Below are 115,343 nucleotides of genomic sequence, written 5' to 3' on the forward strand. Positions count from 1 at the left end.
TGCCCCGGCCGCGGCGGGCCCGCGAAAACGCGCGCCCTCGCCTGCTTCGGTTACGCGGCCAGCAGGTCCGCGAGCGTCGTCCGCGCTCGTGCCACGCGTGAGCGGACCGTGCCGACCGGGCAGCCCAGGTGGGCGGCGACCTCGGCGTACGGGACGCCCGCGAGCTGCGTGAGGACGAAGACCTCGCGGCGATCGGTCGGGATCTGGTCGAGCAGTTCGGCCAGCGCGATTCCGTCGTCGAAGCCCGGCAGGTCGCGTGGCTGCGACTGCTCCGCGGCGAGCAGCCAGTCGCGGTCGGCGAGCCGGGGCCGGGAGGCCCGGCGGCGGAGCTCGTCGACGACCGTACGCCGGGCGATCGACAGCAGCCAGGTGCGTGCCGACGACCGCCCCTCGAAGCGGTGCAGGCTGGTCAGCGCGCGCAGGAACGTCTCCTGCGCGAGGTCCTCGGCCGCGGCCGGGTCGGCGGACAGGTGCGCGACGTACCGGCGTACGTCGCGCTGGAGAGCCCGGACGAAATCGTCGAGGGCGTAGCGGTCACCGTCGCGCGCGGCGACGGCGAGATGGGTGCAGTGGTCGTCGGGTGGTTCGAACAGGGCGGACGTCATGGTGTCCTTCGAGTCCAAGCCCGGCCTGGCGTACGCCGGGCGCGCGGAAGCGAGCCGGCCGGATGGCACAGCTCTGACCCGAGCGGTCAGGCCCGGGTGATGCGTGCTGTCAGGCGACAGCGGTTCCGCGCGGTGGTCCTCGGGAGACGATCGCATGCACGAGCAGCAGCTGCCGGACCGGCAGCTGGAAGGTGGTCGGGCGTGGCCGCGGTCCGTGGACGACGACCTGTACGGGCAGGAGCAGCCGGAGGACGAGTCGCTCAGTGACCGCACGCAGTACAGCGAAAACGGCACGCTCGCCGTAGGCGAGCCAGAGGCCGCACAAGAGCGCGGCGAGAAGGTGAGCGGCGAGCATCCCGGCGGACCCGTGGCCGCCGAGCATCCCCGGCATCTCGTGGGCGCCGACCAGTCTCGCTGACCCACCGTGCATCTCGTGCCCGTGGTGCATCGTTGTGTGGCTCGGAGCAACCATCGTCTGCGCGAGCGTGAACACCGTGTGCAGCTCGGCCTGCGCGACCACCGTGCCCACGACGACGAACCCGACACTTCGTTCGCGATCGGCCACGATCCACGCCGCCGTCGCGATCGACACCGTCCCCGGCACGAGCGCCCACCAGGGGATCCCGGCCCCGGACATCACCACGTGCCCCAGCGCCGCGAGCAGCACACAGACGGCCGCGAACATCACGGCCCGGGCGGCTCGGAACTCCCAGCGTCGCTGCATGGCGGCTCCATGGTCGCATCCGCGCCGCCGCCGACCCAGAGCCCGTCGTACCGGAACCAGCGCTGTGGCCCAGACCACAGAAACCCGCGGGAACTGATCGGCCACCCGATCCGACTCCTGTTCCGACCGTGTGCAGAAGGAGTGGAACGTGAGCGGAGTACAGGGCCCCGACGGTACGACGGCAGTCGCGCCGCGGGCCGAGCCGGCGGAGACCGCGCAGCGCGGCCGGGGCGCGGGCCTGTTCCGCGCGTTCTGGCGCTGGCACTTCTACGCGAGCTTCCTGGTCATCCCGGTGCTGCTGATCCTCGCGACGACCGGCCTGATCTACCTGTTCCGCTTCCAGATCGAACCCGCGCTGCACTCGGACCTGATGAAGGTCGACCAGCCGGCGGGCATCGTCGCGCAGCCGTACTCGTCGCAGCTCGACGAAGTCCGGCTCGCCTACCCCGGCAGCACCGTCGTCTCGATGACCGAGCCGTCGGCCCCGAACCGCTCGACGGTCTTCTCGGTCGACACCGCGGCCGGTCCGCGGGACGTGTTCGTCGACCCGTACGAGGGCAAGGTGCTCGGCGCGCTCAACCCCGACACCACGTTGTCGGGCGGCGCGATCCTGTTGCACGGCGAGCTGATGGCCGGCCGCTGGGGCGACTACGTGATCGAGATCGGCGCCTGCTGGGCGATCGTGATGGCGCTGACCGGTTACTACCTGTTCTTCCGCGGCCGGGTCGCGCGGGCGCGGCGGCGCGCGGCCGGTGCGGCAGGCGCCGTACTGCGGTCGCGGCACGGATGGACGGGCGCGGTCCTCGGTGTCGGGCTGCTGTTCCTGATCGTGTCCGGGCTGCCGTGGACCGGGGTGTGGGGCGCGAAGACGCAGGAGTTCGCGACCAGTCACGGGACGTCGTTCTGGGGTGCCGATCCGGGCGCGCTGTCGAAGCCGACGTCGACGCTCGACGAGTCGCTGCCGCACAGCCACACCGTGCCCTGGGGGCTCGGCAAGACCGAGGTGCCGCGCTCGGACCCGTCCGAGGCGCGCCGTTCGGTCGCGACCATCGACACCGCGATCGAGGTCGGCCGCCGCAACGGACTGCAGCGCCCGATGACGATCGCGCTGCCCGGTGACAGCGAGGGCGTGTACTCCGCGATCGGCTACGCCTTCAACGACCCGGGCCAGGAGCGCACGCTGCACGTCGACCAGTACGGCGGCCGCGTGGTGTCGACGTACGGGTACGCCGACTACCCGGCGCTGGCGAAGGTCGTCTCGCAGGGCATCGCGCTGCACGAAGGCCGCCGGCTGGGCACGCTGAACCTGTGGCTGACCGCGACCTTCTGCCTCGGCGTCATGTTCATGTGCGTCACCGGCCCGCTGATGTGGTGGCGCCGCCGCCCGAAGACGAAGGCGCTCGGCGCGCCGCGGGGCCGTCTCCCGCTGCGCGCGACACCGGCGCTGGCCGTGCTCGTCGTCGCCCTCGCCTTGTTCCTCCCACTCTTCGGCATCACGCTGGCCGCCGTGCTGCTGCTCGACCAGCTCGTCCTCCGTCGCGTCGCGGGTCTGCGAGCGTGGTTCAACGTCGCCCGTTAGGGCTCGAGTTTTCGCAGCGCGGTGCCGGGGATCCAGGTGATGTGGCCGTCGGGGGCCCGGACCCGGCCGAGCCACTCGCCGGCGTCCAGCACCCAGGCGTCGAGCTCGCCGGGGCGCCAGTCTGCGGCGTACTGGACGGGGGTCGCGGGGTTCACCACGCGGACCTCCGTCGCCGGTCGCGGGCCGTGCGCGTTGAACTGCAGGTCCAGATCCGCCTTCATCCTCTCTGCTTCCAGGTCGCTGGCCAGGCCGCTCGCGCGCCAGCCGTTGACCGCGCCGTCCCATACTCCGTAGGTGCCGTCCCCGTCGTTCGACGGTCGCACCGTGAACCGTCCAAGCATGTGCACAACCGTAACCCATCTTCGAACACATGTTCTACTCTTGGTGGTGTCGAGAAGGAGGACACGATGGGCTACAACAACCCGCCGGTGAAGTGGTCGGAGCTGGAGCGCCGGCTGTCGAACCGGTCGCGCCCGGGCAGCGACGGTGGCCGCCCCGCGGCGGGTGACGGCGGCGACAGCCCTGCGTGGTCGCAGCACCGCGGTCCGTACATCCCGGCCGAGGACGGCGAGCCTGCCGAGCAGCGGGCGGCCCGGCTGCGCGCGGAGGCAGTTCCGTACGCCGAGCTGCACGCGCACTCGACGTTCTCCTTCCTGGACGGCGCTTCGCAGGCGGAGACGCTGGTGGAGGCGGCGGCCGCGCTCGGGCTGCACGGGTTGGCGCTGACCGATCACGACGGCTTCTACGGCGCGGCCCGGTTCGCGGAGGCCGCCTCGGCGTACGGCGTACCGACGGTGTTCGGGGCGGAGCTGTCGCTCGACCTGACCGGCCCGCAGAACGGGGCCGCCGATCCCGAGGGATCGCACCTGCTGGTCCTTGCGGAGGGGACCAACGGGTACCACCGGTTGTCGGGGGCAATCACCCGGGGACAGCTCGCGGGTGGCGAGAAGGGCCGCCCGGTCTACGCGCTGGAGGAGCTGGCGGCGCAGGCGGCCGGGAGCTGGGTGGTGCTGACGGGCTGCCGCAAGGGGCTGGTGCGGCAGGCGCTCGAGCGCGGCGGGGCGGCGTACGGGCCGGATGCGGCCGACCGGGAGCTGGAGAGGCTGGTCGCGCTGTTCGGTGCCGACCGGGTGGTGGTGGAGCTGACCGACCATCAGCTGCCGACGGATTCCATGCGCAACAGGATCCTGGCTGACCTGGCGGCCGCGCGCGGGCTGCCGGTGGTCGCGACCAACAACGTGCACTACGCGCAGCCCCGGGACCACCGGCTCGCCTCGGCGCTGGCCGCCGTACGGGCCCGGCGGGATCTGGACGCGATGGACGGCTGGCTACCACCAGCGGGTACGGCGTTTCTCCGGTCGGGGGAGGAGATGCAGCGGATGTTCCACCGCTTCCCCGGCGCGGTGGAGCGGTCGGTGCAGCTGGCCGGGCAGCTCGGGTTCGACCTGCGGCGGGCGAAGCCGAAGCTGCCGCTGCGCGACGTCCCCGAGGGGCACACGCCGATGAGCTGGCTGAAGCACCTGACGCTGAAGGGCGCCGCGGTCCGGTACGGTCCGCGCGCCCAGCGGCCGGACGCCTACGAGCGGATCGAGCGCGAGCTCGGCGTGATCGGGACGCTCGGCTTCCCGGGGTACTTCCTGATCGTCTACGACATCTGCCGGTTCGCGCTGTCGAAGGGGATCCTCTACCAGGGCCGGGGATCGGCGGCGAACTCCGCGGTCTGCTACGCGCTCGGCATCACCGCGGTCGACAGCATCCTCTACAACCTGCCGTTCGAGCGGTTCCTGGCCTCGACCCGCGAGGAGGAGCCGGACATCGACGTCGACTTCGACTCCGACCGGCGCGAGGAGGTGATCCAGCACGTCTACCGCAAGTACGGCCGGGAGAACGCGGCCCAGGTGGCGAACGTGATCTCGTACCGGCCGAAGTCCGCGGTCCGCGACGCCGCGAAGGCCTTCGGGTACTCGGTCGGCCAGCAGGACGCGTGGTCCAAGCAGGTCGACGGCTGGTCGTCGGAGATCGAGCAGGGCGAGATCCCGGAGCGGGTGGTGACGCTGGCCTCGGAGCTGCTCAAGTTTCCGCGGCACCTGGGGATCCACTCGGGCGGCATGGTGCTGACCGAGCAGCCGGTCGGCCAGGTGGTGCCGATCGAGCACGCCCGCAAGGAGAACCGGACGGTCCTGCAGTGGGACAAGGACGACTGCGCCTGGATGGGGCTGGTGAAGTTCGACCTGCTCGGGCTCGGGATGCTGGCCGCCCTGCAGTACTGCATGGACCTGGTCCGTGAGCACACCGGCGAGGACTGGTCGCTGCACACGATCCCGAAGGAGGAAGCCGGCGTCTACGACCAGTTGTGCCGGGCGGACTCGGTCGGGGTGTTCCAGGTCGAGTCGCGGGCGCAGATGGCGACGCTGCCGCGGCTGCTGCCGCGCCGGTTCTACGACCTGGTCTGCGAGATCGCGCTGATCCGGCCCGGCCCGATCCAGGGCGGCGCGGTGCACCCGTACATCCGGCGCCGGACCGGCGAGGAGGAGATCAGCTACCTGCACCCCAAGCTGCGGCCGGTGCTGGAGCGCACGCTCGGGGTGCCGCTGTTCCAGGAGCAGCTGATGCAGATGGCGATGGCGGTCGGCGAGATCGACGGCGACGAGGCCGACCTGTTGCGGAGGGCAATGGGTTCCAAACGCGGCATCGAGAAGATCAGCTCGCTGAAGTCGAAGCTGTACGACGGGATGGCGTCGAACGGGATCACCGGTGACCTGGCCGACGAGATCTACGACAAGATCGAGGCGTTCGCGAACTTCGGGTTCGCCGAGTCGCACTCGATCAGTTTCGGGCTGCTCGTCTACACCTCGACCTGGTTCCGGCTGCACTACCCGGCGGCGTTCCTGGCCGCGCTGCTGCGCGCGCAGCCGATGGGGTTCTACTCGCCGCAGTCACTGGTCGCCGACGCGCGCCGGCACGGGGTCGAGGTGCGCCGGCCGGACCTGCACCGCTCCGGGGTCGACGCCGGGCTGGAGTGGCTGGTCGACGGGCAGGAGATCACCGGGCCGACCGGAGATCCCGCCTGCCTGGTCGACCCGCAGCCGGTGGTCGGGCCGTTCGACCCGCACGCCTCGGCCGACACGACCGCGCACCGGCGCGACGGTGCGTACGCCGTACGGCTCGGGCTGGCGGAGGTGCGGCACGTCGGTGCGACGGATGCCGAGCGGATCGTCGCCGAGCGGGAGTCGGGCGGGCCGTTCGTGTCGATGGCCGACCTCGTCCGGCGTACCGGGATCACAGCCAAACAGGTCGACGCGCTGGCGACGGCCGGCACCTTCGACTGCTTCGGCCTCGACCGCCGCCAGGCGATCTGGCAGGCCGGCGCCGCCGCCGAGGAACGCGCCGACCGCCTCCCCGGTGTGACCCTCTCCGGCCCCCCACCGATGCTGCCCGGCATGTCCGAGGTCGAGACCGACATGGCCGACCTGTGGTCGACGAGCATCACCCCCACCGGCCACCCCGTCCAACGCGCCCGCGACGACCTCCGCGCCGCCGGCATCCTGTCCGCCGCCGAGCTCCGCCAGGCCACCGACGGCTCCCAGGTCCGCGTCGCCGGCGTCATCACCCACCGCCAACGCCCCGCCACCGCCTCCGGCGTCACCTTCATGAACCTCGAGGACGAAACCGGCATGTCCAACATCGTCATCTCCGTCCAGGTCTGGAACGCCAACGCCACCGTCGCCCGCACCGCCGCCGCCGTCATCGTCCAAGGCCGAGTCCAACGCACCGGCCAGGTGGTCAACCTCAACGCCAACCACCTCGAACAACTCCCACTGGCCGCCAAGATGAAGTCCCGAGACTTCCGCTGACCAGCTCCACCGTTCCTCTCCTCTTCCACCCAACCGTTGTCGGTGGTGGCTGGTAGGTGTGGGGATCCGGCGAGTGGAGGAGTGGGTTGATGGTGGAGCGGCCTCGGGTTGTGGTGGGGGTGGGGGCGAGTGTCGACGGGAAGGTGGCGCTGGTTCGGGATGCGTTGCTGATGCGGGAGCCGAGTACGGGGATCTGGGCGGGGATGACTGTTCAGGTGGAGGACTCGGTGGGGACCGATGTGCTGCAGGTGGTCCGGGAGAAGTACGGATGCGACGCGATTCTCGAGGGGAGTGGGAGTCTCGTGGCGGAGGGGGAGACTCCGGAGGAGTTGCCGGCGTACGACGGGGAGGTGGGGGTGCTGTACGAGCACTTCTTGCCGCGGGAGGTGGTGGAGCGGGGGTTGCCGTCGCGGATGTGGTTCACCGTGGTGGACGGGCGGGGGCGGGTGCGGTGGACGGAGAAGCACGAGGGATGGGACGCGCTGGTGCTGGTGTCGCGGGCGACGCCGGTGGAGTACTTGGCGTACCTGCGGCGGGAAGGGATTTGTTACCTGGTTGCCGGGGACGAGCGAGTTGATCTCGCGCAGGCGATCGCTGCGATGGGGGCGGAGCTGGGGGTCGAGTGTTTGTTGTCGACTGCGGGTGGTGGGTTGAACGGCGCGCTGTTGCGGGCCGACCTGATCGACGGGTTGTACCTGACGATCGCGCCGGCGTTGATCGGTGGGCTGGGCACGCCGTCGGTGATGGACGGGGTGCCGCTGGCGCTGGGGGAGGCGCCCACACGGTTGCGGTTGTTGTCTGTGCAGCACGACAGCGGAGGAACCGTGCGGCTGCACTACGACGTCGACCGCGGCTGAGTACGCCGCCTCCCCGGGCGCGCTACTCGGCTTCCAGGACGAAGAACAGGAAGCAGACGAAGGCCTTCTCGTCCGTCAGGCCCGGCGGCAGGAGGTCGCGGGGAGTGTCGGGGGAGTACGGCGGCTCGCTGAGCACGCTCAGCCGGAAGCCGGCCTTCGTGAACGCGTCGGTCATCGCGTGCAGCGGGCGGTGCCAGTACGTCAGCTCGGCGCGCCGACCGTTGAACAGGTAGTCCTCGGTGAACTCCTTCGGCGCGAAGTAGTCCGCCTCGGGGTTGAACGCCTGGTAGACGATCGGGTGGTTCACCGAGAGGATCAGGCGCCCGCCCTTCTTCACCACCCGCCGCAGCTCCGCGAGCGGACCGGTCCAGTCGCGGAAGTAGTGCAGCACCAGCGACACCACCACGTCGTCGAACTCGCCATCGGCGTACGGCAGCCGCTGCGTCAGATCCGCCACCTGTACGTCGACGCCCGCGCCGAGACGCTCCCGCGCCAACTCCGCCATCGCCGGGCTGCCGTCGAACGCACTCACCACCGCACCCCGCGCCCGCAGCTCCGCCGCCAACGGCCCCGACCCGCACCCGGCGTCGAGCACCCGGCGGCCCTTCACCTCTCCGGCAAGCGAGAGCACCGCGGGCCGCTCGTAGTAGGCGTTGGCCAGGCTCTTCTCGTTCTCGGCGGAGTAGTCAGCGGCGAAGCTGTCGTAGTGGTCAGGCTGCTGCAAGGGCTCGTCCTTCCGTAGTCCGCCGACCGACGCCGGCATCAGCAGACCGGCAACCGCACGGCCCGCCCTGGTGGACGCCAACATCACCCCGAAGGTTCGGCCCTCGCCGGACCATGCTTCCAACCGGCGGACGCGCACGAGGCGCCCACCTCCGTGCGATGCTCCTGCCGCCGCCGCCGCCGCCGCCGCCGCCGCCGCCGCCGCCGCCTCGCCGACCCGGGAAAGCGATGGACCGGGTGTTGGGGTGGCTTGTACGTTGCCGGGGCTATGGACTTTGACGTGGTTGTTGTCGGGTGTGGGCCGGCCGGGGCGATGTTGGCTGCTGAGCTTGGGCTGCATGGTGTGCGGGTTCTGGTGGTGGACAAGGAGGTTGAGCCGGCGTCGATCGTGCGGGTGGTCGGGCTGCATGTGCGGAGCCTCGAGGTGATGGCGATGCGTGGGGTGCTCGATCGGCTGCTGGAGCATGGGCGGAAGCGGCCGGCGGGTGGGTTCTTCGCGGCGATCGACAAGCCGGCGCCGGTGCTTGATTCGGCGTACGGGTATTTGTTGGGGATTCCGCAGCCGGTGGTGGTGCGGTTGTTGGAGGAGTGGGCGGTTGAGGTGGGGGCGACCGTACGGCGTGGGGTTGAGGTTGTTGGGTTCGGGGAGGACGACGGCGGGGTGACGGTTGAGATCGCGGGTGGCGAGCGGGTGCGGGCTCGGTATCTCGTGGGGTGTGACGGGGCTCGGAGTGTGGTGCGGAAGCGGCTCGGGGTGGCGTTCGAGGGGGAGGCGGCGCGGACGGCTACGTTGATGGGGGAGATGGAAGTGGGGGCGCCGGCTGAGGAAGTCAGCCAGGCGGTGCGGGAGGTCGGGAGGACCGACAAGAGCTTTAGCTTGCGGCCGTTTGGTGGTGGGGTTTATCAGGTGGTGGTGCCGGGGGCGGAGGTCGGTGCCGGGGTGCCTACGCTTGATGAGTTCAAGCTTCGGTTGCGGGATGTGGCTGGGACGGACTTCGGGGTGCATTCGCCGCGGTGGTTGTCGCGGTTCGGGGATGCGACGTTGCTGGCGGAGCGGTACCGGGTGGGGCGGGTGCTGCTGGCTGGGGATGCGGCGCACATTCATCCGCCGATCGGCGGGCAGGGGCTGAACCTCGGGGTGCAGGATGCGGTCAACCTGGGGTGGAAGTTGGCGGGCGAGGTGCGCGGGTGGGCGCCGGAGTCGTTGCTGGACACGTATGAGGCTGAGCGGCGTCCCGTCGCGGCGGATGTGCTGGACAACACGCGGGCTCAGCGGGAGCTGCTGTCGAGCGAGCCTGGGGCTCAGGCCGTACGCCGGTTGCTGGCGGAGCTGATGGACATCGACGAGGTGAATCGCCGGCTGATCGAGAAGATCGTGGCGCTCGACATCCGGTACGACTTCGGCGACGGGTCTGAGCTGGTGGGGCGGCGGATGCCTGACGTGGAAGTTGCTCAGGGCAACTTGTATGACGGGATGCGCCGGGGGCGTGGGGTGTTGCTCGATCGCACCGGGCGCCTGGACGTAGGAGGGTGGGCCGACCGGGTCGACCTGGTTGCAGACACAACAACCAGCGCGCCCGAGCGTGCCGGGCACCGATCAGCTGGAGCCAGCGCGCCCGATCGCGTCGATCTCCGGCCAGCTGGATCCAGTGCCGCCGGATCGGCTGTCTTGGTTCGGCCCGACGGGTACGTCGCGTGGATCGGTGACGACCAGAAGGAGCTCGAGGTCCACCTCGCCCGGTGGTTCGGGGACTACTTGTCTCGCTCGGCCTCCGCGCGGGCCTCGGCGCCGGTTTCGCCGGCGTAGCCCTCGTCGGTGCCGGCGGCTCGGCCGACGAAGGTTTCGTTGACGCCGGTTCCGGTGGTCGAGTGGGCGTCGCCGGACTGCCGGTTCGGGTCGCCGCCGGTGTCTCGGCGTTGCGGGTCCGTGGTGTCGGCGGGGGCGTCGCCTTCCTGCACCTGGTGGGCGTACCACCAGTTCTTCAGGCGGTCGGTGACAGACATCCGGGGGTCCTCTCGCTGACGATGAACCGCTCCGGTGCCCGGAATCCGCCGCAGTACGCACCCGCGCGGCATCGGGAGGCGAGCGGGAGGAACGGGCAAGCCGTTGGAGGAGTTGCCGGCAGAGGTTGGGCTGTTTGGGCCCGGGCACAGGAACTGTCGGGAGGCGTGATGGATCACCGGGTGCGGGTGATGACGTGGAACGTCTGGTGGCGGTTCGGGCCGGAGTGGCGGGAGCGGCAGGCGGGGATCCTGGCGACGATCGAGAGGTTCGCGCCGGATGTGGTGGGGTTGCAGGAGGTGTGGGCGTCCGGCGGCAGGTCGCAGGCTGATGAGTTCGCGGCGGCGCTGGGGTTTCAGGCGGGGTTCGCTGGGCCGTCGTACCCGGCGGCGCCTGAGGGGGAGCTCGGGGTCGGGCTGTTGAGCCGGTGGCCGATCGTGCGGTACGACGCGGTGGTGATGCCGGCGAGGCACCGGGCGTGGGATCCGGTGATTCTCAGCGCGGAGATCGCGCATCCTGCGGGGGTGTTGCCGGTGCAGGTGGCTTGTCTGGAGCATGCGGTGACCTACAGCGATGATCGGCAGGCGCAGGCTGCGTTGCTGGCGGAGTTGGCTACGCATCCGCGGACCGATGGGCCGTGTCCGTCGCTGGCGATCGGTGATCTGAACGCGGCGGCGGAGAGCGCCGTACTGCGGCCGCTGCGCGATCTGCTCACCGATGCGTGGACGGCGGGTGGGGGTGCCGGCGACGCGATCACGTTGCCGAGTACGCATCCTCAGGCGCCGCTGGAGGCGGGGCCGGAGTTGGTGAATCAGCGGATCGACCACGTCTTCTTCCGGCCTGGGCACGAGGACCAGGTCGTCGAGGTCGAGGCGGTGGCGATCCCGGACGAGGCGGTCGACGGGGTCTTCCCGTCCGATCATCGGCCGGTGATCTGCGACCTGCGGTGGCACGACCGCTGAACGACTGAACGGGCCGGCGATCCGAGGATCAACCGGCCCGATCAGAAGCTCGCCCGAGGCGCCGCCTCAGAAGCTCGCCGCGTCAGGAGATCGTGCCGAGGTACAGCCACTGGTTGCCGACGGTCGGGAGCTTCGAGTAGTTCGCGACCCGGACCGAGTAGCCCTTGAGGCCCGCGGTCGGGATGCTGGTCGCGAAGTTCCCCGCAGTGTTGGTGGTCGCGGTGGCCTTGGTGACGTAGTCGTTGGCACCCTTGCGGACCTGTACGACGACCTGCTGCTTCTGCACGTTCACCTGGCGACCCGAGTAGTGCCACGACTTCAGGTTCCCCTGGACGGCGAGCCGGCCGCTCTTCGGGACGAGCTTGCCGCGCGGGTTCGCGGTGATCGTCGAGGCGAAGCGCAGCCGCAGGACGCGCGGGGTGGTGTCCTGGGTGAAGGTCTTGACGGCGAGCTTGCCGCTGCGGTCCTTGACCGCGATCTGCCGGATCATCCAGTCGCCGTAGTCGTCGGTGCCGAACTTGAAGGTGCTGGAGTAGTGGTCGATCCGGCGCGGGTCGACGATCCGGCGGGTGTTCTGGTTGCGGAAGTCGTGGGTGTTGGTGCGGCTGATCCCGAGCGAGACCGAGACGCCCGCGCAGGTCGACGCCTTGCTCGGCCAGCCGGTGTAGAAGGTCAGCGAGCCCTTGGTCGTCATCGTCTCGTCCTGCCCCCAGCGCTGCGGCTCGGTCAGCACCTTCAGACAGTCCGATGCCGTCGCGGCGTCGGCCGGGGCGGCGACCAGAACGGTGCCGGTGATGGCGGCCGCGGCCGTGACGAGGCCGACCGCGGCGCGGGCGAGAAGGTTGGAACGCATGGTGAATCCCCCTGGTGTTGTCTGCGTGATTGCCTTGGTAGACGGGGATTCCAGCGTTTTGGTTGGATGACGAAGTGGTAACGCTCAGCCGAGTCGCGGCGGTCCCTGCTCGATCCGGCGCAGGACCGGCTCCAGCCGGTAGAAGTCGGTGCCGGTGATCAGCTGCCGCTCGTCCCACCAGGTCGCGCCCACCTCGGCGAGCGGTTCGACGAGTGCGCGCGCCCCCGCGGCGTCGCCAGGACTGATGCCTCCGACAACAACGTCGTACGGCGAACCGTCGCGCTCCGCGTCGAGGAAGGCGACCAGGTCCCGCAGCTCCTCGACCGCCGGTGCGACGCCGTGGTTGGCGTTCTGGAACAGCGGTACGGCGCCGTCCCAGCGGGCCGCGCGCCGCATCGGTGCCTTGCGCGGCCAGTACCCGGCGATCCACACCGGCGGCCGCGGCCGCGAAACGGTTGCCGGGAGCAACGTCACGTCGCGCACGCGATAGTGCTCGCCCTCATGGTTGACCGGCGAGCCCGACCAGTACTCCGCGAGCAGCTGCAGCCCTTCGTCGAGCCGGGCGGCGAGCACCTTCGGGTCGGTCTCGTCGCCGAAGCTCCCGAACTCGTCGTCGATCGGGCCGCCGAGCCCGGCGCCGAAGACGACCCGGCCGCCGCTCATCGCGTCGAGCGTCGCGACCTGCCGGGCGAGCTGCTCGGGCCGCCGCCGCGCGACCGGCGTCACCAGCGGACCGAGCGTGATCCGCGAGGTGGCCAGCGCGGCGGCGGTCATCAGCATCCACGGGTCCCCGAACGGCTGCCCGACCCGCTTGGCCTTGGTGTGCACGACGTGGTCCCAGAGGAACAGCCCGTCCCACCCGGCCTGCTCGGCCGCGACCGCCACCCGCGCGACGGTGTGGGCGTCGGCGAAGTCCCCGAAGTTCGGAATGTTGATCGAGAAGCGCATGCTCCCATCTAAACCCACTCCCGGCGGCGGTCAGCCGGAGGGGACCAGGCGGTCAGCGCAGGAACCTCGAGCGCGCGATCACCGCAGCGCCCGGAACGCCGCCCGGACCTCCGCGGCGAACAGCGCCGGCTCCTCCCACGCCGCGAAGTGCCCGCCCCGCGCCACCACGTTGAAGTACGCCAGCCCCGGGTACACCGTCTCGGCCCAGCTCCGCGGTGACGCCCAGATCTCGCCCGGGAACGTCGAGAACCCGACCGGCACCTGCACCGGTGGCGGAGTGTGCCCGGCGGCAGCGGCGAGGAACTGCCCGAACTCCCAGTACCACCGCGCCGCCGATGTACCGGTCCCCGTCAGCCAGTACAGCGTGATGTTGTCGAGGATGCTGTCCCGCGTCAGCCCGCCGGAAGGATCCCCGTCGAGGAACGCCCGCGAGATCTTCAGGTAGCTGTCGGTGTCGTGGTCGAGCATCCAGGCGGCCAGCCCGATCGGTGAGTCGAGCAACGAGTACCCGATCGTCTGCGGCCGCGTCGACTGCTCGAGGAAGTAGCCGAACCCCTCGGTGGTGAACACCTTCAACGCGGCGTGCGCCGACCGCTCCTCGTCAGTGGAGGACGGCAGTAGATCGACCACCCCGAGCGCCGTCGCCAGCAGGTTCACGTGAATACCGACCAGCCCGGCAGTCCCGTGCCGCCCCATCGCATCCGTCACCGCAGCACCCACGTCGCCGCCCTGCGCGACGTACCGGCTGTACCCGAGCCGACCCATCAGCTCGCCCCAAGCATGCGCGATCCGCCCGTTCTCCCACCCCAGCTCACCGGGCTCCCCGGAGAACCCGTACCCCGGCAACGACGGCAGCACCAGGTGGAACGCGTCCTCCGCCCGACCGCCGTACGCCGTCGGATCGGTCAGCGGACCCACCGTGTCGAGCAGCTCGACAACCGACCCCGGCCACCCGTGCGTCATGATCAGCGGCAGCGCGTTCTCGTGCGGCGACCGCACGTGGACGAAGTGGATCGAGACGCCGTCGATCTCGGTGGTGAACTGCGGCAGCGCGTTCAGCCGCGTCTCGCACCGGCGCCAGTCGTACTCGCTCGTCCAGTACCGCGCGAGCTCCTGCAGCGTCGCCAGCTGGACCCCTTGGGAGCGATCGCTGACGAGCTCCTGGCTGGGCCAGCGCGCCGACGCGATCCGCCGGCGCAGGTCGTCCAGCTGTTCCTGCGGGACCTGGACGTGGAACGACCTGATGTCGGTACTGGTGTCGATGGTGGTACTCATGACGCCTCCTCGGCCTGCGAACGATGACGCCCTCAGCCTCACGCCGTACGCCGGGACGTCGCGCCCGTCGCGGGCCCTGGTGGGGACCCGGGCCACCTCACCGCGGGAAGCGCGGGTGGTAGTCCTGGGTCACCTCGCGCAGCTTGCGGTAGACGACGAAGGCCAGCAGCAAAGCGGTCACCACAGCAGCGAAACCACCGATCAGCGTCCGCAGCAGCACCCCCGCGTCAGCCGCCTCAGCGATCAGCGCGGCCAGTACCCCGACGACGACCGCGTCGATGATCCCGACCACCACCGGCGACCCCGACAGCCAGTGCGTCAGCCCGACCCGGCTCCGGAAGCTGTACGTCGTGAGGATGCCCGGCGGGTCGTCGTGGTGACTCGCGACGAAGTACGGCTCCAGCTCGGGCGCGAGCTCGAGGTAGGCGTGCCGCAGCCGGTTCATCCCGATCACCAGCCAGGCGTCCTCGACGTCGGCCTCGATCAGCCGGAAGAAGGTGCCGATCCCGATCAGCAGCACGACCGGGATCACCAGCAGCGCGAAGGTCAGGAAGTCGCGGCCGAAGCCGCTCGCGTTGGCGACCAGCGAGAGCGCGATCACGGTCGCGGACAGCACGGTCAGGTAGGTGTTGGTCCGGCTGAAGATCTCGGTCCAGGTCATCGACCGGGTGGCGAGCAGGCTCCAGTGCTCGGTGGCCAGGAACTGCGCGGCCGGGCCGGAGAAGCCGGACTCCCCGTCCAGTGACGGCGGCCGGCGCAGCGGCGGGTGATGGCTCATCGGTACCCCCTCGGATCAGCCAGGGACGAAGCCCGGCAGCGACTGGCGGACCTGCCGCCGGGTGGAGACGCCGAGCTTCGCGAACACCTTGCGCAGGTGCCACTCGACCGTGCGCCGGCTGATGAACAGCAGCGCACCGATCTCGGGGTTGGTCAGCCCGTCCGCGACCAGCCGCGCGATGTGCGCCTCCTGGCTGGTCAGGTTCTCCGGCGTCCGGTCGGTGCGCGTGATCGATTCGCCGAGCGCGCTCAGCTCCTTGCGGGCGCGTTCCGCGAAGCCGTCAAGGCCGAGCCCGTCCAGCTCCTCGTACGCCGTCCGCAGCATCGGGCGGGCATCGCTGCGCCGGTCCGAACGCCGCAGGAACTCGCCGTACCGCAGCCGGGCGCGCGCCAGCTCCACCCGCAGCGTGGTGCGTTCGAGCCGCTCGATCTCCTCGCGGTGGCAGTCCTCGACGCCGGTCACCAACGCGGTCCGCCCGGCCAGCACCCCGAGCGCCGCCTCGGTACCACTGGCCCGCGCGTACGACGCCAACTGCTCGAGTACGCCCGCCGCCTCCTTGCGGTTGCCGCTGCCGACACAGGCCTCGACCAACTCGGCCAGCGCCCACTTCGGCGGCCCGAGTTCGAGCGGCGCCGTCGCGGCCATCCGCGCGGCGACGATGGCTTCGTCGTACCGGCCGAGGCTGTTGAACATGATCGCCTGAAACCAGCCGATCATGTTCAGCCCGACGCCCTCGCCGCGGGCACCGACGTCGGCGAGCAGCTGCTGGTACCGGCCTTCCGCGTACGCCGCGTCGCCGCGGACCGCGTGCAGGCTGACGTCGCCGTACGGGATCATCGTGTTCTGCCCGCCGGTGACGTCGGCGACCCACTCCGCCTCGGCGACCAGCGCCTTCGCCTCGGCCAGGTCGCCGCTGTAGAGGTCGTAGATGATGCGGCTGTTCAGCGCGACCGGGAGCACGCTCAGCGCGCCGATCGACCGGATCGCGTCGAGATGCCGCCGGGTCAGCGTGTCCCAGTTGGCGTCGTCCCACAGGTCGGTGGCCGCGCAGGCCGCCAGCCAAGCGAAGCGGACCGCCTCGTCCATCGTCAGCTCGTCGCGCCCGAACGCCTGCACGGTGTCGAGCAGCCGCGGCGCGGCCGCGGCGTACCCGTCGGTGTAGAGCACCGCGATGTCCTGCAGCAGTTGGTCGGGTTTGCTCGGCGTACTGGGGAGCTGGACCTTCCGCATCGCCTCGGCGACCTGCCGCATGCCGTCGCCCTGTCCCTCGGCGAGCCGGCCCGCGAACATCGCGGCGGCCAACGCGTCGAGATAGGTCTCGCGGGCGAGCTTCGGGTCGGTCGGCTCCAGCCGGCGGGCGGCGGCGAGCAGCAGCGGCAGCGCCTTGTTGCCGTGCTGGGAGTAGTGCGCGATCTGTGCCTGCTGCAGCTGGAGCCGCGCGCTCTCGGCCTCGCCGAGCGGCCCGGCCTGGGCGGTCGCGAGCAGGGCCTGGGCGTCGTCGAAGGCACCGGCGGTCGCTTTCGCCTGGGCGGCGACCAGGGATCGCTCGGCCTTGCGGGTCGGGTCGGGCGTGAGGGTCGCGGCCGCCTCCAGGAACGCGGCGGCCGCCGCGAGTCCGCCGCGGCCCTGCGCGCGGTCGGCGGACTGTTCGAGCTCGGCGGCGATCTGCTCGTCGGGCTCGGCCGTCGCGCGGGCCCGGTGCCAGGCGCGGCGGTCGGGATCGGTCTCGGGGTCGGTGACCGCGGCGAGCGTTTCGTGCGCCGTACGGCGTTCCGCCGGTGTCGCCGCGCGGTAGGCCACCGACCGGATCAGCGGGTGCCGGAACTCGACCCGGTGCCGCAGATCGAGCAGGTCGCCCAGATCGACCTGGTACGAGATCCCAGCCCGTACGGCGGCCCGCCGGAGCAGATCGAGATCGCCGACCGGGTCGGCGGCCGCCAGCAGGACCAGCTGCCGGGCCGCGTCCGGCAGACCGTTGAGCTGCCGCAGAAACCCTTCCTGTACGCGGCTGACAGGATCAACCGAGTCGCCGGCCGACCCGAACGCCAGCTCAGCCGACGACAGCTGCCGCGGCAGTTCGAGCAGCGCGAGCGGATTGCCACGAGCCTCGGCCAGCACCCGGTCGCGGACCCGCTGGTCGAGCCGGCTGCCCAGCGCCGACTCGAGCAGCTCCGCCGCGTCGCGGCTCGCGAGACCGGTCAGGGAAAGCTGCGGCAGGTTGGTCAGCGTCGGCGGCGTCTCCGGCGTACGGACGGCGAAGACCATCGCGAGCCGCTCGGCGCCGAGGCGGCGCGCGACGAACTCCAGCGTCTGCGCCGAGGCCTGGTCGAGCCACTGCGCGTCGTCGACGACGCAGATCAGCGGCCGCTCCTCGGCGGCGTCGCAGAGCAGCGTCAGCACGGCCAGCCCGACCACGAAGCGGTCCGGTGGGCTGCCCGGCCGCAGACCGAAAGTCGTCGCGAGCGCCTCCCGTTGCGGCTCGGGCAGGTCCGGCAGCCGGTCGAGGAACGGGCCGCACAGCTGGTGCAGGCTCGCGAACGGCAGCTCCATCTCCGACTCGACCCCGGCGGCCCGCCGTACCCGGCAGTCGGTGGCGAGCCCGAGCAGGTACTCCAGCAGCGCCGACTTGCCGATCCCGGCCTCGCCGCGCAGCACCAGCACCTGACTCCGGCCGGCGACAGTGGTCCGCACCAGTTCGGTCAACGTCTCGCACTCGCTGCTCCGCCCGCGCAGCCCCGGCCAGTCCTCCATGCCACACCGCCCAGCACCCTGACGGCCCGTCGTGGGTCGCCGGGCCGATCTGCTCACCTTGGCACCGGGCTCTGGCATCAGCAATGGGCCGTACACGGCCACCACCTACGCGGTGAGGAAGCGGCGGACGGCCTGGATCATCACCGCGGGCGCCTGCTCGGCGAGCCAGTGACCGGCGTTCGGGACCACCAGTCCCTGGACGTTCGTCGCCGCCGGCCTGATCCCGTCGGCCGCGGCCGGTCCCCAGCTGTTCGCGCCGCCGATCCCGAGCACCGAGATCGTCAGCTTGTCGGCCTGCCGCTGCACGTTCTGCGCCAGGATCGCGTCCCACGCCCGGTAGAGCCCGAAGCTCGCCCGCAGCGTCGCGCGGTCGCGGGTGTAGAGCGTGACGTAGTACTTGATCGCGGACTCCGGCAGCAGCGGCGGGCCGCCGCCCTGGATCGTGTACTCGTAGCGGTAGTACGCGTCGGCGTTGCTGCGGACCATGTCGACGATCAGCTCGTCGTTCACCCCGTTGAAGGGGATGTGCCAGAGCTTGTCGTTGAGGAACGCGGGGACGAACAACGGCGGGGGAGCGTGGTCGGGGTCGACCAGTCCGGGCGGGCCGGGGATCTCGGCGACCACCAATCGGTCGACGCGGTCACGATGGTCGGCGGCGAGGGCGTACCCGATGATGTAGCCGGTGTCGTGGCCGACCACCGAGAACCGCTGGTGGCCGAGCGCGGTCATCAGCGCGGCGAGGTCGTCGGCGAGCGTCGCCGTGTCGTACCCGTCGCGGGCCTTGTCGGTCAGGCCGATCCCGCGCTGGTCGACGGCGATCACGGTGAAGTCCTTGGCCAGGGCGGGCATCAGGAAGCGCCAGGCGTACCAGTTCTCCGGCCAGCCGTGGATCAGCAGCAGCGGCGGGCCGTCGCCACCGACGACGACGTGCTGGCGGATGCCGTTGGCGTGCACGAAGCGGCTCTTGAACGTCCGGCCGAAACCGGACGGGAGATTCGGCGACGTGGAGACCGCGCCGAAGCCTTCCGGCGTACCGGCGGACGCCGGAACGGCCCAGGCGCCGGCCAGCGAGACCCCGGTGACGGCCGCGGCGGTGCCGACGAAACCGCGGCGGGACAGGCGTTGCGGGGTGTCGCCCTCCTCGGTGCTGTTCATGGGTGAACTCCCTTCAGGGGAACAGATCTGGGTTGTCACCCCGAGCTTCGGTCTGCTCACCGACCGGTCGCGCCCGTGCCGTTGCCTGGTCCCCTCCCTGGCTGGAGTGGTTGCGGTCCCGGCCAGGTCTTTGGGACTGTGAGAAACGAGTTGCAGGAGGGGCCGTGCCAGAACCGAACAGCGCGTGGCCGGGCCTGTACGGACGGCACCACGAGTGCGAGACGCTGGACGGTCTGGTGCGCACCGCACGGTCCGGCCGCAGCGCCGCGCTCGTCGTGCACGGCGAGCCGGGGATCGGGAAGACCGCGCTGCTCGAGCACCTGGCCGAGACCGCGGCCGGCAGCCGGATCCTGCGGGTCTCCGGTGTCGAGTCCGAGATGGAGCTGGCGTTCGCGAGCCTGCACCAGCTGTGCGAGCCGTTGCTCGACGACGTGCGGCGGCTGCCGTCGCCGCAGGCCGATGCCCTCGGCACGGCGTTCGGGCTGCGGACTGGGCCGTCGGACCGGTTCCTGGTCGGGCTGGCGACGCTGAGCCTGCTGTCCGAAGGCGCGCGGACGCAGCCGCTGGTGTACCTGATCGACGACGCGCAGTGGCTCGACCACGCGTCGGTGCAGACGCTGGTATTCGTGGCGCGGCGGCTGGCGGTCGAGTCCGTCGTACTGGTCTTCGCCACGCGGCCCGGCAAGCACGACCGGCTGTGGACCGGACTGCCGGAGCTGACGGTTCGCGGCCTGGCCGACGACGCGGCGGAGGCGTTGCTGGAGTCGGCGCTGACGGGTCCGCTGGACGATCGGGTACGACGCCGCATCCTCGCCGAGGCGCACGGGAATCCGCTGGCGCTGCTTCAACTGCCGCACTGGCTGACGGCGACCGAGCTGACCTTCGGGCCGCACCCGGCCGGGCCGTTGGTGAGCCGGATGGAAAAAGGGTTCCGGCACCAGCTCGAACCGCTGCCTGAGGACTCGCGGCGGTCGCTGCTCACCGCTGCGGCCGAGCCGTTGGGTGATGTGGCCTTGCTGTGGCGGGCGGCGGCGTTGGTCGGAGCTGGTCCGGAGGCTGCTGGGCCGGCTGAGCGGGCCGGTCTGATCGAGCTGCGGGACACGGTCCGGTTCCGGCATCCGTTGGTGCGGTCGGTGGTGTACCGGTTCGCGTCGGCGGCTGAACGGCGGGCGGTGCACCGGGCGCTGGCTTCGGTGACGGATGCCGAGGTCGACCCGGATCGACGAGCCTGGCACATGGCGCATGCCGCGACCGGTCCGGACGAGACGATCGCGGCCGAGCTGGAGGATCGGGCCGACCGGGCGCTCGAGCACGGCGGGCTGGCTGCGGCGGCCGCCTTTCTGGAGTACGCCGCGATGCTGACGCCGGGGGCCGAGGATCGGGCGCGGCGCCAGTTGGCCGCCGTACAGGCGATGTTGCGGGCGGGGAGTCTGGAGGCTGCGCTCAGCCTGCTGGCGGTGGCCGAGCACGGGCCGCTCGATGATCTGCAGCGGGTGCACGTGGACGTGCTGCGGGCGCAGATCGGGTTCGCGGCGAACCGGGCGAACGAGGCGCTGCCGATGCTCGTGAAGGCGGCGCGGCAGCTGGAGCCGCTGGATGCCCGGCAGGCGCTCGACTGTTACGTGGATGCGCTGACCGCTGCACTCTTCGCCGGGCGATTGGTTTCCGGCTCGGGGCCCTCGGAGGTCGCGGAGTCGGCGCGGCGGGCGGCGTCCTCGATCACCGAGGTGAGCCGGGGCGACCTGCTGCTGCGCGGCGTCGCCGTCCTGTACGCCGACGGGTACGCGGCGGGTGCGCCGCTGCTCCGGTTCGCGACTCGTGCGTTCGACAGCGACGACCTGTCGCTGGAGGAGGGCATGCGGTTCATGTGGCTGGCGGCGGTGACCGCGTCGGACCTGTGGGACGAGCAGACCTGGCGGCGGCTGACCGACCGGCACCTGAGGATCGTGCGCGAGGCGGGTGCTCTGAGTGCGCTGCCGCTCGCGCTGACGACGCGGGTGTTCGTCGAGCTGTTCGCGGGGGACCTGGCCACCGCGGCGCGGATGGTAGACGAGATCGACGTGGTCGCCGGCGCCGCCGAGAGCCGGTTGTCGCCGTACGCCGCGATCGGGCTGGCGGCGTTCCGCGGGCACGAGGACGTCGCGCTCCCGCTGATCGCGGCGGCGCTGCCCGAGGTCAGCGCGCGCGGTGAGGGGATCGGGATCTCGCTGACGAACTGGGCGCGGGCAATCCTGTTCAACGGCCTCGGCCGGTACGGCGACGCGCTGGTCGCCGCGCGCGAGGCCGCGGCGTACCCGACCGAGATCGGGGTGTCGAACTGGGGACTGGTCGAGCTGGTCGAGGCGGCGGTGCGTGCTGGTGAGCGGAACACGGCGGTGGCGGCGTACGAGAAGCTGGCTGAGCTGACGCAGGCCAGCGGGACGGCGTGGGCGCTGGGGGTGTCGGCGCGGTCGGAGGCGCAGCTGCGGGAGGGCGGCGCTGCTGAGGAGCTGTACCGGGAGGCGATCGAGCAGTTGCAGCAGACCGCCGTACGGACTGAGCTGACGCGCGCGAAGCTCCTGTACGGCGAGTGGCTACGCCGCGAGGGCCGCCGCGTCGAGGCCCGCGACCAGCTCCGCGCCGCCCACGACGCCGCCAACGCGATGGGCCTCGACGCCTTCGCCGAACGCGCCCGCCGCGAACTCGCGTCAACCGGCGAGACCGCCCGCAAACGCACCGTCGACGCGACCCAGGGCCTCACCGCCCAGGAGCTCCACATCGCCCGCCTCGCCACCGACGGCCTCACCAACCCGGAGATCGGCGCCGAGCTGTTCATCAGCCCCCGCACCGTCGAGTGGCACATGCGCAAGGTCTTCGCCAAACTCGGCGTCACCCAGCGCCGCCACCTCCGCGAGGCACTGCGCTCGACGCAGGTCCTCTGACCATCACTTGTGCGCCGGTACGGCGACCTCGGTGCTCTCGGTCGGCTCCGAGCCCTCGGTGAGCTCCCGGCGGCGGAGCTCGGTGACCGGGCGGTGCAGTTCGACGTAGCCGCCGTCGGCCTGGCGGATGATCTGGCCGGTCTCGATGCCGTGGGCGGCGACGTCGAGGTCGTGGTCCTGCAGGCCGGTGCAGATGTGGCGGGTGACGAGGAAGGCGATCGGCGGGCCGATGAACAGCAGCACCTGGAAGGCGTGGAGGAGGGTGTTGACGGACAGGTGGAAGAGGATCGCCATCGTGTCGGCGCTCGCGGCGGCCCAGAGGACGCCGTAGAAGGTCATTCCGGCGACACCGATGCCGGTCCGGGTCGGGTTGAAGCGGGGGCGGTCGAGGATGTTGTGGTCGGCGTGGTCACCGGTGAGCCACTCCTCGATGAACGGGTACGCCGCGACCAGCCCGAGGAACAGCGTGCAGAGCGCGACCGGGACCAGGATCGCCAGCGTGAACGTCTTGCCCCACAGCACGAACTCCCAGCCGGGCGGCGCCAGCCGCAGCGAGCCGTCGAGGAACGCCAGGTACCAGGCCGGTCCGACGCCGGCCGAGGCGTTCGCGGGGTCGGCGGGGCCGTACAGCCAGACCGGGTTGATGGTTGCCGTCGACCCCATCAGAAACGTGACGGCGGTGACGAAGCAGAACAGCCCGAAGCTCTTCACCGCGGAGATCTTGAACGAGGGCCCGACCACGTTGTCCTCGGTGTGCCCGGGACCGGCGTACTGGGCGGGTCCGTGCTTGAGGGCGAGCAGCGCGAGCACCACGAACAGGCCGAGGATCGCGACCGGCAGCACAATCACGTGCAGCGGGTAGAAGGTGGCGATCACGTTGCCGGGGAACTCGCCGCCGAACACCAGCGACGAGATCCAGGTGCCGACGAACGGTGTCGCCTGCAGGACGCCGTCGGTGACGGCGAGGCTCATCCCGGACGCCATGTCGTCGGGCAGCCCGGTCCCGGTCAGCGCCGCGCCGAGCATCGCCAGAAGCAGGCCGAAGGCAACCAACCAGCTGAGCCGCCGCGGCCGGCGGAACCCGCCGGTGAAGAACAGCCGCAGCAGGTGCAGCATCATCGCCGCGACCATCAGCAGCGTGGCCCAGTGGTGCATCTGGCGGACCAGCAGCCCGCCGCGGACCTCGAAGCTGATCTTCAGCGTCGACTCGAGCGCGCCCGACATCGGTACGCCGCGCAACGGGATGTACGGCCCGTTGTAGACCACGGTCTCGATCGACGGTTCGTAGAAGATGCTCAGCACCACGCCGGTGAGCACGATCACCACGAAGCTGTAGAACGCGATCTGGCCGAACAGCAGCGACCAGTGGTCGGGAAACACCCGCGTGCGCAGGTTGTTCCAGGGACGTTGCATGACTCGGCCCTCCTGTGGATCGTTCACGCCGTCACAGATACGACCCCGCAGCCCCCGCGCATGTGACACGTCGTGGCGCGAATCACGCCCCCGGGCGTGGCATCGTGGGGGCATGGTGATCGAGATCCGGCCGGCGGTCGTGTTCGGGGACGTACGCGCGGTGATCGGCCCGAAGTCGCCGACGGCGAACGTCTGCTGGTGCCTGAGCTACCGGATCCCGTCCAAGCTCAACAACGAGCTCCAGGGCACCGCCCGCGGCGAGTACGTCGAGAAGCTGTGCGAGGCGAAGCCGGCGCCCGGCGTACTGGCGTACGACGGGGAGACGCCGGTCGGCTGGGCCGCGATCGCTCCGCGCGCGGACACGTCCTTCGCCCGCAACCGCAAGATCCCGCAGCTCGACGACCTGCCGGTCTGGTCGCTGTGGTGTGTCCGCGTCCGTCCCGGTCACCGCAAGCAGGGGATCTCGCACGCGCTGATCACCGGCGCGACGGAGTTCGCGCGCGAGCAGGGCGCACCGATGGTCGAGGCCTACCCACTCGACAACAAGGGCGCCAAGGTCGATCTCACGATGGCGTACGCCGGACTGCGGAAGAACTTCGAGCGCGCCGGGTACACCAAGGCCGCCGACACCACGTCGGTGCTCGCCCGGCACCCGCGCGTGCTGATGCGCCTCGACCTGCGGACCTGAGCACCTCAGGGGCAAGTCAGGGTAGGCCAGGGACGGAACCCGGTCGAGCCTCGATGTCCGTGCCCCGTGGACCTGGTTGAGTTACTGGTGCGGCCGCGGATGCGGCCCGGACCTTGTGGAGGACTCAGCATGATCGGATTCATCGTCGCCGGCCTGATCATCGGCGCGTTGGCTCGCCTGTTCACCCCGGGCAAGCAGAAGCTCGGGCTGCTCTGGACCCTGCTGCTCGGCCTGGCCGGTTCGGTGATCGGTGGCGTGATCGCCAACATCCTGGGCACCGGCGGCATCTTCGAGCTGAACGTGCTCGGCTTCGTCGTCGCGGTGATCGCGTCGGTGATGCTCGTCGGCACCGCCGAGGGACTCGCCGCCCGCAGCAAGCGCTAGTACGCCGTACTGCGAAGAACAGCCCCGGCCGATCCGGCCGGGGCTGTTCTCCTTGTTCAGTGACCGCAGCTGCAGCCGCAGGAGTGCTGGCAGGGCTGGTGGCAGGCGCCGCAGATCTGGTGCGGCTGGAGAACCGGGCCGATGCCGGGGGCGGCCTGCGAGCGGGCGAAGCGGAGGACCGCTTCGGTCGCCTGCGGAGCGTTCTCGCCGGTGCCGGACATCCGGGCGGCGATCATGCCGGCGACCAGCGGAGTGGAGAACGAGGTGCCGCTCCAGTTGGCCAGGCCGGCGAACGTGCGTTCCTCGTACGGCGACTCCTCGCACTTGTACTTGCCGGTGCCGAAGGCGTTCACCAGGTCCTCGCCGGGCGCGTACACGTCGACCCAGTGGCCGTAGTTGGAGAAGTGGGCGCGGCTGTTGCCGTCCGCGGTCAGGGCGCCGACGCCGACCGTCCAGGTGTACGCCGCCGGGAACGTCGGGAGGTGGGTCTCGTCGTTGCCCGCCGGGGCCAGGACGGTGACGTTGAGGTGGCGCAGCCGGTTGCGGTAGAAGGCGTCGAAGGTGTGCAGCGGCAGGTGGTGCCGGGTGGCGCCGTCGAACTCGCAGACGATGATGTCCGCGCCGAGGTCGAGCAGGTCGCTCATCCGCTGGACGATCTCGTACTCGTAGGCCATCCCGCCGTACAGCCGCCAGTCGATCTCCTTGGCCCGCTTGACGCAGACCTCCGCCTGCGGCGCCGTCGTACGGACGCAGCCGGCCACGAAGGTGCCGTGGCAGGAGTAGGCGCCGATCGGGTGGCCGGGCAGCGCGGCCGGGTCCGGGTCGCCGTACACGCCCTCCATCCACGGCCACTGGTGCGTCGTCGCCTCGACCAGGCCGCCGTCGACGACGCCGACCAGCACGCCGCGACCGTCCCACCCGTGCTTCCCGCAACAGATCCCGCTGCTGATCGGCGGTATCGGCGTCACCGAGCTCGACGGCACCTCGGCCGGCTCCGACGCCGGACAGGGATGGCCGTTGCCGTTCAGCGGCAGCGCGGCGCACGGCCTGGCGACGCCCTCGCCGATCGAGCGGTCCAGCCGGTCCAGCACGACGGGCGTCGACAGCGGGTCGCTGTCGTCGTACCGGCCGTTCGGCTCGCCGGGGAACTCGCGGCCGCCGAACACGCCGGGCCGGCCGGCCTCGACCGAGCGCGGGTTGCGGCCGTACCGCCAGACCAGGCCGGTGACCCCCTCGACGACCGGCAGCCGGTCGATCGCGACCTCCTCGGGGATGATCGGTCCCTCGGGGTCCTCCTTGCCGCGTCCCAGCGGCTCCTCGCGCAGCGCGCCGAGCACCAGCTCGACGTCCTCGGTCCGGACCAGCATGGTGTCGCGGCGGTAGAAGTACTCGGCGTACCCGAGCTCCTCCCAGTTGTACGGGTGCACGGCCGTGGTGCCGAACCAGCGCTCGTTGCCCGGCCCGGGATCCTTGCCGTCCCGGTCCTCGATGATCAGGCGCAGGGCGTCCTTGAGCCGTTGGTCAGCCGACATGGTGGTTCCTCTCGACGGTGAAGCTGCAGGGGTGGGTCGTACTACGATCTGAGGACGTCCGGTGAGGGGAGGGCGGCCGGTGGCCGTGGACATCGACGACTTGCAGGCGCTCGCGCTGTCGCGGCCCACCGAGGCGCTGCGGATCGCGCGCGAGGTGCTGGCGAACTCCCCGTCCGATGCCGAGGCGGCCGTGGCCCACCAGGCGATCGGCGTCGTGCATCGCGACTTCGGCGACATCCAGGAGGCGGTGACCGAGCTCCGGTCGGCGTACCGCTTCGCTCGCCGGGCCGCCGACCCGGACCGCGAGGCCGACGTCCAGGCCAGTCTCGGGGTCGCGCTGGTGATGGCCGGCCAGACCGACCGCGGCGTCGCGATGCTGGACGCGATCGTCCCCGGCCGGACCGGCGTGCACGCCGGCCGCATCCTGATCCGCCGGGCCTGGGTGCGGGGCGCCCTGCTCGGCCGGTACGACGAAGCGCTCGCCGACGCCGAGCAGGCGGTCGCGCTGCTCAGCGACGCGGGCGACCTGGTCTGGGAGGCCCGCGCGCTGACCCACCGGGCGATGGTCCTGCTCGCGATGGGCGCCATCGACCGCGCCGACCAGGACTACGCCCGCAGTGAGGAGCTGTTCTCCGACCGCGGCCAGATCGCCGAGTACGCCGACACCCGCCAGGCCCGCGGCGCTGCCGCCTTCGCGCGCGGCGACCTGCCGGCCGCTCTGCGGTACCTCGACGACGCCCAGCGCGTGGTCGAGGAGGAGCTCGGCATCCTGGAGCCGGACCTGTACGCCAACAAGTGCCTGGTGCAGCTCGCGGCCGGCCTGACGCGCGACGCGCTCACCGAGATCGACAGCGCGCTGGGCCGGATCGAGCAGCAGCGTGGTTCGGACGCCCGCCGCGCGGAGCTCCTGTACTGCGCCGCTCTCGCGGCCAACGCCAGCGGCGCGCGAGAGGTCGCCGAGAGCCGCGGCCGAGCCGCGCTGAAGCTGTTCCGTCGCCAGCAGCGTCCCTGGTGGGCGGCTCGGGCGGAGCTGGCGCTGCTGCAGTCCCGGTACGACGGAGGCGATCGCACCGTCCGGCTCCTGCGCGCGGTCCAGCGGGTGAGCGCCGAGCTCGACCAACTCGACCCCGACCTCGCGACCGAGGCGCACCTGCTGACCGGCCGGCTCGCGTTCGCCCGCACGGATCCGGCCACGGCCGGCGAGCACCTGTCGATCGCGGCCGCCGCCCGCCACCGCGGGCTGCGGACGCGTGGTGCCGGCTGGCTCGCCCAGGCCACGCTCCGCCAGGGGGAAGGCCGGTCGCGCGCGATGCTGGCCGCCTGCCGGCAGGGTCTGAGCCTGATCGAGGTCTACCTGCGCACGCTCGGCGCGACCGAGCTGCGCGTGCTGGCGACCGCGCAGGGCTCCGAGCTCGCTGCGATCGCGCTGCGGTACGCCGTACGGCGGCACAACGCCCGGCAGGTCCTCGAGTGGAGCGAACGCTGGCGAGCCACCGTGCTGGCGATCCCACCGGTCCGGCCGCAAGAGGACGACGAGCTGGTCGCCGATCTGGCCGCGCTGCGCGGCCTGACGCACCGGTTGGAGGCCAACTACGACCACGGCCCGGCCGCCGGCCCGCTGCAGCGCGAACGCCGTCGGCTCGAAGCGTCGGTGCGCCGGCGGGCGCTGCTTGCGCCGGGGACGGTCGAGGCTGGGCCCGAGGGCGAGCGGTCCGGCGGCGCCCGATCCGAGGGGGAGCTGTCCAGCGACGCCGGGCCCGGCGGTGCCGGGTCCGGGGGCGAGCGGTCCGAGGGCGAGCGGTCCAGCGACGGCCGGGCCGGCGGCGACGCTGCACGGACTGTTCGCCCGTTCCGGACCGCTGACCTGCTCGACCAGCTCGGCGGGCGCAGCCTGATCGAGCTCACCGAGGTCGACGACCAGCTGTACGCCCTCGTGGTCGCGCGCGGCCGCGTGCACCTCGACCTGGTCGGCCCGGTCGCGCCCGCCACTCATCGCCTCTCCCACGCGTTGTTCGCACTCCGCCGCGAGGCGTCCGGTCGCGGCACGAACCAGCTCGACCTCGAAGCGATCGGCGCGCGGCTCGAAACGCTGCTGCTCGGATCGTCGGTCCGGCATCTCGACGACGGCCCGGTGGTCGTCGTACCGACTGGTCGGCTGCACGCGGTCCCGTGGAGTCTGCTGCCGTCGCTGCGCGACCGGCCGACCTCGGTGGCGCCGTCCGCGGCGGCCTGGCTGCGGGCCCGCAAAGCAGTGCCCCCGGCGACCGACCGGGTCGTGCTGATCGGCGGCCCGAAGCTCTCGACCGGACACGAAGAAGTCCGACGACTAGCGCAGCTGTACCCGGACGCCGTCGTACTCACTGACGGCGCCGCAACGGCCGAGGCCGTGCTGAAGGCGATCGACGGCGCGGCCCTCGTCCACGTCGCGGCGCACGGGACGTTCCGCGCGGACAGCCCGTTGTTCTCGGCGCTCCAGCTGGATGACGGCCCGCTCACCGTGTACGACCTCGAACGGCTGCAGCGGGCTCCGCACCGGGTGGTGCTGTCGAGCTGCAGCTCGGCGGTCGGCAGCCCGAGCGGCGCCGACGAGCTGCTCGGGCTGGTCAGCGCGCTGGCCGCCCTCGGCTCGGCCGGGGTGGTCGCGAGCGTCGTACCGGTGAACGATCCGGGGACCGTCCCGCTGATGCTCGATCTGCACGTGCGGCTGCGGTCCGGGGACGGGCTCGCCGAGGCGCTCGCCCTCAGCCGTGCGGCGGCCGGCACGAGCCGGTTCGCGCGGACGGCCGCGCAGTCGTTCATCGCGCTGGGAGCCTGATCGCCGGTCACTGTCAGGGCGACACCAGACCGGTGGTGATCGTCGTCCCGGAGTCGGTCCGGCAGGTGAGCCGGAACGGGCGGTCCGGTACCGGACGGACGACGAAGAACCCGAACTCGTCGACCGTCGCCGTTCCGAGCTCCTCCGAGCCGGCCGCGAGACTGACCGTCCCGCCCTGCGGGGGACTGAGCTGCCCGAGCAGCTCGTCCGGGGTCAGCTCCAGCTCGATGCTCACCTGGTCCGACGCGAACGTGAGCCGCCGCAGCGCAGCGCTCTCGGTGGTCCGGGTGACGTCGACGGCTTCGCGTTCCCACGCGGAGTCGTAGGTCAGGGCGGCGAGCTCCGCATCGATCGTGCGCCACGCGTACACGGCCTTGCCGGCCGCGACGAGACTCGGCGGCACGTCGCGCGCGCTCACCAACGCGTCCTGCAGAACTTCGAGCAGCTGGTCGTCGTCGGTCCACCACTGGTCATCCATGCTGCTCACCTCCGTCCTCGATGGGGCCGATCAGTGCGGCCAGCGCCGGGGTCTGGCGCAACCGGTCCAGGCAGCGGGCCCGGTTCGGGCCGATGCTGCCGATCGGCATGTGCAACTTGTCGCTGATCTCGCAGTACGCCGGCGGCGGGTCCTGCACGAGCATCGACAGCAGCAGCCGGCATCGCTGCGACAGCTGCCCGAACGCGGTCCGGACGGTGGTACGGCGTTCGTGCAGCAGCAGTTCCTCGTCGAGCGGGACTTCGTCGTACGGTGCGGCCGCGAGCAGCTCGACCGGGTCGGCCGGTTCGGTCCGGTGACCGGCGCGAACCATCCGCAGGCACTCGTGCCGCGTCGTGGTCGCGATCCACCCGGGCAGCGCCGCCGGTTCCCGCAGGCCGGGCAGGTGCTCGACCAGCAGCAGCCACACGCTCTGACCGACGTCGTCGACGTCCGCGGCCGACAGGCCGAAGCGCCGGCAGATCGTCCAGACCAGCGGTGCGTACCGCTCCACCAGGTCGTCCCAGGCACCGCGGTCCCCGTCACGGGCCCCGATCACCATGCGGATGACGGCCGGGTCGTCGCGCATCGCCGTCCTCCTCGCTCGTCGTCATCGGACAGTACCGCCGCCGCGGCGCGAAGTCCCTCCCTCCCACGGACTTCCCGCCGCGCCGGCGCCCCGGACCCTCCCCCCGAACGGGTCCCTCGCAGACTCGGAGTCCGCGGCGGGGGTCCTGATACATCGAACGGCCGACGTATTTTCGCCGGACCCCGCGCGCTCCGTGCAGATGGACGGCAGTTCTGAACGGAGGCGTCCGATGACCAGAGCACTGAAACCCACCGCGCCGCGGCACCTCCGCGGTCCGGCGCCGAAGGGGGCGGCCTGGTGGCAGGTCGTGGCGGTGAACATCGCCGAAGCCGTCGCGGCGCTGCTCGCGCTGATCACGGCGTACGGTCTGGCCGAACGACTGGTGGCCGACCAGGAAGCGGCGGGACCGCACACGGTGGCCAGCCGGACGTTCGACTGGTGGATCGTCGACGTCCCGGTCACCTTGAACATGAGCCTGCTCGTCGTCGGGGCCGCCGCGGGCGCGGTCGGCAGCGTCATCCGGCAGAGCATGACCCTGACCCGGCGGACCAGGAGCGCCGCGGGCCGGTCGATCTGGTGGTACGTCCTGCGCCCGCTGTGGTCGGCGCTGCTGGGTTCGGTCTCCGTGATCGCCGTCAACACCGGGCTGATCAGCATCGGCGACGAGACCACGTCGAGCGCGGGCATCGCCGTACTGGTGCTGACCGGTTGTCTGGCCGGCCTGTTCACCGACCAGGTCCTGCGCCGCCTGCGGAACATGGTCGACCGCTCCCGGACCAGCGTGCGCCGGTCATGATGGCTGGATGAACCCAGAGGACATCGCTCGCCGCATCGTCGCCGCGAACAACTACCTGACGCTGGCCACGGCCGACGCCGACGGCCGGCCGTGGGCGTCGCCGGTCTGCTACACGCCGTCGGGCACCGACTTCTACTGGGTGTCGCGACCGGACAGCCGGCACTCGCAGAACCTCGCCGTCCGGCCGGAGGCGGGGATCGTCATCTTCGACTCGCAGGTCGCGCTGTTCCGCGCCGAGGCCGTGTACCTGAACGTGCGGGCCGCGGAGGTCTCCTTGGACGAGCTCGAGAGCTGCGCCGCGATCTACAGCGCGCGGTTCCCGGAGATTGACGAGTTCGGTCCCGATCGGCTGCAGGAGCCGGCTCCGCTACGGCTGTACCGGGCGAGCGTGGTCGAGGCGTCGGTCCTGCTCGACGACGACGGCCCCGACTTCCGCGTCCCGGTCACGCTGTGAGCGGCGCGGATCGCGACCCGCTCGTCAGCGGCGGCCCGCTCGGCGGCGGCCCGCTGGTCAGCGGCGGCCTGCTCACCGGTCGGGTCGCGCTCGGGGTGGCCGGACTCTCCTTCGACCCGCGGGACCGGGCGGCCGATGTGGCGACGCTTCGGACCGGAATCGCTGCTGGTGCGGCGATTCTCGACACCGCGCGGGCTTACACCCGGGCGGACGAGCCGTCGTACGGCGAGGAGCTGGCGGCCGAGGCTGCGCGGGATGCCGACGTGCTGGTCGGTACCAAGGGTGGGCACTCGCGCACGAGCGTCGACACCTGGGACGCCGACATCAGCGCGGCGCGGATCCGCGCCGACGTGGAGGCGAGCCTGCGGGTGTTCGGGCGGCTCGACCTGTTCTACCTGCACCGGGTCGATCTCGCCGAGCAGCCCGTGGAGGAAGGGGTGGGTGCGCTCGCGGCGTTGCGGGACGCGGGGAAGGTCGCGCGGATCGGGCTGTCGAACGTCAGCGTGGTCGAGCTGGAGCGGGCGGCGACGGTGACGCGGATCGACGCGGTGCAGAACCGGCACAGCGCGATGGGACGCGAGTCCGCGGACGTGCTGGCGTGGTGTGAGGCGAACGACATGGCGTTCTTCGCCTACTCGCCGTTGCGCGGATCAACCCCGCCGTCGCGGGGTTCGGCCTGGCCTCGGCTCAAGGTAGCGGCGGCTGAGCGCGGAGTCTCGGTGCAGCGGTTGCAGTTGCGGGCGCTGCTCGCGTCGTCGCCGGTGTTGTCGGTCGTGTCGGGCGCGACGCGGCCGGAGACCGTGCTCGATTCGCTCGCCGCCGAGAGCGAGCCGTGGGACGACGCCCTGGCGGCGGCGTACGAGGCTGATCTGAACGGCTAGAAGTCGCGGTCGTTCGTGCGGTGGGCGACCAGCTGCTCGGCGTCGACGGTGTCGCCGGTGTCGGTGACGAAGGCCAGGCGGACCGGCGTACCGGTGTCGCCGACGGCGTAGCTCGGTGAGGTGCCGTCGGGGCGTGGGCGGCGGGTGCGGCCCCAGTCGCTGAGGGCGGCGATCACCAGGTTGAGGGTGCGACCGGTCTCGGTCAGCACGTACTCGTCACGCGCCCGCGTGCCCTCCTCCTGGTACGTGCGGCGCGTCATCAGGCCCTCGTCGATCAGGAACGCCAGCCGCTGGGTCAGCAGGTTCGGGGCGACGCCGAGCGCCTCGCGGAACTCCTGGAACCGTGTCGACCCCTCGATCAGCGCCTCGCGCAGGATCAGCAGCGTCCAGCGGTCGCCGAGCACCTCCAGGCTGCGCGCGATCGAGCAGGTCGAGTCCTTGCCGAGCGATTTGGGCATCCGTCCGTCCTCCGAGCTGAGTTATGAAAGTATACCCAGGGGGTGCTAGCTTCAAAAAGTAAACCCAGATACTTCATGGAGGACCTCTTGCGATCGCTCAGTGAGCGCGCCAGTTTCTGGACCGCCGGCGCGGTGGTCGCGCTGGCGCTGTGGACCAGTGCGTGCCCGACGATGATCTACCCGCTCTACCAGGCCGACTGGGGTGTCACCTCGACGACGGTCGCCTGGATCTTCGCCGCGTACCCGATTGCGCTGATCCCGGTGCTGGTGATCTTCGGCGACCTGTCCGACCACATCGGCCGGCGGGCGACGATCCTGCTCGGCCTGGCCGCCGAGCTGATCGGCGTGCTGCTGTTCGTGCTCGCCCGCGACGTCACCTGGCTGCTGATCGGCCGCGCCTTCATGGGTCTCGGCGTCGGCCTGTCGCTGAGTCCGGCGAGCGTGGCGATGGTCGAGTTCAGTACGGCGGGCGCCGAGAAGCGCGCCGGAGCGATCGGTACGGCGGTGTCGGCGTTCGGGATCGCGCTCGCGATGCTGGTCGGCGGCGGCCTGTCGGAGTACGCCGCCTACCCGCTGCGGCTGACCTTCGTCGTCCTGGCGGTGGTGATCGTGGTCGTCGCCGCCTTCGCGTTCGGCCTGCCGCGGCACACGCCGAACGAGGACAGTTCGCGCTGGCGGGTCCGCGCGATCGTCATCCCGCGGGGCAACCGCGGCGTCTTCGCGGCCGGTTCGATCGCGTTCGCGTCGTCGTTCGTGCTCGGCTCGCTGGTGCTCCCGCTCGGCGCGAAGATCGCGCACCAGCTCGCCGGCTCCGACAACGCGCTGGTGACCGGCGCACTGCTGTCGGTCTTCGCGCTGTCGATCGCCGTCACGGCCCTGCTGGCCAAGCGCCTGGACATCTGGACCACCGTGATCCTCGGCGCGGTCTTCTCGGCCGGCGCGGTCTGGCTGTTCGTCGTCACCGGCACGGCGCACTCGGTCGTGGTGTTCTTCCTCGCCTCGGCCTGCGCCGGGATCGGCTACGCCTTCGACTTCGCCGGCGGGCTGACCATCCTGAACCGGTACGCCGCCCCGCACCACCGGGCGAGCATGGTCTCCGGCGGCTACCTGGTCGGCTACCTGTCCCAGGGCATCGGCGCGCCGGCCCTCGGCGCGATCGTCACCGCCAATGGCCTGATGACCGGCCTGCGTGCCGGGGCGATCGCGTTCAGCGTCGTGTTCGCGGTGTCGCTGGTCGGGGCAGTGCTGGTGAGCCGCGCGCTGCGTTTCCGAGATATTGCCTATAGCAACTGAATCGGTCGGCTAACCCCGGCGTGGAGCACTCGTCAGCGGCCGGACCGACGTACGGATGACGATGTGAGTGCCCAGTAGCTGGCGTTCGCGCCCGGACCCGGGCTCCGGGCGCTCCACAGCCAGGCGGACCGCCGCCTTGCCCAGCTCCTCGTGCGGCATGTAGACCGTCGTGAGCGGCGGTGACAGCTCCTGCGCGACCGGGATGTTGTCGTACCCGACCAGCGAGATGTCGTCCGGCACGCTCAGCCCGTGCTCCTTCAGCGCCGCCAGCGCCCCGGACGCCATCACGTCGTTGTGCGCGAAGATCGCGGTGAACTTCAGACCGTCGGCGAGCGCTCGCTGGCAACTCTGGTACGCCCCGCTGCGGTCGGCCGAGCTGGCGAGGACCAGCGCGGGATCGACCTTTACGCCGAAGTCGGCGAGCGCCTGCTGGTACCCGTCGACGCGGCCCAGCGTCGTGGTCGACCGCTCCGGCCCGGTCAGCGTGAGGATCTGCCGGTGGCCCATCGACAACAGGTGGCTCGTCGCCGCATAAGCCCCGCCGCGGTTGTCGTACTCCACCACCAACGCAGGCACCCCGGCAGGCAGCGGCGGCCGACCGCAGAGCACCAGCTGCGATCCCTTCGCGTGCAAGGCCCGCGCGTGCGCCGCCATCCGCTGCTCGTACTCGTCGGTGACCTCGACTCCACCGACGACGATCACCGCCTCGACGTCGTCCTGCTCCTCCAGCCGCGCGAACACCTCGTCCTCGCGCCGCGTGTCGCGACCGGTGATGTAGACCGAGCTGAGTCGCCCGTAGTCCGCGGCGGCCTCGGCCACCCCGGTCGCGACCAGGCTGCGCAGCGGCGACACCACGTCCGAGACCACCATCGCGATCAGCGACCCGGCCGGGCTCCGCTTCGCGGCCCGGGTCGTGACGACGTAGTTCAGCTCCTCGACCGCCTGCAGCACCTTCGCCCGCGTCAGCTCGGCGACCGGGTAGTCGCTGGTCAGCGCCCGCGACGCGGTCGCGACCGACACCTGTGCACGTCGGGCCACGTCCCGCAGCGTCGGTCCGTTCCGCCGCGCCCCCTCGATCTCACCCATCCGTACTTCTTACCTGATCCCGGCGAAAATATCGTCCAGGTCGAAGGCCTGTTCCCGATCGGGCCAGCGAACCGTGACCACGCCACCGTCCACCGAGGCCGCCACCTCCTCGGACACCGGCACCCCGCTCAGCGATGCCGCTGCGACGTACACAGTGTTCTCGGCAGAGGTCGTCCCGAGCAGCTCGGGCACAACAGCCCACTCCCCGTACGCCGTCCCGTACGGCGCCGGCTGCGTCCCGGCCGACTCCCACCCGTGCAGCCCGGTCACCAGCGACCGCAGCCCGTCCGCCTCGACGGCAACCGTCGTACCGGAAGCAGCAACGGAGAACGAGTGCGGATGCGCACCAGCCACCGCCCACCCGCCGAGCCGAAGCGGCAACGACGGCGGCACCCAGACCAGCCGATGGATGCGCACCTCGAGCGCACCCCGCACCGCGGTCACGCTCTCGATCCGCGCTGACGGCAGCACCGGACCGCCGTCCGCGGTGTCGCTGCCCTCCCACGGCCCGTACTGCGGGAAGCGCGGCGCGTGCCACGACGCCGCCCAGTTCTCGCCGGTCGCGACCCGGTGGATCCGTCGCCGCGCACTCCACACCCGCCGGATCCGTACCTGCAGATCGTTGTCGGCGGGATCGTGCAGTGAGGTCGGCCCGGTCCGCGTCGAGTAGCCGAACCGCGCGTACAGCGGATCCGGTGCGCCCGCGTCGGCCGCGTCCAGCTTGAGGTGGTCGTTGCCGTGGTTGTGCACGCGCACCAGACCGTCAGCAGCCGTCGTCTGGATCAGCAGCCCGACACCGAGTGACCGGACGTGGTCGTCGGAGTCGGCAGGCAGCGCCTCCTCGGTCGCCGTCCAGACCGGGTGGTCGGCCGGCAGCATCAGCGCGAGGAACCCCTTCGAAGCCCAGTACGGCGAACCCGGCCCGGAGTACCGCTGGATGCTCGGCAGGTGCTCGCCGTGCCAACCGAGCGACAGTACGCCGTGCTCGGTGATCGAGCCGCGCTCGACGAAGTACCGCAGCCCGGCCGAGAGGATCCGGCGCGACTGCCCGGGCGTCAGCGGGGTCCGGCCCACGGCTTCGCCGAGCGCCACTGCCGCGAGCGTCGCGGTCCGGTAGGTCATGCTGCGGCCGTAGTACAGGGGAGAGCCGTCGCGGTCGAACGTCCGGCTGAAGCTGCCCAGGAACTCGTCGAGCCGCGGGCCGAGCTTGTCGGCGAGCGCAGTCAGGCCGCGCAGGTGCGCGTGCAGCACCGGGTACAGATGCATCGCCCAGCCGACGTAGTGGTCGTACGCCTCACCGGCGCCGTCGGAGTACCAGCCCTCGCCGCGGTACCAGACCTCGATCAGCCCGAGCGCCCGATCGAGCACGTACTGCGTCTGCTCGTCGCCGCGGCCGACGCCTTCGAGGAAGCTCGCGATCGTCGCGGGGAACAGGTACCAGTTGTTCGGCGACGGCTCCTTCTCGATGGTCGCCCGGAACCAGGCCGCCAGCCGGTCCTGCTCGTCCGGCTTCAGCCGCCCCCAGCTGTCCTCCTTGGTGAGGTGCAGGCTGAGCGCGATCCCGGCGGCCTCGACGTGCGGCTGCCCGGTCCGGCCGACGTGCCCGACCTCCGGCCAGGACTCGTTGTCGTCGGCACCGACCGTACGGGTGCCGGCGACCAGGCCGTCGACGTACGCCTGGAGGTGGTTGTTGCGGTCGGCACCGCCGGCGTGCAGGAAGGCGGCCAGCAGGAACGTCCGGGCGAAGCCCTCCAGCCCGTCGGTCGCCGGGCCCTGCTGGGACGGGCGTCCGGGGAAGTTGATCCGGGCGCGCTGCGGCGACCGGTACGCCGCGGCCGCGGTGAGCAGGTGGTCGGCGACCGCGATCCAGTGCTCGCGGGTGAGGCCGGTGTACGGGCTGAGCGTCCGGTCCTCCGGTGGAAGCAGCGCGGCCAGCGGTCCGGTCACGTCCAGCGGAGCGAGTTCGGGCTTCATCGAGTGCCTCTCTGTCATCCCTTGATCCCTGACGTGGCCATACCGGCGATGAAGTAGCGCTGGCCGAAGACGAACAGCAGGATCATCGGCAGCGTAGCGAGCGCGGACATCGCCATCAGGAACGGCCACTGCACGCTGCCCTGGCCCTGCGCGAAGGTGGCCAGCCCGAACTGCAGCGGCCGCAGGCTCTCCGAGCTGGTCGCGACCAGCGGCCAGATGAACCCGTTCCAGGCCGACTCCACGTTGAACAGCGCGATCGTGACGAACGCCGGTGCGGCCAGCGGTGCCATGATCCGGAAGAAGATGCCGAGCTCGGAGACGCCGTCGACCCGGGCCGCGTCGGCCAGCTCGGCCGGCAGCGAGACGAAGAACTGCCGGGCCAGGAAGGTGAACAGCGGCGCCGACACGAACGGGACGATCAGCGCCGCCCAGGTGTTCAGCCAGCCGGTGCCGCCGTGGCCGAGAATGTCGTTGCCTCCGGCAAACGGAATCCGCCGGACGACCAGGAACAGCGGCACGATCAGGACCTGGAACGGCACGATCAGCAGCAGGATGAAGTAGTTCAGGATCCCCTTCCGGCCGCGGATCGGCAGCTGCGCGAGGGCGTAGCCGGCCGCCGTACAGAACAGCAGGACCGGGATGGTCTGGCCGACCACGACGATCAGGCTGTTGCGGAAGTACGTCGCGAAAGGCGCTGCCTTGAGTGCGTTGACGTAGTTCATCCACTCGACGTGGTCGGGGAGCCAGGCGAAGCCGTTCACCTCGTTGAGGGTCTTGAACGAGGTGAGGATCATCCAGAGGAACGGCACGACCATCAGGAAGCCGCCGACCGCGAGCACGACCATGAGGACGGTCTTGCCGGCGGTCAGCCGGTCCGCGCGGTCACGGCGTACGGCCGGCCGGGTGACGGTGGCGGTGCTCACAGGTCCTCCCGGTTGCTGCGCAGGCTGAGGCGCCCGAGGCTGATCAGGATGCCGACGAAGACCAGCATCACCACGGTCTCCGCCGAGGCGTAGCCGATGTGCAGCCGCTCGAAGGCGTTGCTGAAGATGTCGAAGGTGAGCACGTTGGTGGCGTTGGCCGGGCCGCCGCCGGTGGTCACGTAGATCAGGTCGAAGACCTGGAACGAGCTCGCGATCGACGTGACCAGGACGAAGAAGTGCACCGGTGCGAGCCCGGGCCAGGTGACGTTCCAGAACGTCTGCCACTTCGAGGCGCCGTCCAGCTTGGCGGCCTCCAGCAGGTCGGGGGAGATGCTCTGCAGGGCGGCCAGGTAGATGATCATCTTCGCGCCGAGACCCTGCCAGATCCCGACCAGCATCAGCGCCGGGAGCGCGACGTCCGGGTCGGTCAGCCACCCGGAGCGGGCGACGCCGAAGAACGCGAGCACCTGGTTGCCCAGGCCGGCGGCCGGGTTGTAGATCCACAGCCAGACCGCCGCGACCGCGACGGTCGAGGTGACGACCGGGATGTAGAACAGCGTCCGGAACAAGGCCCGGCCGGGGATCTTCTGGTTCAGCCCGATCGCGACCGCGAGCGAGACCGCCATCGCGACCGGAACCACGGCGACCGTGTAGAGCAGCGTGTTCTTCAGCGCCCGCAGGAAATCCGCGTCACCGAACAGGTCGAGGTAGTTCTGGACGCCGATCCACTTGCCCTGCCCGGCGACCCGCGCGTTGGTGAAGCTGAGGTACACCGCCATCACGCCCGGGATCGCGATGAAGATCACCGAGTGCACCAGCGACGGCGCGAGCAGCATCCACCCGGCCCGCGCCTTCGCGCGCTCGACCCCGTTGCGGCGGCGCCGCTCCGGCCGCGGCTGAGCCGCCGCGACCGGGCGAGCGATGGTCTGGGTGCTCATTTGCGGGCCACACCGTCCAGCTCCTTCAGCACGTCCTGCGGCGACTTGCGGCCGAGGATGACCTCGTCCAGCGACGGGCCGAACTTGGAGCGGAAGTCGAGGAACGTCGCGCCGCCGTACTCGAAGACGGCCTTGTCCAGGTTCTTCCAGGCGAACGACCCGGCCGGGTTGGCCTTCACGAACGCGCTGTCCCCGGCGGTGCTGCTGATCGGGACACCGACGTCGAGCTTGGAGATCGCCTCCTGCGACTTCTGGTCCTGCATCGCCTTCACGAACGCCAGCGCGGCCTGCGGGTACTTGGTGCCCTCGCCGACGGCGGCGACGCGGCCACCGACGTACATGACCTCCTTGCTGTCCTTCAGGTTGAAGTAGGCGAGGTCCTTGCACTTGTCGCCGATGCCCTCGCCGCCCTTGCCGCAGTCGACGTACGGGCTGGCGAAGCCCATCGCGGCCTCGCCGGTGGTGACCAGCGCGGTCTTGGCGCTGTTCTGGTACCCGTACGTCGAGGTCTTGTCGACGCTGACCATGTCGTGCACGAGCTGCAGCGCCTCGGTGCCGGCCGGGCTGTCGAACGTCGGCTGCCCGTCCGCGTCGAACATCTGGCCGCCCTTGGCGCCCATGAACGCGACGAACTGCTGGCGGTAGTTGCTGGCCGGGGCCCAGAAGTCGAAGCCGGTCCGGGTGATCTGGCCCTTGGCGTCGCGCTTGGTCAGCTTCTTGGCGTCCTCCCGCAGCTCGGCCAGCGACTGCGGCGGCTTGGCGGGGTCGAGGCCGGCCTCGGTGAAGGCGCTCTTGCTGTACGCCAGCAGCCGCGGGTTCGCGACCACCGGTACGGCGTACAGGTCGTTGTCGAACTTCATCGGCGGGACGAAGGCCGGGTAGACGGCCTTCTCCAGCTCGTCGGTGCTGACGCCGAGCTTGGTCAGCGACTGGATCGCGCCCAGGTCGGCGAGCGGCTGGACCCAGCCGATGCCCGCGCTGACCACGTCGTAGTTGCTGCCGGCCGAGAGCGCGGTGGAGATCTTCTGGTTCAGGTTGTCGTACGGGACGAAGTCGGGCTCGACCTTCATCTGCGGGTAGGTCCGGTGGAAGATGTCGACGATCCCCTGGAAGACCGCCTGGCCCTCGTTGTCGGCGGAGAAGTTCGGCACCACCACGCGCAGGGTGCCGGTCGCGGTCGCCGGGTCCTGGCCCTCTTGGCCGCCGTCCTCACCGGAGGAGCAACCGGCCAGCACTGTCGTCAGCGCGACGGCCAGCGCGGCCGCGGCCTTGAGTCCTCGCTGCATGTCCTTCACCACTTCCTGTCGGCGGCCGCGTCGATCGGGCCGGTAAACGCTTCCCGACACAGTGGGCATTTCTAGTATCGTTTCGCAATACTCTCTGAAACTTCGGTGCTCAAGCCATCAAGTCGTAGGTGTCCGCGCGGACCTCGTGGCGCAGCTCGAGCCCGGCCAGGTAGCGGCGGATCTCGTCGACGACGATCGCGCCCTGGGTCCGGCGCGAGTGCCAGGTCTGGGCGCCGAGGTGCGGCGTGAGCAGCACGTTGGGCAGCCGCCACCACTCGGAGTCGGCCGGCAGCGGCTCATTGTCGAACACGTCGAGCGCCGCACTGATCCGCCCGCTGCGCAGTTCGTTCAGGAGTGCCTCGGTGTCGACCAGCGCTGACCGGGCGGTGTTGATCAGGACACCGCGGTCGGGGATCAGGCTGAGTCGCTTCGCGTCCAGCATGTGCCGGGTCTCCGCGGTCACGGGGGCGTGCAGCGCGACGACGGCCGACGAGGTGAGCAGCAGCTCGAGCGGGACGAGCCGGGCGCCGAGCTCCTTCGCCTCGCGCTCGTCGAGGTACGGGTCGTAGAGCAGCGCCTGCGCGCCGGAAGCGACCACCAGCTTGAGATATGCGCGCCCGACGCGGCTTGCGCCGATGACGCCGACGGTCGTCCCGGCCAGGGTCCGGCCGAGTCCGAAGTCGGCGTTGTGCCAGGCGTGGTCGCGCAGGTTCGTGGTCATCACGCGGTCGACCTGGTCGAGGTCGCGCAGCCGCGAGATCGTCATGAACAGCGCCAGTTCGGCCACCGACTGCGCCATGCCGGCCGATGCCTGACTGACCCTCAGTCCGCTCGAGAGGTGGGCCGGCGTGACGAGATGCCGGATCGTGCCCGCACTGTGCACGAGCAGCTTCAGCCGCGACCCCGGATCAGCCGGCAGCGGTGCCGACCCCCATCCGGTGACGAGGATGTCGGCCGCCAGTCGGTCCCGGGCCCGGCTCACGCGACCGAAGCTCTCCAGCCGTGCCGTCTCGTCCGGCCCGAACAGTTCCCCTTCCAGCTCGGACGGCAGATCGACGTACAAGGCGACCATGGAACGGCCTTTCGCTGGGCAGTAACAGCTAGATTGTTTCTAGATGTGTTACTGCCCAGAGTAAGCAGAGGGTTGCGCCCGCTGCAAACGCTTACCAGCTACTTCTCGGTCGGCGGTGCCTGGGTGTGCAGGACATCGCGGACCTGTTCGGCGGCGCGGAAGATGGTTTCGCTGATGAAGTCGCTGAACCGGGCGATGTTCTCCAGGCGGGTGCCGGCCAGGGTGCCGTGGCCGAGGATCGGGACGCCCTGGCGGGCGGTCTCGGCGAGGCGGCCGATGCCCTGGGCGCTGGCGATCGTCGACTGGTACCAGACGTCGTTGTCGGCGAAGTAGCGCTCGCGGCGGCGCTCGTCGCGTTCGCGGCGGATCAGCCCCTGCTCCTCGAGGAACGCGATCGCCTTCGAGACCGACGCGGGGCTCACCTGCAGGTGCTGGACGAGTTCGGCCGCGGTCAGGCTGCCGGCTTCGGCGATCAACAGGCAGGTCAGCACGCGGGAGGCCATCTTCGGCAGGCCCTGCGCGGTGAGGAGGGTAGTGAAGAGCTCCTCGTACGCACGAACGGCCTCGGCGTCGCGGCCGTTGCCGGCCAGCAGTGGCTTGCCCTGGGTGCGGCGAGTGGTCTGCTTCGGGCGATGCGCGCGGCGCTCGGTCGCGCGGTGCGCAGCGTCGGCCTGGTAGCCGGTCGGGCCGCCGTTGCGCATCACCTCGCGGGTGACCGTCGAGGTCGGCCGATCGAGGCGGCGCGCGATCTCGGCGTACGGGAGGTCGTCGGCCAGTCCGAGCGCGATCTGCTGGCGTTCCTTCTGACTGAGCCTGCCACCGGACACCGGGGGTTCCTCTCGTTGGTCTGGTCAGTGCAACGGTTTGTTGCGTTAGTTCTTGTTCTGATGTAGTGAAAACATGTGCTCCTGCTTATAGATGCTTGAGTGTGAGGCTTGTCTGAGGTTATCAGACCTATGAACGCAACGTAGCGTTTCCGATATCAGAAACAACCGCCGGTGCCAGGTGATCGCCGACCTCCGCGGCGACCTGCGGCACATCGCTGCGCGGTGCGGCGGCGGGGTTGTTAGAGAGCTGTGAGGACGCGGGGGATCGGCGGTTGTGGTGGATAGGGTTCCCGGATGCTCATCGGGAACCTCATCTGGGGTGTCGGTCTGGTCGCGGTCCTGCTGGGCCTGGTCGCGACCATGCGCTACCGGGTGCTGGTCGGCGCATTGCTGATCGTGGCCGGGCTCGCTGTCGGCGTCGCCGGGTCAGAGGTCGTTGCCGGGTAGGTGGATCTCGGTCCCGCCCGGGTCGCCGGGATGGCGGACCCAGAGGACTCCGGTCTCGGAGTCGTAGCGGTGGCCCTCGACCGGCTTCGAGGTGCGGAGAGCAGTGAGGACCTCGACTCCTCGTGGGGCCTCGCAGGTGAAGCGGATACCGGTGGCGTCCCGGTGCCAGTCGGTGATGCGGCCGGCGGAAGCGATCACCGGTGAGTCGTCGTAGGTGAGGTCGCGCAGCCAGGTCACGGCGCCGGGTTCGAGTTCGCGGCCGGTGACGATGCCGAGCTGCGGGTCGAGCAGGTCGACGTACGAGCCCTCGATGGTGTGGGTGCCGTGCAGTACGGCGCCGATCAGGTACGGGCCGCGTTGGACGGCGAGCCAGTTCGTGGGAGTCCAGCGCCGGCCGGCGTCCTTGGTGAGGGCTTCGAGGGCGGCGACGAGGGCAGCGGGTTGTTCGGTGAAGTCGGCGGGCCGGGCGTTGAGGAACTGGACGCGGCCCTTGCCGACGGGCTGGATTGTCGGGTTGCTGCGATCAGCGCCGAGCGCCTCGGCCAGGTGGTCGGCGCAGGTCGGGTAGCGGCCGGTCCACCAAGAACGCATTGCGTGGTATGGGTCGGCGTCGTTGCCGACGTACAGGAGACTGCCGCCGCGGTTCACCCAGCCGGCCAGCGCGTAGTGGATGCCGGGCGCGAGCGGCTTCTGGAACTCGTAGCTGAGCACGAGCAGGTCGACGTCGTCGAGCGCGTCAGGAGTGTCGATCACGTTCTCGAGCTGGACCGGGCAGACCTGCTGGCCGTCGTACAGGGGAGGTAGGGCGAGGCCGTAGAAGTCGGAGAAGTGCAGCTGCTCGCGGCCTTCGAGGGCGAGCGCGTCCTGCAGGCCGTCGTAGTGGCCGCTCTCGCCGCCGGGGGACCAGCGCTGGAACATCGCGGTGTCGGACAGCGCGACGCCGATCCGCGGGCCGTCGCCGTGACGGCGTACGTCGGGCTGGTCGAGGTCGCGGAGGCTGTTCATCGCGACCAGGTAGCTGGTGGCGGTCTCCGGTGGGATCGGCTCGCGCTCGGTGGAGCCTTGGCGTGGGTAGGAACGGTTGAAGATGCGGTTCGGCCAGGGCGCGACCTCGTAGCGCGAGACGCCCGGATGCAGCAGCGACGCGACGAGGGTGCGCTGGTAGTTGGCGAGGTAGTCCTCCCAGGTGCGGTCCGGGTGGTCCTCGATCGGGTCGTGCAGGAACCACATCCGGCGGTCGGTGCCGCGGGTCAGGTCCTGCGCGATGCCGTACTCCAGGTACGCCGTCGCGAAGGTGCGCTCGGCGACCTGGCCGTCGTACACGTTGGGGGTGCGCGCCGTCCCGGTCCAGACCTGCGCGATCGCGCCGTCGACCGCGGGCAGCGTGCGCAGCTTGGACTCGGGACTGACGATCTGCCACTGGGTGTAGTTGAGCAGGCTGTGCGTCGGGACGTAGAACCGGACCTCGCGACCCTGCTTGATTGCTTCGTCACGCAGTACGGACGTCACGCGATCAAGGCTCCGCGTGAGCAGATGCTGCTTGAGCTGCCCGGACCGGAAGTGCGCCTCGGCGGTGCTGTGCGGCGGCTGCCACGGCTCACCGAAGAAGGCCAGCCACTCCCGCTTGAACGACGCCGAGTACCCGGCACGGGCCCAGAACTCCGGCTCCTCCAGGTGAATCCCTTCCACCCCGAGCGCGAGCACCGGCCGCAGCTTCTCGATCAGGTACTCGGTGAACGCGAACGTCGGCACCATGTACGGGATGTCCACGCTCTTCCCGTGCAGGATCGGCGACCCGTCCCCGGCGGTCTGCGCGTCGTCCCAGTGGTCGTCCCCGTCCCACCGCCCGTCGAGGTAGTCCTGGTAGTTCCCCCAGGAGATCCCGGTCATCAGATGCACCCGGTACCCGGCCTCCCGCCACCGCGCGATCCGCTCCGCGGTGCTGTCGTTCAACCCGTAGACCATCACGAAGTCGGTCCGCAGATCGATCGTCGCGTCGTACGCCGCCTGCTCCTGGAACCCGGTCGCCTCACGGTCCTTGCGGTCGTTCATCCGCTGCTCCGTTCCCTCGACTTCCTTCCACCCTTCCCGGTCAACCGGCAAGCCGCCACCGCACGTCCGGAATCGGACACTCTGGGTCAGGTAGTTTTCGGGCATGACTGATCTCGCCGCGAAGGCCTCTGAGTTGTTGAAGCTGCATCACACCGGGACGACCTTGGTGCTGCCGACGGTGTGGGACGCGTGGTCGGCGCGGGCTGTGGCCGGGGCCGGGTTCGCGGCGTTGAGTGTCGGGAGTCATCCGTTGTCGGAGGCTCGGGGGCAGGGTGACAACGAGGCGATGTCGCTGGACGACGCGCTGGACGGGATCCGGCGGATCACCGGGGCGGTCGACGTACCGGTGACGGCTGATGTGGAGTCGGGGTACGACACGCCTGCCGCGGAGCTGGTCGAGCGGGTGCTGGAGGCCGGGGCGGTGGGGATCAACATCGAGGACACCGTGCACAGCGAGGGGCGGCTGCGGTCGGTCGAGGAGCACGCCGACTACATCGGGGCGATCCGGGCGGCGGCTGACGCGGCCGGGGTCGAGCTGGTGATCAACGCGCGGACCGACGCCTACATCGGGAAGTACGAGAAGTTCGACGACCCGCTCGCCGAGGCGATCCGGCGGTCGCAGGCCTGTGAGGCCGCGGGGGCTCGGTGCGTCTACCCGGTGCTGGTGCCGGACGCCGCGTCGTTGCGGACGTTGATGGGGGAGTTGTCGGGGCCGGTGAACGTGACCGCGCATCCGGTCAAGGGCGCGGCCTCGGGCTCGTACGACGAACTGAAGGCGGCCGGCGTGCAGCGGATCACCTTCGGGCCGTTGCTGCAGCTGGCGCTGGCCGATCCGCTGGCCGAGCTGGTCGCGCGCTGGCGCTGAGGCGGCGGTCCGGGCCAGATGGACAGCAGATGAACAAATCTGGCCCGCGTTGTGTCGCCCGGTGGGCTGCGCGATGGTTGAAACATGGACAGGTCAGAAGAGCACCGGGCCATCGACGAGATCGTCGACCGGCTGGCGAAGCAGTTCCCTGGCGTCCCGAGCGAGAGCGTCGCGGAGGTCGTCCACCAGGTCCAGCCGGAGTTCGACCAGGCGCCGATCCGCGACTTCGTCCCGCTCTTCGTGGAGCGGGACGCGAAGCAGCGGCTGCGCCAAACCTCCAGCTAGTCGTCCGACCCCTCCCTGCAGCTGGACGGCGACCCCGCGAGCGGCGGCGCGCTGTCCAACTGGAGGAGCGGCCGGCTAGGCGGTGATCCCCGCGGCGAACAGCTGCGGCCAGATCTCGGACTGATCGGCGACCTGGACACCGAGCTTCTCAGCCTTGGTGAGCTTCGACGCGCCGACGTCCGCGCCGGTGATCAGCAGGTCGGTGGTCGCCGAGACCGACGACGCGATCGTCGCGCCCGCGGTCTCGCACAGGCGCTGGAACGCGGGCCGCGGCACCTTCTCACCTGAGCGTGGGTCGCTGATCGACCCGGTCACGACCACCGTCTTGCCCGCCAGCGGCGCGCCCGCGGCGATCACCGGCGGCAGGTCCTCCTCCAGTACGTCGAGCGAGACGCCCGCCGCGCGCAGCCGCTCCAGCTCCGGCCGGAGCCGCGTCAGGTGCTCGATCAGCGATGCCGCGACCTTCGGGCCGATGTCGTCGACCGCGACCAGCCCTTCCTCGCCGGCGTCGAGCACGTCCTCCAGCGACCCGAAGCCCGCGCGGCACAGCCGCGCCGCCGTCCCCTCCGAGGCCATCGGGATCGCCAGCCCGATCAACGCCCGGCGCAGCCCGACCTGCCGACTGGTGTCGATCGACTCGATCATCCGGGTCGCCGAGACCTCGCCGACCCGGTCGAACTCGAGCAGCCCTTCCTTGGTCAGCTGGTAGAAGTCCGACGGGTTCTCCAGGATCCCGGCCTCGGCGAGCCGCTCGATCCAGACCCCGCCGATCGCGTCGATGTCGGCCGCGGCCCGCGACGCCCAGTGGATCAGGCGGCGTACGGTCTGGGCCGGGCAGGACACGTTCGTGCAGAACAGCTCACGGCTGTTGCCCTGCTCGGTCAGCGGCTGCGCGCACGAGGGACAGACGGTCGGCGGCACGATGTCCTGCTCGGCGCCGGTCCGCTTCGACGCGTCCAGTACGCCGGCCACGAACGGGATCACGTCACCCGCACGCCGGACCAGCACCGTGTCACCGATCTTGATGCCACGAGCCCGGATCACCTCCTGGTTGGCCAGCGTCGCGCGGGTCACCGTCGTCCCGCCGACGAAGACCGGCTCCAGCCAGGCGACCGGGGCGATCTTGCCGGTCTTGCCGACGTCCCAGCGCACGTCGGCCAGTACGGTCGTCTTCTCCTCGGCCGCGAACTTGTACGCCAGCGCGCCGCGCGGTGAGCTCGACCTCGTCCCGGCCGCGGCGAACGCGTCCCGGTCGGCCAGCCGGAGCACGGCACCGTCGAGGTCGTAGTCGAGGTCGTTGCGCTGCTCCTCGATCGTGCTGATCACCGCCTGCGCCGCGGCCGCGTCGTCGCAGTGCCGCATCTCGGCGGCGGTGAACCCGAGCGTGCGCAACGCGCGGTCGAGGTCGGAGTCGGTGCTGTCGGCATCGGTCAGCAGGTCGAAGGCGAGGAACTGCAGCCGGCGCTCGGCGACCGTGGCCGGATCCTTCGCGCGCAACGTCCCGGCGGCCGCGTTGCGCGGGTTGATCAGCGGCTTGTCGGCGTGATTCTTGTTGTACGCCGCGAAAGTGGAGCGCAGCATCACCGCCTCGCCCCGGACCTCGACGCGGCCTTCCGCCGCGACCGAAGCCGGTACGCCGTCCGCCAGCGCGCGGACGAGCGGCGTCACGTCGTCACCGGTCGTGCCGTCGCCGCGGGTGATCGCGCGGGCGAGCTTGCCGTCCTCGTAGACCAGCGCGAGCGACAGCCCGTCGAGCTTCGGCATCACCACCACCGACCGGCCGGGGAAGCGGTTGAAGAACGCCTCGACCTGCTCGGGCTTGGTTGCCTTCTCCAACGACAGCATCGGCCGCGAGTGCCGCACCGGGGCGTGCAGCACCGCCGGCGCGCCGACCTGCTCCAGCGGATTCGGGTCCGGCGCCAGCGCCGGGTTGTCCGTGACCAACTGCCGCAGCTCGTCCTCGATCGCGTCGTACTCGGCGTCCGCCACCGAGGGCGATCCCCGGTAGTAGGCGTCGCGCAGCTCGACGATCTGGTCGGCCAGCTCCTGAATCCGTTTCCCAACGTCCACAGGAGGACGCTACCCAAGCCCACGGACAATTTCCGGCTGTTGCGGCTGGGCGGAAGGGCGAGTTCGTCAGCGGTCCGTGCGTTCCGGGGTCAGCCGGCGCCGGAGCGTCGTTGCCTCGGCGGCCAGGAGGGTGAAGCCGCAGGCTTCGGCGATCGCTTCGGCGTGGATCGCATGGGCCAGAGCGGCGGGGGCGTCCTGGTGTGCCGCGGCGAGGACGATCAGTGCTTCTGCTTCGACGTACGGGTAGGAATCCCGGGCGATCGCGAGGCAGTCCTCAGCGGAGCTGATCGCGGCGGCGAGGTCGCCGAGGGCGAGGTGGGCCTGAGCGACGGTGGCCATGGTCTGGGCCTGCGCCTTGCGGTCGCGGCCGGTGACGGCGAGGTCGCGGGCTCGGAGCGCGAGGTCCAGGGCAGCGGCGGAGTCGCGCTGGAGGTGCAGCCGCGCGAGCTCGTCCAGCGTCGACAGCTCTCCGCGCGGATAGGACTGCTGCCGGTACGCATCCAGTACGTCGTTCAGCAGGTCAGCTGCCGAGTCGACGTCGCCGAGCTGGCGGAGGGCGCTCGCCAGGTTGCCCTTGATGATCAGGTCGGACGCCGGGCGGCTACCGGCGTTCAACCGCAGCGCCTCGGCGAACAGGTCGGCGGCCTCGCGCAGCTCGCCCTGGTACAGGCGGACCATCCCGAGCCCGTTGACGGCGATCGCCGCGACGTGACCGGGCGGCTCGGTCTGGGTGCAGCTGAGGGAGCGGGTCATCCAGTGGGCGGCTTCGTGCAGGGTGCCGCGTTCCAGGTGATGCCAGCCGACCTGGTGAGCGCTGTACGCGGCTGCGGTGGTCCAGCCGGTGGCTACAGCCAGAACGTGTGCGGCCAGACAGTCTGCGAGCGAGTCGTCGTCGCGACCTGCTGCAGCCAGAGCCTGGCCGCGGTTGATCAGCATGGCTACGAGGGCTCTGTTGTTGCCGGAGGCTCTGGCGGCCGTCGTACCGGCTTGGGCTACCTGCAGCCAGCCGTCTGCCTCGCGGCACATGAGGTAGTAGCCGCGGAGTTGGTCGGTGAGGTGCCAGGCGAGCTGCGGGTCGGTGGTGGTGGTCACCAGGGCGACCAGCGAGCGGAGCTCGTCCGCCAGCCAGGTCAGGGTGGCGTTGGAGGAGGAGGTGCTCGGCTCGCCGGTGCTGAGGCGGAGGAGCTGGGGATAGGTGCGGTCGATGGTGGCGGTGACGGTGTCGGCGTACCAGGTGTGGAGTCTTGTCCGGGCAGCGTCGGACTCGGGATCGTCGGTGACGAGGCGGGCGGCGTACAGGCCGAGGAGGTCGTGGAAGCGGTAGCGGTTGCTGGTGTGCTGCAGGAGCATGTTGGCTTCGAGCAGGTCGTCCAGGATGCGTTCGGCGTCAGGGGTGGGCAGGCCGAGCAGGACGCCGGTGCTGTCGGCGCTGAAGTCGTCGCCGGGGTGGAGACTGCAGAGGCGGAAGGCGCGCTGGGCGGTGGGGCTCAGGTCGGCGTAGCTGAGCTGGAAGCTGGTGAGGACGCTGGACTCGCCGAGGGTCAGCTCGGACAGGCGGCGGTTGCTGTCGTCGAGGCGGCGAGCCAGGTCGGCGACCGTCCACTCGCGGCGGGTCGCCAGGCGGGCGCCGGCGATGCGGAGGGCCAGGGGGAGGCGGCCGCAGGCTTCGGCGAGGGCTGCCACGTCTTCGGCGCGGGCGTCGAGGGTTCTGGCGGTGGAGGCGATCAGGCGGGCGGCGTCGTCGGTGGGGAGTGGCTCGAGGTCGATGACCTCGGTGGCGATCAGGTCGGGGAGGCGGCGACGGCTGGTGATGATCACATCGCTGCGGCCGGCGCCCGGGAGGAGGGGGCGGACCTGTGCCGCGTCCTGGGCGTTGTCGAGTACGACGAGGAGACGTCGGTCGGCCAGCTCGCTGCGGAAGAGCGCGGCAGCCTCCGCCTCCTCGGTACCGATCCTTCTGCTGGGCACGCCGAGCGCTCGCAGGAACCGGCCGAGCACCTGCAAGGGCTGTGGAGCAACGGTGTCGGCGCCGCGCAGGTCGGCGTACAGCTGGCCGTCGGGGTACTCGGCTCGGAGGTGGTGGGCGGCGGTGAGGGCCAGGGCGGTCTTGCCGACGCCGGCGATGCCGTTGACCAGAACGGCGCGGGAGGAGACGGCGGCTGGTTCCCGGAGTGCTGTGCAGATCGCAGCCAGTTCCCCGTCGCGGCCGACGAAGTCAGGTGGGGCTGACGGCGCTTGCTGCTGCTTTCTTCTGGGTTCGCGCAGGACTGCCAGGTGTGCCTCGCGGAGGCGTTCGCCGGGGTCGATCCCGAGCTGGTCGGCGAGCGCGGCACGGATGCGCTCGTACGCCGAGAGCGCTTCGGCCTGTCGGCCGGCTGCGGCGAGGGTCTGGATGAGCTCGGCGTGCAGTGGCTCGTCGAGCTCGTGGTGCGCGGTCAGGTCGCGGAGGGACTGCAGCGCGCGCTCTGGTACGCCGGCCTCGCGGGTCCGTGCGGCGAAGGTGTGGACGGCCTCGGCGTACTCGTTGGTGAGCGCCAGGTAGAGCGGGTGGGACGCGTCGCTGTCCGGCTCCCCGCGCCAGAGCGCGAGGGCGCTGGTGAGGTCCTCCAGCGCGGCCTTCGGCGTTTCGGTGGCCTGCGCGACCAGCTCGCGGAAGGCGAGGAGGTCGAGGGTCTCGGCGGTCGCGTCCAGCCGGTAGCCGGTGCGGTCTCCGGTGATGACCGGACTCCCGGGCTCCAGCAGGAGAGCTGACGGGCCACCTGGCTCCAGCAGCCGGCGCAATCTCGCGATGCGGGTCTGGAGCAGGCTTGCGGCGTTCGCCGGTGTTCGGCGGGGCCACAGCAGCTCGACGAGTTCGTCGTGGCCGACCGTCGTACCGGGTGAGAGGGCCAGGCGGGCCAGCAGGGTGCGCTGGGCGGCGGAGTTCACCGGGACGGGAGCGTCGCCGGAGCGCAGGTCGAGCGGGCCGAGGATGTTGATTCGTACTGTGCCCGCGGCGGGGCGGCTGGTCCGCGGGGGCTTGGCAGCGGCGTGCAGGACGCCGGTGTCGTGCGAGCTGAGGGCGAGGACGGCGGCCAGCGCGTCGACCGAGTCCGGCTTCGGGCTTCTGGTCCGGCCCTGTTCCAGGTCGCGGACGGCCGCGGTGCTCAGGCCGGCCTGGTCGGCCAGTGCTTGCTGCGTCAGGTCGGACCGGCGGCGGAACGAGCGCAGCAGCTCGCCGAAGCGGCCGGGTGGCGGTCCGTGGGCAGGGGATTCACCCGCGAGGTCATCCAGCGGCCGTCGGGACACGATGGTCATCCTACTGACGCCCCCAGGTCACCGAACGGCCAGATGCTTGCGCTCGGCAACGGGCTCGGCGGGGAGGGTAGCGAGGCTCGATGTCGGGGCGCTGCCCGTACTGCGCCCGTAGTTCCGGGCGGTCTCCGACGCGCTAGCGTCTCGCGGCATGAGCAGATATCTGGACCCGGCCGAGGTCCTCGGGCCCGACGTTGCCCAGCGGGTCGAGCCGCTGGGCAACGGGCGACGGTACGTCCGGGCGACGCAGTGGGCGCTGTTCTTCTCCTGGCTGGTGGACTTCGGCGTGTTCGTGATCGGGCTGTTCGTCGGCGCGATGGTGCTGGCGTCGGTGCCGTCGCTGGACAACGTGGCGGTCGGCACCGGCGTACTCGTGCTGGTGCCTGCAGTGCCCTTGCTGTACGGCGTGCTCTACGGCAACGGGCGATCGCTCGGCGCGGTGCTGACCGGCACCCGGCTGGTGCAGCTGAAGGACGGCGGCCGCCTCGGCGCTCGCGGTCCGTGGGCGATGCTGGTGCGACTCCTGCTGCTACCGCTGCTGATGGTGTTCGTGCTGATCGGCGCGTTCGCCGGTGGTACGGGCTCGCCACCGGGCTCACTGCGCCGAGGCAGCATCGACGTCGAGGCCAGCAACCGGCTGTGGGCCGCCGAGGCAGCCAACTAGGCGCCGGCACCACCGTCGGCCGGGATGATCGCGCCGGTGACGATCGACGCCCGGTCGCTGAGCAGCCACGCGGCCAGCTCGGCGATCTCGCGCGGCTCGGCCATCCGGCGGAGCGGGCTGGACGACGTGATCATGTCGACGACCCCCGGCGTCGCCGCTTCCCAGGTGTCGATCATCTCGGTCGCGGTCCCGCCGGGGGTGATGCCGTTGACGCGGATGCGGTCGGCGGCCCAGGTGACGGCCGCGGTCTCCGTCAGGCTGTTCAGCGCGCGCTTCATCGCGCCGTACGCCGGAAGCGCGGGATTCGCGCGCCGGCTGCCGATGCTGGAGGTGTTCACGATCGCGCCGCCGGTGCCCCGGCGCATCAGCGCGGCCTCAGCGTTCATCGCGGTCCAGTGGGCGCGGAAGTTGACCGCGAACTGTTCCTCGATGTCCGCGTCGCTGGTCGTGTCGAGCGGGCCGGGACGGCTCTGGATCGCGGCTGCGTTGTTGAAGGCACCGTCGAGGCGGCCGTGCAGCTCGTGCGCGCGGTCGACCGCCGTACGGACGCTCGCACTGTCGGCGAGATCGAGCTGTACGGCGTCCGCGACGCCGCCGTCGGCGCGGATCTCCGCGACGATCTTCTCGAGCGCCTCGATACCGCGGGCGGCCAGGACGACCGCCGCGCCCTCGGCGGCGAACAAGTGCGCGGCCGCGGCGCCGATGCCGCGGCTGGCGCCGGTGATGAAGATGACCTTGTCGGTCAGGAGTCCAGTTGTCATGCCGACAACTGTTGTGCGGCACGAGGAGCCCAGACAGGCACAGGCTGTACCAGGCTGCGGCGCGAGGCGGCGGGCAGACTGGGGGTATGGACAAGCAGGAGCTCGGGGCGTTTCTCCGGAGCCGGCGGGAGCGGCTCCGGCCGGAGGACGTCGGGCTGCCGTCGGGCGCTCGGCGGCGGACGCCAGGGCTGCGGCGCGAGGAGGTGGCGGTGCTGGCGCACATCTCCACGGAGTACTACGTGCGGCTGGAGCAGGGTCGGGCGCCGCGACCGTCTGGTGAGGTGCTGGCGGGGATCGCGCGGGCGTTGCTGCTGACGGATGCCGAGTCGGATCACCTGCACGTGCTGGCCGGTACGGCGCCCAGCCGGAGCGGCCTGCACCGCCGGGACGTGCGGCCGAGCATCCTCGCGCTGATCGAGCGGCTGCCGCAGACGGCGGCGTTCGTGACGTCCGCGGCGTTCGAGGTGCTGGCCTGGAACGAGCTGGCGGCGGCGCTGATGGAGGACTTCGGGGCCCTGAAGCCGGAGGACCGCAACCTTGCCCGCCGGGCGTTCCTGGGATCAGGGACGCTGTACGGCGTCTCGGACGCGACCGAGTTCCGGCACCACGTGGTGATGCACCTGCGCTCGACCGTGGCCCGCTACCCGCAGGACCCGGTGGTGACCGGGCTGATCCAGGAGCTCCGGGAAGGCAGCACCGAGTTCGCCAGGCTGTGGGAGCGTCACGACGTACAGGCTGCTCAGATGCTCACCAAGACGTTCCAGCACCCGGCGGTCGGCGAGATCACCGTGGACTGCGACGCGATGGCGCTGACCGACCGCGACCAGAACCTCGTCCTCTACAGCGCGCCGGCGGGTTCCCGGGACGCCGAGGCACTCGCGCTTCTGAACGTCTGGGGAGTGGAAGGCCAGCTCCTGACATAGGGTTCTGGCATGGGGAGCAGCGTGTACGTCGCATCCGTCGAGGGGTCCACCGGGAAGTCGACGGTCGCCCTCGGGGTGTTGCAGCAACTGTCGCGCCGGGTCGGGCGGGTGGCCGTGTTCCGGCCGATCGTGCGACCCGACACCGACCGGCACGGCGGGCGCGACTACGTGCTCGACCTGCTGATCTCGCACGACGCGGTCGACCTCGCCTACGAGGACTGCGTCGGCGTCACCTACGACGAGGTGCACGACGACCCGGACGCCGCGCTGGACGTGATCGTGCGCCGGTACCACGCGGTCGCCGAGCAGGCCGACGCCGTGCTGGTGGTCGGCAGCGACTACACCGACGTCGGGACGCCGACCGAGTTCTCCTACAACGCGAAGATCGCCGCCAACCTCGGTACGCCGGTGCTGCTGGTGCTGAACGGGTTCGACCGGACCCTCGACGACCTGCAGGCGATCAGGGACCTGTCCGTCGCCGAGCTGACCGCCAACCACGGTGCGCTCGCAGCGGTCGTCGTGAACCGCGCCGACCCGCAGGACCTCGACCGGTTCGCGACGGCGCTCGGCGCGGACGGCGTACCGGCGTACGCGCTGCCGGAGGAGCCGGTGCTCAGCCAGCCGACCCCGGCGGACCTGCTGGCGCCGATCGACGGACGGATGGTCAGCGGCGATCCCGAGCTGCTGACGCGGGAGGTCAGCGGGCTGCTGGTCGCCGGGATGACGATGCCGAACGTGCTCGACCGGCTGTTCGACGGCGCCGCGGTGATCACGGCGGCCGACCGGCCGGAGGTCGTGCTCGGCGTTCTGATGGCGCACGCGTCGCGGACCTTCCCGCAGATCTCGGCGATCGTGCTGAACGGCGGCTTCACGCTGCCGCCGCAGGTGCAGCAGCTGATCGAGAGCCTCGGCGTGACGCTGCCGATCCTGGAGACCGATCTCGACACCCAGGCGGCGTCGGCGGCGCTGACCGCCGTCCGCGGTCGCCTGACCAAGGACTCGCCGCGCAAGATCGACCTCGCGCTGGCGCTGTTCGAGCAGCACGTCGACAGCCAGGCGCTGCTCGACCAGCTCGCGGTCGCCCGCAGCAACGCGGTCACGCCGCTGATGTTCGAGCACCGGCTGATCGACGCGGCCGTTGCCGACCGCAAGCACATCGTGCTGCCCGAGGGCGAGGAGGAGCGGATCCTGCGGGCCGCCGACGTGCTGCTCCGGCGGGGCGTGGCCGAGCTGACGCTGCTCGGTGATCCGGTCGCGATCAGCGCGAAGACGGCCGGCCTCGGTCTCGACCTGTCGGCGGCGCACTTCGTCGACCCCGAGCACGACCCGCTCGCCGAGCAGTTCGCGGCCGAGCTGCACCGGCTCCGGCAGCACCGCGGCGTCGATCTCGACCGGGCCCGCGAGCTGGTCAAGGACGTCTCGTACTTCGGCACGATGATGGTCCAGCTCGGTCTCGCCGACGGCATGGTGTCGGGCTCGATCCACACCACCGCGCACACGATCCGCCCGGCGCTGGAGATCGTGAAGACCGAGCCCGGCGTCTCGGTGGTGTCGTCGGTGTTCTTCATGTGCCTGCAGCACCAGGTCCTCGTGTACGGCGACTGCGCGGTCAACCCGGACCCGACCGCCGAGCAGCTGGCCGACATCGCGATCTCGTCGGCCTCGACGGCGGTCGCGTTCGGCGTCGACCCACGGATCGCGATGCTGTCGTACTCGACCGGCTCGTCCGGCACCGGCACCGACGTCGAGAAGGTGTCGAAGGCAACGACCATCGTCCGCGAGCGGGCGCCGGAGCTGCTCGTCGAGGGGCCGATCCAGTACGACGCGGCGATCGACGCCGCCGTCGCCCGGACCAAACTGCCGGACTCGCCGGTGGCCGGCCGCGCGACGGTGTTCGTCTTCCCCGACCTGAACACCGGCAACAACACGTACAAGGCGGTCCAGCGCTCGGCGAACGCGGTCGCGGTCGGTCCGGTGCTGCAGGGCCTGCGCAAACCGGTGAACGACCTGTCCCGAGGAGCCACGGTGCGAGACATCATCAACACGGTCGCGATCACCGCGCTGCAGGCGCAGCAGGGTGGCGACCGATGAGCGACTACGTACTGGTGATCAACGCGGGGTCCTCGTCGCTCAAGTACAGCCTCGTCGACGCGGGCTCGGGGGAAGCGCTCGCCGAGGGCCTGATCGAACGCATCGGCGAGTCCGAGGGCCACCAGCAGCACCGCGGCCCGGACGGCGAGACCGAGAGCTCGGACGCGCTGGCCACCCACGAGGACGCCCTCCGCGCCGCCCTCGACGCGTTCGCGAAGCACGGCCCGTCGCTCGACGACCTGGAGCTCGCGGCTGTCGGCCACCGGGTCGTCCACGGCGGCGCGAAGTTCGCCGTACCGAGTCTGATCGACGACGCCCTCGTGGCCGAGGTCACCGACCTGGTCCCGCTCGCGCCGCTGCACAACCCGGCCAACCTGGAAGGCATCGAGGTCGCGCGCAGGCTGTTCCCCGACCTCCCGCAGGTCGCCGTCTTCGACACCGCCTTCCACCAGACGCTCCCACCGCACGCCTACACGTACGCCGTACCGTCGGAATGGCTCGACGACCACGGCATCCGCCGCTACGGATTCCACGGGACGTCGCACTCGTTCGTCTCCGAGCAGGCCGCGCACCGGCTCGGCCGCGACCTGGCCGACCTGAACCTGATCGTCCTGCACCTCGGCAACGGCTGCTCCGCGGCCGCGGTCCAGGGCGGCGAGTCGGTCGAGACCTCGATGGGCATGACCCCGCTCGAAGGTCTCGTGATGGGCACCCGCTCCGGCGACCTCGACCCCGCGGTGCACGGCCACCTGGTCCGCGAGGCCGGCTGGTCGGTCGACGAGATCGACAACGCGCTGAACAAGAAGTCCGGCCTGAAGGGCCTGGCCGGCGAGAACGACTTCCGCGCGCTGGCCAAGCTGCGCGCGGCCGGTGACCCGAAGGCCGAGCTGGCCTTCGACGTGTACTGCCACCGGATCAAGAAGTACGTCGGCGCGTACTACGCCGTGCTCGGCACGGTCGACGCGATCGTGTTCACCGCCGGGGTCGGCCAGCACTCGGCCGACGTCCGGGCCGCCGTCCTGCACGGGCTGGAGCGGCTCGGTATCCGGCTCGACCCGGTCCGCAACGCCGACCCGGCCGAGGACGGCCTGGTCAGCACCGACGACAGCGAGGTCGCCGTCCTGGTGATCCCGACCAACGAGGAGTGGCAGATCGCGCGCCAGGCGCTCGAGCTGGTCACCAAGGAGGAAACCGCATCGTGAACATCACCGCCGCCGAGGTGATCGTGACGAGCCCTGACCGCAACTTCGTCACCCTGAAGCTGACCACCGACGACGGGCTGGTCGGCTGGGGTGACGGCACCCTGAACGGCCGCGAGCTGTCGGTCGCGTCGTACCTGACCGACCACGTCGTCCCGCTGCTGCTCGGCCGCGACGCGCACCGGATCGAGGACACCTGGCAGTTCCTGTACCGGTCGGCGTACTGGCGGCGTGGTCCGGTGACGATGGCGGCGATCGCCGCGGTCGACGTCGCGTTGTGGGACCTCAAGGCCAAAGCCGCCGGGATGCCGCTCTACCAGCTGCTCGGCGGCGCCTCCCGCAACGGCCTGATGGCGTACGGGCACGCCTCCGGCCGCGACGAGGCCGAGCTGTTCGACTCGATCCGTCGGCACCTCGACCAGGGCTTCCGCTCGATCCGCGTGCAGACCTCGGTCCCCGGGATCGACGCCGTGTACGGCGTCCGCGCGCCTGCGGGTGAAGAGCCCGAGCACCACTACGAGCCAGCCCTGCGCGCCGCGCAGCCGATGGAGGAGGACTGGGACACCCGCGCGTACCTGCGGCACATCCCGAGGGTCTTCGAGGCGGTCCGGTCGGAGTTCGGCCCGGAGCTGCCGCTGCTGCACGACGTGCACCACCGGCTGACCCCGATCCAGGCCGCGCGGCTGGGCAAGGATCTGGAGCCGTACGACCTGTTCTGGATGGAGGACTGCACGCCGGCCGAGAACCAGGACGCGCTCCGGCTGGTCCGTCAGCACACGACGACACCGCTGGCCATCGGCGAGGTCTTCAACACCGTCTGGGACTACCAGACGCTGATCAAGGACCAGCTGATCGACTACGTCCGGTCCGCGGTCACCCACACCGGCGGCATCACCGCGATGCGCAAGCTGCTCGACTACGCCGCGCAGTACCAGATCAAGTCCGGGATCCACGGCCCGACCGACATCTCGCCGGTCGGGATGGCGGCCGCGCTGCACCTCGACCTGGCCATCCACAACTTCGGGATCCAGGAGTACATGCAGCACGGCGACGCCACCAACGAGGTGTTCCGGCAGACCTTCAGCTTCGAGAACGGGTACCTGCACCCGGGCCACCAGCCCGGTCTCGGGGTCGAGCTGGACGAGGACGCGGCGGCCAAGTTCCCGTACCGGCCGGCTTACCTGCCGTACAACCGGCTCAAGGACGGAACGGTCCACGACTGGTAGTCCACACCCTGCCGAAAACCGTCGGCCGAGCGTGGCATCCTTTCCCCGGTGACCTTGTACCTGCACCGCGCCGAGCGGACGGACGTGCTCGCCGACGGGCTCGGCGAGCTGCTCGCCGTACCGCTCGGTGATCCGTTCGCCGAGGAGCTCGTGGTCGTTCCGGCCAAGGGCGTCGAGCGCTGGCTGTCGCAGCGGCTGTCGCACCGGTTGGGTGCGGGGCCGGCAGGCCGCGACGGGGTCTGCGCGGGTGTGCGGTTCACGTCGCCGCGGTCGCTGGTGTCGACCGTGCTGGGGATCAACGACGACGACCCGTGGGCCGCGGACGCGCTGGCGTGGCCGCTGCTCGCGGTGCTCGACGACTCGCTCGACCAGCCGTGGTGCGAGCCGGTCGCGCGGCACCTCGGGCACTTCGACACCGGTGCCGAGGGCGAGCTGCGGCGCGGCCGCCGGTACGCCGTGGCCGCGCGGCTCGCGCGCTTGTTCGCGGCGTACGGCGTGCAGCGGCCGGCGCTGCTCGCTGACTGGAGTGAAGGGCGGGACACCGACGGCCTCGGTACGGCGATAGACCGCGACCTGTCCTGGCAGCCCGAGCTGTGGCGCCGCCTGGTCGCGCGGATCGGCGAGCCGACGCCGGCTGAACGGCACGCACGGACGATCGCGCAGCTGCGTGAGGAGCCGTCGGCGTTCGAGCTGCCGACTCGGCTCTCGCTGTTCGGGCACACGCGGCTGCCGTCGACCGAGATCGAGCTGATCTCGGCGCTGGCCGAGCAGCGCGACGTGCACCTGTGGCTGCCCAACCCGAGCGGTTCGCTGTGGGAGCGGCTGCAGGGGGCTAGCGCGGGCATCCGCGCGGAGGACACCAGCCACCAGCGCGCTGAGCATCCGCTGCTGGCGACGCTCGGCCGGGACAGCCGCGAGCTGGAGCTGGCGATCGCTGCTGTACCGACCGTCGACAACCACCTCTCGTCGCTGCCGACGCCTGACTCTCTGCTCGGCTGGCTGCAGCAGGACCTGCGCGACAACACAGTGAACCCCGAAGGCCGTCGGCTCGCGCCGACCGATCGGAGCGTGCAGGTGCACGCCTGTCACGGCACCGCCCGGCAGGTCGACGTACTGCGTGAGGTGCTGCTCGGCATGCTGCAGGACGACCCGACGCTGGAGCCGCGGGACATCCTCGTGATGTGCCCGGACATCGAGACCTACGCGCCGCTGATCAGCGCCCGCTTCGGCCTGGCCGACCTCGACCGAAACGGGCACCCGGCGCACAAGCTGCGCGTGCAGCTGGCCGACCGGTCGCTGACCCAGACGAACCCGCTGCTCTCGGTCGCCGCGCAGCTGCTCGACCTCGCGGGCAGCCGGGCGACCGCGAGCCAGGTCCTCGATCTCGCCCAGGCCGAGCCGGTACGGCGGCGCTTCCGCTTCACCGACGACGACCTCGACACGGTGACCGCCTGGGTGCGCGAGTCCGGCGTCCGCTGGGCGTTCGGCCGCGACGACCGGGACCGGTTCGGGCTGGCCGACTTCCCGCAGAACACCTGGCAGTTCGGTCTCGACCGGGTGCTCGCCGGGGTGACGATGTCGGCCGACGCGCACGCCTGGATCGGGACGACGCTGCCGCTCGACGACGTCGGCAGCACCCGGATCGAGCTGGCCGGCCGGTTCGCGGAGTACGTCGATCGGTTGCGCGCGGCAACTGATCTGCTGGACGGGACGCACTCGCTGGCGGCCTGGCTGGAAGCGTTGCGCGGCGGGATCGACCGGCTGACCTCGGTGAGCCGCGACGACGGCTGGCAGCTCGGCCAGGTGCAGCGCGAGTTCGCGCAGGTCGCGGCCGGGGCGGGGGAGCTGTCCGGGACGGAGCTGCGGCTGGCCGACGTACGGTCGTTGCTGTCGGCGCACCTGGCCGGGCGGCCGACGCGCGCGAACTTCCGGAGCGGGACGCTGACCGTGTGCACGATGGTGCCGATGCGGTCGGTGCCGCACCGGGTGATCTGCCTGCTCGGGCTCGACGACGGGATCTTCCCGCGGATCGGCCTGGCCGACGGGGACGACGTACTGGCCCGGCAGCCGGTGACGGGTGAGCGGGATGTGCGCAGCGAGGACCGGCAGCTGATGCTGGACGCGATCATGGCCGCGACCGAGTCGCTGGTGATCACCTACACCGGCGCCAACGAGTACTCGGGGCAGCCGCGGCCGCCCGCCGTACCGCTCGGCGAGCTGGTCGACGCCCTCGACCGGACGACGGAGTCGCCGGTCCGCGAGACCGTCGTCGTGAAGCACCCGCTGCAGCCTTTCGACCGCAAGAACCTTGAGGCCGGGCGGCTCGGGACGCCCGGGCCGTTCACGTTCGACCCGACCGCGCTGGTCGCGGCCCGCGTCGACAACAAGCCGCGCGAGCCGCGCCCGGAGTTCGTCGGGGCACCGCTGCTCCTGGCGAGCGGCGAGGACGTCGGGCTGGCCGAGCTGATCCAGTTCTTCAAGGATCCCGTGAAGGGCTTCTTCCGTTCGCTCGACGTGACGCTGCCCTGGGAGGTCGACGGGGTGTCGGACGCGATGCCGGTCGAGATCGACAACCTGGAGAAGTGGTCGGTGGGCGACCGGATGCTGCAGGACATGCTCGCCGGCATCCACCCGGACCAGGCGCTGCAGGCCGAGTGGCGGCGCGGGACGCTGCCGCCGGGACGGCTCGGCTGGCGGACCGCGACCGACATCCGCGACATCGCGCGCGGCCTGGCGGTCGCGGCGTACCCGCACCGGCAGGGCGAGGCGAAGGCGTTCGACGTGGACATCGACCTCGGCGGTGGCCGGCGGCTGACCGGGACGGTGCCGGGCGTGTACGGGTACCGCCTGGTTTCGGTGAGCTACTCGCGGCTCGACGCGAAACAGTTGCTGACGGCATGGATCCAGCTGCTGGCGCTGTCGGCCAACGACGAGGACCACAACTGGACGACCCAGGCGATCGGCCGCGGCCGCAGCAATCCGGCGAGCCGGCTGTTCGGCCCGGTCGACGGGCAGGCGCAGACCTTCCTCTCCGACCTGGTCGCCGTGTACGACGCCGGCCGGCAGGCGCCGCTGCCGTTGCCGCTGAAGACGTCGTTCGCCTGGTGCCAGGCGACGCGGACCGACGACGACCCGAGGGTCGCGGCCGGGCGCCGCTGGCGGCCGACGAACTACGACGGAGAGAACGCCGACCCGGCGCACGTGCGCGTCTGGGGTGCGAACAAGCCGCTCGACGTACTGCTCGAACCGCCGCGGCCCGGCGAGGAGATGCCGGGCGAGTCGACGCGGCTCGGTGCGTACGCCGCGCGCGTCTGGGAGCCGATGCTGCGCTTCGAGCAGGGAGCCCGCTGATGGAGCCCTTCGACCTGCTCGGCCCGCTGCCGACCGGAACCACCGTGCTCGAGGCGAGCGCCGGTACCGGCAAGACCTACGCCCTGGCCGGTCTCGTCACTCGGTACGTCGCCGAAGGCGCGGCCCGGCTCGACGAGATGCTGCTGATCACCTTCGGCCGCGCGGCCAGCCAGGAGCTGCGCGAACGCGTCCGCTCCCAGATCTCGGATGCCGAGCAGGCGCTCGCCGACCCGAAGGAGTGGCACGACGACCCCGGGCTGCTCGGGCATCTCGCGCGCGGCAGCGAGGCCGAGGTCGCGCTGCGGCACACCCGGCTGCGCGACGCGCTGGCGAACTTCGACGCGGCGACGATCGCGACGACGCACCAGTTCTGCCAGCTCGTGCTGCGCTCGCTCGGCGTCGCCGGTGACACCGACGCCGGGGTGACACTGGTCGAGGACCTGACCGATCTGGTCACCGAGGTCGTCGACGACCTGTACCTCGCGCGCTTCGCGCGGTCCGCCGCCCAGCCGCCGATCACCCGCGCGGTCGCGCTGGAGCTCGCGATCAAGGTCATCGACAATCCACACACCCGGCTGGTCCCCGAGCAGTACGACGCGGCGACGCCGGAGGGCGTCCGGGTCGCGTTCGCGCACGAGGTCCTGGCCGAGGTCGAACGGCGCAAGCGCCGGCTCGGCATCCTCGGGTACGACGACCTGCTGACCCGGCTCGCGACCGCGCTGGAGCAGCCGGACGCCCCGGCCCGGCAGCGGATGCAGCGGCGCTGGTCGGTGGTGATGGTCGACGAGTTCCAGGACACCGACCCGGTGCAGTGGAAGGTGATCGACCGGGCTTTCAACGGCACGAGCACGCTGGTGCTGATCGGCGACCCGAAGCAGGCGATCTACGCGTTCCGCGGCGGTGACATCGCGACGTACCTGACCGCGGCGGCGACTGCCGGGCAGCGCCGGACCTTGGGGACGAACTGGCGCAGCGACCAGCCGCTGGTCGACTGCCTGCAGGTCGTGCTCGGTGGCGCCCGGCTCGGGCACGAGGACATCGTGGTGCACCCCGTCGAGGCGCATCACCAGGGGACGCGGCTGGCCGGTGCGCCGTGCGACTCGCCGTTCCGGCTGCGCGCCGTACAGCGGGAGTGGTTCGGGTCGCCGCGGCGCAAGAGCGTGCCGATGGACGACCTGCGCGACCACATCACCGATGACCTTGCGGCCGACATCGGTCAGCTGCTCGCCTCCGGTGCGACCTACGACGGCCGGCCGCTGCGCGCGGGCGACCTCGCGGTGATCGTCGAGGCGCACAAGGACGCGCGGGCCTGCCGCGAGGCGCTGGCCGCGGCCGGGATTCCCGCGGTCTACTCGGGCGATCTCGACATCTTCTCCTCGCAGGCGGCGAAGGACTGGCTGAGCCTGCTGGAGGCGTTCGACCAGCCGCACCGCTCGGGGCTGGTCCGGGCCGCCGCGACCACGATGTTCTTCGGGCACACCGCCGCCACCCTGTACGCCGGAGGCGACGACCTGACCGACCGGATCGGGCAGACGCTGCGCGCCTGGGCCGACCTGCTGCGGACCAGGGGAGTCGCCGCGGTCTTCGAGGCCGCGCAGTTGCGGGGGATGGCCGATCGTGTGCTCGGCTGGCGCGGTGGCGAGCGGGACATGACCGACCTCGCGCACCTCGCCGAGCTGCTGCACGACACTGCGCACCGGGAGCGCTTCGGCCTGCCCGCGCTGCTCGACTGGCTGCGGCAGGAGTGCACCGGCAAGGGCCGGACGGCCGAGCGCACGCGCCGGCTCGACAGCGACGCGGCCGCCGTCCAGATCATGACGGTGTGGGTGAGCAAGGGCCTGCAGTACCCGATCGTCTACCTGCCGTTCGGCTTCAACCGGCACATCTTCGACGAGGAGGAGCTGCTGCTCTTCCACGAGGACGGCGTGCGCAGCCTCGACATCGGTGGGCGCAACCGCAAGGGCTACGCGGCGAACGAGAAGCGCTGGCGGGCCGAGGTCGCGGGTGACGACATCCGGCTCACGTACGTCGCGCTGACGCGGGCGCAGTCGCAGGTGGTGGCGTGGTGGGCGCCGTCGTGGGACGAGATCAACGGTGGGGTGTCGCGACTGCTGCGTGGGCGCAAGCAGGGCGAGCCGGTCGTTCCGGACCAGCTCGACCGGGCGTCGTCCGACGACGAGGTGCTGGTCTGGTTGCGGCGCTGGCAGCAGGCGGGCGGTCCGGTCGTGGAGGACTCGGTGATCGCCGAGCAGGTCGAGCCGGTGAGCGAGCGGATGTCGGGGCGGCTCGGGATCGCGACGTTCTCGCGCGAGGTCGATCTGGCCTGGCGGCGGACGTCGTACTCGGGGTTGATCCGGGCGGCCGATCAGCAGCCCGGTGGGGTGACGAGCGAGCCCGAGGACGGGCAGCTCGAGGACGAGTCCGTGGACGCGGTGCCGACGGTGGTCGCGTCGGTGGATGCGGTGCCGTCGCCGATGGACGGGTTGCCGGTGGGCGCGGAGTTCGGGTCGCTGGTGCACGGGGTGCTGGAGGAGGCCGATCCGAAGGCGGTTGATCTGCAGGCCGAGTTGGCGTTGCGGATTCGCGAGCAGCTGCCGTTGTGGCGGGTGGACGTGACGCCGGACGTGCTGGCGGAGGCGATGCTGCCGATGCACGCGACGCCGCTCGGTCCGCTGGTGCCGGGGCTGACGCTGCGGGACCTCGGGCGCGAGGACCGGTTGCGGGAGCTGGACTTCGAGATCCCGCTGGCCGGTGGGGACGACGCGGGCGTCGACGTACGGTTGGAGGAGCTGGCGCCGCTGCTGCGTGCTCATCTGCCGGTCGGCGATCCGCTGCTCGCGTACGCCGAGCGGCTGGAGCAGCCGTTGCTCGGTGGGCAGAGCCTGCGTGGGTATCTGACCGGCTCGATCGACGTCGTACTGCGGGTGCCGGGCGATCGGTTCGTGGTCGTCGACTACAAGACGAACCGGCTCGGGGATCCGGAGCAGCCGTCGACCTCGGCGGAGTACACGCAGGATCAGCTCGGTGCGGCGATGCTGCACTCGGACTATCCGCTGCAGGCGCTGCTGTACTCGGTGGTGCTGCATCGGTATCTGCGGTGGCGGCTTGCGGGGTACGACCCCGCCAAGCATCTTGGCGGGGTTGTGTACTTGTACCTGCGCGGGATGTGTGGGGCCGAGACGCCTGTGGTGGATGGGCATCCGACCGGCGTGTTCAGCTGGTCGTTGCCTTCGGCACTGGTCGTCGCGCTGTCGGAGCTGCTGGACGGGAGGGCCTGATGAGCACGGCTGTGGACGAGTTCGACTCGACGCTGGCGCTGGCTGCGACGGGGCTCCTGCGGGAATTCAACGCCGCCGGGGTGATCTTGGCCGCTGACGTGCATGTCGCGCTGCGGCTGACGGCGATGCTGGAGGAGACCGACGAGTCGGTCGCGCTGGCGTGTGCGCTGGTGGCGCGCGCCGTACGGGCCGGGTCGACGTGCCTGGATCTGGCGCTGGTCCGCGACGAGGTGGGGGAGGAGGGCGCCGAGCTGGAGTGGCCTTCGCTGGAGGCGTGGCAGAGTGCGCTGCGCGCGAGTCCGTTGCTGGGGGCACCTTTTCCGCTGCGGCTGGACGAGACGCGGCTGTACTTCGACCGGTACTGGCGCGAGGAGGAGCAGGTCGAGCAGGACCTGCGCCGGCAGACGACGCGACTGGCGCCGGTGATCGCCAACGAGGCCGCGCTGACCGCCGGGCTCGACCGGCTGTTCCCCGGCGACTCGTACGTCGAGCAGCGGGCTGCGGCGGAGACGGCTGCGCGGCAGTGGACGACGGTGCTGACCGGCGGTCCGGGGACCGGAAAGACGACGACCGTCGCGGGGCTGCTCGCCGTACTGGCTGAGCAGGCGGAGCTTGCGGGGGAGCGGCGGCCGTGGATCGCGCTGACCGCGCCGACCGGTAAGGCGGCGGCGCGGCTGGAGGAGGCGGTCCGGCGGGAGATGTCCGACCGGTTGTCGCCGGAGGACACCGCGCGGCTCGGCGACTTCCACGCGCGGACGCTGCACATGCTGCTCGGCCGGCGGCCGGACTCGTCGAGCCGGTTCCGGCACGACCGGACCAACCGGCTGCCGCACGACATCATCGTGGTGGACGAGACGTCGATGGTCTCGCTGACGATGATGGCCCGGCTCCTGGAGGCGGTCCGGCCGGGGGCGCGGCTCGTGCTGGTCGGCGATCCCGATCAGTTGGCGTCGATCGAGGCGGGTGCGGTGCTCGCGGACCTGGTCGACGGATTGGTTGCCGGGGGCCACATCGAGGCCGCGGAGCTGCGGACGTCGCACCGGTTCGGGAGTGAGATCGGGGAGCTGGCGCTGGCCGTGCGGGAGGACCGGGCGGACGACGTACTGACTGTGCTGCGGGGCGGGGACGAGCGGGTGGTGTTCGTCGAGGACGAGGACCCGCGGGAGCGGTTGCGGGAGGCGATGCTGCCCGACGTACTGGCGATCCGGAGGGCTGCCGAGGCGGGTGATGCCGATGCCGCGCTGGCGGCGGTCGACCGGCATCGGTTGCTGTGTGCGCACCGGGAAGGTCCGTGGGGTGTGCAGCAGTGGAACCGGACCGTTGAGCGCTGGATCACCGAGGAGACCGAGGACCCGCTCTGGGACACCTGGTACGTCGGCCGCCCGGTGCTGGTGACGGCGAACGACTACGCGCTCGGGATCTACAACGGTGATGTCGGCGTGACGATCCGGCGGCCGGACGGGTCGCTGCGGGTTTGTATTGCGGGCGCGCGGGGGCGGCGGGACTTCGCGCCGAGCCGGTTGGGCAACATCGAGACGCTGCACGCGATGACGATCCACAAGTCGCAGGGGAGTCAGGCCGCCGAGGTCACGGTGCTGCTGCCGAACGAGGAGTCGCGGCTGCTGACGCGGGAGCTGTTCTACACGGCGATCACGCGTGCGGTCGATCGCGTGCGAGTGGTCGGTGCCGAGGAGTCGGTGCGGCTGGCGCTGACCCGCCGGGCGTTGCGCGCGACGGGTCTGCGGCAGCGGCTCGTCAGCCCGTGACCTTGATGATGGTTCGGCCGCGGGCGGGCTGGAAGGCGCTCACGGCGTCGTCGAGCGGAAGCACTGTCGTGACCAGCGGCTTGAGGCGGCCGTCGTGCAGACGGGTGGCCAGGTGGGTGAGCTGCTCGCGGTTGGGCTCGACGACGAAGAAGACCGCGCGGGCGTTCGGCGGCTGCTGGGTCGGTGGGTCGGCGATCGTGACCAGGGTGCCGCCGGGACGCAGCAGCAGGCCGGAGCGGTAGCGGATCTCGCCGCCGATCACGTCGAGCACGACGTCGACCTGACCGGCCTTCTCCAGGTCGTCGCCGGCCAGGTCGACGAAATCGTGCGCGCCCAGCTCGGCGGCTCTGGTCGCGTCCGCCGTCCGGCCGGTGCCGATGACGTGGGCGCCGATCTCCTGGGCGAGCTGGGCGGCGACCGAGCCGACCGCGCCGGCGATGCCGTGGATCATCACGGTCTGCCCGCGCTGCAGGTTCGCGTGGTCGAACAGGTCCTGCCAGGCGGTCAGGCCGGAGATCGGGACCGCGGCCGCGGTGACGTGGGCGACGCTCGCGGGCAGCGCCGCGAGGTTGCGGGCCTCGACGGCGACGTACTCGGCGAGAGTGCCGTCGCGCAGCCAGTCGGTCAGGCCGAAGACGCGCTGGCCGACGGTGAAGCCGGTGGTCCCGTAGCCGAGATCGGCGACCACGCCGGACACCTCGTGGCCGGGGACGCTCGGGCTGCGGTCGCGGCCGGCCCGGTCGGTCCAGGTGCCGGGCCAGGTCAGCTCGCCGCGGGTGAAGCCGGCCGCGTGCACCCGGACGACGACGTCGTTCTCGGCGGCGTGCGGGTACGGCAGCTCGGCGAGGGAGAGTCCGTCGATACCGGACTCGCGGTCCCGGACGGTGATGGCACGCATGTCGCTGGTCCTTGCTTCGGGTGGTGGACGCTTTTCTTCGAGAGTAGGGAATCCGCGGTCGGTGTCGAGGGGCCACTTGCCGGTGAGGTTGCTGGGCCGGTGTTGATTGGCCCACCGGAACCCGCGCAGAATGGACCAGTGCCGCGGGCCTGCGGCACCGTACCGTGAAAGTATGATCATTTTCAACGACCTACTGATCCCGGCGACGACCGCGTCGACGGCGGCCCTCGAGGTGGCCACCGCCTACCAGACGCCGGCCCTGCTCAGCCACTCCCGCCGCGTCTACATCTGGGCGGCCGCGCTCGCCGAGCAGGAGAGCATCAGCTACGACGACGAGCTGCTGTTCGTGGCCTCGATGTTCCACGACCTCGGGCTGTCGCCGGAGTTCGACAGCCACACCGTGTCGTTCGAGGTCGCGGCCGGGCACGTGGCCCGGGTCTTCGCGGCCGGCGCCGGGTGGTCACCGGAACGGCAGGACCGGGTGGCCGAGGTGATCGTGCGGCACATGGTGTTCGACACCGATGTGAACGACGACCCGGAAGGGCACCTGATCGCGCGGGCGGCGTCGCTCGACATCGTCGGGCTGGACGCCGATCGGCTGACGGCCGAGTTCCGTGCGGAGGTCCTTGCGCAGCACCCGCGGCTGGGGCTGAAGGAGGAGTTCCTCGCGTGCTTCGAGGAGCAGGCGGCGCGGAAGACCGCGAGCACGGCGGCGCGTGCGGTGAACTCCGGGCTGGCCGGGCGGATGAGCGGGAACCCACTCGACGGTGAACTCCGGTAGAACGCCTCGTCAGCCCTTGTCTGCTTCAGCTTGACGGCAATAGCATCCGGCGTCGCTACTGCTGAAGGGACGAAACCGTGTGGGGTAAGAAGAGTGCACCGCAGGATCCGGCGCAGGGTGGTTGGCAGTCCGGACGGAAGGCGCGCAAGGCGCCCGGCTCGGGTGGTGGGATCAAGGGGGACAAGGTGGTCGACCCCCGGGGCCGCGTGATCAAGGACCTCGCCGGACGCAAACTCCGCGAGGGCAACGAGCACGGCGTCTAGAGCTCACGCTCGCCGAGGTCGCTTTGGTCGAGGACCGGTACGCCGGCGGTCGCTCTGTGCAGGGTGATCACGTCGGGGTGCAGGTGAGGTCGCGCCAGGGCCGTGACGGTCCTGGCGCCCTCGACGGTCGCTTGGCGGACCCAAGGGATGGGAGCGGAGAGGCCGCGACGCTCGAAGGCATCGACCGCGGCGAGGAAGCGCCGGGACTCGGGGATCGTCCACGGACGGGTGCGCTCGGCGGTGATCGCTTCGGCGGTGAGCGGGTCGTGAGGGTCGGTCCGGCGGGTGCCGCGGAGGAGTTCGCCGGTGGGGCGGAGGACGGCGATGAGGTCGGCGTAGTCGTCCGAATCGATGGAGTCTGCCGCGCGGAGGGCGCCCTCGTATGCCGTGTCGTGGAGGGCGGGGTCGGCCAGGCGGCCGGAGCCGTAGGCCTCCAGGGCGCGGAGGTGGCGGTCGAGGGTGCCGAAGTGGGTGAGGGCTTCGGGGGCTGCGACGATGGCGACTTCCACCTGGTAGCCGGCCTGTTTGAACGACTGGGCTGGTTGCTCGAAGTCGGCGGGGTCGAGGAGCAGGGTTTCGACGATCACGTCGTACCGGTGGGTGCGGGCGTGGTCGATCGCGTTGGTGGTCCAGCGGCGGCCGACCAGGCTGGAGTACGGGCCGGGGGCCTCGGTGATCGGGCGGTAGAAGTCGGGGTGGTGCGGCTCGTAGCGGTCCTGGGCGATCACCACCGGGTCGCCGCGATGCCGCAGGAGATCGCGGACAAGGGCGGTGACGGTCGCCTTGCCGTCGCCGGGCTGGCCGGCGACGAAGACGACGATCGGGTTGTCCTGCGGGGTGCCGGTGAGCTCGTCGGGGAGGATGCGCTCGCGGAAGACGCGGCGGTTCTCGGACGACGTGGAAGCGTGTTCGGGCAGAGGATCGGCGAGCAGATCCTCCGCCTCGGTGTGGATCGCGGCGGTCTCACGGACCGACGACGGCGTCAGGTTGCGCCGGCGTACGGACCACTCGTGCTGGCGGTGGCGCCAGGTGAGGTCGCCGCCGCGGGCGAGCTGGGCGGCGCAGTAGCCGATCACCTGGCCGGCGCCTTCGAGGGCGGTCTCGTACTGGAGGACTTCCTCGGATGACCAGTTCGCCGGCCGCAGCTCGGGAAGCACGCTCGCCACGGTCGGGAACCTTAGCGAGCAGGCGCGACGGGCGCCAGAGTCAGTTCATCCGGAAGCGCTGTTCCACGGTGTCGAGCAGCGACTCGACCTGTCGATAGGTCTCCGAGCTGTAGGCCCCGATGCCGCGTTCGGCCCCCAGCGCTTCGCGCATCGCGTCCAGGTAGCGCCGCTGCACGATCATCATCTGCTCGTGCGCATCCGCTCGCGTCTCGCGGAGATCCCGCGTCCCCGCGACCAGCCGCGGCACGATCCGCTCCTTCATCGTGCTGACCAGCTCCGGATCCAGGGGCTCCCCGTCGACCGTCTGCTCCTCCAGCGGGCCGAGCGTGTCGATCGCCGACTCGCCGACCCGGCGCAGCAGCGCCTGCACCGAGTCGCGCTTGTCCTCGGCGCTCTCCGGCCGGAAGTTCATCCGCGCGATCACCGTCGGCAGCGTCAGCCCGAACAGCACCAGCGTGATCAGCGCGACCAGGAACGCGGCCAGGACGACGGTGTCGACGTGCCGGGTCTCGCCCGGGATCGTCTGCACGGCCGCGACCGTCACGACGCCGCGCATCCCGGCCCACCCGAGTACGGCGTACCCGCGTCCGGTGATCGGCTCGCGCTCCTCGAACTCGACGTCCGCCTTTCCCCGCGCGAGTCGGCGCCGGGCCCAGGCGATCCGGTTCTCCTCCCGCTGGTCGGCAGGCGTCATCGCATCGAGATGCTCCTCGAACTGCCCGAGCTTCGCCCGCGTCTGCTCGTTGCGACCCGGACGGCCGAAGCGTTCCCTGATCGCCGGTCCGACGAGCCCGAGGAAGCGCAGCGCGACCAGCAGCCCGACGACGAGCAGCACCAGGCCGGTGATCTCACCGGTGGTGGTCTCGGTCCGCGCCGCGTCGACCAGCTCGGGCAATTGGTAGCCCATGGCAAGGAAAACGGCGCTCTCGAGCAGGAAGCTGATCGTCGTCCAGGTGGTCGCCTGGGTCTGCCGGTCGCGGGCGCTGAACCGTTTGCTGCCGAGCGCGCCGGTCAGCAGGCCCGCGACGACCACGGCCAGTACGCCGGACGCGTACGCCTCCTCGGTCGGGAAGTAGGCGAGGAAGGGGACGGCGAAGGAGATCGTCGTGTTCAGCACCGGGTCGTCGAGGCGCTGCCGCAGCAGCGCGGTCAACCAGCCGACGGCGCCGCCGATCAGTACCGCGCCGAGCACCGCCCAGCCGAAGTCGAGCGCGGTGTCAGTGAGGTCGAACGCGCTGCCCGACACGGTCGCGATCGCGGCGACGGCTGTTCGGAGTACGACGAGCGCGGAGGCGTCGTTGACCAGGCTTTCGCCTTCCAGCACGGTCATCAGCCGCGGCGGAAGGCCGACGCGGTGCCCGATCGCCGTCGCGGCGACGGCGTCCGTCGGGCTGACGACGGCACCGAGCGCGACCGCGAGCGGGAAGGAGATGCTCGGGAAGATCGCGTGCACGACAGCGCCGATCGCGAGGGCGGAGACGATCACCATGACGACGGACTGCCAGGCGATGAGCGCGAAGTTGCGGCGTACGTCGAGAACCGGGAGCTGGACGGCCGATGCGTAGAGCAACGGAGGCAGGACGCCGGCCAGGATGAGTTCGGGCTCGACGTGGATGGTCGGGGTGCTCGGGAGATAGCTCGCACCGATCCCGAGCCCGACCAGCAGGAGCGGCGCCGCAACGCCCGTCCGCCGCGCGAACACGGACGCCGCGATCATGATCGCCAACCCGGCACCGGCGACAAGCAGGAACTGATGGTCCACGCGACGGCAGTCTAGGTCTGCAGGACTGACTTGTTAGTACATCTGGAGATCGTGGTGTGGCGGTTAGCTGGGCCAGCTGAACTCCGGATCACGCTGGTAGTCGTCGCGACGCCACTCCAATGCGGCCTTCACCATCTCGTGGGCTCCGGTGCCGACGATCTTGCGCAGCGGTGGTTCCGGGTCGTCGAGCAGGTCGAGCAGTGCTTGTGCGGCGATGGCCGGGGAGTCTTCCGTCGACGGCTCGGCCTCGCTGAGCATCTCGGCCGTCGGGTAGCCGGGCATGCCGAGGATCCCCTCGCGCGTGCCGTCGTACGCCGGGTCGGCGGTCGCGAAGCGCATGCTCGAGCCGAACCAGTCCGTGGCGAAGCCGCCCAGTTGCAGCACGTGGACCCCGATGCCGAACGGCGCGACCTCCGCGGCGAGCGCGGAGCTGAGGCCTTCGAGGGCCCACTTCGACGCGTTGTAGGCGCCGAACAGCGGCAGATGACCCACCGCGCCAACGGTCGAGACCTGCACGATCCGGCCGGAGTCGCGCGCCCGCAGGTGCGGCAGGACCGCCTGTGTCACCCAGACCGCGCCGTACAGGTTCACGTCGAACTGCGCGCGCAGTTCGTCCTCGGTCAGCTCCTCGACAGCGCCGACCATGCCGAAGCCGGCGTTGTTGACCACGACGTCCGGCGTACCGACGGTCTCGACGACCTCCGCGATCACCTGCTCGACCTGATCGCGTGAGGCGACGTCGAGCTGCCGGGGGACCAGGCGGTCGCCGTACTGCTTGAGCAGGTCGTCGAGCACGCCGTCCTGGCGGATCGTCGCGACGACCCGGTCGCCGCGCTCGAGCGCGGCCTCGGTGAAGGCGCGACCTAGGCCGCGGCCGGCTCCGGTGATCATCCATAGCCTCATCGGCGGTTCCTCTCGCTTGAATTCCAACGAGACGGACCGTATCGTCTCGTTCATGAGAAGTCCAGATGCGAGCCGCCGCAGCGACCGGGCCCGGACCGCGATCCTCACCGCGGCTGCGGAAGCTGTGGCCGAGCTCGGGTACGCGAAGACCTCGATCGAGGGGATCGCCGGGCGGGCCGGGGTGGGGAAGCAGACGATCTACCGCTGGTGGCCGTCGAAGGGTGCGGTGGTGCTCGACGCACTGGTGGCCGAGCAGGTCGACCTGGAGTGGCCGGACAGTGGGGACCTGGAGGCGGATCTTCGGTTGGTGCTTCGGGCGACGGTCGCCGAGTTCGCGGACGAGTCACAGTCGGCGACGCTGCGGGCGCTGATGCTCGACATGCAGAACGACGCGGCCCTGAGCGAGCAGGTGCACACGCGGATGCTCGGCCCGCAGCTGGCGGCGACGAAGCGCCGGCTGGAGTCGGCCCAGCGCACCGGACAAGTTGCCGAGGGCATCGACCTCGACGTGGCGGTGGAGGTGGTCTTCGGGCCGATCTACCACCGGTGGATCCTGCGCACGCACCCGTTCGACGAGGCGTACGCCGACGCGCTGACGGCGCTCGCTGTGCGGGCGCTGCGGTGAGGTTTGGGCCGATCCCTGTCGGCTCTTGCCCCCATGCTGTTGGTGGGTGAGCGGGTCTGGCCCACCCGCCCCCTCTGAGTCGGGGTGTGTGGTTGTGGGTGGCGCCTGTCGGGAGTCGCTCGCATGCTGTTGGTGGGTGGAGGTGGGCGAGCCCGCCCGCCCCTTCCGCGTCGCGTTGCGCGATGAGCGGGGACCCGGGAGCTCTCGCCCACGTTGTCGATGAGTGAGCGCGTTGCTCACCCGTCTGCCTCGGGGGTGTGTGGTTGTGGGTGCTCCCCGTCGGATGTTGCCCGCCTGGGGTTGGTGGATGGAAGCGAGCGCGTCCGCAGCCCACGTTGCGCGATGAGTGGGGTTCCCGGCGGCTCGCCGTTTGGTTCGACGTGGGGTTGGGATCGTACGGTCGGTGCACTGGCCAGCGGTACTGGCGCTCTGGGATGGGGAAGCGAGTGGGCCGGCTGGTTGTGCCGACGCTCTGGCGTGGCGGGGTGCGGGTGGGCGCGCGGTGGTGTTGGGGTTTCGGCATGGCGAGTGTGAGTGGGTGACCAGCGCGGTGCCGGCGTTCGCGGTCCGGGTGCTCTGGTGAGGGCCGGGTGACCGACGCCCACCACTGATCAACCTCGTTTTCGCCGGGCTGATCGGTGTCCTTCAGGCGGGGCGGGCCGTGCGGGCCGGCGCTTGGACAGTGGTGGGTGTCGGTCTCCGGCGTTGCGGAGTAGGTTGGCGGGCTGGGTGGTGCCGCTCCCGAGCGAGGGCGGCCGGGGTGGGGCGGTCCGTTGAGGGGGTGGTTGTGCGCGCCTAGGGTGTGGGGATGGGGGTGGTGGGCAGCAAGGGGCGGTTGCCGTTGCCGCGGCGGCGGTTGGTTCGGCGTGCTCGGTTGGTGGACCGGCTCGGGGGTGAGGGGGCGCCGCGGCTGGTGCTGGTGGCTGCGCCGGCGGGGTTCGGGAAGACGACGTTGGTGGTGCAGTGGCTGGCTGAGGTCGATGCCCGGGTGGTGTGGCTGGCGTTGGATGCCGGGCATGGGGAGTTGCGGCGGTTTCTGGGGGATTTGATCGGGGCTGTGCAGGTGGTGGAGCCTGCGGTGGGGGTGGCGGCGCGGCAGTTGCTGGATGCTGCGCCGATGAGAGTGGTCGCACCGGATGCTGGACCGGGAGGGGTGGCGAGTCGGCCGGACGGGGCGCCAGCCGAGGACGTGCCGGCCGAGGAGGTGTTGGCCAGTCTGCTCGGCGAGCTGGCGCGCTTGGACGGCTCGACCGTGCTGGCGTTCGACGACTATCACCTGATCGCCGGGACTGCGGTGCACGAGGCCGTGGGGTACTTGGTGGAGAACCTGCCGCCGCAGGTGACCGTCGCGATGACGACGCGGGCGGATCCACCGCTGCCGTTGGCGCGGTGGCGGGCGCGGGGCGAGCTGGTGGAGGTGCGCGCGGCGGACCTTCGGTTCACGGGGGACGAGGCCGAGGTGTTCCTGAACGAGGTGATGGGGTTACACATCGACCGTGCCTTGGTGACAGCGCTGGAGGTGCGGACCGAGGGGTGGGCTGCGGGGTTGCAGCTCGCGGGGATCTCGGCGCGGACCCGGGACGACGTGGCGGGGTTCGTCGAGGCGTTCTCGGGGACCCATCGGTTCGTGCTCGACTACCTGGTCGAGGAAGTGCTCGATCGCCAGCCGGACGACGTACGGGCGTTCCTGCTCGACACCTGCGTGCTGGACGAGCTGACCGGCGGGCTCTGCGACGCGGTGACCGGGCGGACTGACGGTCAGCAGATGCTGGAGCGGCTGGAGCGGGAGAACTTGTTCGTCGTCGCTCTCGACGAAGAGCGGCGGTGGTACCGGTATCACCATCTGTTCGCCGACGCGATGCGGGCGCGGAGGAGCGATCCGGGAGCTGCGCTGCATCGCGCGGCGAGTCGGTGGCTGGCGGGGAACGGGTTGCTGGAAGAGGCCGTGCGGCATGCGATGGCCGGCGGGGATCACGAGCTGACGGCTGATCTCGTCGAGCTGGCTGAGCCTGGGATGCGGCGGAGGCGACAGGACGTCGTACTGCGCGAGTGGCTGCAGGCGCTGCCGGAGGACGTCGTACGGCGGAGGCCACTGCTGGCGACGTACGTGGGATGGAGCCGGCTGTCGGCGGGTGACTTCGAAGGGGTCGAGGAGTGGCTCGATGCTGCTGAGGCGGGGGTGCCGCGACCTGTCGAGCTGGCGATCGAGGCGGGGAAGGATCGGGACGACGAGGTCCGGTCGTTGCCGGCGATGATCGCTGTGTACCGGGCGTCGGTCGCGCAGGCTCGGGGAGACGTTGGCGGGACGGTCGAGCATGCGAAGCGCGCGCTCGCGCTGGCTGGGCCGGAGGATCACTTTCCGCGGGGTGCGGCGGCTGGGTTCGTGGGGCTGGCGGCTTGGGCGGCCGGAGACTTGAGTACGGCGGTGGAGACGTTCACGACGGCGGTGCGGAGCCTGCGAGCGGCGGGGATGGTCGCGGACGAGCTCGGGGCGACCGTCGTACTGGCTGAGATGTGGCTGGCGCGCGGGCGGCCGGTGGAGGCGCGACGGCTGTACGAGCGGGCGATCGCTGTCGGTGGGCCGGTGCTGCCGACGACGGGTGATCTGCACGTGGGGCTTGCTGGGGTGCTGCGGGAGTACGGCGAGTTGGACGCGGCGGATGCGGAGCTGGAGGTCGCGCGAGGGCTGGGGGAGCGGGCGTCGTTGCTGGAGAACCGGCACCGGTGGTTCACGGTGAAGGCGGCGATTCTGCGCTCTCGGGGGGATTTCAACGGAGCGGTGGCGATGCTCGACGAGGCTGAGCGGCTTTACCTGCCGGGGTACTTTCCGGATGTTCGGCCGATCGCCGCGATGAGAGCGCGGGTGCGGATCGCTCAGGGGCGGCTGGACGACGCGCGGGTGTGGGCGCGTGGGGTGTCGGACGAGGTGGTGTACCTCGCGGAGTACGAGCAGCTGACGCTTGCGCGGTTGTTGATCGCCGAAGGGCGCGGCGCGGAGGCGCTCGGGTTGCTGGATCGGGTGCTGGAGGGCGCGGGCGATCGTGAGGGGAGCGTGATCGAGGCGCGGCTGCTGCGGGCACTTGCCCAAGGCGGTTCGGGGAAGGCCGATCTGGCCGTGGCGCTGGAGCTGGGGACTCCTGCCGGGTACCACCAGTTGTTCGTGGACGAGGGGCACCGACCGACCTCGGACGAGACCCTCAGCGAGCGCGAGGCCGAAGTCCTTCGCCTGCTCGCGACCGAGCTGACCGGACCCGAGATCGCCCGCCGGCTGTTCGTCTCCGTCAACACGCTTCGCACCCACACCAAGCACATCTTCACCAAGCTCGGCGTCAACACCCGCCGGGCCGCCGTACGGCGCGCGACCGAGCTCGGGCTCCTCTGAGCAATCACCACATCTGGTGATGCCGGATCACCACCTCGATTCCTACGGTCGGACCAAACCTGACCGAAGGAGTCCACCATGAACCTCACCGCGAACCGTCTCACCGCAGCCGCCGGACTCTGCGCCGCCGCCGCGGGCGTCATCTTCGTCGGCGTACAGATCAAGCACCCGCCGGCCGACGTCGCGCACATCGCCACCACCGACCTCGCGGTCCGTGAGTCCGCGAAGATCGTGATGGCGGTGCTCGCCCTCGCCGGGATCACCGGGATGTTCCTGCGGCACCGCAGCCGCTTCGGGTTGCTCGGGCTGGCCGGGTACGTGCTGCTGAGCATCGGGTACTTCGCGATGTTCGCCGTCCAGTGCATCGTCGCGTTCGTCCTCCCGACCGTCGCGCTGACCAGTCCGGGCTACGTCCAGGACTTCATCGACGGCGCGATGGGTGCCAATCCCGCCGGTGAGATCGGGCGTGCCTCGACGTTGTTCGTTGCCTCCGGCCTCGGGTACGCCGTCGGTGGGCTGCTGTTCGGGATCGCGCTTTTCCGGGCCGGCATCCTCGCCCGCTGGGCCTGCGCGCTGCTCGCGTACGGCACCGTCTCCGTGCTCGCCCTCTCGGCCCTGCCCGCGTCGTTCGACCGGCCGTTCGCCGTACCGGTCGGCGTCGCACTGATCGGCCTCGGGATCTCGCTCTACCGCGACCAGCGTCAGGCCGTCAGCACGAGGCAGCCGGTCGCCGCGGCGCGATGAACCGTACGTACGTGATCCGCATCGACGGTCACCTCGACGCGCACTGGACGCCCTGGCTCGGCGACCCGACGCTGAGCCACCAGCCGGACGGCACGACCACGATCACCGTGACGGTCACCGACCAGACCCAGCTGTACGGCGTACTGACGACCCTCCGCGACCTGAACGCCGTACTGCTCGCGCTGCAGCTCACCTGACCGCGAGGTTCTCCCACCAGTGCCACAGGTAGAGACAGGCGATCGTCCGGTACGGCCGCCAGGGCTCCGCGATCCGGTCGACGTCCGTGGGCCGCGGAATCGCGGGGAGGGCGTACAGGCGCTCGACCGCCCGGCGGATCTCCAGGTCCCCGGAGGCCAGGATGTCGGGCCGGGCGAGGTGGAAGATCAGGTAGATGTGCGCGGTCCAGCTGCCGATGCCCTTGACCGCGGACAGCTGGGTGACGACCTCCTCGTCGGGCAGCAGGTGCATCCGGTCGAGCTCGAGCCGGCCGTCGAGGATGTGCTCGGCGAGGGAGTGCAGCGAAACGGTCTTGGCCTTGGACAGACCGGCCGCGACGCGGAGGTCATCGGGGTCGGTGGCGAGGATCTGCTCGGGGCTCGGCGGCCGGCCGCCGAACCGGTCGGTGAGGCGTTGGTAGATCGCGCGGGACGAGGTCGTCGAGATGTTCTGGCTGACGATCGCCCGGACCAGTACGGCGTAGTGGTCGCTCGGCTGGTCGGGGGTGGTGGTGAGCGGGCCGCCGGTGGCGTCGACGACCTGGGTGATGATCGCGCCGAGCACGGGGTCGGCGCGGTTCAGGTGGTCTTCCGCGGTCATGGACACCGTCCGGGGTCGGGTGCTTCAGACTGGTGGTGAGGAGAGGGGACGTCGGGTGTTCACACTCGCAGATGTCGGGCCGTCCGTGCTGGCGGGGCTGGGGGTTGCCGGGCAGAACGTGCTCGGGCTGCCGGGGGCGCGGAGGGTTTGTCTGCTGGTGGTGGACGGGCTGGGCCACGAGCTGCTGAAGGCGCACGCGCGGGACGCGCCGTTTCTGGCCTCGTTGGTGCGGGAGCCGATCCGGTCGGGGTTTCCCTCGACGACGGCGACGAGTCTTGCGTCCATCGGGACCGGGCAGCTCTCCGGGGAGCACGGGATGGTCGGCTACACCTTCGCCGTCGAGGGCGAGTTGCTGAACGCGCTGGGCTGGCACCGGCAGGGCAACGGGCGCCCGGTGGATCTGCGCGACCGGTTGGTGCCGGAGGAGGTGCAGCCGGGGCCGACCGTGTTCGAGCGGGCGGTCGAGGCGGGGGTGCCGGTGCGGCTGGTGGTGCCGCGTGAGATCGGGGCGAGCGGGCTGACGCGTGCAGTACTGCGGGGTGGTGAGGTCCGGGGTGTCTATGCGCTCGGTGATCTGGTCAGCGGGGTGCTCACCGCACTGCGTGAGAGCGACCGGATGCTCTGCTACGCCTACCACGCGGATCTCGACGCGCTCGGTCACGGCTACGGTCCGGGCAGTGACGCGTGGTGTCACCAGTTGAGCGTCGTCGACCATCTTGCGGCGACGATCGCGAACGGGCTACCGCCGGACGCGATGCTCGTCGTCACCGCGGACCACGGGATGGTCGCCGCGACCGAGACCGACCGGATCGATTTCGACACGATCCCCGACCTTCGGCACGGCGTACGGATGCTCGGTGGCGAGGGCCGCGTCCGCTACCTGTACGCCGAACCAGGCGCTGCGGACGACGTCGCCGACGCCTGGCGCGAGGTGCTCGGCGACCACGCGCAGGTGCTCCGGCGCGACGAGGCGATCGCCCGAGGATGGTTCGGGCCGCGGGTCGAGGACGGTGTGCGGCCGCGGATCGGCGATGTCGTCGTGGCCGCGCGGGGGTCGACGGTGGTCGTGAGGTCCCAGGGCGAGGCTCGGCTCAGTCGGTTCGTCGGGCACCATGGGTCGTTGAGCGACGCCGAGCAGCTGGTGCCGCTGCTGGTCGCGACCCAGGGGAGTTGAGGCATGCACGATGTCGCCGCGCTGGCCAAGGAACGGCTGGGGTACGACGTACTGCGACCCGGGCAGGCGGAGGCTGTCGCCGCCGTGCTCGACGGGCGCGACACGCTCGCCGTACTGGCGACGGGGACGGGTAAGACCGCGATCTACCAGCTCGCCGGGCTCGCGCTGGGCGGGCTGACCGTCGTGGTGAGCCCGCTGGTCGCGCTGCAGCGTGACCAGCTCCGTGCGCTGTCCCAGCACGCGGCCGGTGTCGAGGTCGCCGAGCTGAACTCCGGCGACCGCGCCGGGCAGCACCAGGCGCGCGAGATGCTGACCGAGCGCCGGCCAGGGTTCGTGCTGCTGTCGCCCGAGCAGCTGACGCACCCCGACGTACTCGACCTGCTGGCGACGTCGCGGCCGCACCTGGTAGCTGTCGACGAGGCGCACCTGGTCAGCGAGTGGGGGCAGGACTTCCGCCCTGACTACCTGCGGCTGGCCGCGGCGATCAAGACGATGGGCCGGCCGCCGACGCTCGCGCTGACCGCGACCGCCGCGCCGCCGGTGCGTGACGAGATCATCCACCGGCTGGAGATGGACTCGCCGGCCGTCGTGGTCGGCGGCTTCGACCGGCCGAACCTGAACCTCTCGGTGCTCACCTTCGCCGACGAGGAGTCGAAGAGCCGCCGTTTGCTCAGCCATGTGCGCTCGTCGCGCGGTTCGGGCGTCGTGTACGTCGCGACGCACCGGCACGCCGAGGAGCTGACCGCCGAGCTCACCGGCGCCGGCGTCTCCGCGCAGGCCTACCACGCCGGGCTGCCCGCGAAGGAGCGCCGCGAGGTGCAGGACGGCTTCCTCGCCGACCGGTACCGCGTCGTGGTCGCGACCGTCGCGTTCGGGATGGGCATCGACAAGCCGGGCATCCGCTGGGTCACCCACGCCGAGGCGCCCGGTTCGGTCGACGCGTACTACCAGGAGATCGGTCGCGCCGGCCGCGACGGCGAACCGGCCGACATCGAGCTGTTCTACCGGCACGCCAACCTCGGCATCAGCCGGTTCTTCGCCTCCGGCGGCGTCAAGAACGACGACCTGTACGCCGTCGCCGCCGCGATCGCCGAGCACCACCCGGCCGACATCGCCGAGCTGGCCGCGACCAGCCGCCTCAGCCCGGCCCGCGTCGAGCGCGCGCTCGGCCGGCTCACCGACGCGCGGGTCGTCGACGTGTCGCACCGCTTCAAGCTCGCCGCGCGCACCGACGTCGACAAGGCGGTCGCGGCGGCGTCCGCGGTCGAGCACGACCGGCGCGAGGTCGCGCGCTCCCGGGTCGAGATGGTCGCGGCGTACGCCGAGCACCACGGCTGCCGCCGCGAGTTCCTGCTGAACTACTTCGGCGAGCCGTACGCCGGTCCGTGCGGCAACTGCGACAACGACCTGTCCGGCCGGACCGCCGCGCCGGTCGCCGACCAGCCGTTCCCGGTCGGCAGCCGGGTCCGGCACCGCAGCTTCGGGCCGGGCCTGGTCGAGCGGTACGACGGGACGGCGATGACGGTCCTGTTCGACCGGGTCGGTTACAAGGAGCTGCGGACCTCGTTCATGACGTACAACCACCTGCTCGAGCCCGAGGGGTAGCCGCCGAGAAGGGGTTTGCGGGCTTCGGGCAAGTACCGGGTGATGACGCTCACCCGTACGGCGGACCCTGCCGCCGAGCCCGCCGAGCCCGCCGAGCCCGCCGAGCCCGCCGACCCCGCGACACCCGCCGCCCGCGCGACGCCTGCCGCCGCGCCCACGACGCCTGCTGCCTCCGCCGCGTACGCGCGGATCCGTTCCGCTGCCCGAGCCCGGCTCACCTGGCTCACCCCGGTGGACCGGCGCGTGCTGCTGCTCTACCTTCTGACCCGCCTCGCCGTCGGGCTGACGGCGTACGCAGCGCAGTGGCTCTTCCCCGGCGACGCGGAGACGCGAGACCCGGGCAGATTCGGTACTGCGTTCCAGCAATGGGACTGGTTCCACTTCCTCGACATCGCCCGGGACGGCTACTTCCCGGGCAGCACCGGCCCGTGGACCGAGGGCTGGGACCACCGCGAGGCGTTCTTCCCTGGCTTCCCGATCGTGCTGCGCGCGGTGCACGGCGTCCTGCCGCACTGGACGCTCGCCGGTGTGCTGATCTCGTTCGTCAGCGGCGCGGTCGCCGTCCTCGCGCTGGCGCGGATCGCGCGGCTGGAGCGCCCGGGGACGAGCGCCGACCGGGACGCGGTCCTGTTCTTCCTGCTCTCGCCATGCGCGGTGTTCCTGGCCGTCGGCTACTCCGAGGCGCTCTTCCTCGCGTTCGCACTGCCGGCCTGGCTGGCCGCGCGGCGGCATCAGTGGGTGCTCGCAGGGTGCCTGACCGCGCTGGCGACGTCGGTGCGCATCACCGGGCTGTTCCTGGCGGCGGCGATCGCGGTGCACTTCGTCGTGACGCTCCGAGCGCACCGGAAGTGGGGCGCGCTGCCGTGGCTCGCGCTGCCGGGCGTGCCGGTGGCGGCGTACTTCCTCTACCTGTACTCGCACACCGGCGACCTGATGGCGTGGAAGCACGCGCAGGAGAGCGGGTGGTACCGCAACTTCACGGCGCCCTGGCACACGTGGAGCACGACCTGGACGGCCGCGTTCGACCACGTGCAGACGGCCGGGTACGCCGCGATGTTCCAGGCCGAGCTGGTCGCGGTGGTCGTCGGGCTGGTGCTGCTCGGGGTGTTGGTCCGGTGGCGGCGCTGGGCCGAGGCGGCGTACGTCGCGATCGGGATGCTGGCGCTCGGTACGTCGTACTGGTTCATGTCGATGCCTCGGGCAACGCTGCTGTGGTGGCCGTTGTGGGTCGGGCTCGGGGTGTGGAACCTGCGGCGGCCGTGGGTGAAGACCGCCTACCTGTGCGTGGTCGCGCCGCTGTCGACGGTGGTGGCGCTGACCTTCTTCACCGGGCGGTGGGCGGGGTAGCTTGGCCGGGTGCTCGTTCTGGTGCGTCACGCGATGCCTGCCCATGGACCGGAGACGCCCGCGCGGGACTGGGCGCTGACCGCGGAGGGCGAGGCGGCGGCGCGGGCGTTGTGCGCGCGGCTGCCGTCGGGGTTGCGGGTGGTCGCGAGCACCGAGGTCAAGGCGATCGCGACCGTCGCGCCGCTCGGTCCGGCGGTCGCGGATGCGCGGTTCGACGAGATCGAGCGGGTCGAGCCGTACGACGGGGATTTCCGGACGCCGCGGCGGGCTTACGTCGGCGGAGCCGACCTGCCGGAGTGGGAGGCGCGGGAGGACGTCGTACGGCGGTTCGCGGCCGGCGTGGCGGAGCATGCGGCGGCTGGGCCGGTGGCGATCGCGTCGCACGGAATGGCGATGACGGTGTGGTTGACGGCGGCTGTCGGGCTGGGTGATCCGCTGGCGTTCTGGGAGGAGTTGCGGTTCCCGGACGCGTTGGTGGTGGACCTGGCGAAGAGGTCGGTGAAGAGACTCGATTAGTCGGCGCGTGCGGCGCGGGATGACGGGGCTGCGCCGGTAGGTTTCCGTCGGTGATCCGCCTCTTCCTCGTCGCTGTCCTTTTTGTTGCCGGGTGCACCTATCCGACCGCTGGTGCCGGGCCTTCGCCGACCGTCGAACCGCCCGCTCCGACGGCCAAGCCGACCGGTGCGTCCGGGAAGGCGATCGAGGCCGAGCTGAAGGTGGCTCGGGTGGTCGCCGTACGGCCCGAGGTCGCGGGGTACAAGCGCGACCAGTTCGGGCAGAGCTGGACCGACAACCACAACGGGCCGGGTGGGCACAACGGGTGCGACACCCGGAACGACATCCTCGCGGCGCAGCTGACCGCCGTCCACAACCGGACGGCGAAGAGCTGCGTGGTGGTCGAGGGGACGCTGACCTCCGAGCCGTACACCGGACGACGGGTCGAGTTCCGGAAGGCCGCGGCGACCAAGGTGCAGATCGACCACATCTACCCGCTGGCCCGCGCGTGGGACATGGGAGCGGCCCGCTGGCCGGCGCAGCGGCGGGTCGACTTCGCGAACGACCAGGCCGCCAACCTGCTGGCGGTCGACGGCCCGGCGAACGCGTCGAAGAACGACTCGGGGCCGGGGGAGTGGATGCCGCTGAACAAGGCGTTCCGGTGTGTCTACGTACTGCGCTACCTGCAGGTCGCGCACAAGTACGCACTGCCGATCACGGCCGCCGACCGCGACACCGCGAGGACGATCGCACCGACCTGCAAGTGACAGAGTGTGGTCAGCGGAAGTTGCCGGTGACCTCGTACGTGATGCCCCCGCTGCTCGAACCGCTGGTTCCGCGCTGCGACGAGAAGTAGAGCCGGTTGCCGGCCGGGTTGAACGCGACGCCGCAGAGCTCCGAGCCCGACTGGCCGGTGACCCGGAGGAACGGCGCCACGACGTCGTTCGGGGTGATGATGCAGATCTCCAGGTTGCCGCCGTCCTCGGTGACGAACAGGTCGCCGGACGACGTACCGGTGATGTTGTCGACACCGGTCAGCGGCGGGTTCGGGGTCAGGCCGTCGTCGTACGCGATGGCGATCGTGTTGTTCACCGCGTTGTAGGCCCAGACGCGGTTGTCGCCCTTCGTGGTGAAGAAGCAGGTGCCGTTGCGGTAGTAGCAGCCCTCGCCGCCGTTGAACTTCTTCATCCCGGACACCTGGCGGCGGGTCCGGGTCGGGCTGCCGTCGGGGTCGGGGACGGTGACCCAGGACAGCGTGCTGCCGGACTCGCGCAGCACCTGCAGGGTGCCTGCCGACAGGTCGCCCCAGGTGGTCGGGACGAAGCGGTAGAAGCCGCCGTCGGGGGTGTCCTCGGTCAGGTAGATGACGCGCCGGTCCGGGTCGGCCGCGGCGGCCTCGTGCGAGAAGCGGCCCATCGCCGGGCGGCGTACGGCGGCCTTGGTGCCGAACGGGTCGGTCTCCCAGACGTAGCCGAGGTCGGTCTCCTCGCAGGACAGCCAGGGCCCCACGGGGTGGCGCCGCCGTCGGCTGTGGGCACCTTGAGAGGCAAGGCACCAGGGAAAGAGTCGTGGAGCAAGTCGGCGGGAGGCATCGGGGACAGCTCACGCCGGCAGCGTCGCACGCGAGGCTGTCCGCCGGCCCAGCAGCAGGCGCAGCCGGAGGGGTCCGAAGGACAAGAGGTGGAAGGTGCGGGGCCGGCCTGGGCGCCAGTGGGGAAAGGCCGACTCCTCACGGTGACAAGGGCGGAGCCGACAGTGAATCGAGCCGACATGAACAGGGTCTGAGTCCCAGATGATCGTCCGCCGACGGGGGAGGAGGGTTAGTGTGGGCCGGGGTCGGCGACGCCTGTGACCGGGTCGCCCGCCGCGGGGCAGAGGAGCTGGCATGAAGCTTTTCGGACGCCGGTCGGAGTGTGGAGCGCTCGACGACCTGGTTGCGGAGATCCGCGCGGGTCGGAGCCGGGTGCTGGTCGTGCGCGGCGGTGCCGGGGTCGGCAAGACCGCCCTGCTGGAGTACGCCGTACAGTCCGCGCCCGAGCTGCAGGTCCTGCGCGCGGTCGGGGTCGAGTCGGAGCAGGAGCTGGCCTTCGCCGCGCTGCACCAGCTGTGCTCGCCGCTGCTCGACAGGCTGCCGCACCTGCCGTCGCCGCAACGCGCTGCGCTGGCGACGGTGTTCGGGCTGCAGCCGGGGCCGCCTCCGGACAGGTTCATGGTCGGGCTCGCGGTGCTCAGCCTGCTCGCCGAGTCGGCCGACAAGCAGCCGCTGCTCTGCATCGTGGACGACGCGCAGTGGCTCGACACCGCGACCGCGCAGACGCTCGGCTTCGTCGCGCGGCGCTTGCACGCGGAGGCGCTCGGGCTGCTGTTCGGTGCTCGGGAGGTCCGCGACGAGTTGCGGCCGCTCGACGAGTTGACCGTGGGCGGTCTGCCGGACGACGACGCTCGAGCGCTGCTCGGGTCGGTGGTCCGGTTCGTGCTCGACGAGCCGGTGCGGGACCGGATCGTCGCCGAGACCGGTGGGAATCCGCTCGCGCTGATCGAGCTGCCGCGCGGGCTGACGCCGACGCAGCTCGCCGGCGGGTTCGGGCTGCTCGGGGCGCAGATGCTGCCGGGGCGGATCGAGGAGAGCTTCCTGCGGCAGGCGGATCTGCTGCCGTCGTCGACGCGGTTGCTGCTGCTCGTCGCGGCTGCCGAGCCGGTGGGCGATCCGGTGCTCGTCTGGCGGGCCGCTGACGAGCTGGGGATCGCGGCGGCGTTCGCGGAGATCGACGGGCTGCTGACGCTTGGCGAGCGGGTGACGTTCCGGCATCCGCTCGTCCGGTCGGCGCTCTACGGCTCGGCGACGGCGCAGGAGCTGCGCGCCGTACATCTCGCGCTGGCGCGGGTCACTGACCCGGAGCTCGATCCGGATCGGCGAGCGTGGCATCTCGCCGCGGCCGCGTCGGGGCCGGACGAGGCGGTGGCGCAGGAGCTGGAGCGGTCGGCGTTGCGGGCGCAGTCGCGCGGTGGGTTCGCTGCGGCGACGGCGTTTCTGCAGCGGGCTGTTGGGCTGACTGCGGATCCTGGCCCACGCAGCGATCGCGCGTTGGCGGCGGCGCAGGCCGGCCTGCAGGCGGGTGCGTTCGACGCGGCGCAGGGGTTGCTGGCGACCGCTGAGGCCGGGCAGCTGGACGAGCTCGGGCGGGCGCGGGTCGACATGCTGCGCGCCGAGGCCGCGTTCGCGGTGCAGCGCGGCGGTGAGGCGCCGGGGTTGTTGCTGCGGGCGGCGCAGACGTTGCAGCCGCTCGACGTACGGCTGGCTCGGGACACGTACCTCGATGCCTGGAGCGCCGCGTTGTTCGCCGGGCGGCTGGCGACGACGGCGGATCTGCGGAAGGTGTCCAGTGCCGCGCGGTCGGTGCCGCAGGCGGAGTCGCCACGTGGGTCGGATCTGCTGCTCGACGGGTTCGCGTTGCTGCTGACCGATCAGCGGGCTGAAGCCTTGCCGGTGCTGCGGGAGGCGGCGCTCGCGTTCGCGGACGGTGACGTGTCGGCCGAGGAGGTGCTGCGCTGGGGCTGGGTCGCGACCGCGGCCGCGGCGACGTCGTGGGACTTCGAAGCCTGCGTCGGTACGGCGACGCGACAGGTCGAGGTTGCCCGCAGTACGGGCGCGTTGGCGGTGCTGGCGGTCGGGGTGAACGTGCTCGGCCAGGTCGCCGCGCTGGAGGGCGACTTCGCGGAGGCGGCGTCGCTGGCCGCCGAGGCGACCGCGGTGCGGGACGCGACCGGGACCAAGATCGCGCCGTACGGCGGGCTGGTGCTGGCCTCGCTGCGCGGGCGCGAGAACGAGGCGTATCCGTTGATCGAGGCAACGATCCGGAGCGCGTCGGCGGAGGGGCAGGGGACCGCGGTGCAGTACGCGCTGTGGGCGCGGTCGGTGCTGCTGAACTCGGTCGGCCGGCACGACGAGGCGCTGCTGGCGGCGCGGATGGCGGGCAACGACACCCCGGAGTTGTTCGTGTCGGGGTGGTCGCTGAGCGAGTGGGTCGAGGCCGGCGTCCGGAGTGGGGACGAGCGGACGGCGGCTGACGCGTTGGAGCGGCTGGAGGAGCGGGCGCGGAGTACCGGGCAGCCGTGGGGGCTCGGGCTGGCCGCGCGGTCTCGTGGGTTGGTGAGCGGCTCCGAGGACGCTTATGTCGAGGCGATCGCCTTGCTGGAGGGGACCCGGCTGCGGCCGGATCTGGCGCGGGCACGGTTGCTGTACGGCGAGTGGTTGCGGCGGCAGAGCCGCCGGGTCGACGCGCGCACGCAGCTGCGGCTGGCGCACGAGGCGTTCGGGTCGATCGGGATGGAGGCGTTCGCGGAGCGGGCGCGGCGGGAGCTGCTGGCCACTGGGGAGACCGTTCGGAAGCGGGTTGGGACGCCGGTTGCGGGCGCCGAGCTGACGCCGCAGGAGCAGCAGATCGCACTGCTGGTGCGGGACGGGTTGTCGAACCCGGAGGTCGGGGCGCGGTTGTTCCTGAGCCCGCGGACGGTGGAGTGGCACCTGCGGAAGATCTTCGACAAGCTCGGGATCAGCTCGCGGCGGCAGTTGCGCGAGGTGCTGCCGCGGACCGATCTGGAGAAGCTGTCGGGTTAGTGGAGGAGTTGCTGGCCGCCGTCGACGTCGTACGTTGCGCCGGTCAGGGCGGTGTTGGTCATCAGGTGGATGACCAGCGCGGCGACGTCCTCCGGGCCGACGACGCGGTGGATGGGCAGCGTCGCCCGCAGTTCCTCGCGGCGGTCGTCGAGCTGGGTGCCCAGCAGGCGCGCTGACAGGGGAGTGTCGACGAAGCCGGCCGCGACGGTGTTGACGCGGATCGGCGCGAGCTCGATCGCTGCATTGGCCGCGATCGCCGGCAGCGCTGCGGTGCCGATCGCTGCCAGGGTCAGTCCGAGGCCCGGTCGGCGCGCGTGGGTTCCACCGATCAGCGTGATCGAACCGCCTGCGGGGATTCGTCCGATGCAGAGCTGGGCGATCCGCAGCGCGCCGATCAGCCGCTCCTCGAAGCCGCGCAGCGCGTCGTCGAAGTCCATCTCCGCGATCGGCGCGTACGTCGGACCGCCGCCGCTGACCAGCACGTGGTCGATCTGCGTCGGCAGCCCGGCGAACACCCGCTCGAGCCGGACGCCGTCGCTGACGTCGAGGGTCGCAGTGCTCTCCGCGCCGACCTCGGCCGCAGCGCTTGCGAGCCGCTCCCGGTTCCGCCCGGTGATGAACAGGCGCGCCCCGGCCGCGCGAGCCTGCCGGGCGGTCTCCAGCCCGATGCCTGAGCTGCCGCCGATCACGACAACGGCCTGCCCGTCGAGCGCCCCGCCGGTCCGCACGGCGCCCGCCGCGTGTTCGGCCGGGGTGCTGCCGTTGGTGAGGGTCTCGGTCATGTCTTCTCCTAGGTGGTCGGTACGGCGCAGCCGTGCAGACGAGGTTGAGCAGCGGGCATTTGGGCGACCGGCGGACGGCCGGGCGCGACGAACAGCACCGTGAGCACGGCTCCCACGACGCTCACTCCGGCGAGCACGAGCATCGCCGTCCGGTAGCCGTCGGCAAGCGGCTCGGCGAGATCGCGAGCACCGCCCGCGCCGATCAGCGCCGGGACGAGCGCGACCAGGATCACCCCGCCGACCCGCGACGCCGCGTCGTTGATCGCCGACGCCTCACCGAGATCCGAGTCGTCCACAGCAGCCAGTACGGCGGCCGTCAGCGGCGCGACCGCCAGCCCAAGACCGAGCCCCCAGAGGATCGCGCCGGGCAGCACCGCGGTCAGGTAACCATCACCCGGTCGCGCCGCCGACAGCCAGGCGAACCCCGCGGCGACGAGCAGGATCCCCACGCTCATCGGCCAGCGCGTTCCGACCCGCGCCACCAGCCCACCGACCAGCGGCGACACGAGCAGGAACACAACGGACTCCGGCACCAGCGCCGCACCCGCCGCCGTAGCGCTGTAGCCGAGCTGCAGCTGGCACTGCAGCACCACCAGGTACGCCGCAGCGCTCAGCGCGCCGTAGAACAGCACAGTCGTGGCATTGATCGCGACGAACTGCCGGATCCGGAACAGCGCCGTACGGACCATCGGTGCGGCTCGCCGCTGCTCCAGCGGGACCAGCACGACCAGGCAGCCGACGCCGACGAGCCCTGTCAGCAGCACCGGCGCACTGGTCCAGCCCGACGACGGCCCGGCGGTCAGCGCGTAGATGATGCCGCCCAGGCCGACCACCGTGAGCAGCCCGCCGAGCAGGTCGAGCGACAGCGGCCGCCGGAAGCGCTCCACCTCGGGGACATGCCGCAGCACCCAGTACGCCGCCGCGATCAGCGGGACGTTCAGCAGGAACACGTACCGCCAGGAGCCGTGGTCGATCAGCCAGCCGCCGCCGTACGGGCCGAGCGTCGTACCGAGCGTCGAGATGCCGGCCCAGACGCCGATGCCCTTCGTCCGATCGGCCGGGCGCAGCGTCCCGTTGAGCAGCGCCAGGCTGCTCGGTACGACGAGTGCTCCGCCGACGCCCTGCACAGCCCGCGCCGCGATCAGCAGCTCGACCGTCGGTGCCGCCGCGCAGGCCAGCGACGCGACGAACATGATGCCGAGCCCGACGACCAGGATGCGGCGGCGGCCGAAGTGATCGGCCAGCGCGCCTGCGAGCAGCAGGAGGGACGCGACCGCGAGCAGGTAGCCGGTGACGACCCACTGGAGCTGGCTGACCCCGGCGTCCAGCGCGGTGCCGATCGACGGGATCGCGACGTTGACCATGTACGCGTCCAGGAAGCCGACCATCGAGGCGAGCACGGTCGCTGCGAGCAGCGCCGTACCGGTGGTGCTGCGTAGTGCTGCCAGCTGTGCGCTGTCCGATCCGGCCGTCATCTCCGGCTCCTTCCGCCGGGACCGACTCTGCTTCCCGCGGGCACTGGCTCGCACCCGTGGATCTCCCTGGTCCGGCCCGGCCAGGGTGACTCCCTGGCTCGACGGCGCCGCCGCCCGGACCAGGATCGTGGGCGTTGGCTTCCCACGAGTGCGAGGAGTGCAGGTCATGGACATGAAGCTCGAGGTCGTCGTGGTACCGGTCTCCGACGTGGACCGGGCCAAGGACTTCTACACGACGCTGGGCTGGCGGCTGGACGCCGACATCGCCACCGACGACAAGTTCCGGGTCGTCCAGGTGACACCGCCGGGCTCGCCGGCGTCGGTGATCTTCGGGTCGTCGGTGACCGCGCAGGAACCGGGGACGGCGCAGGGACTGCACCTGATCGTCGACGACATCGACGCGGCGTACGACGAGTTGAAGCGGCTCGGCGCGGACCCGAGCGAGGTGTGGCACGACGCCGGCGGCATCTTCCACCACGCCGGTGACGCCGAGCGCGTCCCCGGCCCGGACCCGGCGCGGAGCAGCTACGGCTCGTTCCTGTCGTTCCAGGACCCGGACGGCAACGGCTGGCTGCTGCAGGAGATCACCACGCGTCTGCCCGGGCGGGTCGACGCCGAGACGTCGTACTCCTCGGTTCCCGACCTGGCCGGCGCGCTGCGGCGGGCCGCGGCCGCGCACGGCGAGCACGAGGCCCGCACCGGCGAGGCGGACCCGGACTGGCCGGACTGGTACGCCGCGTACATGGTCAGCGAGCAGGCCGGGACCGAGCTTCCGTCGTGAGCGACTACGACGTGATCGTGCTCGGCGGTGGTGCGCCCGGGGAGCACTGCGCCGCCGCGCTGGCCAAGGGCGGCGCTCGGGTGGCGGTCGTCGAGCGGGAGCTGCTCGGCGGCGAGTGCTCGTACTGGGCGTGCATCCCGTCGAAGACGCTGCTGCGACCTGGTGAGGCGCTGGCGGAAGTCCGGGAGGTGCCTGGGGCGCGGGAGGCCGTGACGCGGCCGCTCGACGTACGGGGTGCGCTGGAGTGGCGGGACTTCATGGTGTCGTCGTACGACGACGCTGGGCAGGTGGCGTGGGCTGCCGGTGCCGGTGTGGAGGTGCTGCGCGGTACTGGTCGGCTGGACGGGCCGGGGGCGGTGCTGGTGGGGGAGCGGCGCTACACGGCCGACGACGTGGTGCTGGCGTGTGGAGCCGACCCGGTGGTGCCTGGTGCGTTGCGGGGAGTGCCGGGCGTGTGGACCAACCGGGACGTCACCGGGATGAAGGAGGTACCGGAGCGGTTGCTGGTCGTCGGCGGTGGTGCGACGGGCGTCGAGATGAGTCAGGCGCTGGCCCGGATGGGGTCGGCCGTCGTACTGATCGAGCGGGGTGAGCACCTGCTGTCGCGGGAGCCGCGCTCGGTGGGAGTCGCCGTTGGTACGGCGCTGGCTGCGTCGGGAGTCGATGTGCGGCTCGGGCAGGATGTCGCGGACGCCTGGATCGAGGAGGGCGAGTACGTCGTCGCTCTCGCCGATGGGTCGGAGCTGCGCGGTGATCACGTGCTGGCGGCGACCGGGCGACGGCCGCGGGTCGACGGGATCGGGCTGGAGACGGTCGGGATCACGCCGGATCCGCGGGGCGTGCCGGTCGACGAGCGGCTCGCTTGCGGGCCAGGACTGTGGGCGATCGGGGACGTGACCGGGTTGTGGCAGCTCACGCACGTCGGCGAGTACCAGGGGCGGGTGGTCGCGAGCAACATCCTGGGGCGGCCGCGGGTCGCCGACTACGACGCCGTACCGCGGGTGGTGTTCTGCTACCCGCAGGCCGCGTCGGTCGGCGCCGCGGACGGGCCGTACACGAGCACGGTGCAGCTCTCGGGGGTCGCGCGGACGGCGACGTACACGCGGGCCTACGACAGCCAGCCGGGGTTCCTGACCGTGGTCTCGGACGGCGCGGTGCTGATCGGTGCGTACGCCGTCGGGCCGGAGGCCGGGGAATGGTTGCAGCAGGCAACGGTCGCGATCCGGGCCAAGGTGCCGGTCGACGTGCTGCTCGACGTGATCCAGCCGTTCCCGACCTTCTCGGAGGCGTTCCTGCACGTGCTCCGCGACCTCGACGAGCAGCTGGCGAGGCCGCGGCACGCGGTCGCCTAGAAGTCGGTCGCCCTGCTGACGAGCTCCCACGCGTCCACCTCGGTGCGGAGCTCGTCCAGCGCGGCCCGGAACGCCGTCGACGCGTCGTTCCCGAGCAGCAGCATGTACGGCGGGTGGTCCGACTCGACCGCCTCGATCAGCGCGGCGGCGGCCTTCGCGGGGTCGCCCGGCTGCGTCCCGTGCACGGTGTCGTTCTCCTTGCGCCGCTTCCCCGCGGTCTCGGCGTAGTCCCCGATCGCCTCGGCCGACTGCTGCAGCGAGCGCCCCGCGAAGTCGGTCCGGAACCCACCCGGCTCGACCACCATCGCGGTGATCCCGAGCGGCGCGACCTCCTTGCGCAGCGACAGCGTCAGCGCCTCGACCGCGGCCTTCACCGCCGCGTAGTACCCCGACCCCGGCGGCGAGATCCGCGCCCCGATCGACGACAGGTTCACGATCGTCCCGGCCCGCCGCTCCCGCATTCCCGGCAGCACTGCCTTGATCGTCCGCACCGACCCGAACACGTGCGTCTCGAACAGCAGCCGCACGTCCGCGTCGTCGGCCTCCTCGACCGCCGCGCGATAGCCGTACCCGGCGTTGTTCACCAGGACGTCGATGCCCCCGAACCGCTTCTCGGCCGCTGCCACCGCGTCGGCGACCTGCCCGTCGTCGGTCACGTCGAGCGGCAGCGCCAGCGCGGTCCCGGCGTACGCGTCGGCGAGATCCTGCACCGACTCGACGTCCCGAGCGGTGACGACGACGTTGTCGCCGCGCGCGAGCAACGCCTCGGCGAAGGCGCGGCCGAGTCCGGTCGAGCAGCCGGTGATGAACCAGGTGGACATGGAGTTCCTTCCGTGGACAGTTCGACGACTCCATCGAACACCACGGCACCAGAGCCGTCGTACGGTGTGGGCATGGACGACGTACCGCAGTTGGCAGCCGTGGCGATCGACTGCGCCGACCCGTGGGAGCTCGGCCGCTTCTGGCAACGCTTCCTCGGCGGTGAGCTGCGGGCCGGCGGCGACGAGGTCGTCGAGTTGCACGGGGCAACCGTCCGCCTCGACTTCTGCCGCGTCGCGGGCACCGCGCCGGACCGCAAGAACCCGGTCCACCTCGACCTCCGCGTCCCCGCCGCCCGCCGCGAGGCGGCGATCGAGCGAGTCCTCGCGCTGGGCGCGACGCGAGCCCTCGACATCTACGACGGCGACCAGTGGGCCTGCCTCCGCGATCCGGCCGGCAACGAGTTCTGCATCGTCTGGGGCGCCGCCTGATCTACTCCTCGGCCTCCGCCTGGAGCTTCTTCTTCAGGTCGTCCTTGCCGAGTGACGACGCCCCGGACACGTCGGCGTTGCGGGCCTGCTGCAACAACTCGTCGCGCGTGATGTCCTCCGGCTGGTCGCCGAGATGCTCCTTGCGGCTGGCAACGAACGCCTCGCCGAGCTCGAGCCGCCGCTCGTCGGTCAGGTGCTGCCGCATGCCGGGGAGGACCTTGGTCTCCTCCTCCTCGACGTGGTGCGTGACCGCGTCGACGAGGTTCTGCAGCACCTTGTCGAAGGCCGCTGAGGTCGGGTCGGTCTTCGCGAGCTTCTCCAGCAGCTGGTCGGCCTCGACGTGCTCCTGCTGGCTGTGCGCGACGTCGTCGGCCTCGTCCGCCTCGGCGGCGGCCGCCGGGTAGACGGCGGACTCCTCGGCGCGGCTGTGCGCCGACAGCAGCGTCGTGAGCACCGGCACCAGGTTCGGCCGCTTCTCCGGGTTGTCCTTCAGCTCGTCGAACAGCCGCTCGACCTCGCGGTGGTCCTGCATGATCAGATCGACGACATCGCCCGCCATGGGTCGTCCCTCCTCGTTCGGGGTGTTCTGCGCGGCCCCGGTACCCGCGATCACCGCCCGTACGCCGGTCAGTGCGGCTCGAACACGTTCCCCGGTGTCGGCTCGGTCGGTGTCCGCGACAGGCCGAGCCGTTTCATCAGGGTGACCACCAGCGCGTCGTACACGGCGGGCAGGTGGCGGAAGCCGAAGACCATCAGCGGGTTGGCGAGGCCGACCGAGAGCTCGCGGCGGGGGCGGGTGGTCAGGGAGAGGATCGCCTGGGTGACCTTGTCGACGTCGCTGACCGGTGGCGGTGGCTGCCCGATGCGGCCGATGTAGTTGCCGGCGCGTTCGTAGACCGGGGTGTCGATGCTGCCGGGGGCGAGCAGGCTGACGTCGACGCCGGGGAGCGCGCGGACCTCGGCCTGGAGGGCGCGGGCCAGGCCGTGGATCGCCCACTTGCTCATCACGTACGAGCTCATGAACGGCGGCGCCATCTTGCCGACGACCGAGCCGACCAGGATCAGGTGCCCCTCGCCCTGCGCGGTGAAGCGCCGCAGCGCGGAGCGGGCGACGTTGACCGTGCCGTCGATGTCGACGCGGAGGACCCGCTCGAAGACCTCCGGCGGCACCTGCGTGAACTCGCCGTACGCCATCACCGCCGCGCAGTGCAGCAGGACGTCGACCCGGCCGCAGCGCGCGACCGCGAGATCGACCAGTACCTCGACCTGCTCGCGGTCCGACACGTCGGTCGGCGCGACCACCGCGTCCCCGCCGGCCTCGCGGCACTCGGTGGCGATCCGGTCCAGGCTGGTCCGCGACCGCCCGGCCAGTACGACGGTGTCACCGCGAGCCGCCAGCGCGAGAGCGGCCGCCCGGCCGATCCCGCTCGACGCCCCGGTGACGACGACGATCACGTCTCGCGCCCCTCCGCGATCAGCCGCAGCCGGCGCAGCGTCTCGGTGTTGCGCAGGCTCAGCACCGGGTCGATCACCGCCTGCGGGATCAGCGCGGCCGGGCCCTTCACCGCGTGCTCGCGCATCACCAGGTGACAGCTGCCGTCCTTCTCCGTCGCCTCGAACTCGACCCGGCCCTCACCGGTCGGCCACGCCCGCACCCGCAGCCGCAGGAACATCGACGGGACGTACTCCTCGACCGTCGTGGTGTCGTCGATCAGCAGCGGCCAGCTCCCGACCGAGTGGTGGATGCTGAAACCAGGCTGCGGCCAGCCCTCCTCCACGTCCCGGACGCGGGACGCGCCGACCACCCACCCGGCGTACGACCAGCCGTCGGTCAGCACCGCGAAGACGTCCTCGACCGATGCATGGATCAGGCACTCGTTCTCGCTCATACCCCTGCCAGTACCCATCGCGCATGACCTGACCGGATCTGGACACCGGGCGCCCATGACCGACGCGATCGTGATCGGCGGCGGCCCGAACGGGCTGGTCGCGGCCAACCTGCTCGCCGACCAGGGCTGGGAGGTGCTGCTGCTGGAGGCGAACGCGCAGATCGGCGGCGCCGTCCGCAGCGCCGAGGACGTCGCCGACGAGTTCGTGCACGACACGTTCAGCTCGTTCTACCCGCTGGCCGCGGTGTCGCCGACGATCCGCGCCCTCGGGCTGGACGAGTTCGGCCTGGAGTGGTCGAACGCGCCGGCGCCGGTCGGCAACCCGATGACCGACGGCGGCTGGGCGATCGTGCACAACGACCCGTTCGACACCGCCGACGAGCTCGACAAACTCGCGCCCGGCGACGGCGAGAGCTGGCTGGAGATGTACGACGACTGGCGGCGGATCGAGCGCGAAATGGTCGGGCTGCTGCTCGATCCGTTCCCGCCGGTGCGGTCGGGGGCGGCGCTGGTGCGGCATCTGGTCGGGCGGCGCGGGATGGAGCGGATCCGGCTGCTGGCTTCCTCGGTACGGTCGCTGGGGGATCGGACGTTTCATGGAGACGCCGCGAAGATGCTGCTGGCAACGAACGCGCAGCACGCTGACATCAGCCCCGAGTCGGCCGGGTCGGGGCTGATGGGGTGGTTGCTGGTGATGCTCGGGCAGCAGTTCGGCTACCCGGTGCCGCGAGGTGGAGCCGGGCAGTTGACGCTGGCGCTGGCTCGGCGGTTCGTGGCGCGGGGCGGGGTGATCCGGTGCGGGGAGCGGGTCGTCGGGGTCGAGGTCCACGGCGGGCGGGCGGTCGGCGTACGGACTGCGGACGAGTTCCTGGGAGTACGGCGTGCGGTGCTCGCCGACGTGTCGGCCCCGGCGCTGTACGGCGACCTGCTGCCGGATGCTGTCGTCCCGTCGCGAGTGCAGCGCGCGATGCGCGGCTTCGAGTGGGACCCCGGCACGGTCAAGGTTGACTGGGCCCTGGACGCCCCGATCCCGTGGCGCGAAACCCCGTCGAAGTCACCCGGCACCGTCCACCTCGCGGAGTCGGTGGATTCACTGACCCTCTCAGCAGCCCAGCTCGCCGCCGGCCGCGTCCCCGACAACCCCTTCCTCCTGATGGGCCAGATGACCACCGCCGACCCGACCCGCTCACCCGCCGGCACCGAGTCGGCCTGGGCCTACACCCACGTCCCCCAGGAAATCCGCGGCAACGGCCCGTACACCGGCGACTGGACCCCCGCCGAGGCCGAACGCTTCGCCGACCACATCCAGTCCAAGGTCGAGCAGGCGGCTCCGGGGTTCACGAGTCACATCACGCAGCGTCGGGTGATGTCGCCGCGCGATTTGGAGTCCCGCAACGCGAACCTGGTCGGCGGAGCGGTGAACGGAGGCACGGCGGCGTTGCATCAGCAGTTGGTCTTCCGCCCGATCCCCGGGCTGGCCCGGGCTGAGACTCCGGTGAAGGGGCTGTTCCTGGCCTCCGCGTCGGCCCACCCCGGCGGCGGAGTCCACGGAGCCTGCGGCTCGAACGCGGCCCGCGCCGCGGTTCTTCACAACAGAGTGCGCCGGCGTTGAGCCGGGGTACCGGCCCGGCATGGGTGACTTGATGGGTGGTTGGCGGTCTGCTGGGTCGGTGGCTGACGGGCTGCGGGATCTGGCGGACAGCGGGTGTTTGGAGCTGCCCTTGCCGGGTGCGGGGCAGACCCGCGAGCGGTGGCAGGCGTTGACCGAGCTCGGGCGAACCGACCTGGCGCTGGCTCGGCTGGCGGAGGGGCACACGGATGCGACCTCGATTCTTCGGCAGGCCGGGGTTGAGCCGGAGAAGGAGGCGCTGTACGGCGTCTGGGCCGCGCGGTCGGGTGGGACCGGCGCGATGGTGCGTGACGGGAAGCTCTCTGGGACGGTGCGGTTCTGTTCGGGGGCGCACTCGCTGGATCGGGCGCTGGTGGTCGCGCTGGATGACGACGGCGAGAGCAGCATGTACGACGTGCCACTTGATCAGCCCGGCATCGTGCGTGTCGCGGACACCTGGCAGGCGGTGGGGATGGACGCCTCGGACAGTCCGGACGTCGTCTTCGAGGATGTTGCGGTGGGCAACCGGATTGGAGCGCCGGGGTTCTACACGAGCCGGCCCGGTTTCTGGTGGGGCGGCGGTGGGGTCGCGGCGGTTTGGTACGGCGGGGCGCTCGGTCTGGTGGATCGTACGATCGACTACCTGCGGTCCGGGAAGGGCGCCGACGAGCATCAGCTCGCGCACCTCGGCGAGCTGCAGACCTCGCTCGCCGCGACCGCCGGGCTGCTGAAGCTGACCGCCGCGGCGGTCGACGCCGGTGAGCCCGTGACGACGGAGATCTGGCTGCTGAGGGCGAGCGCCGAGCAGACCGCGCGGGCGGTCGCCGATCGGGTGCCGCGGATCGTCGGGCCGACCCCGCTCTCGCGTGATCGAGCGTTCGCGCAGGCGTTCGCTGATCTGCAGGTGTACGTGCGTCAGCACCACGCCGAGCGGGACTACGCCGCACTCGGGCGGCGGTTCCTGGAGGCGAGCGCGTGAGGCCGATCGGGGAGGGTGAGGCGGACTCGCGGGAGGCGGCCGTCGAGCGAGGGGCTTCCTCGCGGGAGATGACCGGCGGTGGCGACGCTGCTCGGCCGCTGACCGGCGAGCACGAATGGGTGGAGTTCTTCGCGGCGCGGGAGCTGCCCGAGTTCGACGTGGCGGCGCCGCGGCGGGTCGTCGTACTGGCTGCGCATCCGGACGACGAGACGCTCGGCGTCGGCGGGACGGTCCAGGCGCTGCACGCGGCCGGGGCGGAAGTCACGGTGGTCGTGGCGAGCGATGGCGAGGCGGCCTTCCCTGCGCTCGGGCCGGAAGCCAGGGCCGAGTTGGCGGTACGGCGACGCGAGGAGCTGGCGGCAGCGATGGAGATCCTCGGGTCGGGCAAGGTCGAGGTGGTCTTCCTCGGTCTCCCGGACTCCGCGATCGCCGAGCACGAGGAGGAGCTGCGCGAGCGGTTGGTCTGGCTGCTGCAAGGAGCGGACTGCGTGCTGCTGCCCTGGCCGGGCGACCCGCACCCCGACCACGCCGCGGTCGGCCGAGCCGGTCTCGCCGCAGCACCGGTCGAGGCGCATCGCTGGTCCTACCCGGTCTGGATGTGGCACTGGATGAAGCCGTACGACGCGCAGACTGCTGAGCAGCCGCCGTGGGATCGGGCCGTTCGGGTGCCGCTGGGCGAGCAGTTGCAGGACGGAAAGCAGAACGCACTCGCGGCCTTCGTTTCGCAGCTCGTGCCAGGCCCGAACGGCGAGGAGCCGATCGTCGATCCGCTGATGCTGACGCACTTCGGGCGCAGCTTCGAGGTCCTGTTCCGGGAGCCCCCGCGAGGCTCGGCGCCCGTGGAACGGTTCGCGCACTTGTACGAGCAGGCCGAGGACCCCTGGAACACCGCCGACAGCTGGTACGAGCGGCGGAAGCGGTCGGCGCTGCTCGCGGCGTTGCCGAACGAGCGGTATCAGCGCGCGGTGGAGCCGGCCTGCGGTGTCGGCGAGCTGACGCGGGAGCTGGTGGCTCGGGCTGACGAGGTCTTCGCGTTCGATCCGGTGCCTGAGGCTGTAGAGAGGGCGCGGCGGGCTGCGCCGGGGGCTGAGGTGGTGGTCGACGCGCTGCCGGGTGTGTTGCGGGCGGCCGATCTGATCGTGCTGAGCGAGATCCTGTACTACCTCGACGACGACGCGCTGGCGGCGACACTCGACGGGGTCGTGGACGCGTTGGAGCCGGGTGGGGATGTGGTCGCGGTGCACTGGCGGCCGTGGGCGCCGGAGGCGCCGCGGGACGGGGACGCGGCGCATCGGACGCTCCTGGCGCGGGAGGAGCTGGAGGTGCTGGTCGAGCACGTGGAGGACGAGTTCGTGCTGCACGTGCTGCGTCGCCGATGATCACGGCGGTGGGGGTGGTGATTCCGGCGCACGACGAGGAGCTGGTGATCGGGGCTTGTCTGCGGTCGCTCGCGGTGGCGCTGGCGGAGCTCGATCGCCCGGTGGTGGTGTGCGTGGTCGCCGATCGGTGCAGCGACGCGACGGTCCGGGTCGTACGGGAGACGATGCCATCGGCAACTGTTCTCGAGAACGACGACAGGTTGTCGCTCGGAGAGGTGCGGGATCTCGGCGTCCGGGCCGTGCTCGCCCGGTTGGGTGATCCTGAGTCCGTGTGGCTGCTGGGCACGGACGCGGACACCCAGGTGCCGGTCGACTGGGCCCGGAGGCAGGTCGCGCACGCCGACGAAGGTGCCGACGCGGTCACCGGGCTGGTCGAGCTGCAGCCGGCGGCGCACCTGACCGCCGTACTGCGGGAACGCTACGCGCGAGTGGTTTCCGCTGGCATCCGCCCGGTCAGTCACGACCACGTGCACGGCGCGAACTTCGGCGTTCGGGGGAGTGCGTTCCTCGCGGTCGGCGGCTACCGGCCGATCGGAACCGGTGAGGACAGGGATCTGTGGTTCCGGCTGGTCGCGGCCGGGTTCGCCGTACGGCAGCCGTTGGATCTGACCGTCCGGACGAGTGCGCGCGTGGTCGGCCGGGCGCAGGGTGGGCTCGCTGATCTGCTGGCCGGGTTGATTGCGCCGGGGTACCGGGACGCGTCCGAGCCAGCCAGTTGAGGAGTCACCGTGCCCCCGAAACGCAAAGCCGACCAAGCAGCCCCGCAAGCCGCCGGTCCGACGGGCCGTAAGGCGCGAGGCGCGAACACGACGCGGGCGGCCGGCGGAGAGGCCGCGCGGCTGGTCGGCGTACAGGATGCTCGGGCGCAGTCCGGCAACTACCTGACCACCGCGCAAGGGGTCCGGCTGCCGGACACCGATCACTCGCTCAAGGCCGGCTCGCGCGGGCCGACGCTGCTCGAGGACTTCCACCTGCGGGAGAAGATCACCCACTTCGACCACGAGCGGATCCCCGAGCGGGTCGTGCACGCGCGCGGTGCGGCGGCGCACGGGACGTTCACGGCGTACGGGAACGCGACCGCGGCGACCAAGGCCGGCTTCCTGCAGGAGGGCCGGGAGACGCCGGTGTTCGTGCGGTTCTCGACCGTGCTCGGGTCGCGCGGGTCCGCCGACACCGTGCGGGACGTGCGCGGGTTCGCGGTGAAGTTCTACACCGACGAGGGCAACTTCGATCTCGTCGGCAACAACATGCCGGTGTTCTTCATCCAGGACGGGATCAAGTTCCCCGACATCATCCACGCCGGCAAACCGCACCCGGACCGCGAGATCCCGCAGGCGCAGTCGGCGCACGACACCTTCTGGGACTTCGTGTCGCTGCACACCGAGGCGACCCACCACGTGATGTGGGCGATGTCGGACCGCGGCATCCCGCGCTCGTACCGGACGATGGAGGGCTTCGGTGTCCACACCTTCCGGCTGGTGAACGGCGACGGCGCGACCGCGCTGGCCAAGTTCCACTGGAAGCCGGTGGCCGGAGTGCACTCGCTGGTCTGGGAGGAGGCGCAGCTGGCCGCCGGGGCCGACCCGGACTTCCACCGGCGTGACATGGCCGACGGGATCGAGGCCGGGGCGCCGCTGGAGTTCGAGCTGGGGCTGCAGCTGTTCCCGGACTCCGCCGACGAGACGTTCGAGGGGATCGACCTGCTCGACCCGACGAAACTCGTCCCCGAGGAGCTGGCCGAGGTGCAGCTGGTCGGCAAGCTGACGCTGGACCGGAACCCGACCAACTACTTCGCCGAGACCGAGCAGGTCGCGTTCCACACCGGAAACCTGGTGCCGGGCATCGAGGTGACCAACGATCCGTTGATGCAGGCCCGGTTGTTCTCGTACCTCGACACGCAGCTGACCAGGCTCGGTGGCCCGAACTTCACCCAGCTGCCGATCAACTGCCCGCACGCTGCGGTGAACGACAACCTGCGGGACGGGATGCACCAGACCGCCGTCCACCAGGGCGTTTCGCCGTACCTGCCGAACGGCATCGACGCGTCCCCGCGGCCCGCGCGGGAGCGTGAGGGCGGGTACGTGCAGGTGCCGCGGGAGATCGAGGGCCGGGCGGTGCGGGAGAGCCCGGTGTCGTTCGGCGACCACTTCTCGCAGGCGACGCTGTTCTGGGCGAGCATGACCGAGGTCGAGCGGGTGCACATCGTGGAGGCGTTCACCTTCGAGCTCGGCAAGTGCTACGAGCAGCCGATCCGCGAGCGGATGCTCGGCGTACTGGCCAACGTCGACGCCGAGCTGTGTGCGGCGGTTGCCGAGGGGCTCGGGCTGCCGGCGCCGTCGGGTGCGCCGGTCGAGGTGGAACCGTCGCCGGCGCTGTCGCAGGTGCTCGCCGAGCCGGGGCCGATCACCGGGCGGGTGATCGGGGTGTTCGCCGGGCCCGGCGCTGATCTGGCCGGCGTGACCAAGCTGCGGCGGGCTGTCGAGGCACAGGGCGCCGTACTGCGTTTGCTCGCGCCGATCGGCGGGACGCTCAAGAAGGGCCGGTCGGAGCACATCGTCGAGCGCACGCTGCTCACCACCCGCTCGATCGAGTACGACGCGCTGGTGGTTGCCGGAGGCATCCCTGACTTCACCGACGTCAAGCTGTCGGTCCTGCTCGGGGAGCTGTTCCGGCACTGCAAGGTGATCGGCGCGTGGGGCGATGGCGACCAGGTGCTCGCCGCGGCCGGGATCGACACCGGAGCGCCAGGGATCGTGCTGGGGGAGAGCCCGGCGAAGGCGTTCACCACCGAGCTGCTGAACGCGGTGGGCCTGCACCGGGTCTGGGAGCGGGCCGAACAAGTAATGGCTTCCTGAGCGTCAGGCCGCCGCCGGCGAGGGGGATGAGGGTGCCGGCGGCGGCTGCCCGGGAAGTAGTTCGGGCGCTAGGCTGCCCAGGACGTCAGGTGAGGTCGACGGTCTCGTTCTCGGCCGGGAACTTGTCGGGGTTCCTGGTCACCAGCGCACGGGCTGCCCCGAGCACCTGGACCACCTTGCTGCTCGGCGCGTCCCAGTACTCCGCGCTCTCGGCGCGGACCTTGATCAGCACCAGCTCGGGCGTCTCCAGCCCGTCCGGGAACCAGGTCTTGAGCTGCGGCGACCAGAGCTCCTCCGCCTTCTGGCGGTCCTCCACAACCGACGCCGTACCCGCGATCGACGTCCACTCGCTCGCCTTGTCGTTGGAGAAGCTGACGTTGACCTGCGGGTGCGCCAGGACGTCGGCCACCTTCGCGGAGTCCGAGGCGGCGAAGAACCACAGGTCCCCGTCGAACTCGACCTCCTGGACGGCCATCGGCCGGGACACGTGGCGGCCGTCGAGCGTCATCGTGGTCAGCATCGAGATCTTCGCGCGGTCGACCAGTTCGGCGACCTTGGTCACGGGGTCGGGCTGTTCGGTCATCGGTGACGCACACCTCTTCGGTTCGGCGGATTCGCTGTCGTCGGTCCGGTACCCCGAAGTTGTGCGCGCAGTACGAAACTTGTGCAGCGTCAGTTCACCCGCGGTGACGGGGGATTGGGGGAGTGGTCGCTGGCCCGGCGGGAGCGGCGCTTGGCCAGGATGACGCCGCCGGTGAAGAGGAACGGGACGAGCAGGCCGAGGTAGAGCCACTTGGTGCCGGTCCAGTCGCTGGTGTCGTCGTCGGCGGAGCCGGGTGGGTTGGCGCCGGGCGAGGCGGTTGCACCGATGGAGGGCGTCGGTGAGTCGGCGGCCTGGGCGCTCGCTGCGGTGACCAGGGTCAGGCTGCAGGCCAGGAGTGCAGCGGCGAGGAGGGCCGTGCTCCGTCGGGATGTCATGGGCAACCGGTACCCAGCCCGGCGATGTGGAAAAGGAGGCTCCGGGCGGACCCGGAGCCTCCAGGTCAGGCGGCGAGCGACTTCAGCGCGAGGGTAAAGCGTTCGGTGAGCCAGTCCAGGGTGGTCGTGGTGATCGTCAGCGGCGGCGACAGGCGGATGGTCGATCCGTGCGTGTCCTTGGCCAGTACGCCGTGCTGAGCGAGCCGCTCACACAGCTCACGCCCGGTGCCGAGCGCCGGATCGAGGTCGACCCCGGCCCACAACCCGTGGACCCGAAGCCCCACCAGCCCATGAGCCTGCAGCGGCTCCAGCCGATCGCGCAGCTCGCCTTCGAGCCTCAGCGCATGCTGCTGCAGCTCACCCGGCTCCAGCAGCTTCACCACCGCCCGCCCAACCGCCGCCGCGAGCGGGTTGCCGCCGAACGTACTGCCGTGCGTCCCCGGCGTGATCACGTCCATGATCGCCCGATCCGTCACCACCGCCGACAACGCCACGATCCCGCCGCCGAGCGCCTTCCCGAGGATGTACACATCCGGTACGACGCCCGCCCGCTGCGACGCGAACGTCGCGCCGGCCCGGCCGAGGCCGGACTGGATCTCGTCGGCGATCATCAGCACGTTGTTCGCCGTACAGGCCTCGCGCACCGCGGCGAGGTAGCCCTCAGGCGGCACGATCACCCCGGCCTCGCCCTGCACCGGCTCGAGCAGCACCGCGACGGTCGTCTCGTCGATCGCCGCCTCCAGCGCGGCGGCGTCGCCGTACGGGACGGAGCGGAAGCCCGGCGTGTACGGGCCGTAGTTGTCGTGCGCGACCGCGTCGCCGGAGAAGCTGATGATGCTGATCGTCCGGCCATGGAAGTTGCCGTCAGCAACGATGACGGTGGCCTGGCCGTCCGGGACGCCCTTGACCAGGTATCCCCAGCGGCGCGCCAGCTTGAGCGCGGTCTCGACCGCTTCGGCGCCCGAGTTCATCGGCAGCACCGCCTCCTTGCCCGCGAGCGCGGCCAGCTCGGCGCAGAACGGGCCGAGCTGGTCGTGGTGGAACGCCCGGCTGGTCAGCGTGACGCGGCCGAGCTGCTCGGTGGCGGCGGCGATCAGCGCCGGGTGCCGGTGCCCGAAGTTCAGCGCGGAGTAGCCGGCCAGGCAGTCCAGGTACCGCTGCCCCGAGGTGTCGGTCACCCAGGCGCCGTCGGCGGTGGCGATCGTGACCGGCAGCGGGTGGTAGTTGTGCGCGCCGAACTGCTCTTCCAGCATCACCGGATCGGTCACAGATCGCCCCTTTGCTCAGTGCGGTAACAGATAGTACAGGACAGCATATCCTGTACTACCTGCTACTGAGATCAGCCGAGCTGGGCGCGGACATCCCGCGCGGCACCGACCAGGTTGTCCAGCGAGTCACGCACCTCAGGCCAGCCCCGGGTCTTCAGCCCGCAGTCCGGGTTGACCCAGAGCCGCTCGGCCGGGATCGCGGCCAGCCCCTTCCGCAGCAGCGACACGACCTCCGGCGTACCGGGCACCCGCGGCGAGTGGATGTCGTACACGCCCGGACCGACCCCGCGCGGGTAGCCGGCGTCGCCGAGCTCGTGCGCGACCTGCATGTGCGAGCGGGCCGCCTCCAGGCTGGCGACGTCGGCTTCCATCTCGTCCAGCGCGTTCAGGATGTCGCCGAACTCCACGTAACACATGTGCGTGTGGATCTGCGTGTCCGCCCGTACGCCGCTCGTCGTCAGCCGGAACGCCTCCGTGCCCCATGCCAGGTACGCCGCCCGGTCGGCCTGCCGCAGCGGCAGCGTCTCGCGCAGCGCCGGCTCGTCGACCTGGATCACCGCGGCACCGGCCGCCTCCAAGTCGTTGACCTCGTCCCGCAGCGCCAGCGCGACCTGCCGTGCGGTCTCGCTGCGCGGCTGGTCGTCGCGGACGAACGACCAGGCGAGCATCGTCACCGGTCCGGTGAGCATGCCCTTGACCGGCCGCTCGGTCTGCAGCTGCGCGTACGCCCACCAGCGGACCGTCATCGGCTCGGGCCGGGAGATGTCGCCGACGAGCACCGGCGGCCGCACGTACCGGGTGCCGTAGGACTGGACCCAGCCGTGCTGTGTGGCCAGGTACCCGTCGAGCTGCTCGGCGAAGTACTGGACCATGTCGTTGCGCTCGGGCTCGCCGTGCACGAGCACGTCCAGGCCGGCCTTCTCCTGGAACGCGAGCACCTCCTGGATCTCGGCGCTGATCCGCTCGTCGTACTGGGTCGCGTCGATCCGCCCGGCCCGCAGGTCGGCGCGGGCCGTCCGCAGCTCGGTGGTCTGCGGGAACGACCCGACGGTCGTGGTCGGCAGCAGCGGCAGCCCGAGTCGGGCCTGCTGGGCGGCGCTGCGTTCGGCGTACGGCGTCGCCCGCTTGCTGTCGGCCGCGGTGATCCCGGCGACCCGCGCGCGGACGGACGGGTTGTTGGTCAGCGCGGACGCACGCCGCGACTCGAGCGCGGCCTGGTTCGCCGCGAGCTGGTCGGCGATCGCCTCGGCGCCCTCGCTGTAGCCGAGCGTCAGCGTGGCGATCTCTGCGGACTTCTGGCGCGCGAAGGCCAGCCAGCTCGCGACTTCCGGCGCGATCCCGTCCTCGGCGCTCACGTCGTACGGGACGTGCAGGAGCGAGCAGGACGCGCCGACGTCGACCTGACCGGCCAGCGTGCGCAGCCGGTTCAGGGTGGCCAGCGACTTGGTCAGGTCGTTGATCCAGATGTTGCGGCCGTTGACGACGCCCGCGACGAGCCGCTTCGAGCGCACCTCGGAGGCGGCGACCAGGTCGTCGAGGTTGCCCTCGGCGGGACCGGTGAAGTCGATCGCGAGCCCCTCGACCGGCGACTTGGCCAGCACCGGCAGCGCCTTGCCGAGCCGGTCGAAGTACGACGCGACGAGCAGCCGCGGCCGGTCGGTCAGCTCACCCAGTACGGCGTACGCACGCGCGGTCAGGTCGAGCTCGTCGGCCGAGCGGTCCTGGACCAGCGCCGGCTCGTCCAGCTGCACCCAGCCCGCGCCGGCCGCGCGGAGGTCGGCGAGCACCTCGGCGTACACGGGGAGGAGCTTGTCGAGCAGCGACAACGGCTCGAAGTGCTCGTCGACGCCCGGCGCCGGCTTGGCGAGCAGCAGGTAGGTGATCGGGCCGACGAGGACCGGGCGGGCGGTCAGGCCGAGCGCGATCGCCTCACGCAGCTCGCCGACCTGCTTGCTGGTGTCGGCGGCGAACGTGGTGTCCGGGCCGAGCTCGGGGACCAGGTAGTGGTAGTTGGTGTCGAACCACTTCGTCATCTCCAGCGGCGCGACCTCCTGGGTACCGCGGGCCATCGCGAAGTAGCCGTCCAGCGGGTCCGCCGCGACGGCCGCGCGGTGCCGCTCGGGGATCGCGCCGAGCAGGACCGACGTGTCCAGCACATGGTCGTAGTACGAGAAGTCGCCGGTCGGGACCTCGTCGATGCCGTCGGCAGCGAGCTGCTGCCAGTTGGCCTTGCGCAGGTCGGCGGCGGTCTGGCGGAGGGCGCCGGCGCTGACCGTGCCCTTCCAGTAGCCCTCGATCGCCTTCTTCAGCTCCCGGTTCGGGCCTTGACGCGGGTAGCCGGACACGGTGGACCGTGCTGCGGACTGGGTGTTCAAGTGTCTCTCCTTGGCGAGGCAGTCTCGAAGACCCCGGACCCGGGAGAACGACGGGCAGGCGCGACGGATCGCGCACGGCCGACCTTCCCACGAGGTCACGCGGTCACCGCCGGACGACGACGTCCGGCGGGCAGGGGCAGGTCTTCGGACTCGCGGGCACGCCTGGTCCCAGGCACCTACTGGCCGTCGCTTCCCAGACCGGTCCTCCGGTCCAGTGCTGATGACGGCGGTCGTTCCCACTCACCGCTGCGGGGCAGTCCCGGATTTCCACCGGGTTCCCTCTTACGACGACCCGACTGGCGACCGGGCCGAACCACTGCGGTTCCACTTTCTCACAGAACTCTCACAGCCTGGGGAGAGTGTGACCGGTCAGCCAGCCGGCTCGGGGTGGTTCAATGCGCGCGTGAACAGGCTGACGCGATGAGCGCCGACCACGCGGACGGCCGCGTGCAGTCCCGGACCCTGCTGACCATCGGCGCGCTCGGTGTCGTCTTCGGCGACATCGGGACCAGTCCGATCTACACGATCCAGACCGTGTTCAACCCCGGTGACCCGCACCCGGTCCCGGTCTCGGCCGACAGCGTGTTCGGGATCGTGTCGCTGATCTTCTGGGCGGTCACGATCATCGTGACGATCAAGTACGTGCTGCTCGTGCTGCGCGCCGACAACCACGGCGAGGGCGGCATCCTGGCTCTGATCACGCTGATCCGCAGCCACGGGACCAACGGCACCCGGCGGACCAAGGTGATCCTGGCCGGTCTCGGCATCTTCGGCGCGTCGCTGTTCTTCGGCGACTCGATGATCACGCCGGCCATCTCGGTGCTGTCCGCGGTCGAGGGCCTGAAGGTCGTCGAGCCCGGTCTCGACTCGTACGTCGTACCGATCACCGCGACGATCATCGTCGTGCTGTTCACGCTGCAGCGCCTCGGCACCGGCCGGATCGGCCGCTCGTTCGGCGTCGTGATGGTGCTCTGGTTCGTCACCATCGGCGCGGCCGGGATCGGTGGCATCACTCGGCACCCGCAGATCCTGGAGGCGCTGTCGCCGACGTACGCGTTGGGCTTCCTGACCAACCACTTCGGGCACGCGTTCTTCGCGCTGGCCGCGGTCGTGCTCGCGATCACCGGCGCCGAGGCCCTGTACGCCGACCTCGGGCACTTCGGCCGCGCGCCGATCACCCGGGCCTGGCTGATCCTGGTCTTCCCGGCCTGCATCCTGAGCTACCTCGGCCAGGGCGCCCTGGTGCTGAAGGACCAGTCGTCGGTGAGCAGCCCGTTCTTCCTGCTGGTGCCGGACTGGGGACGGATCCCGCTGGTCCTGCTCGCCACCGCCGCGACCGTGATCGCCTCCCAGGCCGTGATCACCGGCGCGTTCTCGGTCGCCCGCCAGGCGGTCCAGCTCGGGTACCTGCCGCGGCTGCGGATCCTGCACACGTCCAGCAAGACGATCGGCCAGATCTACGTGCCGTGGATCAACTGGGCGCTGATGATCTCGGTGCTGACGCTGGTCTTCGCGTTCCAGACCTCGGCCGCGCTGGCGTTCGCGTTCGGCATGGCGGTCACCGCGACCGTGACGATCAACACCGTGCTGTTCTTCTACATCGTCCGCAAGCAGTGGGGTAAGCCGATGTGGGTGGTGATCGGCGGCGGCGCGGTCTTCCTGTCGATCGAGCTGCTGTTCCTCGCGGCGAACCTGACCAAGCTCGTGCACGGCGCCTGGCTGCCGCTGCTGATCGGCATCACGGTCTTCACGGTGCTCACCACCTGGCAGCGCGGGCGTGCGTTGGTCACCGCCCGCCGCGAACGCCAGGAAGGGTCACTGACGACCTTCGTCAACGAGCTGCACGACGCGCGGCCGCCGCTGCGGCGAGTGCCCGGTACGGCGGTCTTCCCGAACCGCGGCAAGGACACCGTGCCGCTGGCGATGCGCGCGAACGTCGAGCACAACCACATCCTGCACGAGAACGTGGTGATCCTGTCGATCGAGACCGAGCCGGTCCCGTCGGTGCCGGACGACGAACGGATCACGATCGACGACCTCGGCTTCGACGACGACCGGATCGTGCACGTGACGGCCCGGTTCGGCTACGTCCAGACCCCGGATGTCGCCGGCGTCCTGCGGCTGGCCGCGGAGCAGAGCGCCGAGGTCGCCTCGCTGGACCTGAGCGACACGTCGTACTTCCTGTCGACGATCGAGCTGCGGCTCGGGGACGAGCCGGACATGGCGCGCTGGCGCAGCCGGCTGTTCGTGGCCACCTCGCACATCAGCGCGGACGCCGCCGAGTACTTCGGGCTGCCCCGCGACCGGGTGGTCATCATGGGCTCCCGGATCGACGTCTAGTCCTCGGTGTCGCCCTCCGGCTGCGGGCCGCGCCGGCGGCGCTGGTGCTCGACGACGTCGAGGAAGGTCTCCTTGAACCGCCGGTAGTTGTCGGCACCCAGCCGCTCGGCGTGCTGGGCCTCGATTCCGGCGATGACCGCGTCCGCGGTCCGCATCTGGGCCAGGCCGCGCTCGGTCGGGCAGACCAGCTTCGCGCGCCGGTCGCTGGGGTCGGGACGGCGTTCGAGGTAGCCGAGGGCTTCGAGCTCGTCGACCAGCGTGCCGATGATCTGCTTGTGCTGGCCGGACAGCCGGGACAGCTCGGTGGCGCGGACGCCGTCGGGCTCGAGGTAGGCCATCACGGCGCCGTGCCGGTGCTTGAGGTCGTCGAAGCCCTGGGCCGCGACCTCCGCGAACAGTTCGCGCTGGAAGGCGAACAGGAGCCGGCCGGACAGCACGCCCAGGTCCGGGTCCGCCGTCCTCTGCTTCGCACGCGTGGTCAATGCCGTCTCCTCTCGTCAGCTTCCGACCAGCCTAGCGCATTTCGTCATGGCGCTTGATCGTCACTTTATTTGACTATCTCGGACTGGCGGCCTACGCTGCAGAAGTAGTCAAGATTCGTGACGATCAAGGAGCGGGACTGATATGACGAAGACGATCGCGGTCATCGGTGCGACCGGCGCGCAGGGCGGCGGCCTGGTCCGGGCGATCCTGGCCGATTCCACGGGTGAGTTCGCGGTCCGGGCAGTGGCCCGTGACCCGCAGAGCGCGAAGGCGCTGGAGCTGGCGGCGGCCGGAGCCGAGGTCGTCGCCGGCGACCTCGACGACGAGGAGAGCCTGCGCAAGGCCTTCGACGGCGTGTACGGCGCGTTCGTGGTGACGAACTACTTCGCCCAGCGCACCGAGGCCGAAGTGGCCGCGCGGTCGGCCGCCGACATGGAGCTCGAGCAGGCCGGCAACGCGGCCCGGGCCGCGCGCGACGCCGGCGTCGAGCACGTGATCTGGTCGACGCTGGTCGACACCCGGCCGCACTTCGGCGACACCGACCGCGTCCCGACGCTCGACGACGGCCGGTACAAGGTGCCGCACTTCGACGCCAAGAGCGAGGCCGACGAGCTGTTCCGGCAGTCCGGCGTACCGACCACGTTCCTGCAGACGACGCTGTTCTACGAGAACCTGACCAGCGACCTCGGGCCGGTGCGCGACGAGAACAACCGGCTGGTGCTGACCCTGCCGATGGACGACGCGCCGCTGAACGCGATCGCGGTCGGCGACATCGGCCTGACCGCGCTCGGCATCTTCCGCCGCACCGACGAGTACACCGGCCGGACGATCGCGATCGGCGGCGACAAGCTGACCGGCCAGCAGATCGTCGACGTGATGAGCGACGTCCTCGGCGAGCCGGTGACCTACGCGCCGCACGGCTGGGACGACTTCCGCTCCTTCGGGTTCCCCGGTGCCGTCGAGTTCGGCAACATGTTCCAGTTCTACGCCGAGAACCACCGGCAGTTCAGCGACGCCCGCGACCTCGACGAGATCCGTACGCTGAACCCGCAGCTGCAGACCTTCCGCCAGTGGTTCGAGCAGCACCAGAGCGAGATCGCCCGATGAGCACCATGCGGGCCGCCTGGTACGACGCGCAGGGCGCCGCGCGCGACGTCCTGCAGGTCGGCGAGCTGCCGGTCCCCGAGCCCGCGCCGGGTGAGGTGCGGGTCCGGGTCGAGGCCTCCGGCATCCACGTCGGCGACATCGGCAAGCGGCAGGGCTACTGGGGTTCGACGATGGCCTTCCCGCGGGTGATCCCGCACGGCGACGGGGTCGGCGTGATCGATGCCGTCGGCAACGGTGTTCCGGTCGAACGGATCGGCGAGCGGGTCTGGGTGTTCCTGGCCCAGTCCTACCGGCCGGGCGGTACTGCGGCCGAGTGGACCGTGGTGCCCTCGGGGCACGCCGTCGTACTTCCTGACGTGGTGGCCGCCGACCAGGCGGCCGGGCTCGGGATTCCCGGGATCACCGGGCACCGGGCGGTGCTGGCCGGGGGAGACGTGGCCGGGAGCAACGTTCTCGTCACCGGCGCGACCGGTGCCGTCGGCCGGGCGGCGCTCGCCACCGCGCGGCGCGCGGGTGCGACGGTGCTGGCGACCGTACGGCGTGAGTCCGAGCGCGAGGTCGCACTGAAGCTCGGCGCCGACCACGTGTTCGTCAGCGGGGCGGACCTGAAGGACCGGATCGTCGACGCGGTCGGGCCGGACGCGATCGACGTGGTCGCCGACCTGGCCTTCGACCACACGATCGACCTGGCCGCCGAGGTGCTGCGGTACGGCGGCTCGGTGAACACCTACGCGACCGGCGAGTCGCAGCCGAAGGTGCCGTACTGGCAGCTCGCGTTCAAGAACGTCGCGGTGCGGTTCATCAGCAACGACGACTTCCCGGAGGAGGCCAACCAGCTCGCGGCGCGCGATCTCACCGCCGCGCTGGTCGCGGGCGATCTGCGGTACGACGTACGGGCGGCGTACAGGCTGGAGGAGATCGTGGCCGCGCACGAGGACGTCGAGGAGGGGTCGGGGACCTCGCGCGTGATCCTCCGGGTGAGCTAACGCAGGTCGTCGGACAGGGACTGGGCGGCCTGCCGGAGCAGCGGGATCGCCTGGTCCACCAGGGCCTCGGTCATCCGGCCGGCCGGGCCCGAGATCGACATCGCGAGGCGCGACGGGACGTCGGGGACCGGGACGGCGATGCACCGGACCCCGAGCTCCTGCTCGCCCTCGTCGGTCGCGTAGCCGTCCTGCTGCGCCTTGCGGAGCTGCGCGGCGAACTCCTCGACGTCGGTGATCGTCGTCTCGGTGTGCTTCGGCATCCCGGTGCGCTGCAGCAGCTCGCGCACCTCGGGCTCGGGGAGCTGGGACATGATCGCCTTGCCGACCGCGGTGCAGTGCGGCAGGACGCGGCGGCCGACCTCGGTGAACATCCGCATCGAGTGCCGGGACTGGACCTGCGCGAGGTAGACGATCTGGTCGCCGTCGAGCATCGCCATGTTCGCCGACTCGCCGAGCTCGTCGACCAGGCGGGCCAGGTGCGGGCGGGCCCAGACGCTGAGCATGTGCGACGAGGTCTCGCCGAGCCGGATCAGCTTCGGGCCGAGCACGTACTGCCGCGACGGCTCCTGGCGGACGTAGCCGAGATCGACGAGCGTGCGGACCAGGCGGTGGATGGTCGGCAGCGGGAGACCGGAGGCGGTCGCGAGCTGGGACAGGCCGAGCATGCCGCCCGCGTCGGCCATCAGCTCGAGCAGCCCGAAGGCGCGCTCGATCGACTGCACGCTGCCCGACCGGGCGGTGCCCGTCACTTCCGCCACGATGCCTCCTGGTGTTTCCGAATGGCGGAAGTCTAGCGCCAGATTCCGGAAGCTCAAGCTCTTGTGGGTTTCGCAGAGCAGATAATAGTCTCCGCATTACGGAATTCGTGGAGATCTAAGGTGGTGGCTATGACTGACCTCGACGCCCTGGCCGGCGCGCTCGACCGACACCTGGCCGAGGCTGACGCCGTACTGACCACGCGGTACCCCGGGGACCGCGGGGTGCGGCAGCCGGTGCACACGGTGTACGTGCCGGCCGACGTGTACGGCGTGGGGACGGTCGCTGCCTGGGGTGCCGAGGCTGTCGCCGCGCTGGACGCTTCCGCGGGCTCTGCGGCTCTGCTCTCCGAGGCGCTGTCCTTCGACACCTCCGCCGTCTACGACAACGTCCGCGCGAAGCTCGCCGCCGAACCGATCGAGGACCTGCGCATCGACTTCGAAGACGGCTACGGGAACCGCCCCGACGAGGAGGAGGACGCCGCGGCCGTCGCCGCTGCCCGGGCGCTGGCCGAGACCGTGCGGGCCGGCACCGCGCCGCCGTACCACGGTCTGCGCATCAGGTGCCTGGAGGCCTCGACCCGCCGCCGAAGCATCCGCACCCTGGACCTCTTCCTCGGCGAGTTCGCCGGTGCCGTGACCGACGGCTTCGTCATCACCCTCGCCAAGGTCACCTCGGTCGAACAGATCGAGGCCATGGTGACGGTCCTCGACGCCATCGAGCAGGCCCACGGGCTCCCTCGCCTCGGCTTCGAGATCCAGATCGAAACCCCCCAGTCGATCCTCGGCCCCGACGGCGTCGCGCTGATCCCGTTGATGATCACCGCCGGCGCCGGCCGCGTCACCGGCCTCCACTACGGCACCTACGACTACTCAGCCTCCCTGGGCATCGCCGCGGCGTACCAGAGCATGGAGCACCCAGCCGCCGACCACGCCAAGAACATCATGCAACTCTCCGCAGCCGCCACCGGCGTCTTCGTCTCCGACGGCTCCACCAACGTCCTCCCGATCGGCAACCGCCCCGCAGTCCACGCCGCCTGGCACCTCCACGCCCGCCTGGTCCGCCGCTCCCTGGAACGAGGCATCTACCAAGGCTGGGACATGCACCCCGCCCAACTCCCCACCCGCTACGCGGCGACGTACGCGTTCTACCGAGAAGGCCTCACGGAGGCCGCCGCCCGTTTACTGGCCTACACCACCAACTCGGACTCGGCCTACCTGGACGAGCCCGCCACCGCCAAGGCCCTGGCCAACTACGTCCTCCGAGCCACCGAATGCGGCGCGGCCACCGAGGAAGAGGTCGAAGCGCTGACAGGCTTGGACCAGAAAGCACTCGCGACACTGGCAAACCGCCCCCAACCCGCCTGACCCCGTCCCCACCCCCACCCCTGCCTCGCCCTGCCCCCGCCTCACCCCTGGCTCCGCCCTGGACTCCGCCCCACGCGTTGCCGGCGCTCTCCGGTTAGGGACGTGCACCACTCACCAACCTCGTCGGCGGGCCGGGTGGTCGGCTTGTCTGAGCATGCCGGGCGTGCGGTGTGCAGGGTTAGTGAGTGGTGGGTGTCCGAGAGCGAGCTGGCTTGGCGAGTGCAGATCCGCTTGCGCGGAGCAGGACCGTCGCTCAGCACCGTGCAAGTCGGGTGGTGGAGGCGGGGGTGAGCGTCGTGAGCGTCTGCCGACGGCGGGTGGTGGGCGGTGGGCGTCGGCGGGCGGGGGTGGCGGGCTCGGCGAGGTCGACGTCGCCCGGATCCCGGTCGCGGTGTCCCCGGGCACGCCGCAGCGTGCGGGCACCTCGAACGGGCGGTCGGTGCTGGGGGTGTCCGCCGCGGGTGGTCAACCGGCTTTGGTCGTGGCCGGTCCGGGTCTTCGGCGTCCGGTCTGGGGAGCGCGGTGCCGCGATCGGCTGGTGAGGGTGGCTTGTGCCGCCGCCGGGCTGGGTTGGCGCTCTCCGACGTGCACCACTGACCAACGTCCCTGGCGGGCCTCGCGGTGGACACGTCTGAGCGTGACAGGCGTGGCTTGCGCAGGGTTGGTCAGTGGTGGGTGTCGGTGTGGGAGCACGGGCCGAGCCGGCCCTGGCCTCGCACCGCGCCCTCGGCGACCCGCACCGCCCCCGCGCCGGCCCACGGCGACCCGCGCCCGTGCCCGCGCCGAGACCGCGCCGCGCCCGCATCCGCGCCGACTGTGCTCCCTCGCCGTGCCCGCACTCGCGCGGACTCTGCGCCCGTTCCGAGTCCGCGCCGCGCTCACGCCCTCGGTCGCCGGGTGAGGCGCCGGTGGGCACGGCGCCGGGTGATCGGGTTAGTGGGGGTGGGTTCGTGCGGCCGCCGGTTGGGCGTCTGTGAGCGGGTGCGTTGCCGGCGGCGGACGTGCACCACTCACTAACCTCCCTGGCAGGCCGCGCGGGGGACAGGTCTGAGCGTGCCAGATGTGGGCTGCGCAGGGTTGGTGAGTGGTGGGTGTCCGTGTGAGAGTGCGCTTTGGGTTGATGGCCTCGGTCTCGCGGTGGCTGCCTGGCCAGGCCCGTCGCCCAGCACCGTGTAAGTCGGCTGGTGGAGGGAGCTGGAGGTGGGGTTGAGCGTGGTGGATGTCTGCCTGTGGCGGTTGGTGGGTGGTGGGCGTCGGCGGGTGCGGCGGGCGGGCGGTGGCGAGCTCGGTGAGGCCGACGCCGGCCGGATGCCGGTGCCTGCAGCTCGCCCCCGTTGGTTGCCTTGGGCAAGTCAGTTACAGCGTCTCGCGGTGCAGGGGTGCCCGCCGCGGGTGGTCGACCGTCTTCTCTTGTGGCCGGCCCGGGGCGTGGACGTTCGGTATGGAACGAGGCGTCGCGGTCGGCTGGTGGGGGTGGCTTGTGGGGTCGCCTGAGCGCGCCGAGCGTGGATTGCGCGGGGTTGATCAGTGGTGGGTGTCTGCCGATGGCGGTTGGTGGGTGGTGGGCGTCGGCGCCCGGCGCGGGGCCGCCCGCCGACGCGTGGTCAACCGGCTTTGGCGAGGAGCGCCTGTTGGGTGCGGGCGACCTGGGTGGCTACCGCTGACTCGTCGACCCTGACCAGGTGGTTGTTCTCGACTACTGGTTGGCCGTTGACGAGGAGGAGTTGCAGCGGCGGGGGTGCGCCCAGGACCAGGGCGGCGACTGGGTCGGTAATGCCGGCGTGGGGGAGGGTGTCTAGGCGCCAGAGGGCGAGGTCGGCTAGTTTGCCTGGTTCCAGGGAGCCGATTTCGTGGGAGCGGCCCAGGAGGCGGGCGCCTTCCAGGGTGGCCATTTCGAGGGCTGCTCGGACGGTCAAGGACTCCGGGCCGCCTCGGGCTCGGGCGAAGAGGACGGCGTGGCGGAGTTCTTCCAGGAGGGAGCCGGCTTCGTTGCTGGCGGCGCCGTCTACGCCCAGGCCGACCGGTACGCCGGCAGCGCGGAGGTCGGCGGTGCGGGCGATGCCGGCGCCCAGGCGGGCGTTGGAGGATGGGCAGTGGGCTACGCCGGTGCCGGTCGAGGCGAGTTGCTTGAGGTCGGCGTCGGTGAAGTGGATGCCGTGGGCGAACCACACGTCGGGTCCGAGCCAGCCGACGGATTCAGCGTACTCCGCGGGGGTGCAGCTGAAGCGGTCGGCGCACCAGGCTGATTCGTCGGTGGTTTCGGCCAGGTGGGTGTGCAGCCGTACGCCGCGACGCCGCGCGAGCCCAGCCGCCTCGCGGAGCAGTTCGGTCGTGACGCTGAACGGCGAGCACGGCGCGACGGCGACCTGCAGCATCGAGCCGAACGAAGGATCGTGCCAGCGGTCGATCGCCGCCTCGGTGGCGAGCAGGATCTCGTCGCGGTCCTGCACAACCGAGTCGGGCGGCAACCCACCGTCCTTCTCGCTCAGGTCCATCGACCCGCGCGAGGGATGGAAGCGAAGCCCGACCTCCGCGGCGGCGCGGATCTCGGCCCCCAACAGGTCACCACCATCGCGCGGAAACACGTAATGGTGGTCGAAGGCCGTCGTA

The 115,343-nt window shown here is 71.2% G+C and carries 94 protein-coding genes and 1 riboswitch (1 of these 95 running past the window's edge); of the genes, 48 read left to right on the top strand and 46 right to left on the bottom strand.

What is annotated here, in order from left to right:
* Positions 1-50: 50 nt before the first annotated feature.
* A complete protein-coding gene (locus tag AB0M01_RS25135) occupies positions 51-605 on the bottom strand; it encodes a sigma-70 family RNA polymerase sigma factor (RefSeq protein WP_363673494.1) in 555 nt (184 codons plus the stop codon).
* A gap of 109 nt (positions 606-714) precedes the next feature.
* Positions 715-1,329 (bottom strand): hypothetical protein, encoded by a 615-nt coding sequence (locus tag AB0M01_RS25140; protein WP_363673496.1) that lies wholly within the window; start codon positions 1,327-1,329, stop codon positions 715-717.
* A gap of 148 nt (positions 1,330-1,477) precedes the next feature.
* Here AB0M01_RS25140 and AB0M01_RS25145 point away from each other — a divergent pair, with 148 nt between their 5' ends.
* Positions 1,478-2,908: a PepSY domain-containing protein gene (locus AB0M01_RS25145; RefSeq protein WP_363673498.1), complete on the top strand. Its 1,431-nt coding sequence runs from the start codon at positions 1,478-1,480 to the stop codon at positions 2,906-2,908.
* Here the strand turns inward: AB0M01_RS25145 and AB0M01_RS25150 are convergent.
* Positions 2,905-3,249, bottom strand: a complete 345-nt coding sequence (locus AB0M01_RS25150; protein WP_363673500.1) for a hypothetical protein — start codon at positions 3,247-3,249, stop codon at positions 2,905-2,907. The two genes, AB0M01_RS25145 and AB0M01_RS25150, sit on opposite strands and share 4 nt — an antisense overlap.
* Positions 3,250-3,315: 66 nt before the next feature.
* On the opposite strand from AB0M01_RS25150, the gene AB0M01_RS25155 reads away from it, so the two are divergent.
* Both AB0M01_RS25155 and AB0M01_RS25160 read left to right on the top strand, forming a co-directional pair.
* The gene (locus AB0M01_RS25155; protein ID WP_363673502.1) at positions 3,316-6,762 is read left to right on the top strand and encodes an error-prone DNA polymerase; all 3,447 of its coding nucleotides are present in this window, start codon (positions 3,316-3,318) and stop codon (positions 6,760-6,762) included.
* A gap of 89 nt (positions 6,763-6,851) precedes the next feature.
* Complete coding sequence (locus tag AB0M01_RS25160) at positions 6,852-7,619, top strand: dihydrofolate reductase family protein (RefSeq protein ID WP_363673504.1); 768 nt, start codon at positions 6,852-6,854, stop codon at positions 7,617-7,619.
* Positions 7,620-7,641: 22 nt separating this feature from the next.
* Here AB0M01_RS25160 and AB0M01_RS25165 read toward each other — a convergent pair whose 3' ends face one another.
* On the bottom strand, positions 7,642-8,343 hold the full coding sequence (locus AB0M01_RS25165; protein ID WP_363673506.1) for a methyltransferase domain-containing protein: 702 nt from the start codon (positions 8,341-8,343) through the stop codon (positions 7,642-7,644).
* A 267-nt stretch (positions 8,344-8,610) separates the two neighbouring features.
* Here AB0M01_RS25165 and AB0M01_RS25170 point away from each other — a divergent pair, with 267 nt between their 5' ends.
* Complete coding sequence (locus tag AB0M01_RS25170; RefSeq protein ID WP_363673508.1) at positions 8,611-10,149, top strand: FAD-dependent monooxygenase; 1,539 nt, start codon at positions 8,611-8,613, stop codon at positions 10,147-10,149.
* On the opposite strand, the gene AB0M01_RS25175 is transcribed toward AB0M01_RS25170, so the two are convergent.
* Complete coding sequence (locus tag AB0M01_RS25175) at positions 10,095-10,346, bottom strand: hypothetical protein (protein ID WP_363673510.1); 252 nt, start codon at positions 10,344-10,346, stop codon at positions 10,095-10,097. The two genes, AB0M01_RS25170 and AB0M01_RS25175, sit on opposite strands and share 55 nt — an antisense overlap.
* A gap of 168 nt (positions 10,347-10,514) precedes the next feature.
* Here AB0M01_RS25175 and AB0M01_RS25180 point away from each other — a divergent pair, with 168 nt between their 5' ends.
* A complete protein-coding gene (locus AB0M01_RS25180) occupies positions 10,515-11,306 on the top strand; it encodes an endonuclease/exonuclease/phosphatase family protein (protein WP_363673512.1) in 792 nt (263 codons plus the stop codon).
* An 82-nt stretch (positions 11,307-11,388) separates the two neighbouring features.
* On the opposite strand, the gene AB0M01_RS25185 is transcribed toward AB0M01_RS25180, so the two are convergent.
* From AB0M01_RS25185 to AB0M01_RS25210, 6 genes are all read right to left on the bottom strand, one after another.
* Complete coding sequence (locus AB0M01_RS25185) at positions 11,389-12,159, bottom strand: hypothetical protein (RefSeq protein ID WP_363673514.1); 771 nt, start codon at positions 12,157-12,159, stop codon at positions 11,389-11,391.
* A gap of 84 nt (positions 12,160-12,243) precedes the next feature.
* Entirely contained in the window at positions 12,244-13,107 is an 864-nt protein-coding gene (locus AB0M01_RS25190; RefSeq protein WP_363673516.1) for an LLM class flavin-dependent oxidoreductase, read from the bottom strand.
* Positions 13,108-13,185: 78 nt separating this feature from the next.
* The gene (locus tag AB0M01_RS25195; RefSeq protein ID WP_363673519.1) at positions 13,186-14,382 is read right to left on the bottom strand and encodes an epoxide hydrolase family protein; all 1,197 of its coding nucleotides are present in this window, start codon (positions 14,380-14,382) and stop codon (positions 13,186-13,188) included.
* Positions 14,383-14,479: 97 nt separating this feature from the next.
* Positions 14,480-15,160, bottom strand: a complete 681-nt coding sequence (locus tag AB0M01_RS25200) for a hypothetical protein (RefSeq protein WP_363673522.1) — start codon at positions 15,158-15,160, stop codon at positions 14,480-14,482.
* Positions 15,161-15,175: 15 nt separating this feature from the next.
* A complete protein-coding gene (locus tag AB0M01_RS25205) occupies positions 15,176-17,911 on the bottom strand; it encodes an AAA family ATPase (RefSeq protein ID WP_363673524.1) in 2,736 nt (911 codons plus the stop codon).
* Positions 17,912-18,016: 105 nt separating this feature from the next.
* Entirely contained in the window at positions 18,017-19,066 is a 1,050-nt protein-coding gene (locus AB0M01_RS25210) for an alpha/beta hydrolase (protein ID WP_363673526.1), read from the bottom strand.
* A gap of 164 nt (positions 19,067-19,230) precedes the next feature.
* On the opposite strand from AB0M01_RS25210, the gene AB0M01_RS25215 reads away from it, so the two are divergent.
* Entirely contained in the window at positions 19,231-21,987 is a 2,757-nt protein-coding gene (locus tag AB0M01_RS25215) for an AAA family ATPase (protein WP_363673528.1), read from the top strand.
* Positions 21,988-21,990: 3 nt separating this feature from the next.
* On the opposite strand, the gene AB0M01_RS25220 is transcribed toward AB0M01_RS25215, so the two are convergent.
* Positions 21,991-23,400, bottom strand: coding sequence for a cytochrome b N-terminal domain-containing protein (locus tag AB0M01_RS25220; protein WP_363673530.1), 1,410 nt, complete (start codon positions 23,398-23,400; stop codon positions 21,991-21,993).
* Between the two features lie 112 nt (positions 23,401-23,512).
* Here AB0M01_RS25220 and AB0M01_RS25225 point away from each other — a divergent pair, with 112 nt between their 5' ends.
* Together AB0M01_RS25225 and AB0M01_RS25230 are read left to right on the top strand one after the other, a co-directional pair.
* Positions 23,513-24,088 carry a GNAT family N-acetyltransferase gene (locus AB0M01_RS25225; protein WP_363673532.1) on the top strand — a complete coding sequence of 192 codons (576 nt, stop codon included), beginning with the start codon at positions 23,513-23,515 and terminating at the stop codon, positions 24,086-24,088.
* A 129-nt stretch (positions 24,089-24,217) separates the two neighbouring features.
* Positions 24,218-24,472 (top strand): hypothetical protein, encoded by a 255-nt coding sequence (locus AB0M01_RS25230; RefSeq protein ID WP_344172414.1) that lies wholly within the window; start codon positions 24,218-24,220, stop codon positions 24,470-24,472.
* A 56-nt stretch (positions 24,473-24,528) separates the two neighbouring features.
* On the opposite strand, the gene AB0M01_RS25235 is transcribed toward AB0M01_RS25230, so the two are convergent.
* Positions 24,529-26,004, bottom strand: coding sequence for a S8/S53 family peptidase (locus tag AB0M01_RS25235; protein WP_363673535.1), 1,476 nt, complete (start codon positions 26,002-26,004; stop codon positions 24,529-24,531).
* Positions 26,005-26,083: 79 nt separating this feature from the next.
* On the opposite strand from AB0M01_RS25235, the gene AB0M01_RS25240 reads away from it, so the two are divergent.
* Positions 26,084-28,819 (top strand): CHAT domain-containing tetratricopeptide repeat protein, encoded by a 2,736-nt coding sequence (locus AB0M01_RS25240; protein WP_363673537.1) that lies wholly within the window; start codon positions 26,084-26,086, stop codon positions 28,817-28,819.
* Between the two features lie 13 nt (positions 28,820-28,832).
* Here AB0M01_RS25240 and AB0M01_RS25245 read toward each other — a convergent pair whose 3' ends face one another.
* Entirely contained in the window at positions 28,833-29,297 is a 465-nt protein-coding gene (locus tag AB0M01_RS25245; protein ID WP_363673539.1) for a hypothetical protein, read from the bottom strand.
* Positions 29,290-29,883 (bottom strand): sigma-70 family RNA polymerase sigma factor, encoded by a 594-nt coding sequence (locus AB0M01_RS25250; RefSeq protein ID WP_363673541.1) that lies wholly within the window; start codon positions 29,881-29,883, stop codon positions 29,290-29,292. The genes AB0M01_RS25245 and AB0M01_RS25250 overlap by 8 nt, the downstream gene beginning before the upstream one ends.
* Before the next feature lie 229 nt (positions 29,884-30,112).
* On the opposite strand from AB0M01_RS25250, the gene AB0M01_RS25255 reads away from it, so the two are divergent.
* Genes AB0M01_RS25255 through AB0M01_RS25265 form a run of 3 tightly spaced genes read left to right on the top strand, consistent with a single transcriptional unit; the run spans position 30,113 to position 32,014 of the window.
* Complete coding sequence (locus tag AB0M01_RS25255) at positions 30,113-30,679, top strand: hypothetical protein (protein WP_363673543.1); 567 nt, start codon at positions 30,113-30,115, stop codon at positions 30,677-30,679.
* A 7-nt stretch (positions 30,680-30,686) separates the two neighbouring features.
* Positions 30,687-31,133: a pyridoxamine 5'-phosphate oxidase family protein gene (locus AB0M01_RS25260; RefSeq protein ID WP_363673545.1), complete on the top strand. Its 447-nt coding sequence runs from the start codon at positions 30,687-30,689 to the stop codon at positions 31,131-31,133.
* Complete coding sequence (locus AB0M01_RS25265) at positions 31,130-32,014, top strand: aldo/keto reductase (protein ID WP_363673547.1); 885 nt, start codon at positions 31,130-31,132, stop codon at positions 32,012-32,014. The genes AB0M01_RS25260 and AB0M01_RS25265 overlap by 4 nt, the downstream gene beginning before the upstream one ends.
* Here AB0M01_RS25265 and AB0M01_RS25270 read toward each other — a convergent pair.
* Positions 32,011-32,472, bottom strand: a complete 462-nt coding sequence (locus AB0M01_RS25270; RefSeq protein ID WP_363673549.1) for a helix-turn-helix domain-containing protein — start codon at positions 32,470-32,472, stop codon at positions 32,011-32,013. The genes AB0M01_RS25265 and AB0M01_RS25270 overlap by 4 nt on opposite strands.
* An 87-nt stretch (positions 32,473-32,559) precedes the next feature.
* Between AB0M01_RS25270 and AB0M01_RS25275 the strand changes: the two genes are divergently transcribed.
* Entirely contained in the window at positions 32,560-33,765 is a 1,206-nt protein-coding gene (locus AB0M01_RS25275; RefSeq protein ID WP_363673551.1) for an MFS transporter, read from the top strand.
* Between the two features lie 9 nt (positions 33,766-33,774).
* Here AB0M01_RS25275 and AB0M01_RS25280 read toward each other — a convergent pair whose 3' ends face one another.
* The 7 genes from AB0M01_RS25280 to AB0M01_RS25310 all read right to left on the bottom strand — a co-directional run bounded on the left by AB0M01_RS25280 (position 33,775) and on the right by AB0M01_RS25310 (position 41,871).
* Entirely contained in the window at positions 33,775-34,851 is a 1,077-nt protein-coding gene (locus tag AB0M01_RS25280; protein WP_363673553.1) for a LacI family DNA-binding transcriptional regulator, read from the bottom strand.
* A gap of 9 nt (positions 34,852-34,860) precedes the next feature.
* Positions 34,861-36,843 (bottom strand): DUF2264 domain-containing protein, encoded by a 1,983-nt coding sequence (locus AB0M01_RS25285; protein WP_363673555.1) that lies wholly within the window; start codon positions 36,841-36,843, stop codon positions 34,861-34,863.
* The gene (locus AB0M01_RS25290) at positions 36,840-37,748 is read right to left on the bottom strand and encodes a carbohydrate ABC transporter permease (protein ID WP_363673557.1); all 909 of its coding nucleotides are present in this window, start codon (positions 37,746-37,748) and stop codon (positions 36,840-36,842) included. The genes AB0M01_RS25285 and AB0M01_RS25290 overlap by 4 nt, the downstream gene beginning before the upstream one ends.
* A complete protein-coding gene (locus AB0M01_RS25295; protein ID WP_363673559.1) occupies positions 37,745-38,686 on the bottom strand; it encodes a sugar ABC transporter permease in 942 nt (313 codons plus the stop codon). The genes AB0M01_RS25290 and AB0M01_RS25295 overlap by 4 nt, the downstream gene beginning before the upstream one ends.
* Complete coding sequence (locus AB0M01_RS25300) at positions 38,683-39,972, bottom strand: extracellular solute-binding protein (RefSeq protein WP_363673561.1); 1,290 nt, start codon at positions 39,970-39,972, stop codon at positions 38,683-38,685. The genes AB0M01_RS25295 and AB0M01_RS25300 overlap by 4 nt, the downstream gene beginning before the upstream one ends.
* 109 nt (positions 39,973-40,081) lie before the next feature.
* Positions 40,082-41,044, bottom strand: coding sequence for a hydroxyacid dehydrogenase (locus AB0M01_RS25305; protein ID WP_363673563.1), 963 nt, complete (start codon positions 41,042-41,044; stop codon positions 40,082-40,084).
* A gap of 98 nt (positions 41,045-41,142) precedes the next feature.
* Complete coding sequence (locus AB0M01_RS25310; protein WP_363673565.1) at positions 41,143-41,871, bottom strand: helix-turn-helix domain-containing protein; 729 nt, start codon at positions 41,869-41,871, stop codon at positions 41,143-41,145.
* A gap of 294 nt (positions 41,872-42,165) precedes the next feature.
* Between AB0M01_RS25310 and AB0M01_RS25315 the strand changes: the two genes are divergently transcribed.
* Entirely contained in the window at positions 42,166-42,318 is a 153-nt protein-coding gene (locus AB0M01_RS25315; protein WP_363673567.1) for a hypothetical protein, read from the top strand.
* On the opposite strand, the gene AB0M01_RS25320 is transcribed toward AB0M01_RS25315, so the two are convergent.
* The gene (locus tag AB0M01_RS25320) at positions 42,298-44,370 is read right to left on the bottom strand and encodes a hypothetical protein (RefSeq protein ID WP_363673569.1); all 2,073 of its coding nucleotides are present in this window, start codon (positions 44,368-44,370) and stop codon (positions 42,298-42,300) included. The genes AB0M01_RS25315 and AB0M01_RS25320 overlap by 21 nt on opposite strands.
* Before the next feature lie 103 nt (positions 44,371-44,473).
* Here AB0M01_RS25320 and AB0M01_RS25325 point away from each other — a divergent pair, with 103 nt between their 5' ends.
* Together AB0M01_RS25325 and AB0M01_RS25330 are read left to right on the top strand one after the other, a co-directional pair.
* Entirely contained in the window at positions 44,474-45,235 is a 762-nt protein-coding gene (locus tag AB0M01_RS25325) for an isocitrate lyase/phosphoenolpyruvate mutase family protein (RefSeq protein ID WP_363673571.1), read from the top strand.
* Between the two features lie 84 nt (positions 45,236-45,319).
* The gene (locus AB0M01_RS25330) at positions 45,320-45,520 is read left to right on the top strand and encodes a three-helix bundle dimerization domain-containing protein (RefSeq protein WP_363673573.1); all 201 of its coding nucleotides are present in this window, start codon (positions 45,320-45,322) and stop codon (positions 45,518-45,520) included.
* A 75-nt stretch (positions 45,521-45,595) separates the two neighbouring features.
* Here AB0M01_RS25330 and ligA read toward each other — a convergent pair whose 3' ends face one another.
* A complete protein-coding gene (ligA, locus tag AB0M01_RS25335; protein WP_363673575.1) occupies positions 45,596-47,590 on the bottom strand; it encodes an NAD-dependent DNA ligase LigA in 1,995 nt (664 codons plus the stop codon).
* Positions 47,591-47,656: 66 nt separating this feature from the next.
* A complete protein-coding gene (locus AB0M01_RS25340) occupies positions 47,657-50,878 on the bottom strand; it encodes a BTAD domain-containing putative transcriptional regulator (RefSeq protein WP_363673577.1) in 3,222 nt (1,073 codons plus the stop codon).
* 157 nt (positions 50,879-51,035) lie between these two features.
* On the opposite strand from AB0M01_RS25340, the gene AB0M01_RS25345 reads away from it, so the two are divergent.
* On the top strand, positions 51,036-51,548 hold the full coding sequence (locus AB0M01_RS25345) for a hypothetical protein (RefSeq protein WP_363673579.1): 513 nt from the start codon (positions 51,036-51,038) through the stop codon (positions 51,546-51,548).
* Here the strand turns inward: AB0M01_RS25345 and AB0M01_RS25350 are convergent.
* Entirely contained in the window at positions 51,545-52,309 is a 765-nt protein-coding gene (locus AB0M01_RS25350; protein WP_363673581.1) for an SDR family oxidoreductase, read from the bottom strand. The genes AB0M01_RS25345 and AB0M01_RS25350 overlap by 4 nt on opposite strands.
* 86 nt (positions 52,310-52,395) lie before the next feature.
* Between AB0M01_RS25350 and AB0M01_RS25355 the strand changes: the two genes are divergently transcribed.
* The 7 genes from AB0M01_RS25355 to recD are packed head-to-tail and all read left to right on the top strand — an operon-like array spanning position 52,396 to position 66,143.
* Positions 52,396-53,232 (top strand): helix-turn-helix transcriptional regulator, encoded by an 837-nt coding sequence (locus AB0M01_RS25355; RefSeq protein ID WP_363673583.1) that lies wholly within the window; start codon positions 52,396-52,398, stop codon positions 53,230-53,232.
* 9 nt (positions 53,233-53,241) lie between these two features.
* Positions 53,242-55,323 carry a phosphate acetyltransferase gene (pta, locus tag AB0M01_RS25360; RefSeq protein ID WP_363673585.1) on the top strand — a complete coding sequence of 694 codons (2,082 nt, stop codon included), beginning with the start codon at positions 53,242-53,244 and terminating at the stop codon, positions 55,321-55,323.
* Complete coding sequence (locus AB0M01_RS25365; protein ID WP_363673587.1) at positions 55,320-56,525, top strand: acetate kinase; 1,206 nt, start codon at positions 55,320-55,322, stop codon at positions 56,523-56,525. Before pta ends, AB0M01_RS25365 begins: the two co-directional genes overlap by 4 nt.
* Positions 56,522-57,748, top strand: coding sequence for a D-mannonate dehydratase ManD (manD, locus tag AB0M01_RS25370; RefSeq protein ID WP_363673589.1), 1,227 nt, complete (start codon positions 56,522-56,524; stop codon positions 57,746-57,748). Before AB0M01_RS25365 ends, manD begins: the two co-directional genes overlap by 4 nt.
* 48 nt (positions 57,749-57,796) lie before the next feature.
* Positions 57,797-61,099: an exodeoxyribonuclease V subunit gamma gene (gene recC / locus AB0M01_RS25375; protein ID WP_363673591.1), complete on the top strand. Its 3,303-nt coding sequence runs from the start codon at positions 57,797-57,799 to the stop codon at positions 61,097-61,099.
* Complete coding sequence (locus AB0M01_RS25380) at positions 61,099-64,377, top strand: UvrD-helicase domain-containing protein (RefSeq protein ID WP_363673594.1); 3,279 nt, start codon at positions 61,099-61,101, stop codon at positions 64,375-64,377. The genes recC and AB0M01_RS25380 overlap by 1 nt, the downstream gene beginning before the upstream one ends.
* On the top strand, positions 64,377-66,143 hold the full coding sequence (gene recD / locus AB0M01_RS25385; protein WP_363673596.1) for an exodeoxyribonuclease V subunit alpha: 1,767 nt from the start codon (positions 64,377-64,379) through the stop codon (positions 66,141-66,143). Before AB0M01_RS25380 ends, recD begins: the two co-directional genes overlap by 1 nt.
* On the opposite strand, the gene AB0M01_RS25390 is transcribed toward recD, so the two are convergent.
* Positions 66,133-67,041: an NADP-dependent oxidoreductase gene (locus AB0M01_RS25390; RefSeq protein ID WP_363673598.1), complete on the bottom strand. Its 909-nt coding sequence runs from the start codon at positions 67,039-67,041 to the stop codon at positions 66,133-66,135. The two genes, recD and AB0M01_RS25390, sit on opposite strands and share 11 nt — an antisense overlap.
* A gap of 172 nt (positions 67,042-67,213) precedes the next feature.
* Between AB0M01_RS25390 and AB0M01_RS25395 the strand changes: the two genes are divergently transcribed.
* Both AB0M01_RS25395 and AB0M01_RS25400 read left to right on the top strand, forming a co-directional pair.
* Complete coding sequence (locus AB0M01_RS25395; protein ID WP_363673600.1) at positions 67,214-67,822, top strand: HD domain-containing protein; 609 nt, start codon at positions 67,214-67,216, stop codon at positions 67,820-67,822.
* Positions 67,823-67,899: 77 nt separating this feature from the next.
* Positions 67,900-68,085 carry a hypothetical protein gene (locus AB0M01_RS25400; protein ID WP_363673602.1) on the top strand — a complete coding sequence of 62 codons (186 nt, stop codon included), beginning with the start codon at positions 67,900-67,902 and terminating at the stop codon, positions 68,083-68,085.
* Here the strand turns inward: AB0M01_RS25400 and AB0M01_RS25405 are convergent.
* The 3 genes from AB0M01_RS25405 to AB0M01_RS25415 form a co-directional block, all read right to left on the bottom strand.
* The gene (locus tag AB0M01_RS25405) at positions 68,082-69,251 is read right to left on the bottom strand and encodes a zeta toxin family protein (RefSeq protein WP_363673604.1); all 1,170 of its coding nucleotides are present in this window, start codon (positions 69,249-69,251) and stop codon (positions 68,082-68,084) included. The genes AB0M01_RS25400 and AB0M01_RS25405 overlap by 4 nt on opposite strands.
* A gap of 40 nt (positions 69,252-69,291) precedes the next feature.
* Complete coding sequence (locus tag AB0M01_RS25410; protein WP_363673606.1) at positions 69,292-71,013, bottom strand: sodium:proton antiporter; 1,722 nt, start codon at positions 71,011-71,013, stop codon at positions 69,292-69,294.
* A gap of 63 nt (positions 71,014-71,076) precedes the next feature.
* A complete protein-coding gene (locus AB0M01_RS25415; RefSeq protein WP_363673608.1) occupies positions 71,077-71,916 on the bottom strand; it encodes an SDR family NAD(P)-dependent oxidoreductase in 840 nt (279 codons plus the stop codon).
* A 52-nt stretch (positions 71,917-71,968) separates the two neighbouring features.
* On the opposite strand from AB0M01_RS25415, the gene AB0M01_RS25420 reads away from it, so the two are divergent.
* The 4 genes from AB0M01_RS25420 to AB0M01_RS25435 all read left to right on the top strand — a co-directional run bounded on the left by AB0M01_RS25420 (position 71,969) and on the right by AB0M01_RS25435 (position 76,864).
* Positions 71,969-72,541, top strand: coding sequence for a TetR/AcrR family transcriptional regulator (locus AB0M01_RS25420; RefSeq protein ID WP_363673610.1), 573 nt, complete (start codon positions 71,969-71,971; stop codon positions 72,539-72,541).
* Between the two features lie 808 nt (positions 72,542-73,349).
* Positions 73,350-75,923, top strand: coding sequence for a LuxR C-terminal-related transcriptional regulator (locus AB0M01_RS25425; protein WP_363673612.1), 2,574 nt, complete (start codon positions 73,350-73,352; stop codon positions 75,921-75,923).
* A 78-nt stretch (positions 75,924-76,001) separates the two neighbouring features.
* On the top strand, positions 76,002-76,667 hold the full coding sequence (locus AB0M01_RS25430; protein ID WP_363673614.1) for a hypothetical protein: 666 nt from the start codon (positions 76,002-76,004) through the stop codon (positions 76,665-76,667).
* Positions 76,664-76,864, top strand: coding sequence for a hypothetical protein (locus AB0M01_RS25435; protein WP_363673616.1), 201 nt, complete (start codon positions 76,664-76,666; stop codon positions 76,862-76,864). Before AB0M01_RS25430 ends, AB0M01_RS25435 begins: the two co-directional genes overlap by 4 nt.
* Here the strand turns inward: AB0M01_RS25435 and AB0M01_RS25440 are convergent.
* Positions 76,857-77,483, bottom strand: a complete 627-nt coding sequence (locus tag AB0M01_RS25440; protein WP_363673618.1) for a hypothetical protein — start codon at positions 77,481-77,483, stop codon at positions 76,857-76,859. The two genes, AB0M01_RS25435 and AB0M01_RS25440, sit on opposite strands and share 8 nt — an antisense overlap.
* 55 nt (positions 77,484-77,538) lie before the next feature.
* Between AB0M01_RS25440 and AB0M01_RS25445 the strand changes: the two genes are divergently transcribed.
* From AB0M01_RS25445 to AB0M01_RS25465, 5 genes are read left to right on the top strand one after another with little or no spacing between them, the layout of a single operon-like run.
* A complete protein-coding gene (locus AB0M01_RS25445; RefSeq protein WP_363673620.1) occupies positions 77,539-78,657 on the top strand; it encodes a nucleotide pyrophosphatase/phosphodiesterase family protein in 1,119 nt (372 codons plus the stop codon).
* A gap of 3 nt (positions 78,658-78,660) precedes the next feature.
* Positions 78,661-80,262, top strand: coding sequence for a RecQ family ATP-dependent DNA helicase (locus tag AB0M01_RS25450; protein WP_363673622.1), 1,602 nt, complete (start codon positions 78,661-78,663; stop codon positions 80,260-80,262).
* A 15-nt stretch (positions 80,263-80,277) separates the two neighbouring features.
* On the top strand, positions 80,278-81,609 hold the full coding sequence (locus tag AB0M01_RS25455; protein ID WP_363673624.1) for a mannosyltransferase family protein: 1,332 nt from the start codon (positions 80,278-80,280) through the stop codon (positions 81,607-81,609).
* 21 nt (positions 81,610-81,630) lie between these two features.
* Positions 81,631-82,125: a histidine phosphatase family protein gene (locus tag AB0M01_RS25460; protein WP_363674308.1), complete on the top strand. Its 495-nt coding sequence runs from the start codon at positions 81,631-81,633 to the stop codon at positions 82,123-82,125.
* 50 nt (positions 82,126-82,175) lie between these two features.
* The gene (locus tag AB0M01_RS25465) at positions 82,176-82,871 is read left to right on the top strand and encodes an HNH endonuclease family protein (protein WP_363673627.1); all 696 of its coding nucleotides are present in this window, start codon (positions 82,176-82,178) and stop codon (positions 82,869-82,871) included.
* 10 nt (positions 82,872-82,881) lie between these two features.
* Here the strand turns inward: AB0M01_RS25465 and AB0M01_RS25470 are convergent, their stop codons facing one another.
* Positions 82,882-83,613: an alkaline phosphatase PhoX gene (locus AB0M01_RS25470; RefSeq protein WP_363673629.1), complete on the bottom strand. Its 732-nt coding sequence runs from the start codon at positions 83,611-83,613 to the stop codon at positions 82,882-82,884.
* A gap of 376 nt (positions 83,614-83,989) precedes the next feature.
* Here AB0M01_RS25470 and AB0M01_RS25475 point away from each other — a divergent pair, with 376 nt between their 5' ends.
* Positions 83,990-86,722, top strand: coding sequence for an AAA family ATPase (locus tag AB0M01_RS25475; RefSeq protein ID WP_363673631.1), 2,733 nt, complete (start codon positions 83,990-83,992; stop codon positions 86,720-86,722).
* Here the strand turns inward: AB0M01_RS25475 and AB0M01_RS25480 are convergent.
* Positions 86,719-87,504, bottom strand: coding sequence for an SDR family oxidoreductase (locus AB0M01_RS25480; protein ID WP_363673633.1), 786 nt, complete (start codon positions 87,502-87,504; stop codon positions 86,719-86,721). The two genes, AB0M01_RS25475 and AB0M01_RS25480, sit on opposite strands and share 4 nt — an antisense overlap.
* A gap of 8 nt (positions 87,505-87,512) precedes the next feature.
* Entirely contained in the window at positions 87,513-88,979 is a 1,467-nt protein-coding gene (locus AB0M01_RS25485; protein ID WP_363673635.1) for an MFS transporter, read from the bottom strand.
* Between the two features lie 166 nt (positions 88,980-89,145).
* On the opposite strand from AB0M01_RS25485, the gene AB0M01_RS25490 reads away from it, so the two are divergent.
* On the top strand, positions 89,146-89,760 hold the full coding sequence (locus AB0M01_RS25490) for a VOC family protein (RefSeq protein ID WP_363673637.1): 615 nt from the start codon (positions 89,146-89,148) through the stop codon (positions 89,758-89,760).
* Complete coding sequence (locus tag AB0M01_RS25495) at positions 89,757-91,112, top strand: NAD(P)/FAD-dependent oxidoreductase (RefSeq protein ID WP_363673639.1); 1,356 nt, start codon at positions 89,757-89,759, stop codon at positions 91,110-91,112. The genes AB0M01_RS25490 and AB0M01_RS25495 overlap by 4 nt, the downstream gene beginning before the upstream one ends.
* Here AB0M01_RS25495 and AB0M01_RS25500 read toward each other — a convergent pair.
* Entirely contained in the window at positions 91,109-91,933 is an 825-nt protein-coding gene (locus AB0M01_RS25500) for an oxidoreductase (protein WP_363673641.1), read from the bottom strand. The two genes, AB0M01_RS25495 and AB0M01_RS25500, sit on opposite strands and share 4 nt — an antisense overlap.
* Positions 91,934-92,005: 72 nt before the next feature.
* Here AB0M01_RS25500 and AB0M01_RS25505 point away from each other — a divergent pair, with 72 nt between their 5' ends.
* Entirely contained in the window at positions 92,006-92,362 is a 357-nt protein-coding gene (locus AB0M01_RS25505; protein ID WP_363673643.1) for a VOC family protein, read from the top strand.
* A gap of 1 nt (position 92,363) precedes the next feature.
* Here AB0M01_RS25505 and AB0M01_RS25510 read toward each other — a convergent pair whose 3' ends face one another.
* From AB0M01_RS25510 to AB0M01_RS25520, 3 genes are all read right to left on the bottom strand, one after another.
* The gene (locus tag AB0M01_RS25510) at positions 92,364-92,921 is read right to left on the bottom strand and encodes a hemerythrin domain-containing protein (RefSeq protein WP_363673645.1); all 558 of its coding nucleotides are present in this window, start codon (positions 92,919-92,921) and stop codon (positions 92,364-92,366) included.
* Positions 92,922-92,989: 68 nt separating this feature from the next.
* Positions 92,990-93,817: an SDR family NAD(P)-dependent oxidoreductase gene (locus AB0M01_RS25515; RefSeq protein WP_363673647.1), complete on the bottom strand. Its 828-nt coding sequence runs from the start codon at positions 93,815-93,817 to the stop codon at positions 92,990-92,992.
* Positions 93,814-94,251: an SRPBCC family protein gene (locus tag AB0M01_RS25520; protein WP_363673649.1), complete on the bottom strand. Its 438-nt coding sequence runs from the start codon at positions 94,249-94,251 to the stop codon at positions 93,814-93,816. The genes AB0M01_RS25515 and AB0M01_RS25520 overlap by 4 nt, the downstream gene beginning before the upstream one ends.
* Before the next feature lie 55 nt (positions 94,252-94,306).
* On the opposite strand from AB0M01_RS25520, the gene AB0M01_RS25525 reads away from it, so the two are divergent.
* From AB0M01_RS25525 to AB0M01_RS25545, 5 genes are read left to right on the top strand one after another with little or no spacing between them, the layout of a single operon-like run.
* The gene (locus tag AB0M01_RS25525; RefSeq protein ID WP_363673651.1) at positions 94,307-95,863 is read left to right on the top strand and encodes an NAD(P)/FAD-dependent oxidoreductase; all 1,557 of its coding nucleotides are present in this window, start codon (positions 94,307-94,309) and stop codon (positions 95,861-95,863) included.
* 19 nt (positions 95,864-95,882) lie between these two features.
* Positions 95,883-96,839 (top strand): acyl-CoA dehydrogenase family protein, encoded by a 957-nt coding sequence (locus AB0M01_RS25530; RefSeq protein WP_363673653.1) that lies wholly within the window; start codon positions 95,883-95,885, stop codon positions 96,837-96,839.
* Complete coding sequence (locus AB0M01_RS25535) at positions 96,836-98,218, top strand: PIG-L family deacetylase (RefSeq protein WP_363673655.1); 1,383 nt, start codon at positions 96,836-96,838, stop codon at positions 98,216-98,218. Before AB0M01_RS25530 ends, AB0M01_RS25535 begins: the two co-directional genes overlap by 4 nt.
* Positions 98,215-98,937, top strand: coding sequence for a glycosyltransferase (locus tag AB0M01_RS25540; RefSeq protein ID WP_363673657.1), 723 nt, complete (start codon positions 98,215-98,217; stop codon positions 98,935-98,937). The genes AB0M01_RS25535 and AB0M01_RS25540 overlap by 4 nt, the downstream gene beginning before the upstream one ends.
* Before the next feature lie 9 nt (positions 98,938-98,946).
* Entirely contained in the window at positions 98,947-101,073 is a 2,127-nt protein-coding gene (locus tag AB0M01_RS25545) for a catalase (RefSeq protein ID WP_363673659.1), read from the top strand.
* An 85-nt stretch (positions 101,074-101,158) separates the two neighbouring features.
* On the opposite strand, the gene AB0M01_RS25550 is transcribed toward AB0M01_RS25545, so the two are convergent.
* From AB0M01_RS25550 to metE, 4 genes are all read right to left on the bottom strand, one after another.
* The gene (locus AB0M01_RS25550; RefSeq protein WP_363673661.1) at positions 101,159-101,656 is read right to left on the bottom strand and encodes a pyridoxamine 5'-phosphate oxidase family protein; all 498 of its coding nucleotides are present in this window, start codon (positions 101,654-101,656) and stop codon (positions 101,159-101,161) included.
* 89 nt (positions 101,657-101,745) lie between these two features.
* Positions 101,746-102,051 (bottom strand): hypothetical protein, encoded by a 306-nt coding sequence (locus tag AB0M01_RS25555; protein ID WP_363673663.1) that lies wholly within the window; start codon positions 102,049-102,051, stop codon positions 101,746-101,748.
* A gap of 65 nt (positions 102,052-102,116) precedes the next feature.
* Positions 102,117-103,304: an ornithine--oxo-acid transaminase gene (gene rocD, locus AB0M01_RS25560; RefSeq protein ID WP_363674310.1), complete on the bottom strand. Its 1,188-nt coding sequence runs from the start codon at positions 103,302-103,304 to the stop codon at positions 102,117-102,119.
* An 86-nt stretch (positions 103,305-103,390) separates the two neighbouring features.
* Positions 103,391-105,694: a 5-methyltetrahydropteroyltriglutamate--homocysteine S-methyltransferase gene (gene metE / locus AB0M01_RS25565; RefSeq protein ID WP_363673665.1), complete on the bottom strand. Its 2,304-nt coding sequence runs from the start codon at positions 105,692-105,694 to the stop codon at positions 103,391-103,393.
* Positions 105,695-105,811: 117 nt separating this feature from the next.
* A riboswitch (cobalamin riboswitch) is annotated at positions 105,812-106,027 on the bottom strand.
* A gap of 87 nt (positions 106,028-106,114) precedes the next feature.
* Between metE and AB0M01_RS25570 the strand changes: the two genes are divergently transcribed.
* Positions 106,115-108,034, top strand: a complete 1,920-nt coding sequence (locus tag AB0M01_RS25570; protein WP_363673667.1) for a potassium transporter Kup — start codon at positions 106,115-106,117, stop codon at positions 108,032-108,034.
* Here AB0M01_RS25570 and AB0M01_RS25575 read toward each other — a convergent pair.
* On the bottom strand, positions 108,031-108,516 hold the full coding sequence (locus AB0M01_RS25575) for a MarR family winged helix-turn-helix transcriptional regulator (protein ID WP_363673669.1): 486 nt from the start codon (positions 108,514-108,516) through the stop codon (positions 108,031-108,033). The genes AB0M01_RS25570 and AB0M01_RS25575 overlap by 4 nt on opposite strands.
* Before the next feature lie 142 nt (positions 108,517-108,658).
* Between AB0M01_RS25575 and AB0M01_RS25580 the strand changes: the two genes are divergently transcribed.
* Complete coding sequence (locus tag AB0M01_RS25580) at positions 108,659-109,624, top strand: NmrA/HSCARG family protein (RefSeq protein WP_363673671.1); 966 nt, start codon at positions 108,659-108,661, stop codon at positions 109,622-109,624.
* Complete coding sequence (locus tag AB0M01_RS25585; protein ID WP_363673673.1) at positions 109,621-110,610, top strand: NADPH:quinone reductase; 990 nt, start codon at positions 109,621-109,623, stop codon at positions 110,608-110,610. Before AB0M01_RS25580 ends, AB0M01_RS25585 begins: the two co-directional genes overlap by 4 nt.
* Here AB0M01_RS25585 and AB0M01_RS25590 read toward each other — a convergent pair.
* Complete coding sequence (locus AB0M01_RS25590; RefSeq protein ID WP_363673675.1) at positions 110,607-111,368, bottom strand: IclR family transcriptional regulator; 762 nt, start codon at positions 111,366-111,368, stop codon at positions 110,607-110,609. The genes AB0M01_RS25585 and AB0M01_RS25590 overlap by 4 nt on opposite strands.
* A gap of 129 nt (positions 111,369-111,497) precedes the next feature.
* Between AB0M01_RS25590 and AB0M01_RS25595 the strand changes: the two genes are divergently transcribed.
* Positions 111,498-112,733 (top strand): aldolase, encoded by a 1,236-nt coding sequence (locus AB0M01_RS25595; protein WP_363673677.1) that lies wholly within the window; start codon positions 111,498-111,500, stop codon positions 112,731-112,733.
* Between the two features lie 1,604 nt (positions 112,734-114,337).
* On the opposite strand, the gene AB0M01_RS25600 is transcribed toward AB0M01_RS25595, so the two are convergent.
* A protein-coding gene (locus AB0M01_RS25600) for an 8-oxoguanine deaminase (RefSeq protein ID WP_363673679.1) crosses the window boundary here: on the bottom strand, positions 114,338-115,343 show its 3' portion. It continues 365 nt past the right edge of the window; the window shows 1,006 of its 1,371 coding nt (coding positions 366-1,371); its start codon lies beyond the right edge, outside the window — the gene reads right to left on this strand; the stop codon is at positions 114,338-114,340.

This window comes from Kribbella sp. NPDC051770 (assembly GCF_040681455.1).
Taxonomy (GTDB): Bacteria; Actinomycetota; Actinomycetes; order Propionibacteriales; family Kribbellaceae; genus Kribbella.

Bases quoted from the DNA above. Each gene is read 5' to 3' on its own strand.
- AB0M01_RS25425 (WP_363673612.1), top strand. From the start codon at position 73,350: ATGGGGGTGGTGGGCAGCAAGGGGCGGTTGCCGTTGCCGCGGCGGCGG.
- AB0M01_RS25480 (WP_363673633.1), bottom strand. From the start codon at position 87,504: ATGACCGAGACCCTCACCAACGGCAGCACCCCGGCCGAACACGCGGCG.
- AB0M01_RS25260 (WP_363673545.1), top strand. From the start codon at position 30,687: ATGAACCCAGAGGACATCGCTCGCCGCATCGTCGCCGCGAACAACTAC.
- AB0M01_RS25555 (WP_363673663.1), bottom strand. From the start codon at position 102,051: ATGACATCCCGACGGAGCACGGCCCTCCTCGCCGCTGCACTCCTGGCC.
- AB0M01_RS25135 (WP_363673494.1), bottom strand. From the start codon at position 605: ATGACGTCCGCCCTGTTCGAACCACCCGACGACCACTGCACCCATCTC.
- AB0M01_RS25155 (WP_363673502.1), top strand. From the start codon at position 3,316: ATGGGCTACAACAACCCGCCGGTGAAGTGGTCGGAGCTGGAGCGCCGG.
- AB0M01_RS25150 (WP_363673500.1), bottom strand. From the start codon at position 3,249: ATGCTTGGACGGTTCACGGTGCGACCGTCGAACGACGGGGACGGCACC.
- AB0M01_RS25305 (WP_363673563.1), bottom strand. From the start codon at position 41,044: ATGGTCGCCTTGTACGTCGATCTGCCGTCCGAGCTGGAAGGGGAACTG.
- AB0M01_RS25270 (WP_363673549.1), bottom strand. From the start codon at position 32,472: ATGCCCAAATCGCTCGGCAAGGACTCGACCTGCTCGATCGCGCGCAGC.
- AB0M01_RS25160 (WP_363673504.1), top strand. From the start codon at position 6,852: ATGGTGGAGCGGCCTCGGGTTGTGGTGGGGGTGGGGGCGAGTGTCGAC.
- AB0M01_RS25505 (WP_363673643.1), top strand. From the start codon at position 92,006: ATGGACGACGTACCGCAGTTGGCAGCCGTGGCGATCGACTGCGCCGAC.
- AB0M01_RS25180 (WP_363673512.1), top strand. From the start codon at position 10,515: ATGGATCACCGGGTGCGGGTGATGACGTGGAACGTCTGGTGGCGGTTC.
- AB0M01_RS25440 (WP_363673618.1), bottom strand. From the start codon at position 77,483: ATGACCGCGGAAGACCACCTGAACCGCGCCGACCCCGTGCTCGGCGCG.
- AB0M01_RS25280 (WP_363673553.1), bottom strand. From the start codon at position 34,851: ATGGGTGAGATCGAGGGGGCGCGGCGGAACGGACCGACGCTGCGGGAC.
- AB0M01_RS25395 (WP_363673600.1), top strand. From the start codon at position 67,214: ATGATCATTTTCAACGACCTACTGATCCCGGCGACGACCGCGTCGACG.
- AB0M01_RS25255 (WP_363673543.1), top strand. From the start codon at position 30,113: ATGACCAGAGCACTGAAACCCACCGCGCCGCGGCACCTCCGCGGTCCG.
- AB0M01_RS25510 (WP_363673645.1), bottom strand. From the start codon at position 92,921: ATGGCGGGCGATGTCGTCGATCTGATCATGCAGGACCACCGCGAGGTC.
- AB0M01_RS25200 (WP_363673522.1), bottom strand. From the start codon at position 15,160: ATGAGCCATCACCCGCCGCTGCGCCGGCCGCCGTCACTGGACGGGGAG.
- AB0M01_RS25315 (WP_363673567.1), top strand. From the start codon at position 42,166: ATGCTCATCGGGAACCTCATCTGGGGTGTCGGTCTGGTCGCGGTCCTG.
- AB0M01_RS25245 (WP_363673539.1), bottom strand. From the start codon at position 29,297: ATGGATGACCAGTGGTGGACCGACGACGACCAGCTGCTCGAAGTTCTG.
- AB0M01_RS25520 (WP_363673649.1), bottom strand. From the start codon at position 94,251: ATGAGCGAGAACGAGTGCCTGATCCATGCATCGGTCGAGGACGTCTTC.
- AB0M01_RS25570 (WP_363673667.1), top strand. From the start codon at position 106,115: ATGAGCGCCGACCACGCGGACGGCCGCGTGCAGTCCCGGACCCTGCTG.
- AB0M01_RS25595 (WP_363673677.1), top strand. From the start codon at position 111,498: ATGACTGACCTCGACGCCCTGGCCGGCGCGCTCGACCGACACCTGGCC.
- AB0M01_RS25415 (WP_363673608.1), bottom strand. From the start codon at position 71,916: ATGAGGCTATGGATGATCACCGGAGCCGGCCGCGGCCTAGGTCGCGCC.
- AB0M01_RS25185 (WP_363673514.1), bottom strand. From the start codon at position 12,159: ATGCGTTCCAACCTTCTCGCCCGCGCCGCGGTCGGCCTCGTCACGGCC.
- AB0M01_RS25355 (WP_363673583.1), top strand. From the start codon at position 52,396: ATGGACAAGCAGGAGCTCGGGGCGTTTCTCCGGAGCCGGCGGGAGCGG.
- AB0M01_RS25380 (WP_363673594.1), top strand. From the start codon at position 61,099: ATGGAGCCCTTCGACCTGCTCGGCCCGCTGCCGACCGGAACCACCGTG.
- AB0M01_RS25170 (WP_363673508.1), top strand. From the start codon at position 8,611: ATGGACTTTGACGTGGTTGTTGTCGGGTGTGGGCCGGCCGGGGCGATG.
- AB0M01_RS25540 (WP_363673657.1), top strand. From the start codon at position 98,215: ATGATCACGGCGGTGGGGGTGGTGATTCCGGCGCACGACGAGGAGCTG.
- AB0M01_RS25210 (WP_363673526.1), bottom strand. From the start codon at position 19,066: ATGAACAGCACCGAGGAGGGCGACACCCCGCAACGCCTGTCCCGCCGC.
- AB0M01_RS25325 (WP_363673571.1), top strand. From the start codon at position 44,474: ATGACTGATCTCGCCGCGAAGGCCTCTGAGTTGTTGAAGCTGCATCAC.
- AB0M01_RS25285 (WP_363673555.1), bottom strand. From the start codon at position 36,843: ATGACAGAGAGGCACTCGATGAAGCCCGAACTCGCTCCGCTGGACGTG.
- AB0M01_RS25225 (WP_363673532.1), top strand. From the start codon at position 23,513: ATGGTGATCGAGATCCGGCCGGCGGTCGTGTTCGGGGACGTACGCGCG.
- AB0M01_RS25205 (WP_363673524.1), bottom strand. From the start codon at position 17,911: ATGGAGGACTGGCCGGGGCTGCGCGGGCGGAGCAGCGAGTGCGAGACG.
- recD (WP_363673596.1), top strand. From the start codon at position 64,377: ATGAGCACGGCTGTGGACGAGTTCGACTCGACGCTGGCGCTGGCTGCG.
- AB0M01_RS25350 (WP_363673581.1), bottom strand. From the start codon at position 52,309: ATGACAACTGGACTCCTGACCGACAAGGTCATCTTCATCACCGGCGCC.
- AB0M01_RS25525 (WP_363673651.1), top strand. From the start codon at position 94,307: ATGACCGACGCGATCGTGATCGGCGGCGGCCCGAACGGGCTGGTCGCG.
- AB0M01_RS25365 (WP_363673587.1), top strand. From the start codon at position 55,320: ATGAGCGACTACGTACTGGTGATCAACGCGGGGTCCTCGTCGCTCAAG.
- AB0M01_RS25585 (WP_363673673.1), top strand. From the start codon at position 109,621: ATGAGCACCATGCGGGCCGCCTGGTACGACGCGCAGGGCGCCGCGCGC.
- rocD (WP_363674310.1), bottom strand. From the start codon at position 103,304: ATGCTGGAAGAGCAGTTCGGCGCGCACAACTACCACCCGCTGCCGGTC.
- AB0M01_RS25330 (WP_363673573.1), top strand. From the start codon at position 45,320: ATGGACAGGTCAGAAGAGCACCGGGCCATCGACGAGATCGTCGACCGG.
- AB0M01_RS25485 (WP_363673635.1), bottom strand. From the start codon at position 88,979: ATGACGGCCGGATCGGACAGCGCACAGCTGGCAGCACTACGCAGCACC.
- AB0M01_RS25530 (WP_363673653.1), top strand. From the start codon at position 95,883: ATGGGTGACTTGATGGGTGGTTGGCGGTCTGCTGGGTCGGTGGCTGAC.
- AB0M01_RS25295 (WP_363673559.1), bottom strand. From the start codon at position 38,686: ATGAGCACCCAGACCATCGCTCGCCCGGTCGCGGCGGCTCAGCCGCGG.
- AB0M01_RS25390 (WP_363673598.1), bottom strand. From the start codon at position 67,041: ATGCGTGCCATCACCGTCCGGGACCGCGAGTCCGGTATCGACGGACTC.
- AB0M01_RS25435 (WP_363673616.1), top strand. From the start codon at position 76,664: ATGAACCGTACGTACGTGATCCGCATCGACGGTCACCTCGACGCGCAC.
- AB0M01_RS25300 (WP_363673561.1), bottom strand. From the start codon at position 39,972: ATGCAGCGAGGACTCAAGGCCGCGGCCGCGCTGGCCGTCGCGCTGACG.
- AB0M01_RS25430 (WP_363673614.1), top strand. From the start codon at position 76,002: ATGAACCTCACCGCGAACCGTCTCACCGCAGCCGCCGGACTCTGCGCC.
- AB0M01_RS25345 (WP_363673579.1), top strand. From the start codon at position 51,036: ATGAGCAGATATCTGGACCCGGCCGAGGTCCTCGGGCCCGACGTTGCC.
- AB0M01_RS25475 (WP_363673631.1), top strand. From the start codon at position 83,990: ATGAAGCTTTTCGGACGCCGGTCGGAGTGTGGAGCGCTCGACGACCTG.
- AB0M01_RS25500 (WP_363673641.1), bottom strand. From the start codon at position 91,933: ATGTCCACCTGGTTCATCACCGGCTGCTCGACCGGACTCGGCCGCGCC.
- AB0M01_RS25235 (WP_363673535.1), bottom strand. From the start codon at position 26,004: ATGTCGGCTGACCAACGGCTCAAGGACGCCCTGCGCCTGATCATCGAG.
- AB0M01_RS25220 (WP_363673530.1), bottom strand. From the start codon at position 23,400: ATGCAACGTCCCTGGAACAACCTGCGCACGCGGGTGTTTCCCGACCAC.
- AB0M01_RS25190 (WP_363673516.1), bottom strand. From the start codon at position 13,107: ATGCGCTTCTCGATCAACATTCCGAACTTCGGGGACTTCGCCGACGCC.
- AB0M01_RS25140 (WP_363673496.1), bottom strand. From the start codon at position 1,329: ATGCAGCGACGCTGGGAGTTCCGAGCCGCCCGGGCCGTGATGTTCGCG.
- AB0M01_RS25320 (WP_363673569.1), bottom strand. From the start codon at position 44,370: ATGAACGACCGCAAGGACCGTGAGGCGACCGGGTTCCAGGAGCAGGCG.
- pta (WP_363673585.1), top strand. From the start codon at position 53,242: ATGGGGAGCAGCGTGTACGTCGCATCCGTCGAGGGGTCCACCGGGAAG.
- AB0M01_RS25450 (WP_363673622.1), top strand. From the start codon at position 78,661: ATGCACGATGTCGCCGCGCTGGCCAAGGAACGGCTGGGGTACGACGTA.
- AB0M01_RS25420 (WP_363673610.1), top strand. From the start codon at position 71,969: ATGAGAAGTCCAGATGCGAGCCGCCGCAGCGACCGGGCCCGGACCGCG.
- AB0M01_RS25490 (WP_363673637.1), top strand. From the start codon at position 89,146: ATGGACATGAAGCTCGAGGTCGTCGTGGTACCGGTCTCCGACGTGGAC.
- AB0M01_RS25580 (WP_363673671.1), top strand. From the start codon at position 108,659: ATGACGAAGACGATCGCGGTCATCGGTGCGACCGGCGCGCAGGGCGGC.
- AB0M01_RS25230 (WP_344172414.1), top strand. From the start codon at position 24,218: ATGATCGGATTCATCGTCGCCGGCCTGATCATCGGCGCGTTGGCTCGC.
- AB0M01_RS25550 (WP_363673661.1), bottom strand. From the start codon at position 101,656: ATGACCGAACAGCCCGACCCCGTGACCAAGGTCGCCGAACTGGTCGAC.
- AB0M01_RS25195 (WP_363673519.1), bottom strand. From the start codon at position 14,382: ATGAGTACCACCATCGACACCAGTACCGACATCAGGTCGTTCCACGTC.
- AB0M01_RS25175 (WP_363673510.1), bottom strand. From the start codon at position 10,346: ATGTCTGTCACCGACCGCCTGAAGAACTGGTGGTACGCCCACCAGGTG.
- AB0M01_RS25250 (WP_363673541.1), bottom strand. From the start codon at position 29,883: ATGCGCGACGACCCGGCCGTCATCCGCATGGTGATCGGGGCCCGTGAC.